At 65.9% G+C, this 115,343-nt stretch carries 94 protein-coding genes, 3 tRNA genes and 1 riboswitch (2 of these 98 running past the window's edge); of the genes, 40 read left to right on the forward strand and 57 right to left on the reverse strand.

All coding sequences use genetic code 11. The annotated features are described in order from the left end of the window. From rluB to ACSX1D_RS12960, 4 genes are all read right to left on the reverse strand, one after another. On the reverse strand, positions 1 to 979 hold the 5' portion of the coding sequence (gene rluB, locus ACSX1D_RS12945) for a 23S rRNA pseudouridine(2605) synthase RluB (protein ID WP_439858888.1). Its footprint begins 170 nt before the window's first position; only the first 979 of its 1,149 coding nucleotides appear in the window; it begins with the start codon at positions 977 to 979; its stop codon lies beyond the left edge, outside the window. A gap of 162 nt (positions 980 to 1,141) precedes the next feature. Further along, entirely contained in the window at positions 1,142 to 1,930 is a 789-nt protein-coding gene (gene scpB, locus ACSX1D_RS12950) for an SMC-Scp complex subunit ScpB (protein ID WP_439858889.1), read from the reverse strand. A gap of 2 nt (positions 1,931 to 1,932) precedes the next feature. After that, positions 1,933 to 2,631, reverse strand: coding sequence for a segregation and condensation protein A (locus ACSX1D_RS12955; RefSeq protein ID WP_439862319.1), 699 nt, complete (start codon positions 2,629 to 2,631; stop codon positions 1,933 to 1,935). A 142-nt stretch (positions 2,632 to 2,773) separates the two neighbouring features. Further along, positions 2,774 to 3,949 carry a tryptophan--tRNA ligase gene (locus tag ACSX1D_RS12960; RefSeq protein WP_439858890.1) on the reverse strand — a complete coding sequence of 392 codons (1,176 nt, stop codon included), beginning with the start codon at positions 3,947 to 3,949 and terminating at the stop codon, positions 2,774 to 2,776. A 149-nt stretch (positions 3,950 to 4,098) separates the two neighbouring features. Here ACSX1D_RS12960 and ACSX1D_RS12965 point away from each other — a divergent pair, with 149 nt between their 5' ends. After that, on the forward strand, positions 4,099 to 4,554 hold the full coding sequence (locus ACSX1D_RS12965) for a PA2779 family protein (RefSeq protein WP_439858891.1): 456 nt from the start codon (positions 4,099 to 4,101) through the stop codon (positions 4,552 to 4,554). A gap of 39 nt (positions 4,555 to 4,593) precedes the next feature. On the opposite strand, the gene ACSX1D_RS12970 is transcribed toward ACSX1D_RS12965, so the two are convergent. Then, complete coding sequence (locus tag ACSX1D_RS12970) at positions 4,594 to 5,220, reverse strand: L-threonylcarbamoyladenylate synthase (RefSeq protein ID WP_439858892.1); 627 nt, start codon at positions 5,218 to 5,220, stop codon at positions 4,594 to 4,596. A gap of 13 nt (positions 5,221 to 5,233) precedes the next feature. Beyond that, entirely contained in the window at positions 5,234 to 6,097 is an 864-nt protein-coding gene (locus ACSX1D_RS12975; protein ID WP_439858893.1) for a PHP domain-containing protein, read from the reverse strand. Between the two features lie 143 nt (positions 6,098 to 6,240). Between ACSX1D_RS12975 and ACSX1D_RS12980 the strand changes: the two genes are divergently transcribed. The 5 genes from ACSX1D_RS12980 to ACSX1D_RS13000 all read left to right on the forward strand — a co-directional run bounded on the left by ACSX1D_RS12980 (position 6,241) and on the right by ACSX1D_RS13000 (position 9,580). Further along, a complete protein-coding gene (locus tag ACSX1D_RS12980) occupies positions 6,241 to 6,540 on the forward strand; it encodes a YciI family protein (protein WP_439858894.1) in 300 nt (99 codons plus the stop codon). Positions 6,541 to 6,594: 54 nt separating this feature from the next. Continuing rightward, the gene (locus ACSX1D_RS12985; protein ID WP_439858895.1) at positions 6,595 to 6,984 is read left to right on the forward strand and encodes a translation initiation factor 2; all 390 of its coding nucleotides are present in this window, start codon (positions 6,595 to 6,597) and stop codon (positions 6,982 to 6,984) included. A 7-nt stretch (positions 6,985 to 6,991) separates the two neighbouring features. Next, positions 6,992 to 7,669, forward strand: coding sequence for a response regulator transcription factor (locus tag ACSX1D_RS12990; protein WP_439858896.1), 678 nt, complete (start codon positions 6,992 to 6,994; stop codon positions 7,667 to 7,669). Between the two features lie 122 nt (positions 7,670 to 7,791). Continuing rightward, positions 7,792 to 8,202 carry a Spy/CpxP family protein refolding chaperone gene (locus ACSX1D_RS12995; RefSeq protein ID WP_439858897.1) on the forward strand — a complete coding sequence of 137 codons (411 nt, stop codon included), beginning with the start codon at positions 7,792 to 7,794 and terminating at the stop codon, positions 8,200 to 8,202. Between the two features lie 46 nt (positions 8,203 to 8,248). After that, positions 8,249 to 9,580: an ATP-binding protein gene (locus ACSX1D_RS13000; protein ID WP_439858898.1), complete on the forward strand. Its 1,332-nt coding sequence runs from the start codon at positions 8,249 to 8,251 to the stop codon at positions 9,578 to 9,580. A 42-nt stretch (positions 9,581 to 9,622) separates the two neighbouring features. Here the strand turns inward: ACSX1D_RS13000 and ACSX1D_RS13005 are convergent, their stop codons facing one another. Both ACSX1D_RS13005 and ACSX1D_RS13010 read right to left on the reverse strand, forming a co-directional pair. Further along, positions 9,623 to 10,183 carry a nitroreductase family protein gene (locus tag ACSX1D_RS13005; RefSeq protein ID WP_439858899.1) on the reverse strand — a complete coding sequence of 187 codons (561 nt, stop codon included), beginning with the start codon at positions 10,181 to 10,183 and terminating at the stop codon, positions 9,623 to 9,625. 77 nt (positions 10,184 to 10,260) lie between these two features. After that, positions 10,261 to 10,632, reverse strand: a complete 372-nt coding sequence (locus ACSX1D_RS13010) for a YkgJ family cysteine cluster protein (protein WP_439858900.1) — start codon at positions 10,630 to 10,632, stop codon at positions 10,261 to 10,263. 155 nt (positions 10,633 to 10,787) lie between these two features. Between ACSX1D_RS13010 and ACSX1D_RS13015 the strand changes: the two genes are divergently transcribed. Beyond that, positions 10,788 to 12,242: a TrkH family potassium uptake protein gene (locus tag ACSX1D_RS13015; protein WP_439858901.1), complete on the forward strand. Its 1,455-nt coding sequence runs from the start codon at positions 10,788 to 10,790 to the stop codon at positions 12,240 to 12,242. Between the two features lie 77 nt (positions 12,243 to 12,319). Further along, positions 12,320 to 13,774 (forward strand): TrkH family potassium uptake protein, encoded by a 1,455-nt coding sequence (locus tag ACSX1D_RS13020; RefSeq protein WP_439858902.1) that lies wholly within the window; start codon positions 12,320 to 12,322, stop codon positions 13,772 to 13,774. A 28-nt stretch (positions 13,775 to 13,802) separates the two neighbouring features. Here ACSX1D_RS13020 and ACSX1D_RS13025 read toward each other — a convergent pair whose 3' ends face one another. Further along, positions 13,803 to 14,810: an AraC family transcriptional regulator gene (locus tag ACSX1D_RS13025; RefSeq protein ID WP_439858903.1), complete on the reverse strand. Its 1,008-nt coding sequence runs from the start codon at positions 14,808 to 14,810 to the stop codon at positions 13,803 to 13,805. Positions 14,811 to 14,986: 176 nt separating this feature from the next. On the opposite strand from ACSX1D_RS13025, the gene ACSX1D_RS13030 reads away from it, so the two are divergent. Then, positions 14,987 to 15,304, forward strand: coding sequence for an Mpo1-like protein (locus ACSX1D_RS13030; protein ID WP_439858904.1), 318 nt, complete (start codon positions 14,987 to 14,989; stop codon positions 15,302 to 15,304). A gap of 227 nt (positions 15,305 to 15,531) precedes the next feature. Then, entirely contained in the window at positions 15,532 to 16,920 is a 1,389-nt protein-coding gene (locus tag ACSX1D_RS13035) for an adenylate/guanylate cyclase domain-containing protein (RefSeq protein ID WP_439858905.1), read from the forward strand. Positions 16,921 to 16,975: 55 nt separating this feature from the next. Here the strand turns inward: ACSX1D_RS13035 and ACSX1D_RS13040 are convergent, their stop codons facing one another. After that, positions 16,976 to 18,013 (reverse strand): glycosyltransferase family 4 protein, encoded by a 1,038-nt coding sequence (locus ACSX1D_RS13040; protein WP_439858906.1) that lies wholly within the window; start codon positions 18,011 to 18,013, stop codon positions 16,976 to 16,978. Beyond that, positions 18,010 to 18,825, reverse strand: a complete 816-nt coding sequence (locus ACSX1D_RS13045) for a UDP-2,3-diacylglucosamine diphosphatase (RefSeq protein WP_439858907.1) — start codon at positions 18,823 to 18,825, stop codon at positions 18,010 to 18,012. The genes ACSX1D_RS13040 and ACSX1D_RS13045 overlap by 4 nt, the downstream gene beginning before the upstream one ends. A 136-nt stretch (positions 18,826 to 18,961) precedes the next feature. Here ACSX1D_RS13045 and ACSX1D_RS13050 point away from each other — a divergent pair, with 136 nt between their 5' ends. From ACSX1D_RS13050 to ACSX1D_RS13060, 3 genes are all read left to right on the forward strand, one after another. Beyond that, positions 18,962 to 19,705, forward strand: coding sequence for an AraC family transcriptional regulator (locus tag ACSX1D_RS13050; protein WP_439858908.1), 744 nt, complete (start codon positions 18,962 to 18,964; stop codon positions 19,703 to 19,705). An 82-nt stretch (positions 19,706 to 19,787) separates the two neighbouring features. Continuing rightward, positions 19,788 to 20,123 carry a tRNA-binding protein gene (locus tag ACSX1D_RS13055; protein ID WP_439858909.1) on the forward strand — a complete coding sequence of 112 codons (336 nt, stop codon included), beginning with the start codon at positions 19,788 to 19,790 and terminating at the stop codon, positions 20,121 to 20,123. Further along, positions 20,120 to 20,971, forward strand: coding sequence for a DMT family transporter (locus tag ACSX1D_RS13060; protein WP_439858910.1), 852 nt, complete (start codon positions 20,120 to 20,122; stop codon positions 20,969 to 20,971). Before ACSX1D_RS13055 ends, ACSX1D_RS13060 begins: the two co-directional genes overlap by 4 nt. Here the strand turns inward: ACSX1D_RS13060 and ACSX1D_RS13065 are convergent, their stop codons facing one another. From ACSX1D_RS13065 to recQ, 7 genes are all read right to left on the reverse strand, one after another. Beyond that, positions 20,972 to 21,265: a SelT/SelW/SelH family protein gene (locus ACSX1D_RS13065; RefSeq protein WP_439858911.1), complete on the reverse strand. Its 294-nt coding sequence runs from the start codon at positions 21,263 to 21,265 to the stop codon at positions 20,972 to 20,974. Between the two features lie 143 nt (positions 21,266 to 21,408). Then, positions 21,409 to 23,517, reverse strand: coding sequence for a FimV/HubP family polar landmark protein (locus ACSX1D_RS13070; RefSeq protein ID WP_439858912.1), 2,109 nt, complete (start codon positions 23,515 to 23,517; stop codon positions 21,409 to 21,411). Positions 23,518 to 23,779: 262 nt separating this feature from the next. After that, on the reverse strand, positions 23,780 to 25,183 hold the full coding sequence (locus ACSX1D_RS13075; RefSeq protein ID WP_439858913.1) for a DHA2 family efflux MFS transporter permease subunit: 1,404 nt from the start codon (positions 25,181 to 25,183) through the stop codon (positions 23,780 to 23,782). Next, positions 25,183 to 25,617, reverse strand: coding sequence for a MarR family transcriptional regulator (locus tag ACSX1D_RS13080; protein WP_439858914.1), 435 nt, complete (start codon positions 25,615 to 25,617; stop codon positions 25,183 to 25,185). Before ACSX1D_RS13080 ends, ACSX1D_RS13075 begins: the two co-directional genes overlap by 1 nt. Before the next feature lie 86 nt (positions 25,618 to 25,703). Next, on the reverse strand, positions 25,704 to 26,720 hold the full coding sequence (locus ACSX1D_RS13085; RefSeq protein WP_439858915.1) for a DUF2804 domain-containing protein: 1,017 nt from the start codon (positions 26,718 to 26,720) through the stop codon (positions 25,704 to 25,706). A 125-nt stretch (positions 26,721 to 26,845) separates the two neighbouring features. Continuing rightward, positions 26,846 to 28,006, reverse strand: coding sequence for a diguanylate cyclase domain-containing protein (locus ACSX1D_RS13090; protein WP_439858916.1), 1,161 nt, complete (start codon positions 28,004 to 28,006; stop codon positions 26,846 to 26,848). Positions 28,007 to 28,126: 120 nt separating this feature from the next. Continuing rightward, positions 28,127 to 30,253 (reverse strand): DNA helicase RecQ, encoded by a 2,127-nt coding sequence (gene recQ, locus ACSX1D_RS13095; protein WP_439858917.1) that lies wholly within the window; start codon positions 30,251 to 30,253, stop codon positions 28,127 to 28,129. 309 nt (positions 30,254 to 30,562) lie between these two features. Between recQ and ACSX1D_RS13100 the strand changes: the two genes are divergently transcribed. From ACSX1D_RS13100 to lapD, 4 genes are all read left to right on the forward strand, one after another. Beyond that, positions 30,563 to 31,150 carry a UPF0149 family protein gene (locus tag ACSX1D_RS13100; RefSeq protein ID WP_439858918.1) on the forward strand — a complete coding sequence of 196 codons (588 nt, stop codon included), beginning with the start codon at positions 30,563 to 30,565 and terminating at the stop codon, positions 31,148 to 31,150. Positions 31,151 to 31,161: 11 nt separating this feature from the next. Next, complete coding sequence (locus tag ACSX1D_RS13105) at positions 31,162 to 31,563, forward strand: YbaN family protein (RefSeq protein WP_439858919.1); 402 nt, start codon at positions 31,162 to 31,164, stop codon at positions 31,561 to 31,563. A 117-nt stretch (positions 31,564 to 31,680) separates the two neighbouring features. After that, positions 31,681 to 32,373: a cysteine protease LapG gene (lapG, locus tag ACSX1D_RS13110; protein ID WP_439858920.1), complete on the forward strand. Its 693-nt coding sequence runs from the start codon at positions 31,681 to 31,683 to the stop codon at positions 32,371 to 32,373. Between the two features lie 9 nt (positions 32,374 to 32,382). Beyond that, positions 32,383 to 34,338 (forward strand): cyclic di-GMP receptor LapD, encoded by a 1,956-nt coding sequence (gene lapD / locus ACSX1D_RS13115; RefSeq protein WP_439858921.1) that lies wholly within the window; start codon positions 32,383 to 32,385, stop codon positions 34,336 to 34,338. Between the two features lie 87 nt (positions 34,339 to 34,425). Here lapD and ACSX1D_RS13120 read toward each other — a convergent pair whose 3' ends face one another. Continuing rightward, on the reverse strand, positions 34,426 to 34,764 hold the full coding sequence (locus ACSX1D_RS13120) for a tryptophan synthase subunit beta (protein ID WP_439858922.1): 339 nt from the start codon (positions 34,762 to 34,764) through the stop codon (positions 34,426 to 34,428). Between the two features lie 71 nt (positions 34,765 to 34,835). After that, positions 34,836 to 44,840 (reverse strand): retention module-containing protein, encoded by a 10,005-nt coding sequence (locus ACSX1D_RS13125; RefSeq protein ID WP_439858923.1) that lies wholly within the window; start codon positions 44,838 to 44,840, stop codon positions 34,836 to 34,838. Positions 44,841 to 45,298: 458 nt separating this feature from the next. On the opposite strand from ACSX1D_RS13125, the gene ACSX1D_RS13130 reads away from it, so the two are divergent. Genes ACSX1D_RS13130 through ACSX1D_RS13140 form a run of 3 tightly spaced genes read left to right on the forward strand, consistent with a single transcriptional unit; the run spans position 45,299 to position 50,205 of the window. Further along, a complete protein-coding gene (locus ACSX1D_RS13130) occupies positions 45,299 to 46,654 on the forward strand; it encodes a TolC family outer membrane protein (protein WP_439858924.1) in 1,356 nt (451 codons plus the stop codon). A 32-nt stretch (positions 46,655 to 46,686) separates the two neighbouring features. Then, the gene (locus tag ACSX1D_RS13135) at positions 46,687 to 48,837 is read left to right on the forward strand and encodes a type I secretion system permease/ATPase (RefSeq protein WP_439862320.1); all 2,151 of its coding nucleotides are present in this window, start codon (positions 46,687 to 46,689) and stop codon (positions 48,835 to 48,837) included. Between the two features lie 9 nt (positions 48,838 to 48,846). Continuing rightward, positions 48,847 to 50,205 (forward strand): HlyD family type I secretion periplasmic adaptor subunit, encoded by a 1,359-nt coding sequence (locus tag ACSX1D_RS13140; protein WP_439858925.1) that lies wholly within the window; start codon positions 48,847 to 48,849, stop codon positions 50,203 to 50,205. Between the two features lie 273 nt (positions 50,206 to 50,478). Here ACSX1D_RS13140 and ACSX1D_RS13145 read toward each other — a convergent pair whose 3' ends face one another. Further along, positions 50,479 to 50,856: a DoxX family protein gene (locus ACSX1D_RS13145; RefSeq protein ID WP_439858926.1), complete on the reverse strand. Its 378-nt coding sequence runs from the start codon at positions 50,854 to 50,856 to the stop codon at positions 50,479 to 50,481. Between the two features lie 288 nt (positions 50,857 to 51,144). Here ACSX1D_RS13145 and ACSX1D_RS13150 point away from each other — a divergent pair, with 288 nt between their 5' ends. The 3 genes from ACSX1D_RS13150 to ACSX1D_RS13160 all read left to right on the forward strand — a co-directional run bounded on the left by ACSX1D_RS13150 (position 51,145) and on the right by ACSX1D_RS13160 (position 56,606). Continuing rightward, positions 51,145 to 52,476 carry a deoxyguanosinetriphosphate triphosphohydrolase gene (locus tag ACSX1D_RS13150; RefSeq protein WP_439858927.1) on the forward strand — a complete coding sequence of 444 codons (1,332 nt, stop codon included), beginning with the start codon at positions 51,145 to 51,147 and terminating at the stop codon, positions 52,474 to 52,476. A 3-nt stretch (positions 52,477 to 52,479) separates the two neighbouring features. Next, positions 52,480 to 53,544, forward strand: coding sequence for an FUSC family protein (locus ACSX1D_RS13155; protein WP_439858928.1), 1,065 nt, complete (start codon positions 52,480 to 52,482; stop codon positions 53,542 to 53,544). Positions 53,545 to 53,648: 104 nt separating this feature from the next. After that, positions 53,649 to 56,606, forward strand: a complete 2,958-nt coding sequence (locus ACSX1D_RS13160; RefSeq protein WP_439858929.1) for an HD domain-containing phosphohydrolase — start codon at positions 53,649 to 53,651, stop codon at positions 56,604 to 56,606. Positions 56,607 to 56,670: 64 nt separating this feature from the next. Here ACSX1D_RS13160 and ACSX1D_RS13165 read toward each other — a convergent pair whose 3' ends face one another. Then, complete coding sequence (locus ACSX1D_RS13165; RefSeq protein ID WP_439858930.1) at positions 56,671 to 57,012, reverse strand: YggL family protein; 342 nt, start codon at positions 57,010 to 57,012, stop codon at positions 56,671 to 56,673. A gap of 236 nt (positions 57,013 to 57,248) precedes the next feature. On the opposite strand from ACSX1D_RS13165, the gene dacB reads away from it, so the two are divergent. Then, positions 57,249 to 58,685 carry a D-alanyl-D-alanine carboxypeptidase/D-alanyl-D-alanine endopeptidase gene (gene dacB, locus ACSX1D_RS13170; protein WP_439858931.1) on the forward strand — a complete coding sequence of 479 codons (1,437 nt, stop codon included), beginning with the start codon at positions 57,249 to 57,251 and terminating at the stop codon, positions 58,683 to 58,685. A gap of 51 nt (positions 58,686 to 58,736) precedes the next feature. On the opposite strand, the gene rlmKL is transcribed toward dacB, so the two are convergent. Then, positions 58,737 to 61,004, reverse strand: coding sequence for a bifunctional 23S rRNA (guanine(2069)-N(7))-methyltransferase RlmK/23S rRNA (guanine(2445)-N(2))-methyltransferase RlmL (gene rlmKL / locus ACSX1D_RS13175; RefSeq protein ID WP_439858932.1), 2,268 nt, complete (start codon positions 61,002 to 61,004; stop codon positions 58,737 to 58,739). 429 nt (positions 61,005 to 61,433) lie between these two features. On the opposite strand from rlmKL, the gene rmf reads away from it, so the two are divergent. Then, on the forward strand, positions 61,434 to 61,649 hold the full coding sequence (rmf, locus tag ACSX1D_RS13180; protein WP_159973046.1) for a ribosome modulation factor: 216 nt from the start codon (positions 61,434 to 61,436) through the stop codon (positions 61,647 to 61,649). A 110-nt stretch (positions 61,650 to 61,759) separates the two neighbouring features. Here rmf and ACSX1D_RS13185 read toward each other — a convergent pair whose 3' ends face one another. Both ACSX1D_RS13185 and ACSX1D_RS13190 read right to left on the reverse strand, forming a co-directional pair. Further along, positions 61,760 to 62,782, reverse strand: a complete 1,023-nt coding sequence (locus tag ACSX1D_RS13185; RefSeq protein ID WP_439858933.1) for a quinone-dependent dihydroorotate dehydrogenase — start codon at positions 62,780 to 62,782, stop codon at positions 61,760 to 61,762. 86 nt (positions 62,783 to 62,868) lie between these two features. Then, positions 62,869 to 63,090, reverse strand: coding sequence for a DUF2835 domain-containing protein (locus tag ACSX1D_RS13190; RefSeq protein WP_439858934.1), 222 nt, complete (start codon positions 63,088 to 63,090; stop codon positions 62,869 to 62,871). A 150-nt stretch (positions 63,091 to 63,240) separates the two neighbouring features. Between ACSX1D_RS13190 and ACSX1D_RS13195 the strand changes: the two genes are divergently transcribed. Continuing rightward, positions 63,241 to 64,146: a DUF6685 family protein gene (locus ACSX1D_RS13195; RefSeq protein ID WP_439858935.1), complete on the forward strand. Its 906-nt coding sequence runs from the start codon at positions 63,241 to 63,243 to the stop codon at positions 64,144 to 64,146. A gap of 48 nt (positions 64,147 to 64,194) precedes the next feature. Here the strand turns inward: ACSX1D_RS13195 and ACSX1D_RS13200 are convergent, their stop codons facing one another. The 5 genes from ACSX1D_RS13200 to ACSX1D_RS13220 form a co-directional block, all read right to left on the reverse strand. Then, on the reverse strand, positions 64,195 to 69,060 hold the full coding sequence (locus ACSX1D_RS13200; RefSeq protein ID WP_439858936.1) for an NAD-glutamate dehydrogenase: 4,866 nt from the start codon (positions 69,058 to 69,060) through the stop codon (positions 64,195 to 64,197). Between the two features lie 310 nt (positions 69,061 to 69,370). Continuing rightward, entirely contained in the window at positions 69,371 to 70,675 is a 1,305-nt protein-coding gene (locus ACSX1D_RS13205) for a TRAP transporter large permease (RefSeq protein ID WP_439858937.1), read from the reverse strand. 61 nt (positions 70,676 to 70,736) lie between these two features. Next, a complete protein-coding gene (locus ACSX1D_RS13210; protein ID WP_439858938.1) occupies positions 70,737 to 71,243 on the reverse strand; it encodes a TRAP transporter small permease in 507 nt (168 codons plus the stop codon). Between the two features lie 96 nt (positions 71,244 to 71,339). Further along, positions 71,340 to 72,326 (reverse strand): TRAP transporter substrate-binding protein, encoded by a 987-nt coding sequence (locus tag ACSX1D_RS13215; protein WP_439858939.1) that lies wholly within the window; start codon positions 72,324 to 72,326, stop codon positions 71,340 to 71,342. Between the two features lie 178 nt (positions 72,327 to 72,504). After that, complete coding sequence (locus ACSX1D_RS13220) at positions 72,505 to 73,449, reverse strand: LysR family transcriptional regulator (RefSeq protein ID WP_439858940.1); 945 nt, start codon at positions 73,447 to 73,449, stop codon at positions 72,505 to 72,507. 277 nt (positions 73,450 to 73,726) lie between these two features. Here ACSX1D_RS13220 and ACSX1D_RS13225 point away from each other — a divergent pair, with 277 nt between their 5' ends. The 12 genes from ACSX1D_RS13225 to ACSX1D_RS13280 all read left to right on the forward strand — a co-directional run bounded on the left by ACSX1D_RS13225 (position 73,727) and on the right by ACSX1D_RS13280 (position 87,350). After that, positions 73,727 to 74,944 (forward strand): OprD family porin, encoded by a 1,218-nt coding sequence (locus tag ACSX1D_RS13225; protein WP_439858941.1) that lies wholly within the window; start codon positions 73,727 to 73,729, stop codon positions 74,942 to 74,944. Between the two features lie 275 nt (positions 74,945 to 75,219). After that, entirely contained in the window at positions 75,220 to 75,972 is a 753-nt protein-coding gene (locus ACSX1D_RS13230; RefSeq protein WP_439858942.1) for a 5-oxoprolinase subunit PxpA, read from the forward strand. Then, a complete protein-coding gene (pxpB, locus tag ACSX1D_RS13235) occupies positions 75,969 to 76,688 on the forward strand; it encodes a 5-oxoprolinase subunit PxpB (RefSeq protein ID WP_439858943.1) in 720 nt (239 codons plus the stop codon). The genes ACSX1D_RS13230 and pxpB overlap by 4 nt, the downstream gene beginning before the upstream one ends. Next, entirely contained in the window at positions 76,685 to 77,626 is a 942-nt protein-coding gene (locus ACSX1D_RS13240; RefSeq protein WP_439858944.1) for a biotin-dependent carboxyltransferase family protein, read from the forward strand. The genes pxpB and ACSX1D_RS13240 overlap by 4 nt, the downstream gene beginning before the upstream one ends. 156 nt (positions 77,627 to 77,782) lie before the next feature. Further along, positions 77,783 to 78,742 (forward strand): AAA family ATPase, encoded by a 960-nt coding sequence (locus tag ACSX1D_RS13245; RefSeq protein WP_439858945.1) that lies wholly within the window; start codon positions 77,783 to 77,785, stop codon positions 78,740 to 78,742. Between the two features lie 5 nt (positions 78,743 to 78,747). Further along, complete coding sequence (locus ACSX1D_RS13250; RefSeq protein ID WP_439858946.1) at positions 78,748 to 79,689, forward strand: DUF58 domain-containing protein; 942 nt, start codon at positions 78,748 to 78,750, stop codon at positions 79,687 to 79,689. Further along, positions 79,686 to 80,177, forward strand: a complete 492-nt coding sequence (locus ACSX1D_RS13255) for a DUF4381 domain-containing protein (RefSeq protein ID WP_439858947.1) — start codon at positions 79,686 to 79,688, stop codon at positions 80,175 to 80,177. The genes ACSX1D_RS13250 and ACSX1D_RS13255 overlap by 4 nt, the downstream gene beginning before the upstream one ends. After that, a complete protein-coding gene (locus ACSX1D_RS13260; protein WP_439858948.1) occupies positions 80,170 to 81,189 on the forward strand; it encodes a vWA domain-containing protein in 1,020 nt (339 codons plus the stop codon). Before ACSX1D_RS13255 ends, ACSX1D_RS13260 begins: the two co-directional genes overlap by 8 nt. Further along, positions 81,186 to 82,937: a VWA domain-containing protein gene (locus ACSX1D_RS13265; protein ID WP_439858949.1), complete on the forward strand. Its 1,752-nt coding sequence runs from the start codon at positions 81,186 to 81,188 to the stop codon at positions 82,935 to 82,937. Before ACSX1D_RS13260 ends, ACSX1D_RS13265 begins: the two co-directional genes overlap by 4 nt. Further along, complete coding sequence (locus ACSX1D_RS13270) at positions 82,934 to 84,571, forward strand: BatD family protein (protein ID WP_439858950.1); 1,638 nt, start codon at positions 82,934 to 82,936, stop codon at positions 84,569 to 84,571. The genes ACSX1D_RS13265 and ACSX1D_RS13270 overlap by 4 nt, the downstream gene beginning before the upstream one ends. Before the next feature lie 215 nt (positions 84,572 to 84,786). Further along, positions 84,787 to 84,873, forward strand: a riboswitch (cyclic di-GMP riboswitch). A gap of 90 nt (positions 84,874 to 84,963) precedes the next feature. Continuing rightward, on the forward strand, positions 84,964 to 85,359 hold the full coding sequence (locus tag ACSX1D_RS13275) for a molybdopterin-dependent oxidoreductase (RefSeq protein ID WP_439858951.1): 396 nt from the start codon (positions 84,964 to 84,966) through the stop codon (positions 85,357 to 85,359). Continuing rightward, positions 85,356 to 87,350, forward strand: coding sequence for a putative bifunctional diguanylate cyclase/phosphodiesterase (locus ACSX1D_RS13280; protein ID WP_439858952.1), 1,995 nt, complete (start codon positions 85,356 to 85,358; stop codon positions 87,348 to 87,350). The genes ACSX1D_RS13275 and ACSX1D_RS13280 overlap by 4 nt, the downstream gene beginning before the upstream one ends. Before the next feature lie 50 nt (positions 87,351 to 87,400). Here ACSX1D_RS13280 and ACSX1D_RS13285 read toward each other — a convergent pair whose 3' ends face one another. From ACSX1D_RS13285 to ACSX1D_RS13325, 9 genes are all read right to left on the reverse strand, one after another. Further along, entirely contained in the window at positions 87,401 to 89,773 is a 2,373-nt protein-coding gene (locus ACSX1D_RS13285; protein WP_439858953.1) for an efflux RND transporter permease subunit, read from the reverse strand. Between the two features lie 15 nt (positions 89,774 to 89,788). Then, positions 89,789 to 90,880, reverse strand: coding sequence for a WD40/YVTN/BNR-like repeat-containing protein (locus tag ACSX1D_RS13290; RefSeq protein ID WP_439858954.1), 1,092 nt, complete (start codon positions 90,878 to 90,880; stop codon positions 89,789 to 89,791). A gap of 196 nt (positions 90,881 to 91,076) precedes the next feature. Further along, positions 91,077 to 92,447: a DUF1329 domain-containing protein gene (locus tag ACSX1D_RS13295; RefSeq protein WP_439858955.1), complete on the reverse strand. Its 1,371-nt coding sequence runs from the start codon at positions 92,445 to 92,447 to the stop codon at positions 91,077 to 91,079. A 467-nt stretch (positions 92,448 to 92,914) separates the two neighbouring features. After that, positions 92,915 to 95,572 carry an aminopeptidase N gene (gene pepN / locus ACSX1D_RS13300; protein ID WP_439858956.1) on the reverse strand — a complete coding sequence of 886 codons (2,658 nt, stop codon included), beginning with the start codon at positions 95,570 to 95,572 and terminating at the stop codon, positions 92,915 to 92,917. A 76-nt stretch (positions 95,573 to 95,648) separates the two neighbouring features. Continuing rightward, positions 95,649 to 96,476, reverse strand: coding sequence for a DUF2797 domain-containing protein (locus tag ACSX1D_RS13305; RefSeq protein WP_439858957.1), 828 nt, complete (start codon positions 96,474 to 96,476; stop codon positions 95,649 to 95,651). After that, positions 96,476 to 96,739, reverse strand: a complete 264-nt coding sequence (locus ACSX1D_RS13310) for a YeaC family protein (protein ID WP_439858958.1) — start codon at positions 96,737 to 96,739, stop codon at positions 96,476 to 96,478. The genes ACSX1D_RS13305 and ACSX1D_RS13310 overlap by 1 nt, the downstream gene beginning before the upstream one ends. Before the next feature lie 38 nt (positions 96,740 to 96,777). Then, complete coding sequence (locus ACSX1D_RS13315; protein ID WP_439858959.1) at positions 96,778 to 97,635, reverse strand: rhomboid family intramembrane serine protease; 858 nt, start codon at positions 97,633 to 97,635, stop codon at positions 96,778 to 96,780. Further along, the gene (locus tag ACSX1D_RS13320; protein ID WP_439858960.1) at positions 97,632 to 98,606 is read right to left on the reverse strand and encodes a metallophosphoesterase; all 975 of its coding nucleotides are present in this window, start codon (positions 98,604 to 98,606) and stop codon (positions 97,632 to 97,634) included. The genes ACSX1D_RS13315 and ACSX1D_RS13320 overlap by 4 nt, the downstream gene beginning before the upstream one ends. After that, on the reverse strand, positions 98,607 to 99,497 hold the full coding sequence (locus tag ACSX1D_RS13325) for an NAD(+) kinase (protein WP_439858961.1): 891 nt from the start codon (positions 99,495 to 99,497) through the stop codon (positions 98,607 to 98,609). A gap of 104 nt (positions 99,498 to 99,601) precedes the next feature. On the opposite strand from ACSX1D_RS13325, the gene ACSX1D_RS13330 reads away from it, so the two are divergent. Further along, positions 99,602 to 100,561 (forward strand): DUF1853 family protein, encoded by a 960-nt coding sequence (locus ACSX1D_RS13330; RefSeq protein WP_439858962.1) that lies wholly within the window; start codon positions 99,602 to 99,604, stop codon positions 100,559 to 100,561. 69 nt (positions 100,562 to 100,630) lie between these two features. Here the strand turns inward: ACSX1D_RS13330 and ACSX1D_RS13335 are convergent, their stop codons facing one another. The 5 genes from ACSX1D_RS13335 to ACSX1D_RS13355 all read right to left on the reverse strand — a co-directional run bounded on the left by ACSX1D_RS13335 (position 100,631) and on the right by ACSX1D_RS13355 (position 106,861). Continuing rightward, the gene (locus ACSX1D_RS13335) at positions 100,631 to 101,740 is read right to left on the reverse strand and encodes a cyclic nucleotide-binding domain-containing protein (RefSeq protein WP_439858963.1); all 1,110 of its coding nucleotides are present in this window, start codon (positions 101,738 to 101,740) and stop codon (positions 100,631 to 100,633) included. A gap of 18 nt (positions 101,741 to 101,758) precedes the next feature. After that, complete coding sequence (locus ACSX1D_RS13340; RefSeq protein WP_439858964.1) at positions 101,759 to 102,739, reverse strand: 1-aminocyclopropane-1-carboxylate deaminase/D-cysteine desulfhydrase; 981 nt, start codon at positions 102,737 to 102,739, stop codon at positions 101,759 to 101,761. Between the two features lie 3 nt (positions 102,740 to 102,742). Further along, complete coding sequence (locus ACSX1D_RS13345; RefSeq protein ID WP_439858965.1) at positions 102,743 to 104,113, reverse strand: chromosome partitioning protein ParA; 1,371 nt, start codon at positions 104,111 to 104,113, stop codon at positions 102,743 to 102,745. Between the two features lie 214 nt (positions 104,114 to 104,327). Continuing rightward, positions 104,328 to 104,756, reverse strand: a complete 429-nt coding sequence (locus ACSX1D_RS13350; protein ID WP_439858966.1) for a nuclear transport factor 2 family protein — start codon at positions 104,754 to 104,756, stop codon at positions 104,328 to 104,330. A 71-nt stretch (positions 104,757 to 104,827) separates the two neighbouring features. Next, positions 104,828 to 106,861, reverse strand: a complete 2,034-nt coding sequence (locus tag ACSX1D_RS13355; protein WP_439858967.1) for an FAD-dependent oxidoreductase — start codon at positions 106,859 to 106,861, stop codon at positions 104,828 to 104,830. Positions 106,862 to 107,097: 236 nt separating this feature from the next. Here ACSX1D_RS13355 and ACSX1D_RS13360 point away from each other — a divergent pair, with 236 nt between their 5' ends. Continuing rightward, entirely contained in the window at positions 107,098 to 108,135 is a 1,038-nt protein-coding gene (locus ACSX1D_RS13360) for an AraC family transcriptional regulator (protein WP_439862321.1), read from the forward strand. Between the two features lie 7 nt (positions 108,136 to 108,142). Here ACSX1D_RS13360 and ACSX1D_RS13365 read toward each other — a convergent pair whose 3' ends face one another. The 13 genes from ACSX1D_RS13365 to gspE form a co-directional block, all read right to left on the reverse strand. Further along, complete coding sequence (locus ACSX1D_RS13365) at positions 108,143 to 108,286, reverse strand: hypothetical protein (protein WP_439858968.1); 144 nt, start codon at positions 108,284 to 108,286, stop codon at positions 108,143 to 108,145. Between the two features lie 94 nt (positions 108,287 to 108,380). Further along, positions 108,381 to 108,457: transfer RNA gene (locus ACSX1D_RS13370), tRNA-Asp, on the reverse strand. 101 nt (positions 108,458 to 108,558) lie between these two features. Continuing rightward, positions 108,559 to 108,635: transfer RNA gene (locus ACSX1D_RS13375), tRNA-Asp, on the reverse strand. Positions 108,636 to 108,671: 36 nt separating this feature from the next. Continuing rightward, positions 108,672 to 108,747, reverse strand: a tRNA-Val gene (locus tag ACSX1D_RS13380). A gap of 123 nt (positions 108,748 to 108,870) precedes the next feature. Next, complete coding sequence (locus ACSX1D_RS13385) at positions 108,871 to 109,395, reverse strand: type II secretion system protein M (RefSeq protein ID WP_439858969.1); 525 nt, start codon at positions 109,393 to 109,395, stop codon at positions 108,871 to 108,873. A 2-nt stretch (positions 109,396 to 109,397) separates the two neighbouring features. Further along, positions 109,398 to 110,534: a type II secretion system protein GspL gene (gene gspL, locus ACSX1D_RS13390; protein ID WP_439858970.1), complete on the reverse strand. Its 1,137-nt coding sequence runs from the start codon at positions 110,532 to 110,534 to the stop codon at positions 109,398 to 109,400. Continuing rightward, positions 110,531 to 111,496: a type II secretion system minor pseudopilin GspK gene (gene gspK, locus ACSX1D_RS13395; RefSeq protein ID WP_439858971.1), complete on the reverse strand. Its 966-nt coding sequence runs from the start codon at positions 111,494 to 111,496 to the stop codon at positions 110,531 to 110,533. Before gspK ends, gspL begins: the two co-directional genes overlap by 4 nt. Beyond that, positions 111,493 to 112,182 (reverse strand): type II secretion system minor pseudopilin GspJ, encoded by a 690-nt coding sequence (gspJ, locus tag ACSX1D_RS13400; RefSeq protein WP_439858972.1) that lies wholly within the window; start codon positions 112,180 to 112,182, stop codon positions 111,493 to 111,495. Before gspJ ends, gspK begins: the two co-directional genes overlap by 4 nt. Then, a complete protein-coding gene (gene gspI / locus ACSX1D_RS13405) occupies positions 112,179 to 112,568 on the reverse strand; it encodes a type II secretion system minor pseudopilin GspI (protein WP_439858973.1) in 390 nt (129 codons plus the stop codon). The genes gspJ and gspI overlap by 4 nt, the downstream gene beginning before the upstream one ends. Continuing rightward, positions 112,565 to 113,137: a type II secretion system minor pseudopilin GspH gene (gene gspH, locus ACSX1D_RS13410; protein ID WP_439858974.1), complete on the reverse strand. Its 573-nt coding sequence runs from the start codon at positions 113,135 to 113,137 to the stop codon at positions 112,565 to 112,567. The genes gspI and gspH overlap by 4 nt, the downstream gene beginning before the upstream one ends. A gap of 17 nt (positions 113,138 to 113,154) precedes the next feature. Next, entirely contained in the window at positions 113,155 to 113,541 is a 387-nt protein-coding gene (gene gspG / locus ACSX1D_RS13415; protein WP_439862322.1) for a type II secretion system major pseudopilin GspG, read from the reverse strand. 43 nt (positions 113,542 to 113,584) lie between these two features. Next, a complete protein-coding gene (xcpS, locus tag ACSX1D_RS13420) occupies positions 113,585 to 114,799 on the reverse strand; it encodes a GspF family T2SS innner membrane protein variant XcpS (protein WP_439858975.1) in 1,215 nt (404 codons plus the stop codon). Beyond that, positions 114,799 to 115,343 carry the 3' end of a type II secretion system ATPase GspE gene (gene gspE / locus ACSX1D_RS13425; RefSeq protein WP_439858976.1) on the reverse strand. Its footprint extends 943 nt past the window's final position, so 545 of the gene's 1,488 nt are visible here — the last part of the coding sequence; the start codon falls outside the window, past its right edge — the gene reads right to left on this strand; its stop codon occupies positions 114,799 to 114,801. Before gspE ends, xcpS begins: the two co-directional genes overlap by 1 nt.

Genomic DNA, 115,343 nt, shown 5'->3' on the forward strand with positions numbered 1-115,343 from the left:
CGGCGACCGGCGTACCGCGACCGTCTCCAGCGCGCTGGGCGTCGCCCCGGGCGCCACGCCCGGAACGACCCTGCTCCGCTTCGGCCGGGCCGCCATGGGCCGGACGCAGGGTGCGCGGCTGGCGCTCGCCGCGACCGACCGGCTTGGCCGATTTGCGCTGCAGGCGGTCGAGCTTGTCGCGCACCTTCTCCTTCATCTGCGGCAGGGCCTGGGGCTTGAGGCCGACTTCCTCGCTGAGGATATCCACCTCGCGCTGGCTCATTTCCCGCCAGCGGCCCATGGTCAGGTCGGAGGTGAGGAACACCGGACCGAAGCGCACGCGCTTGAGACGGCTGACCACCAGCCCCTGGGACTCCCACAGGCGGCGCACCTCGCGGTTGCGCCCTTCCATCACCACGCAGTGGTACCAGTGGTTGAAGCCTTCGCCGCCGGGCGCTTCCTTGATGTCGGTGAACTTGGCCGGACCATCTTCGAGCATCACCCCGGCCTTCAGGCGCTCGATCATCTCCTCGTCGACTTCGCCACGCACGCGTACGGCGTACTCGCGGTCCATCTGGTAGGAAGGGTGCATCAGGCGGTTGGCCAGCTCACCGTCGGTGGTGAACATCAGCAGCCCGGTGGTGTTGATGTCGAGGCGGCCGATATTGATCCAGCGCCCCTCCTTCGGCCGCGGCAGGCGGTCGAATACCGTCGGCCGCCCCTCGGGGTCGTCACGGGTGCAGATTTCGCCGTCCGGCTTGTTGTAGATCAGCACGCGGCGCACGCTTTCCGCCGCTTCTTCACGCTTGATCAGCCGGCCATCGATGGCAATGGCATCGTGCAGATCGACCCGCGCGCCGAGGCTGGCGGTGGCACCATTGACCTTGACCCGACCCTGGCCGATCCAGGCCTCGATTTCCCGGCGCGAAGCCAGGCCCATGCGCGCCAGAACCTTCTGCAGCTTCTCGCCAGCGGGGCTATGTTGTTCGGATTCACTCATCTGGGCACCTCCCGGTGTTTCTCTAGTGATGGACGACGGCATGTCGTCGAAAGGGCGCGCATCATACGCCGATCGCCGGCCGCGCGCACGGATTCAGGCTAGTCGCTCGACCGCAGCTCGTCAGGTTTTGCGCGGTGCGCCCATACGGCGCCGGCAGCCCACTCAGTCACGCGCGGCATCGGCCTCGTCCGCCTGCTCGGCGGCCAGCGCATCCAGCGGCTCCGGGTCGGGCTCGCTCAGGTCATCGAAGTCGGTCTTCAAGCCCTGCTCCATCGAGTCCAGCTCGGCCAGCAGACTGCTGAAGCTGGTTTCCTCGCGGGGTTCGGCGGCAGGCGTGTCGCCCGCCAGATCGGCGCGCGCCTGCAGTTCGGCCGGCACCGCCGGGTCCTCATCGAAGGCCAGCAGCGGCTCGGGCTCCAACTCGCGCAGGGCCGCCAGCGGCGGCAGCTCATCGAGGCTCTTGAGGTTGAAGTGATCGAGAAACGCCTTGGTGGTGGCGAACATCGCCGGGCGTCCCGGTACGTCGCGGTGCCCCACCACCCGAATCCACTCGCGCTCCAGCAGGGTCTTGACGATCTGGCTGTTGACCGCCACCCCGCGCACATCCTCGATCTCGCCGCGGGTGATCGGTTGACGGTAGGCGATCAGCGCCAGGGTCTCCAGCATCGCCCGGGAATAGCGCTGCGGGCGCTCCTCCCAGAGACGGCCGACCCAGGGAGCGAAACGCTCGCGCACCTGCAGGCGATAGCCGGAGGCCACCTCCTTGAGCTCGAAGGCGCGCCCTTCGCAGGACAGCCGCAGCAGCTCCAGGGCTTCCTTGAACACCGCCGAGGGCGGCCGCTCGCGCTCCTCGAACAGCTCGAACAGGCGCTCCAGCGACTGCGGCTTGCCCGAGGCCAGGAGGAAGGCTTCCAGCAGGCTGGCCAGTTCGCGGGGGTCGGAAAGGTTCATGGTCATTCAGCTCGTGCACGCAGGTGGATAGGCCCGAAGGCCTCATTCTGCACCAACTCGACCAGGGATTCCTTGATCAGTTCGAGCACGGCCATGAAGGTCACCACCACCCCCAGGCGCCCTTCCTCCGGCGCGAACAACTCGACGAACGGCACGAAGGCGCCGCCCTTCAGGCGTTCCAGCACCTCGCTCATGCGCTCGCGGGTCGACAGCGCCTCGCGAGTCACCTGGTGACTCTCGAACATGTCGGCCCGGCGCATCACCTCAGCCATCGACAGCAACAACTCCTCCAGGCTGACCTCCGGCAGCAGCTTGCGCGCCCGCGCCTGCGGCGCGTCCAGGCGCGGCACCGTATGATCGCGACCAACCCGTGGCAGCATGTCCAGGCCCTCGGCGGCGGCCTTGTAGCGCTCGTACTCCTGCAGGCGACGAATCAGTTCGGCGCGCGGGTCCTCCTCGTCCTCCTCGGCCTCGCTGGAGCGCGGCAACAACATGCGCGACTTGATCTCGGCGAGCATGGCCGCCATCACCAGGTACTCGGCGGCCAGCTCCAGGCGCACCGACTGCATCAGCTCGACATAGCCCATGTACTGGCGGGTGATCTCCGCCACGGGGATGTCCAGCACGTCGATGTTCTGCTTGCGGATCAGGTAGAGCAGCAGGTCCAGGGGTCCCTCGAAAGCCTCGAGAAAGACCTCCAGCGCGTCCGGCGGGATATACAGGTCCAGCGGCAGCTCGGTAACGGCCTGACCGTAAACCAGGGCGAACGGCAGCTCCTGCTGGGCGCCGGCCTGGCTGTCGGTGGTGTTGTCGGGCGGCGCAGGGGACATGCTGTGTCTCGCCTCAGCGGTAGTTCAGACCCAAGGCCAGACGCACCTCGGACAGGGTCTCGCGCGCTTCGTTGCGCGCCCGCTCGGCGCCTTCGGCGAGGATCCGGCGGACCAGATCGGGGTCGTTCTGGTAATCGACCGCGCGCGCCTGCAGCGGCTTCAGCTCTTCCTGCACGGCCTCGATCAGCGGTGCCTTGCACTCCAGACAGCCGATCCCCGCACTCTTGCAGCCCTGCTGCACCCACTCGCAGGTCTGTTCGCTGGAATACACCTGATGCAGCGGCCACACCGGGCAGTGGGCCGGATTACCGGGGTCGCTACGGTGCACCCGGGCCGGGTCGGTGGGCATGCGGCGGATCTTTTCCTCGACCTCTACGGCGCTGTCGCGCAGGAAAATCGCGTTGCCATTGCTGTTGGACATCTTGCCGCCATCCAGCCCGGGCAGCTTCGGCGCCTCGCTGAGCAAGGCCTGGGGCTCGGGCAGCAACACCTTGCCGCCGCCCTCGAGGTAGCCGAACAGGCGCTCCTTGTCGCCCAGGGTGATGTTCTGCTGCTCCTTGAGCAGCGCCCGGGCGGTCTCCAGGGCATCGACATCGCCCTGCTGCTGAAAGGCCTTGCGCAGGTTGTTGTAGAGGGTCGCGGTCTTCTTGCCGAGCTTGCCGATGGCGGCCTCGGCCTTGTCCTCGAAGCCCGGTTCACGGCCGTACAGATGATTGAAGCGACGCGCCACATCGCGGGCGAACTCGATGTGCGGCAGCTGATCGGACCCCACCGGCACCACGCCGGCGCGATACAGCAGGATGTCCGCCGCCTGCAGCAGCGGATAGCCGAGAAAACCGTAGGTGCCCAGGTCCTTGCCGTGCGGAAGCTCCTGCTGCTCCTTGTACGATGGCACCCGCTCCAGCCAGCTGAGCGGCGCGATCATCGACAGCAGCAGATGCAATTCGGCGTGTTCCGGCACCTGGGACTGGATGAACAGGGTCGCCGAACTGGGGCTCACGCCTGCAGCCAGCCAGTCCACTGCCATGTCCATGACATGCTGGGAAAGCTGGCCGACCTGTTCGTAGTCGGTGGCCAGGGCATGCCAGTCGACGATGCAGAAGTAGCACTCGTAGGCATGCTGCAACTTGACCCAATTCTTCAACACACCGTGGTAGTGACCAAGATGCAGACGGCCGCTGGGGCGCATGCCAGAGAGCACGCGACGCTCAGAATCAACAAGGCTCAAACCGGGTTACCTAAACAGTCGAACAAGGGCGCGAAGTATAGCGGGGCTGGCGGCCACAACGAAACAAAGGAAGCGGGAACCGGCTAGCCGGCAAGCCAGTCGAAATACTGATGCCGGCGGCCGCCAGAGACAGCGACGAGCCCAACGGCAGCGGCCCGCAGCGCAGCAGCCCGCACGCCGCGGTCGCCTTCCCGCTCTGGGAGCAGAACATGAAGAATATCGCCAAGATCCTCGGTCTCGCCCTGCTGACCGCCTGCCTGGCCGGCGCCCTCGCCGCACCAGGCTATGCCGGCATGATCGGCACCCCGGAAGTCCTCGCCGAACAGGCCAGCCAGCACGACCGCGACAAGCTTCAGCAGTTTCTCAATCGCACCGACGTACAGGAAAGACTGCAGGCCATGGAGGTCCCCGCGATCGAGGCGCGCAGCCGCGTCGATGCCTTGACCCCGGCCGAAGCGGCCAGCCTCGCCCAGCGGATCGACGCCCTGCCGGCCGCCGGGGCACTCAGCGGGAGCGACGTGATCATCATCCTGCTGGTCGCCCTGCTGGTGGTGCTGATTCTCTGAGCACGGGCGGCACGTGGCCCGACACAGCCGCGCCAGGCGTCAGTCTGCGGCGAAGGGTCGCGGATCGCCGCAGCCGACTCGTATCACCTGCGCCTCGTCCTCGACCAGGCTGACCACGGTCGAGGCTTCCAGCCCACCGACACCGCCGTCGATGATCAGATCGACCTGGTGCTCGAGGACCTGGCGCATGTGGTGCGGCTCGCTCATCGGCAGCGTTTCCCCGGGCAGGATCAGGCTGATGCTCATCAGCGGCTCGCCGAACTCCTCGAGCAGTGCCAGGGCGATCGGATGGCCCGGCACGCGCAGGCCGATGGTGCGTCGCTTGGGATGCAGCAACATGCGCGGCACTTCGCGGGTGGCGTTGAGGATGAAGGTGTAAGGACCCGGCGTGTGGTTCTTCAGCAGGCGAAAGGCGCCGGTATCGACCTTGGCGAACAGGCTCAGCTGCGACAGATCGCGGCAGATCAGGGTGAAGTTATGCTTGTCGTCCAGCTGGCGCAGGCGGCGAATGCGCTCCAGGGCATTCTTGTCGCCGACTCGGCAACCCACCGCATAGCAGGAGTCGGTCGGATAGACCACCACTCCGCCGGACCTGATGATCTCCACCGCCTGCTTGATCAGGCGCAGCTGCGGATTTTCCGGGTGGACCTGGAAAAATTGACTCACGCTGACTCCCTGTTCAGTTTGCAGCAGACTGCTGGCCATGTTGAAAACGTGCCCAAAGGGGCGAGAGGTCTTCGGGAACCGGACGGTACATCCCCAACTCGGACCAGTCGCCAGGTGCATGAAAGTCGCTGCCGGCACTGGCCAGCAGACCGAATTCGCGGGCCAGTATCGCCAGACAGCCAACCTGCTCGGCCGGCTGCATGCCGTTGACCACCTCCAAGGCATGACCACCGGCCTGGACGAAATCGGCGATCAACTTGCGCCGCTTACTACGAGTAAAGTCGTAGTGCCACGGGTGTGCCAGGCTGATCCAGGCTCCGGCCTGACGCAAGGTATCGACCGCCTGTTCCAGGGTCGGCCAGTGCTGCTTGACGTCGCCGAGCTTGCCCGAGCCCAGCCACTTGCGAAACGCCTCGGCGCGATCCTTGACGTGTCCGGCACGCACCAGAAAGTCGGCGAAGTGCGGTCGCGCCGGCGCATTGCCACTGTCGCCCAACTCCTGCTGCACCGCGCGCGCACCGGCCAGCGCCCCAGGCATGCCCTTGGCTTCCAGGCGCCTGCCGATTTCCTCGGCGCGCAGCCAGCGACCGTCGTGCAACTCGGCAATCGCCTGCCGCAGCGCCGGCGCATCACAGGCGAAGGCATACCCCAGTACATGGATGGTCGCCCCACCCCAGGTGCACGACAGCTCGATGCCATTGACCAGCTGCACGCCCAGCGCCGCAGCCATTGCCCAGGCCTCGTCCAGGCCTTCCAGGGTGTCGTGGTCGGTCAGGGCAAGCAGCCGGACCCCGCGCTCATGTGCCCGCGTCACGACCACGGCGGGCGCCAACGCACCGTCTGAAGCCGTGCTGTGACAATGTAAATCGACTTCCATAGGGGCATATTCCAAATATTTATGTTTGTTATTATGCCGGTCCCTGCGCAATCCTGCTGGCGCAACACGACACTTGCGCGATTTCGCCGGCGCTACTGCCACTCCCACAGGCTGGGGCGCCGGCCGCCCTACAAGGATCTGAGATGCTCTACGCCATAATCGCCACCGATGTGGAAAACTCCCTGGAAAACCGCCTGGCCGCCCGCCCCGCGCACCTGGCCCGACTCGAGCAGCTGAAGACCGAGGGCCGCCTGGTACTGGCCGGCCCCAACCCGGCAGTGGATAGCAACGACCCGGGCCCCGCAGGCTTCACCGGCAGTCTGATCGTCGCCGAGTTCGAGTCGCTCAATGCCGCGCAGAGCTGGGCCGACGCCGACCCTTACCGCGCCGCCGGGGTGTACGCCTCGGTGCTGGTCAAGCCGTTCAAGCTGGTCTTGCCTTAACCCGGCCGTGGGCCTTGCTGCACACTCGATCTCTCTCAGGAAATAGGAGTTCCGATGCGTTCAGGTCTGTTGTCGTTGCTGTTTGCCATAGGGCTGCTGCCGTTTCACCTGCACGCCGAAGAGAGCCCAGGGCAGCCCCTGGCGCAGGCGCAAATCGAGGCACTGGAACAGCGCCTGAAAATCAGCGAGGAGCAACGCGAGGCGCTCAGCGCCGAGCTGCTGGCAAACAACAGCGAGCGGGAGTCGGCGCAAGTGCGACGCCTGCGCCAGGAGAACCAGCGCCTCAAGCTGCAACTGAAGAAGGCCCAGGCCGACTCGCCGGTGCGCCTGCTCAGCGAACAGCAGACCTGGTTCGCCGCGGGGGCCGGGGCGGGGCTGCTGGGCGTGCTCATCGGCGCGCTGCTCCGGGGTAACCGCCGCACCCGTCGCGAATGGATCAATTGACACGCGCATGAACGACCTGCTGCTGATCGATGACGATGTCGAACTGTGCGAGCTGCTGATCGCCTGGCTTGCCCAGGAAGGCTTTCAGGTCCGCGCCTGCCATGACGGCGGCGGCGCCCGCCAGGCCCTGTCCAGCCACTGCCCCGATGCGGTGATACTCGATGTGATGCTGCCCGACGGCAGCGGCCTGGAACTGCTCAAGCGACTGCGTGGCGAGCACCCGGAGCTGCCGGTGTTGATGCTTTCGGCCCGCGGCGAACCGCTGGATCGGATTCTCGGCCTGGAGCTTGGCGCCGACGACTACCTGGCCAAACCCTGCGACCCCCGTGAGCTCACCGCCCGCCTGCGCGCCGTCCTGCGCCGCAGCACACCGCCGGCGACGCCCAGCCAGCTGGAACTGGGCGACCTGCGTTTCAGCCAGGTCCGCGGGGTGGCCAGCATCGGCGAGCACGATGTACCGCTGACCCTCTCCGAAGGTCGCCTGCTCGAGGCGCTGCTGCGCCAGCCGGGCGAGCCGGTGGGCAAGCAGGAACTGGCGCAACTGGCCCTGGGCCGCAAGCTGACCCTCTACGACCGCAGCCTGGACATGCACGTCAGCAACCTGCGCAAGAAGCTCGGCCCGCATCCCGACGGCCGCCCGCGCATCCTGGCCCTGCGCGGCCGCGGCTACTACTACAACGCCTGAAGCGGGCGTCGGCGAACGCATTCTTTACCCAGGCTTTACCCTTGCCTGACCGCCCTTGACCCTGCGCGCCCTAGACTGGGCTCATCCGGTATCTGGCCGGTTTCGAGACAAGGAGAATCATCATGCGCAAGACCCTCACTGCCCTATTACTCGCCCTGACGTTGCCGACTCTGGCCATGGCCATGCCCGAAGGCGGCCCGCGCCATGGCGGTGAACACGGCATGCGACTGTTCAAGGAGCTGGACCTGAGCAAGACGCAACAGCACGAGATGCGCAAACTGATGGGCGAGCAGATGCACAATCATCGCGCCATCACCCAACGCTACCTCGACAAGCTGCCGGCCGCCGAGCGCAAGGCCATGCAGAACGAGTTGCAGGCCGCGAAAGATGAGCAACACAAGGCCATGCGCGCTCTGCTGAATCCCGAACAGCGCAAGGCCTTCGACGCGCACCTGGAGAAGATGGAAGAGCGACGGGCCGAGCGCAAAGCGTTCATGGCCTGGAAGGCCGAGCAAGACAAGAAGGCCGAGTAAACCACCAGCGGCCCCATCCGGGGCCGCCACCGTGCAAGGAGTCACCGTGCGTTCATTGTTCTGGCGCATCTTCGCCAGTTTCTGGCTGGCCACCGCCCTGGTGGCCGGGCTGTCCATGCTGCTCGGCCGGGCGCTGAATCAGGACGCCTGGATTCTCAGCCAACACCCCGCGGTGAGCGGCCTCGCCGAGGCCTGGACGGAGCGCTACGAGCGGCAGGGAGAAAGCGCCGCCCAGGCACTTCTGGAGCAACGCCGCAAAGCCTTTCGTGTCCATGTGCAGGTGCTGGATGACCACGGCCAGCCCCTGACCAGAGGCACCTTCCCACGGCGCGCCGCCGCCATGGAGGCGCACCAGGCAAATGACAGGCGCCTGCCCTGGCGCCGCCTGAGCACCGAATACACCAGCCCGCGCAGCGGCGAAACCTACCTGTTCGTCTACCGTATTCCGCATCCGGAATTGTTTGCCTGGCACCGCGGCAGCCTGCTCCTGCCGCTCAGCGCGCTGGGCATTGCCCTGGTGATCCTGACCCTGTTCAGCCTGCTGTTGACCCTGTCGATCACCCGCCCGCTGGATCGCCTGCGCGGCGCGGTGCATGACCTCGGACAGACCGCCTACCAACAGAACAGCCTGGCGCGCCTGGCCGGGCGCCGCGACGAGCTGGGCGTGCTGGCCCGCGACTTCAATCGCATGGGCGCGCGCCTGCAGGGGTTGATCAACAGCCAGCGCCAACTGCTGCGCGATGTTTCCCACGAGCTGCGCTCGCCCCTGGCCCGCCTGCGCGTCGCCCTGGCCCTGGCCGAACGGGCACCCGCCGAGGAGCGGCAGCGCCTCTGGCCGCGCCTGAGCCAGGAGTGCGATCGCCTGGAGGCGCTGATCGCCGAGATACTCGCCCTGGCCCGCCTCGACGCCGACCCTGGAAGCGCCCAAGCCATCGACCTGAATGCCTTGCTGCACGAACTGCAGGAGGACGCGCGGCTCAGCGCGCCGCAGCAGGAAATCGTCGTCCGCCTGGCCAACGGCGCCGAGCTGCAAGGCTGGCCGGACATGCTCAGACGCGCGCTGGACAATCTGCTGCGCAACGCCATGCGCTTCAATCCGGTCGGCCAACCAATCGAACTGAGCGTGACGCATCGGGGGCAAGAGCTGTACATCAGCGTGCGCGACCACGGCCCCGGGGTCGCCGCCGAGCATCTACCGAAACTGGGCGAACCCTTCTTCCGCGCTCCCGGCCAAGCCGAGGCGGGGCATGGCCTGGGCCTGGCCATCGCCCGGCGGGCCGCCGAGCGTCACGGAGGGCGACTAGTGCTGGAGAATCGCCCCGGGGGCGGCTTCAGCGCCAGCCTGTGCCTGCCGCAGCACGGCCAGAGCAAACCCTGAGGCGCGCCACAGCCGCCAGCGTGAGCTTGGCGGCCATAGCGGTCAAGCCGGCCAGCTGCTGACGAAGTCCGCCACCTGCACCGGTGCCGGCGTGCGCAACTCGCGCTCCGGTGTCCCCACATAGATGAAGGCGACGATCTGCTCATCGGCAGCGAGCCCCAGACCTGCGGCGACCCTGGCGTTGTAGGCCATCTCGCCGGTGCGCCAGACCGCGCCGATGCCCTGGGCGTGGGCGGCGAGCAGAATGGCGTGGGCCGCGCAGCCAGCCGCGATCACCTGCTCCTGCCGCGGCACCTTGGGATGCTCCTGCAGCCGCGCAACCACCACCACCAGCAGGGGCGCACGCAGCGGCATGGCGCGCGCCTTGGCCAGCGCTTCCTCGGCGACCTCGGCAGAGCCCGCCAATAACGCCTCGGCGAAGACCTCACCCAACTGCTCGCGCGCCTCTCCCTCGACGGTCAGAAAGCGCCAGGGGCGCAGCTGGGCATGGTCGGGCGCGCGCAGCGCAGCGCGAAACAACGATTCACGCTGCGCCGCATCCGGCGCGGGCGCACGCAAACGCGGCGCAGAAACACGGTTGAGCAGAGCATCGAGCGCATCCATCGGCCACCTCCAGAAAAACGAAGCGGCAATTCTAGAGGCTCAGGTCCACCGGTTGGAGAAAAAATGCGCAGCCACGCTCAGGCCACACGTTCCGGCGACACGCTCGGCTGCACGGGCGGCGTCAGCGGCGGCAGGCCGTAGGCAAGGCGAGCCGCGTCGCAGTGCGGATTGTGTTCGCCATTGGCCCAGGACGCCTCGAACTCGCGGCAGGTGCTGGAGCGCTGCTCATACAGGGTGCAGCGCACGCCCTGGCCGACATCGCCAAGCAACGCCACGCAGCGCGCCGGCTTGCTCTCGGTGCCGCGCATGGCGACCCGGTGCGGGGTGATCAGCACCACCTGATCGTCCGGCACCAGACCGCCAGCCGACTGGCACTCACCCCAGAAGAAAGACACACGAAAATGCGCGCAGCAGGCGCCACACGTAAGGCAAGGATTGGCATTCGACATGATTTCGAGGACTCAGAAACCGGCGGGCGCCGGCAGCTGGGGCGCTATTCTATGCAGCGCCAAACGCTTGTAAAGCGCGGCATGATGGCGGGTGTACAGACCTCGAGTCGCGCGTAGAATGGCGCCCTTTGACGCCTTCAGCCCGAGCCCCCTTCATGGCCTTGCCGACGCTGCGCATCATCGGTTTCATCCTCGGCATCTTTCTCATTACCCTGGCCGTCAGCATGACCATTCCCATGCTGACGTTGATCATCTTCGACACGCCAGAAGATCTCTTCGCCTTTTCCTGGTCGAGCCTGATCACCGGAGCCGCCGGACTGGCGCTGATCCTGCCGGGACGGCCGGCCGATGGTCAGCTGCGCCCACGGGACATGTACCTGCTGACCACCGCCAGCTGGCTGGTGGTATGCCTGTTCGCCGCCTTGCCGATGGTGCTGCTGCAACACATCAGCTACACCGACGCCTTCTTCGAAACCATGTCCGGCATCACCACCACCGGCTCCACCGTGCTGGCCGGCCTGGACAGCGCCTCGCCCGCCCTGCTGATCTGGCGCTCGATGCTGCATTGGCTCGGCGGCATCGGCTTCATCGGCATGGCGGTGGCCATCCTGCCGCTGCTGCGCGTCGGCGGCATGCGCCTGTTCCAGACCGAGTCCTCCGACTGGGGCGAGAAGGTCTTGCCGCGCTCGCACATGGTCGCCAAGTCCATTCTGCTGGTCTATATCGGCCTCACCGCACTGGGCTTCCTGGCCTTCTGGGCCGCCGGCATGGGCATCTTCGAAGCCATCAATCACTCGATGGCGGCGATCTCCACCGGCGGCTTCTCCACTTCCGATCAATCTCTGGCGCACTGGACACAACCCGCCGTGCACTGGGTCGCCGTGGTGCTGATGATTCTCGGCAGCCTGCCGTTCACCCTCTATGTGGCGACCCTGCGCGGCAACCGCCTGGCGCTACTCAGGGACCACCAGGTACGCGACTTCCTCGCGTTCCTGCTGCTGACCTCGCTGGTGGTCGGCACCTGGCTGTGGCTGCACTCGCAATACAGCTGGCTGGATGCCTTTCGCATCGTCGCGGTGAACGTCACCTCGGTGGTCACCACCACCGGCTTCGCCTTGGGCGATTACACCCTGTGGGGCGGATTCGCCGTGCTGCTGTTCTTCTACCTGACCTTCGTCGGTGGCTGCTCCGGGTCTACCGCCGGCGGCCTGAAGATCTTTCGCTTCCAGGTCGCCTGGGTGCTGCTCAAGGCCAACCTGCAGCAACTGGTGCATCCGCGCGCGGTGATCAAGCAGCAATACAACGGGCACAACCTCGATGAAGAGATTGTCCGCTCGCTGATCACCTTTTCATTCTTTTTCACCATTACAATCGGCGCCTTGGCGCTGGCGCTGGCCATGCTCGGCCTGGACTGGATCACCGCCCTGACTGCCGCCGCCACCGCGGTGTGCAACGTGGGACCGGGCCTGGGGCCGATCATCGGGCCGGCCGGCAACTTCGCCAGCCTGCCCGACAGCGCCAAATGGCTGCTGACCCTGGGCATGCTGCTGGGCCGCCTGGAGATACTCACCGTGCTGGTACTCGTGACCCCAGCGTTCTGGAAGCACTGACGGTCGGCAGCGCAACCGACCACTAGGCGGTTGCCGAGCAGCCATGGACTGATGACAACAATTTTGGAACCGACTAGATGGCCTTGCCGACCCTAAGAATCATCGCGTTTATCAACGGCATCTTTCTGATCACCCTGGCCATCAGCATGGTCGTGCCGATGTTCACCCTGCTGGTCTTCGAACGGGCCCACGAGCTGAACGCCTTCCTCTGGTCGAGCCTGATCACCTTCGTCGCCGGCCTCGCCATGGTGGCTCAGGGGCGCCCGGAGAACACCCAGCTGCGCCCGCGCGACATGTATATGCTGACGGTGTCGAGCTGGCTGCTGGTGTGCGTATTCGCCGCCGTGCCCTTCATGTTTACCCAGCACATAAGCTACACCGATGCCTTCTTCGAGAGCATGTCCGGCATCACCGCCACCGGCGCCACCGTGCTCAGCGGCCTCGACAGCATGTCGCCGGGCATCCTGATCTGGCGCTCGCTGCTGCACTGGCTCGGCGGCATCGGCTTTATCGCCATGGCCGTGGCGATCCTGCCGATGCTGCGCATCGGTGGCATGCGCCTGTTCCAGACCGAGTCCTCCGATCGCTCGGAGAAGGTCATGCCGCGCTCGCACATGGTCGCCAAGTACATGATCGCCGCCTATGTCGGCCTCAGCCTGCTCAGCGTGCTGGCCTTCTGGCTGGCGGGCATGGGGCTGTTCGATGCGATCAACCACACCATGTCGGCCATCGCCACCGGCGGTTTCTCCACCTCGGACCGCTCCCTGGGCAACTGGAGCCAACCCGCGGTGCACTGGGTCGCGGTGGTGGTGATGATCCTCGGCAGCCTGCCGTTCGTACTGTACGTCTCGACCATGCGCGGCAACTACCGCGCCCTGATCAGGGACCAGCAGGTGCAGGGCTTTCTCGCCATCCTGCTGTGCACCTGGCTGGCGCTCGGCACCTGGTACTGGCTGACCACCGAACTGCACTGGCTGGAGGCCATCCGCCACGTCGCGGTGAACAGCACCTCGATCATGACCACCAGCGGCTTCGCCTTGGGCGACTACACCCTGTGGGGTGGTTTCGCCGGCATGCTGTTCTTCTACCTGGGCTTTATCGGCGGCTGCTCCGGCTCGACCGCCGGCGGCCTGAAGATCTTCCGCTTTCAGGTCGCCTACGTGCTGCTCAAGGCCAACCTGCAGCAGCTGGTGCATCCCCGCGCGGTAATCAAGCAGCAGTACAACATGCACCGCCTGGACGAGGACATCGTCCGCTCGATCCTGACCTTCTCCTTCTTCTTCACCATCACCATCGCCGCCCTGGCCCTGGCCCTGACCCTTTGCGGTCTGGACTGGATCACCGCCCTGAGCGGCGCCGCCAGCACTGTCTCCGGCGTGGGACCGGGCATGGGGCCGGTCATCGGCCCGGCCGGCAATTACGCCCCCTTGCCGGACATCGCGAAATGGCTGCTGACCCTGGGCATGCTGCTCGGTCGCCTGGAGATCCTCACCGTGCTGGTGTTGCTGATGCCATCCTTCTGGCGCCACTGACTAGGACACAACGCCCGGCGCGCCCGGTCTAGTGCTGGAGGCGCGCGCGGTACTCGCCGGGGGTGCAGGCGAACCAGCGCCGGAACGCGCGAAAGAAGTTGCTCGGATCGGCGAAACCCAGCAGATAGGCCACCTCCAGCAGGGTCAGGTTGGGCTGGCCGAGGTATTGCTCGGCCAGTTCGCGGCGGGTGTCGTCGAGCAACTGCTGGAAACTGCTGCCCTCCTCCTGCAGGCGCCGCTGCAGGGTGCGCTGGGACAGATGCAACGCCTGCGCCACCGCCTCGCGCTTGGGCTCGCCCTGGGGCAGCAGGCGGCACAGTACCTGGCGGGCGAGATGACACACCCGACTCTCCGAGAAGCGCGCCAGGTATTCGCCGGCGAAGCGGTCATGCAACTGCGCCAGCGACTCGTTGGCGGTTGGCAGCGGCGCCTCCATGTCCGCCCGCTCGAACAACAGGGCGTAATGCGCCGCGTTGAAGCTCAGCGGGGCCTGGAACACCTGCTCGAAGGGCTGCAGGTCGGCCGGCGGCTCACCCTGAAACAGAATCTGCTGCGGTCGCAATGGCTTGCCGGTCATCCAGCGACAAAATGCCAGGGCATAGGCCAACGAGGCCTCGGCGCTCTGTCGCGCCGGCGGCAGGCGATCGCCGTGGATCGCCAGGACCAGCTCGTAGCCACTGGGGGTGGCCCGAAAGCTCAGGTCGGCACCCTCGGCGATGATCCGCTGGTAGCGCACCAGGCGTGTCAGGCCTTCCTTCAGCGTGCGGCTGGACATCAGCGCATAACCCACCACATGGAACGACGCCGGACGAACCACCTTGGCCATGTTCAGGCCGATCGCCGGGTTGCCGGAAAGCTCCACGGCGCGCTGCCACAGGCGGGTCATGCCATCCTGCGGGAAGCGCGCGTCGGGGTCTTCCAGGGCCGCATAGTCCAGGCCCAGTTCGGGAAAGATCGTCCGGCAGTCGACACCGCCCAATTCCAGGGCCTGGACGATACCCAGGGCCCAGCTCGACGAGGTGGTACGTTCGCTCATGGCGTCTTCTTGTTAGGTTGCTGATGGGGCCGCCGACGGCGGCCTGGTGGCGCAAGGATACTAGTGTGGCACCCAATGTCACTGTCACCGCCGGATACAGGGCTTAGACTGCAGAAAAGCCGCAGCCGCCTCAATGGCCGGCGCGGCCAACGCAACCGCAGGAGAGGAGAGCCGTCATGACCAGCCAGACCGAACAGCGCTACCGCAGCTTCGCCGAGTTCTATCCCTATTACCTGCAGGAGCACAGCAACCCCACCTGCCGCCGCCTGCATTATGTCGGCAGCCTGCTGGTGCTGAGCATTCTCGGCTACGCCTTGGTCAGCCAGCAGTGGCTCTGGCTGCTGGCCCTGCCCTTCGCCGGCTATGGCTTCGCCTGGGTCGGCCATTTCGTCTTCGAGAAGAACCGCCCGGCGACCTTCCAGTACCCGCTGTACAGCTTCCTCGGCGACTGGGTAATGCTCAAGGATGCCTTCAGCGGTCGCATCAAGTTCTAGGACCAGCCCCAACGGCGCCGGTCGTTTGCGTCGGCGCACACCCGCCCCGCGGCACGCGCCGCAGTGACCGCCGACGGCCCGCCGATCGCCGTTCGGCCGTGATGCTTGGCGGGCGTCACGGTGCTTGGTTATGATCCGATCCTTGTCGCAAGCCTGGCCTAGGGTTTGCAGACATTCCAGGCGTCCAGCAGAGGCGCCAGAAAATCAGCAGGGATCCCCGCCATCGCATGAATGCCACTACCTTGAATCGGCCCAACGCCCTGCCGGCGCCGCCGCTGCGCGAGTACTACTCCCGCGTGCTGGCCTATATCGCCGTCGCGGCCGGCATCGCCGCCGGCACCTATGCCCAGCACTTTGCCTACGACATCCTGTGGATGGTGCCCTACGCCCTGCTCTACCCGCACCTGGCCCACCACCTGAGTCTGCGTTTCAAGCGCGATCATCCGCAGCGCACGACCCTGGTCCTGCTGACCCTCGACGCCCTGCACTGCGGCGCGGCGCTGGCCTTGCTCAGTTTCTCCGTGGTGCCGAGCCTGATGTGCCTGCTGACGCTGGTCTTCAGCTCACTGGTGATCGGCGGTCTGCGCCACATGGGCCTGGCCCTGCTGGTCGCACTCAGCGGTACCCTGGTCACCAGCCTGCTGATCGACCTGCAGCTCAACCCCCACACCCCGGCCCTGGTGGCCCTGGTCAGCATCTTCTTCACCACCCTGTACATCTGCATCACCGCCTACTTCGTGCACCAGCAGGGCCTGCGCCTGGCCCAGGTGCGCAGCGAGATCAAGCGCGAACAGGAGAAGGCCGCGCGCCTGGCGCGCAACCTGGCCAAGTACCTGTCGCCCCAGGTCTGGGAGTCGATCTTCAGCGGCAAGAAGAGCGTGCGCCTGGAGACCCAGCGCAAGAAGCTCACGGTGTTCTTCTCCGACATCAAGGGCTTCACCGAGCTGTCCGAAGAGCTGGAAGCCGAAGCCCTGACCGACATGCTCAACAGCTACCTCAACGAAATGTCAAAGATCTGCCTGAAATACGGTGGCACCATCGACAAGTTCATCGGCGACGCCGTCATGGTGTTCTTCGGCGACCCGAACAGTAAGGGCGCCAAGAAGGACGCCGTGGCAGCCGTGTCGATGGCCATCGCCATGCGCAAGCACATGAAGGTGCTGCGCCAGCAGTGGCGCGCCCAGGGCATCACCAAACCCCTGGAGATCCGCATGGGCCTGAACACCGGCTACTGCACGGTGGGCAACTTCGGCGCCGACACGCGCATGGACTACACCATCATTGGCCGCGACGTGAACCTCGCCAGCCGCCTGGAAAGCTCCGCCGAGGCCGGCGAGATCCTCATCTCCCACGAGACCTACTCGATGATCAAGGACGTGATCATGTGCCGCGACAAGGGCCAGATCAGCGTCAAGGGCTTCTCCCGCCCGGTGCAGATCTACCAGGTGGTGGATTTCCGCCGCGACCTCGGCGCCACCTCCAGTTACGTCGAGCACGAACTGCCCGGCTTCTCCATGTACCTGGACACCAACGGCATCCAGAACTTCGACAAGCAGCGGGTGATCCAGGCCCTGCAACAGGCTGCGGAAAAGCTGCGCGACAAGGTCATCATGTGATCGCAAGAGCCGCCCCAGGGCGGCTTTTTCATGGCCCCCTGCGGGTTGCCGGGGCTCAGGACCCGGCTGCAGACTCCGCCAGCTGCGCGCAAGACTCGCCGTCGAGCAGCGACTGCCGCGCCAGAAACTCCAGCGCCGACACCCGCCAGGACTGCCGCGCCGCCAACTCGGCGCAACGGGCTCGATCCAGCTCCAGGGCACCCAGGCAGGCCTCGCGCAGGTCCTCGGCCATCACCCCGCTGACGCCTTGCTGCAACACATCCAGCGGCCCGGGAACCGGGAACGCCGCCACCGGCGTACCGCAGGCCAGGGCCTCGAGCATCACCAGCCCGTAGGTATCGGTCCGCGACGGAAACACCAGCACGCTGGCCTGCCGATAGGCCTGGGCCAGGGCTTCGCCATGCTGGTAGCCGAGGAACTTCACCTGCGGATAGCGCGCCTGCAGTTCCTCGCGCTGCGGCCCGTCGCCGACCACCTGCTTCTCCCCCGGCAGGTCGAGGGCGAGGAAGGCCTGCAGATTCTTTTCCGCGGCGATGCGCCCGACACAGAGGAACACGGGTTTTACCGGCACCTGCCCCTGTGCCCGGGGCTGAAACAGTCGCGTATCGACGCCCTTGCGCCACAGCGCCAGGCGCCGCAGGCCCCAGCCAGCCAGCTCGCCCCGCAGGCGCTCGGTGCTCACCAGCACCGCCTGACTCGGCCGGTGGAACCGGCGCAGGTAGGCGTAGCCCCAACTCAAAGGCAACCAACGCCAACGGGTGTTGATGTACTCGGGAAAACGCGTGTGCACCGCGCTGGTAAAGGCCAGACGGCGCTTGCCCAACCAGCGTCGCGCCGCCCAGCCCAGGGGCCCCTCGGTCGCCAGATGCACGCAGTCCGGGCGAAAATCGCGGATCGCCGGCCCCACCCGCCAGAGGTCCCAGACCAGCGGGATCTCCGGGTAGCTCGGGCAGGGCAGCGAACGGAAATCCTGCGGCGACAGCAGCTTGACCTGATGCCCCAAACCGCGCAGCTCGCCGAGCAGGGCCTGTAGACTGGTGACCACGCCATTGACCTGGGGCGACCAGGCGTCGGAGACGATCAGTATTCTCATGCCGCCGGCTCGACCGCGGCGAGCTGTTCGGCGGGCGCTTGCGCCTGCTCCTCGGCCAGCCGGTAGAGCTGGATACTGCCATCCAGCTGCTCGATCAGCGCCGTGCAGGATTCGACCCAATCACCGCAGTTCATGTACTCGACGCCGCCCACCGTACGCACCTCGGCATGGTGGATGTGCCCGCAGACCACGCCGTTGAAGCCGCGCTTGACGCACTCGTGGGCAATGGCCTCCTCGAAGTCGCTGATGAAGTTAACCGCACTCTTGACCTTGTGCTTGAGATAGGCCGACAGCGACCAGTAACCATAGCCATAGCGGCGGCGCCAATGGTTGAGCCAGCGGTTGAGGGTCAGGGTGAACTCGTAGGCCGAGTCGCCGAGAAACGCCAGCCAGCGGTGATAGCGGGTGATCACGTCGAACTGGTCGCCATGGATCACCAGCAGACGGCGGCCATCGGCGGTCAGGTGCTCGGCCTCGTCCACCAGCCGGACATTGCCCAGCACCAGGCTGGAATAGCGGCGCAGGAACTCGTCATGGTTGCCGGTGACGTAGATCACCTCGGTACCGCGCTTGCTCATGGTCAGCAGGCGACGGATCACGTTGCTGTGCGACTGGGGCCAGTAGATGCCGCCACGCAGCTTCCAGCCGTCGATGATATCGCCGACCAGGTAGACCTTGTCGGCCTGATAGCGCTTGAGAAAGGCGGCCAGGTGCTCGGCCTGACAGTCCCGGGTACCCAGATGGACATCGGAGACCCACAGGGTGCGGACGCGTTGTTTACGGCTCGGTTTCACCAGCTGTGCGCTGCTCATGGGCGGCCTCCGCCAGGGTTTAGACGAGCATGGGCCAGACGAGTGAAACGCACATGACAAGCAGGTTGCGCTAGCGTGACGGCGGCATTTCCCCGCCATCAGAGGTAGACTGTTGGCCTCGTTCGAGGACGCCGCCATGCTTTCCCTGCGCCACTACAGTCATGACCTGCTCAACCACAGTCACGGCCACGCCCAACTGGTATTCGGCCTGAGCGGCACACTCGACTTCGAGGTGGCTGGCTGCGGCAGCCAGGTTGTGCGCCAGACGCTCGCTGTGGTTCCCGAAGGCGCGCGCCATGCCTGTGGCAGCCGCAACGGCAGTCACTGCCTGGTGCTCGACGTGCCCTCGTCGAGCTGGTTGCAAGAGCGCCTGGGCAGTCACGCCGATGCCAGTCGGCGCCTGCTCGAGCGTCCCGGCGCGCTGGCCCTCAATCCGGCACAGAGTCAGCTGGTGAGCTGGCTTGCGGCCAGTCCGATCGAAGACCCGGTGATCGCCGAACAGGGTACCGCCCTGCTCCTGGCCAGCCTGGCGGCCGCGTCGAACAGCCACGAGCAAAGCCGCCGCCTGCCGCTGGCCGCCCTCGACGCCCATATCGATAGACATGCCGCACACCCGCTGCAAGTCGACGACCTGGCACGCCTGGCGGGCCTGTCCACCGCGCGGTTCCATGCCCGCTTCCTCGCCGAAGTCGGGCAGACGCCGATGGAATACGTGCGCCGCCGGCGCCTGCAGCTCGGCCGCCAGCTCCTGCAACACAGCCAGCTGGCCGTCGGAGAGATCGCCGCACGGGTCGGCTACAGCTCGCAGAGCGCCTTCACCGCCGCCCTCTCGCGCCAGTTCGGCATGACGCCGCGGGCGTTACGCCGCGCATGCGAGTGACGCGACAAAAAGCGCGAGTCTTGCGACAGACGTCACCCCTCGATGCCCCTAGACTGCCTGCAACAGCAGACCTGGAGGCGCTATGCAGTACATCGAGTGGGATGATTTTCAACGAGTGGAGTTGCGTGTCGGCACCGTGCTGTCCGCCGAGCCGAACGAGAAGGCGCTGAAGCCGGCCTATGTGCTGCGGGTCGACCTCGGCGAACTCGGCATCAAGACCTCTAGCGCCCAGCTGACCGCCCACTACAGCTGCGACGAGTTGATCGGTCGGCAAGTGCTGTGCGTGTGCAACTTCGCCGCCAAGCGCATCGCCGGAATCCGCTCGGAAGTGCTGGTGACCGGTGTGCACGACGCCAACCACAAGGTAGTCCTGGCCGGCTTCGACAAGCCCCTGCCCAACGGCGCGCGCCTGGCATGAACCAGCGCCAGGCGTTGCTGGCGATTCACCTGGGCGCCCTGCTGTTCGGCCTCTCGGGGATATTCGGCAAGCTGGCCGACAGCGCGCCGCTGGTCATTGTGGTCGGGCGTGCGATGTTCGCCGTGCTGGCCCTGGCGCTGTTCGCCCAACTATTCGGCAAGCCCCGTGGAGTTCGCCTCGGCGGCGCGCAACTGGGTTTACTGGCGCTCGGTGGACTGCTGCTCGGTGCCCACTGGATGACCTTCTTCCAGGCGGTGAACGTCGCCGGCGTGGCCATCGCCACCCTGGGCTTCGCCAGTTTCCCGGCCTTTACCGTGCTGCTGGAGGGCGTGCTGTTTCGCGAGCGTACTCGCCCCAGCGAATTTCTGATGGTGGGCGTGGTCTGCCTGGGCCTGGTGCTGGTTACTCCCAACTTCAACCTGGCCAGCCAGGGTACGGCCGGCCTGCTTTGGGCCGTGCTGTCGGGGCTGCTGTTCGCCCTGCTGTCATTGCTCAACCGCGCCACGACTCATGGCGTCGATCCGGTCCGCGCCGCGCTGTGCCAGAACCTCACGGCACTGGCCTGCTTCATGCCGATGGCATGGCCGCTGTTACCGAGCCTGAGCCTGCTGGACTGGTTCTGGCTGGCCATGCTCGGCGTGCTCTGTACAGGCCTGGCCCACAGCCTGTTCGTCGCCAGCCTGCGGGTAATCAAGGCACGCAGCGCCGCCGTGATCTTCGCCCTGGAGCCGGTCTACGGCATTGCCTTCGCCTGGTGGCTGTTCCAGGAAGTTCCGACGCTACGCATGCTCGCTGGTGGCACACTGATCATCCTGGCGATCTTCGTCTCGGCACGTCTGGCGCGTTGATCATGGGGCAATGGGGCGATCGCTATGCCCCAGGTCGCGCTGCGGATCGATCCGGTCGCGCAGCCGCTGCTTGAGTACCTTGGCCTCGGGAAATCCGCCATCGGCCTTGCGCTCCCAGATCTGCTCACCATCGCAGGTGATGCGGAAGACCCCGCCAGTACCAGGCACGAGACTGACACAGGCCAAGTCGTCGGCGAAGGTCGACAGCAGTTCCTGGGCCAGCCAGGCCGCCCGCAGCAGCCACTGGCACTGGGTGCAATAGGTGATGACCACTTCGGCTTTACGACTGGACATAGGCCCATCCTGACTGTCGGAAAGCCGCGATGATAACGCCACCAGTGCTTCTGCGACGCACAAAAAAGCCCGTCCAGCAGCTGGACGGGCTCGGCGTACTCGGTGCGGCGGGAAAACGTGAAGGCCGATCAACCAGAAACTGGTTACGCGATCTTGGCCAGCAGGTCACGGGCTTGTTGCTTCTGCTCCTCGTCGCCCTCGCTGATCACCTCATTGAGAATCCCGCAGGCGCTGTCGATGCTGCCCTGCTCGATGTAGGCCAGCGCCTGATTGAGCTTGGCGAGGCTCTCGCGGTCGCTCTCCAGATGGTCGAATTCGACCAGCAAAGGGCTCTCGAATACCGGCGGCTGGCGGCGGAAGTTGTCGTCCAGCTCATCCTGCAGCCAGTCCTCGGCAGACGCCTCCTCGACCAGCATCGAAGCGGCGAAGGGTTTGCCCAGATCCTCGGAATCGGCAAGCTGCACTGGCTCGGACAGGTCGAGGTCATGCTCGCCCTCCGCTGCCTTCTTGCTGGCCGGTGACTCGAACGCGGTAACCAGCCCCCAATCTGCGTCCAGCGACAGATCGTCCAGGTTGAGCTGAGAGTCCTCCGCCTGCTCGCTATCAGCCACCGCTGTCGGCACCTCCTCGAACTCGAGCACTGCATCCTCCAGCTCGCCGACCGGCGGTTCGGCGCCGAGCTGCGGGTAGCGCGCCTTGAGCTCGTCGAGAGTCGAGGGTGCCTGATCGCCTGCGCGGAAGATCGCCTCTTCTTCGGCAAACCCCTGTACATCACCCTGCTGGGCCAGGACTTCCAGCAGACGGAAGCGCAGGTCATTGCGCTCGGGCTGGGCCTCCAGCGCCTTGCGCAGAGCGGCTGCGGCTTCGCCGAAGCGACCATAGGCAATATAGATGTTGGCGCCTTCCAGTGCGTCGGCAGCTGGTGCCGGGCGCTGTGCCACACCAGTCGCGGCCTCGACCTCGCGCACCCGGCTGCTCACCTTCGGCGTCGGCATGGCTGCCGATGCGGCTTCGTCGGCCGCCAATACATCAACTTCAGGCTCGAGCAACGGCCGCGCCTCAGTTTCGGCCTGCTGTTGCGCTCGGCGTTGCCTGGAGCGCCACACCAACCCGGCCATGCTGGCAAACAACGCCAGCAGCGCCGCGAAGCCGGCACCGATCCAGTTCCGACCTTGAATCGCATCGGGCTCGGCCGGCACGGGCGTCTCACTGGACGCGGCCACCGGTTGCGCCGCATTGGACGCAGCGCCATCGGCCAACTGCGCCTGAAGCACTGCCAGCTGCTGATCCTTGCTGCTCATCTGTGCCTGCAGCTGCTGAACCTGGACCTGCGCCTCGGCCAACTGCTGCTGCAACTGCAGCGTTTCCGCGGCCTGGGCGGCCAGCTCCTGCTCCACTCGGCGCTGCGCCTGCAGGATCATCTCGATCTGCGGATCGAGCGGTTCGGGCTGTTGCTCGGACGCCTGCGCAGGCAGAGTTGCCCGGATCTCCGCCGCAGGCTCTGGAGCCGACGCCGCGTCGGCGGCCTGATTCGCCTGCATAGCGGCGGCCGAATCCGGCAGCAGCAGTTCGACATCGGCCAGTAGCCGGTCGGCATCGCCGCCGGCAAAACCCTGGGGATTGAGCGCGTGGATATCGGCCATCAGGGCCTGCTGCGATGCCTGGCTACCCTCGGCGCGCAAGCGCGCGGCGATCTTCCACAGGCTATCGCCGCGCGCCACTTGATAACGTGCGCCCAGGGCCGCGGCTGGCTTTGGCCGTGGAGTGGTGGGCGCAGCAACGGTGACGTCAAGCTTCGCCCGAGAACGATCGACGGAAGCCGACGGCGCCACTGCCACCGTGCGGTAGGCCGAAGAGCCAGGCGGATCGAGCAGCACGGTATATTCGCGGAACAGCTGGCCGTTGGGCCGCGCCACTTCGACGATGAAATTCAGATAAGGCTCACGCACCGGCTGGCTCGAGCGAACCCGAATGATGCCGCTGCCGCCGCGCAGCAGCGGGGTGAACCTCAGATCGTTGAGGAAGTACAGACGCTCGACACCGGAGCGACTGAACACCTCGGCCGGGGCCAGCCTGACCTTCAGGTCATCAGCACTCAGATCGGCGATCTCGAGCAGCTCGATGTCCGCCTCGAGCGGTTGATTCAATGCCGAATGCAGGGTGATTTCACCCAGCCCTAGGGCTGGCACCAAGCCAGAATAAAGTGCCGAACTGGATGCCAGGCCAAGCAGTAATTGGCGAACCCGAGCCATTTGACCTCCCCCGGAAACTCCGACCCGACAGTTGCACCACTTAACTAGCGTTTGGCTTTACACGTCCTGTGCGTGGTGAATGCAGGCGATTAAGCAAGTAGTAGCCGGGAACAACACTCCGTGTCGAGCCCGGCCTGTTAGTGAGTATGGTCACAATTTTCAACTTTTGCGCAGTTTAGTGGGTTAACAGAGCTTGGGCATATGGCCCGAGGGAGAGAAAGCTGGATTTTCCCTATGTTTGCTCGCAGGGCCACACCCGCCCTCAACGGGCGGTTGAGCGAACGCCCCGCGCCGCCAGGGCCGTCAGGGCGAAGACTGCCGCCACCAGCCAGAAACTCTGCTGAAACGCCTGGGCCTCCGCCACAGCGTGACCTCCCTCGGCACCATGCCGCCATTCGAGGAAGAACGTCAGCAAGTTGACCCCGAGGGCACCACCCAGCTGCCGCACGAAGGTTATGGCACCGGCCCCCTGCGCCAGCTCCTGTGGGCTCAGGATGTCCAGGGAGCCGGTGCTCAAGGCCGGCAGCAACAAGCCGAGACCGATACGCCCGACACAAGCCCAGAAACACAGGAAAAGGAACGAGGCTCCCGGATGAAGCCAGCCGAGCCCGACTGCCGACAGGGCGAAAATCAGCAGCCCTATGGCCAGCAGCAGCGCCGCCGAGACGCGATCGCTCAGCCAGCCTCCGGCAAAAGATGCCGCGCCCATCAGCACGCCGGTCGGCAACAACAGCAATCCGGCCAGACCGGCGCTATAGCCCTGGATTGTCTGCAAGTAGAGCGGAATCAAGTAGGTCGAGCCATACAGCCCGAGCCCCAGTGTCAGCGCCACCCAGCTGGCGCTACGAAAGCCGCTGTGTTGCCATAGACTCAGGGGCAGCAGCGGACGGGCACCGCGCCGACTGCGAAGGAAGAAACCGACGCAACTCAGCCCGCCGACCAAGGCTGGAAGCCACACCCGCGGCGTGTCCCAGGCGAAACGCTGCGCCTCGGCCAAGGCGCCGAGCAAGGCGAACAACACCACACACAACAGCGCGAAGGCGACGAGATCCAGCGAGGGTGGACGGCTCTCCCGGCGGCTGGGCAGCAGCCACTGCCCGCCCAGCAGTGCCAGCAAGCACAGCGGCAGTGGCAGCCAGAACACCGCCGGCCAGCCGAAATGATCGACCAGGTAGCCGCCCACGCTCGGCCCCAGGGTTGGCGCCACCATCACACCCAGGCCGTAGAGCCCCAGGGCCAGGCCCCGGCCGCTGTCGGCGAACACGCGAAAGATCAGCACCATCGCCAGTGGCTGGACGATTCCGGCGCACAAACCTTGCACGATGCGCAAGGCGATCAGCTGCCAGGCGGCCTGGGCCAGCACGGCCAGCAAGGAGGTGAGGACGAACAGTCCCAGACCAATCTGCGCAGTACGCCGGGCGCCCCAGCGCGCCTGGGCCCAGGCCGCCAGCAGCAAGCCGGCGGTCATCGCCGCGAGGAAACCGGTGGACAGCCACTGCACCACCGGCCGACCTATGGCGAAATCCGCCATGATTGCCGGCAATGCCACGTTGATGGTGGTCGAGGCCATGACCATGGCCATGCTGCCGATCATCAACACGCCCAGCAGCCAGCGCGGATAGCGCGCGCCGAAGCGTACCTGCAGGGCTTGCAGCTCCTCGGCCATCAGCGCTTTTCCAGGTTACCCAGAATTCGCGCATGCACCTGCTGGCAGCGGCGCAGCTCTTCCTCGTCGATGCCCGCGAAGCACTCCTTGCGCAACTGGGTGGAGATCGCCTCGATCTGCTCGATCAACGGTTGAGCCTCGGGGCTCAGGCAAATCTTCTTGGCCCGGCGATCCTCCGGCACGGCCTGGCGACTCACCAGCCCCTGGGCCTCCAGGCTATCGAGCAGCCGCGCCAGCGTCGGCCCCTCGACGCCGACGCTCTGCGCCAGTTCGCGCTGAGTCGGCAGCGCCTCGAAACGGGCCAGGTGCAATAGCACCAGCCAACGGGCCTGGGAGAGGCCGAGCCCGACCAGGCGGCGGTCCAGCTCGGCGCGCCAGGCGCGGGATAGTTGGGCGATCTGCATGGCGAAACGGTGTTGATCAGTCTGTGACATGAATGGATGGCTCTTATAATCATCAAAAACTAATAATTAGCCAGCTAATCATAACCTCGACCCCGGGGGCAAGCCCCCCGAATGATTCACCACTTCACATACTGGTCTTCGACGAATCCCCACAGGTTGTCGATCGGCACCGCTTCACGGCCCGGCGGACGCAAAACGCCGTGGAACTGGCCGAATATCTGCTTGAAGTTGCTGGCCAGAATGCCCAGGTTCAGGCGTTCCTGATGCAGACCGCGCGCCTCGAACTCCAGGCTCACCTGGCCGTCATGGGAGCTGATGCGCCAGGGTCGCAGCGGTTGCGCCCGATCGAAAGCGAAATGCACCGTATCGACCTTGATCAGCTGACCATCCAGCCAGTAGCAGTTCTCGGTGTAGCTGGTCTCGTTTACCCCACAGGACAGGTTCAGGCCGACCCGTTGCCCCGCCGCCAGGCCCGACAAACAGGCCCAGTTCCAGTGGGTCTCCGGGCGCATGTAGCCGGCCGACCAATCATGGTGGGCAAAGGCATCGATGCGCTGCAGGTCGAAATCGCCCAGGGGGCTCCTGACCTCACCGCTGCAGCGCACCCCGGCCACCTTCTGGGCATAGACCCAGCCATTCACCGCGGCCGGCGTGCTGATGCACATGGGCTGAAAGACCGGCTCGACCTCGGAGAAGCAGGCATCGATGCGCGTGCCGTCGTCCAGTTCCACCAGCAGGCGCTTCTCCTTCGGACTCGGGAAGTTCTCCAGGCGCAACAGATTGCGTCCGCTGCGCAACTCGCAGAGACCGTCGTCCGGGCGTTGCGAGAAGCGCGTGCCGAAGCCGAGTGGCAGCTTGAACTGGCGCTCGATCATGCGCCCGCTGGGCGGATGGAACAGGTAGACGAAGCCAATGCCGGCCAGACTCAGGTTGGCCAGGGCGCAGCCGCCGATCAGCTGTTCGCTAATCAGGCCGAAATACTGAAACTGATGGAAGCGCCGCCACTTGGCCAGGGCGCCGAGGCGTCGCCCCATTGGCGAGCGAAAGGCGAAATCGCGGTAGTTGATCAGCTCCGGCGGCGCCGCAAAGATGCCGTACTGCGGCTGGCCGTCGGCCTGAATCAAACGCTCCATCTGCGCAAGCCTCGCGAAAAAGACGACGGCGATGCTAGCAACGCGATAGCGCGCAAGCATTCACCAAGCGCGTCATGCACAGCGACAAAAACGGCCAAACCGGACATTGCAGCGGCACGGCGGCGCTAGGCCACCACCTGGTTGCGACCAGAGGCCTTGGCTGTGTAGAGGGCACGGTCGGCATGCTCGTACAAATGGGCAAAACGGCCCTCGCCGCCGTGCTGGATGCAAGCCACACCAATGGACATGGTCAGCATGCTCGCGGTATCCGAACGCTCATGGCGGATGTCGAGCAGCTCCAGGCTGGCCCGCAGCACTTCCGCCCGCTTGGCGGCCTCCTCAGGACAGATGTCGTACAAGAGCACGGCGAACTCCTCGCCGCCCAGGCGCACCGCCATGTCCAACGGGCGGCGCCCGACTGCCTGCAGCAGACCGGCCACCTGCTGCAAGACGGCATCGCCGGCTTGGTGGCCGTAGCAATCGTTGTAAGCCTTGAAGTGGTCGATGTCACACAGCAGCAATGCCAAGGACCGGCCTTCGCGCTGCGCCTGACGCCAGAGCCGGTCGAACTGGCGATTGAAGCTGCGACGGTTGTGCAGGCCGGTCAGGCTGTCGCGGTCAGCCAGTATCTGCATCAACCGGCTGACCAGAAAGTGTTCGCGCGACTTGAACTCCAGCAGGTAGCAACCGACAGCACCGATCAGATTGCTGAACAGCAGAAACAGGGCGTTGTTGACCAATTGCGGCGCCGACAGACCGACCCAGACTTCCGCAGCCACATACGCCAGACACACCAGCATGGCGCAGCTGACCGCCTCGACGAGCCGCAGGCCGATCAGAAAATAGGCGCCCATGCTGATCAGCAGCAGGCCCTCGTACGGATACGTCGGATCGGCGCGATGAGCGATGCCGACTACCAAAGCCGCGCCCGCACCGAGGGCTAGGACGCACAGCAGGCTCAAGGGCAGCGTCAGTCGCAGAAGGTCACGTTTGAAGATCAGCCACGCGCAGATCGCCAACAACGCGAAGACTGACAGACGCACCACCAGCATCCACCAGACCTGCGCCCCCTGAACCACGACGAAATCCAGCGCCGCGAATGCCAGCCAGAGCGCCATGGCCACGCTCAAGGCGATGCGCCTCAGCTCGATGCTGTCTTCCAGGAGGTAGGCCCGGTACTCGCGCTCGAGCGGCTGCTTGAAGCGCAAGGCGCGAAAGCCCAGGGCGAGCTGCTCGACGTAGGGGCTGGGGTGCACATCGTCTAACCAAGCATTGGAGTGAGACACCGTTACCTCTTCCGGTCAGACCTGCACGCGAGTCTGCGTTTGCGCAGCATCGCCAAGATCCGTCGATATTACGACGCCAAAAACCAAACGCCTATTCCCTTGATTCGGACCAGGCCGCCCTCAGACCTCGAACTCCGCCTGCAGCGCCGCGCGCACACAGTGCAGTACGCCCTCGTCCAGGCGCCCGGCGAACTGCGGTTGGATGGCCGCAACCGGCGGCAGCTCGCCCTCGCCGTCGAGAAAGGCATCCTGTAGCTCGCCGAGCAGATCCTCCGGCAGGTCGAGAGCCTGCTCCAGGGACAGTTGCTGGCGGCCGATGGCCTCCGCCAGCAGGCTATAGACATTCTTCTCACTGCACTTGAGCTGACTGGCTATCTGCGCCGGCGTCATCCCGGCACACGCCAGACTGACCAGTTCATGACGCAGATCCACCACAACCGGCGGCGCCTCGCTCGCACCGCCCAGCACTTCGAGGAAGGCCTCGCCATAACGCTCCAGCTTGCGAGCACCGACGCCACTGACCCGGGACATTTCCGCCAGGCTGCCCGGCTTGCTGCGCAGCATCTCCAGCAAGGTGGCGTCGGGGAAGATCACATAAGGCGGCACCCCATGCTCTTCCGCCAGCTTGCGCCGCAGGGCGCGCAGCGCCTCCCACTGCTCGCGCTCCTCGCCACGAACCAGCTGGCTGGCCGCGCTGCTGGAGCTCTTGGCGCTGTGCTGGGGCTTCAGGTCGCGGCGCAGCTGCAGACTCACCTCGCCGCGCAGCAGCGGGCGGCAGCTGTCCGACAGGCGCAGCCCGCCGAAGCCCTCGAGATCGACATCGGCCAGGCCGCGGGCCACCAGCTGGCGGAACAGCGAACGCCACTCCCCCTCGGCCAGCGCCTTGCCGACGCCGAATACCGTCAGGTGCTGGTGGCCGAGGCTGCGCACCTTGTCGTTGTCGCGGCCAAGCAGGATGTCGACCAGATGGCCAACCCCGTAGCGCTGGCCGCTGCGATAGATCGCCGACAGGGCCTGGCGCGCCGGCTCGGTGGCGTCCCAGGTCTCCACCGCATCGGTGCAGGTGTCGCAATGCCCGCACGGCTGCGGCAGCTCCTCGTCGAAATAGGCCAGCAGCGCCTGGCGCCGGCAGCGGGTCTCCTCGCACAGGGCCAGCATGGCGTCGAGCTTGTGCTGCTCGACGCGCTTGTGGCGCTCGTCGCCCTCTGAATTGTTGAGCATCTGCTTGAGGAAGATCACATCCTGCAGGCCGTAGGCCATCCAGGCATCCGCCGGCAGGCCATCGCGACCGGCACGACCGGTTTCCTGGTAGTAGGCCTCCAGCGACTTGGGCAGGTCGAGGTGGGCGACGAAGCGCACGTTGGGCTTGTCGATGCCCATGCCGAAGGCGATGGTCGCCACCATGATCAGCCCTTCCTCGTTGAGAAAGCGCTTCTGGTGGTAGGCGCGCAGCTCGCTGCTCAACCCTGCGTGGTAGGGCAGCGCGGGAAAGCCCTGCTCGGAGAGGAAAGCGGCAACCTCCTCGACCTTCTTACGCGACAGGCAGTAGACGATGCCGGCGTCGCCCTTGCGCGCGGCCAGGAACGCCAGCAATTGCTTGCGCGGCTGATCCTTGGGCACGATGCGATAGAAGATGTTCGGCCGGTCGAAGCTCGACAGGAAACGCTCGGCGCGCTGCAAGTGCAGGCGGTTGACGATCTCTTCGCGGGTGCGCATGTCCGCCGTGGCGGTCAGGGCGATGCGCGGCACCTGCGGAAACAGCTCGGCGAGCTGACCCAGCTGCAGGTATTCCGGACGGAAGTCATGGCCCCACTGGGACACACAGTGGGCCTCGTCGATGGCGAACAGGGCGATTTGCAGGCGCTGCAGGAACGCCAGCATGCGCGGCTGCACCAGGCGCTCGGGGGCCAGGTAGAGCAGCTTGATCTCGCCGCGGTTGATCCGCTCGGCGATATCGCGCTGGGCCTCGGCGTCCAGGGTGGAGTTCAGCGCCACCGCGGCGACACCTAGTTCGTCGAGGGTGGCGACCTGGTCCTCCATCAAGGCGATCAGCGGCGACACCACCACCGCCAGGCCGTCGCGCAGCAGCGCCGGCACCTGGAAACACAGCGACTTGCCGCCGCCGGTGGGCATCAGCACCAGGGCATCGCCGCCACTGGCCACGCGCTCGATGATCGCGCCTTGATTTCCCCGGAAGGCATCGTAGCCGAAGATGTCTTTGAGGATGCGCTGGGCCTGTTCGAGCATAGAAACTCCATGTTGGCGAGGCCGAGTCCATCCTTGAACCGGCCTCGAAAGCGCCCGTCTACGTGGGCGCGGCGCCTCGGCGCCGTGACAAAGCCGCGCATTATACGTCAGCGCCCGCCCCGGCAGGACCACGCCTATCGGCCTCGTCAAGGGTACAAGCTGGCAATAGAACGCGCTCCCGGCCTGGCAAGCAGGCCAAAGGGGTCCGGGCAAAGCGCCGCCATGAAAAAAAAGCGCCCGGGTGAGCGCCTTCGCCGGGTGATCCGGGCTAAAATCCAGCCTCGTATACTCCTTCAAGGTAGCCCCACGATGTCCTTTGCCGAGCAACTGTCCCGCCTGCAAGCCTTCCTTGATGCCGATGAGCTGCACGATGAGGCCCTGGACTACGTGGCAGCCCATGGCTACCTCACCGCCTTGTCGATCTGCCCGGAGCCGATTGCCGAGCGCGAGTGGATCGATGCGCTGTTCGCCGAGCCGCCGCACTACCGCAGCGACACCGAGCGCGACGAGATCGAAGCGACCCTGCTGCAACTCAAGGGCCACATCGCCCGGCAACTGGCCAGTGACGATGACCCGGAAATGCCCTGCGAACTCGACCTCGGCGACGACCCGGACGACTCGGACCTGCGCGGCTGGTGCATCGGCTTCATGGAAGGGGTTTTCCTGCGCGAATCGATCTGGTTCGAAGACGCCGAAGACGAAGTCAGCGAGCTGCTGCTGCCGATCATGGTCGGCTCGGGCCTGTTCGACGAGCAGCCGGAGTTCGCCGAGATTGCCCGCGACCGCGACCTGGTCGACAGCATGGTCGAGCAGATCCCCGAGCTGCTGACCGCCCTGTTCCTGCTGTGCCATGCCCCGGAAGAAAAGCCGGCGCTGCTCAAGCCACGCCACCACTAAGCGATTGCGCCATGGCGCATAGCGACATCCGCGAGAGCAACCACCGCAGCGTGCGCTACGCCCTGCTTGCGGTGGGCTGGCTGTGCGTGCTGCTCGGGGTGGTCGGCATCTTCCTGCCGGTGCTGCCAACCACCCCTTTCCTACTCCTGGCCGCGGCCTGTTTCGTGCGCAGCTCCAAGCGTTTCTACCAGTGGCTGGTTTGCCACCCGCACCTGGGCCCCTGGATTCGCGATTACCTCGAGGGCCAAGGCATCCCGCGCCGGGCCAAGGTCTACGCCCTGGTGCTGATGTGGGCGAGCATCGCGTTCTCCTGCTACCTGGTACCGCTGCCCTGGGCGCGTGCCTTCATGCTGACCAGCGCCGTGCTGGTCAGCCTGTACATCCTCAAGCAGAAGACCCTGCCCACCCCCTGACGCCCGCAAGTCGCAGGCCCCTTGCCAGCAAGCCCATGCTTACACTCAGGCCGGCGAAGGCGGCGAAACGCCGCTGCAGCACCTAGACTTCCCCCATCTTCTGCAGAGGCGCGGCACATGCAGCAACGGCAGCGCATTCAAGGACGGAGCCCGCGCCTGCCCGCGCTATGGCTCGGCCTGTGCGCGCTGTTCCTAGGGCTCGCCAGCGCCCTGGCCAACTGGGACTTCGAGCTCATCCTGCAGAATGCCGAACGACGCTATGGCGAACTCGGCCAGGCGAAGCAACGGATCGAAGCCTGGGACGAGCTGATCAAGGCCAGCGCCAACCTGGCGGAAAGGGACATGCTTACTGCGGTCAATAGCTTCTTCAACCGACAGCTGCTGTTCGCCGACGACATTCGCATCTGGCAGCAGGTCGACTACTGGGCCACGCCGATCGAGGCCCTGGTGCAGGGCGCGGGCGACTGCGAGGACTACTCCATCGCCAAGTACTTCACCCTGCGCCGCCTCGGCATCCCCAGCGAGAAGCTGCGCATCACCTACGTCAAGGCGCTGCGCCTGAACCAGGCGCACATGGTATTGACCTACTACAGCAACCCAGCAGCCGAACCCCTAGTGCTGGACAACCTGATCAACGAAATCCGCCCTGCCTCGCAACGCAGGGATCTACTGCCCGTCTATGCCTTCAACGCCGAAGGCCTCTACCTGCCGGGCTCGCAAAGCAAGAAGAGCGACGCCAAGCGGCTCTCTCGCTGGCAGGACCTACTGAAAAAAATGCGTACGGAAGGCTTCGCCATCGGCGACGGCTAGGAGATCGCCATGTCCCTACTCAAGCAGCTATTTCTCGCCATCTGCCTGTTCCTGGCGCTGGCCTTCAGCGGCAGCTTCATTGTCAGCCTGGAGACTTCTCGCGAACAGCTGATCAGCCAGTTGCGCTCCCACGCCCAGGACGCCGCCACGGCCCTGGGGCTCTCGATGACGCCCCATGCCGATGACCCGGCCATGCTGGAGCTGATGGTCAGCTCGATCTTTGACAGCGGCTACTTCACCAGCATCCGCGTGATCGGCATTCCCGACGCGCACGTGATAGTCGAGCGCCAGGCCGCCAGCACCACCGGACAGGTACCCGAATGGTTCGCCAAGCTGGTCGACCTGCGCCCGCAGACCGGCGATGCCTTGATCATGCGCGGCTGGGAACAGGCGGCCCGGGTCGAGGTGGTCAGTCACCCGCAGTTCGCCCTCGCCAAACTCTGGAACGGCGCCCTCGGCAGCCTGGCCTGGCTGCTGCTCTGCGGCCTCCTCAGTGCGATTCTCGGCGGCTGGCTGCTGCGTACCCAGCTGCGTCCTCTGGACAAGATGGTGCAGCAGGCCCAGGCCATCACCCGCCGCGAGTTCATGACCCTGGTCAAGGTGCCGCGCACGCCCGAGCTCAAGCGCGTGGTGCTGGCAATGAACCAGATGGTCGACAAGCTCAAGGCACTGTTCGCCGAAGAGGCCGCGCGCAGCGAAAGGCTGCGCCAGGAGGCCTATCAGGACAGCCTCACCGGCCTGGCCAACCGGCGCCTGTTCGAGATCCGCCTGACCAATCAGCTGGACATCCAGGAACACCACGCCGAGGGCTATCTGGCGCTTCTGCGGATCAACGACCTGGGCGGGCTCAATGAGCGCTTTGGCGGCCCACACGCCGATGCGCTGCTCAAGGCCATCGGTGACTTGCTCCAGCGTCTGCTCGAGCAGCCCAGCCGCAGGGCCTGGCTGGCCTCGCGCAGCCGAGGCGCCGAGTTCAGCCTGCTGGCCCCCGGGCTGAGCGACGAAGACGCCGAGCAACTCGCCTATGAGCTCAGTGAAGGGACGCAAAGCCTGCGCGAGACCGGGGCCAGCGACTGCTCGCCGGTGGCCTACATCGGCATCGCCGCCTTCCGCCCGGGCGAAGAGGCCGCCCAGGTGCTGGGGCGGGCCGATCAGGCGCTAGCCCAGGCCCAGGCGTTCGGCGACCCCGACAAGCCCTGGGAACGCCTGGACTATACCGAGGAGCAGCCCAATCAGGGCCTGCATGAGTGGCGCGAGTGGCTCGACAACGCCCTCAACCAGAACCAGCTGCGCCTGTACTTCCAGCCCGTGGCGGCCTGTGCCGACCGCGACACGATCCTCCATCACAAGGTGCTGGCACGCCTGCTCGGACCAAACGGCGAGACTGTCGCCGCGGGCCGCTTCCTGCCCTGGGTCGAGCGCCTGGGCTGGGCCGCACGCTTCGATCTGATCATGCTCAAGCACTGCCTGACACACCTCAGCCAATACGCGCATCCGGTCGCCTTGAGCCTTTCGGCCAGCACCCTGCGCGAGCCTGACAGCCTCACACGCCTGCTGGCCATGCTCAAACAACATCCTGAGCAGGCCGCACTGCTCACCCTGGAGGTCGACGAGCACCACCTGCCGCCGCCGGCCGAACTGGAGGCCCTGAGCAAGGCCGTGCGCGATGCCGGCTGTCGCCTGGGCCTGCAGCATTTTGGCGGGCACTTCAGCCGGATCGGCAACCTGACACACCTCGGCCTCGCCTACCTGAAGATCGACGGCAGCTACATCCGCGCCATCGACCAGGAAAGCGACAAGCGCCTGTTCATCGAGGCCATCTTCCGCGCCAGCAATAGCATCGATCTACCGTTGCTGGCCGAGATGGTGGAGACCGAAGGGGAGCTCTATACGCTTGAGGGGATGGGAATCGTCGGCGCCATGGGGCGCCTCATCGGTGTGCCTTCGCCCTGGCAGCAATCATGAGACTGGGGCGACAGGCAGCAAGCGCAGCTTGCACGGGTTGAGCCCCGGGCCAACCCACGGGACTTCGCGCTCAGGCGCAAGCACTGTTTAACGCAGCGGCTGATCCTCACTGCCGAGCAGGCCGCCAAGTCCGCCGAGTTCCGCTCGGGTTTCCGCTCGCTGATGCAGTTTGTGTCGCGCCGCCTCGGGCAGATCCGTGTAGCGAATGACGCCGCGTTCGACCAACGCCGAGACCACGTCCTCGAGCACCCGGATCATTTCCAGATCGGATTCCTGCAACGCCACCAGGCGATTGTTCAGCGCATGACTGGCCACCCAGGCCTGCACCTCCGGATCGTCCGCGGCCATGGTATGGCTCATGCTGTCGAACGGCTCCTGCTCCACCCGCAAGATCCGCCGCCGTTCATCGCGCTGTACGTAGACCATGAATGCCTCCTGCTACTGGCAAAAGAAAGCCCGCCACCCGTTAGGTGGCGGGCCGGCTCTATGCTTGCAGATTAGACCGTATCGACCTTCAACGTACCGTCGGCGAGCATGTTGAGGATTACATCGGCCTCTGACCCCACCGAATAGCTGGCGAACAGGTTGACGTCCTGCAGCACTATCGTCTGGTCTGGCGTCGTGAAGTTTCCACCACCCGATGCATCGACCTTGATAACCGTGTCGAGCGCCGCCGTTCCGACCAGAGAGCCGGTGGAGATATCGATGTAGCTCAGCAGGTTGCCGATTCCATCAGGACCTCCATCCCCATCCTCGCCAACCAACAGTTGCGACAGATCCAAGCGGTCACCACCAGAATTGAAGCCCTTGGCAAAGTCCGTGACGGTATCGGTTCCAGTTTCCCCTAGAAGCCACTTGAACGTGTCCGCGCCTCCGCCGCCGGTCAGTGTGTCGTTGCCCAAGCCTCCGATCAATACATCGTCGCCATCGCCGCCGATCAGGGTGTCATTGCCGGTACTGCCAAGCAGCACCTCGTCCGCGGCAGTGCCATTCAAGATATAGCCGGTGGCCGGAGAGCCGGTTCCTTCTATGGATACGTTAAAGCTGGTGGTCGGGATCGCATCGCCATCGCCATCCGTTGCATCCAGGTTGAAGCTCAGGTTGACATCGTCTGGGAATATTTCCTCGGTGACCGTGATCGACAAGAGGCGGTAGGAGTCCCCACTTGCCGCTCCGAGACGAATTTCGTCGAAGCCGTTGGCCAAGATGTCGGCTGGATCACTGGGATTGTCATAGGTCATCGTGGAACCAACGATTGGGTTCAGGATATCGAACACCGTTGTAGCGCTCTGACCGGTCCCGAGTGGAGGCGTCCAAGTACCCGAGGCGATCAACACGCCGGCACTGAATACCGCCCAAGTCAGGGAGTCGACGTGAGGACCACTGTTTCTTAGGTTGTTTAGGGTAAAGCGGGTATTTACGACGTGCGTATTGAAAGCCACCTTCAATAGCTCGCCACTATCAATATGATTGTTGTCGATGCCCAAGCCCGGCGTAGACGAATTTATTCCCCCAGTGGCTGGGCTGGAGGCCAACTCGGTGAAGGTCGCCGTCACACCATTGATCGGCAAGACCAATGTGGGCACCGGACCACCCGGAGTGAGCCCGAGAAGAGACTTCGTCGTTTCCGTCGTGGGGCTCGGCGTCACCAGATTGAAGTCGTAGGTGCCATCGACATTCATCGTCAGGATGAAGAAGGTTTCGCCACTGCCGTTGATGGTCGCAGTCAGTACCGATGAGCCGTCCGGGTTATCCACCGTGTTGTAATTGATGTGCGCATTGGGTGCGACACCAGACAGGTGGAAGGCGCCGAAACCGTCACCACCAAAGTCGATATCCGCAACGCCATGCAGGGTTCCGGCAAAGTTCCCCATAATGCCGTCTTGAATACCGTGGACTACCGGCACATCGTCTTCAATATGCACCAGGAAACCGCCAGCCAGCGCCAGTGGATTGCTGCCATCGCTCGCCTGCAGGATGCTGGCGAAGTTGAAGGTCAGCAGTTCATTGTCATCACTGTTCTTGAGTGGATGATCGATAGGTCCTAGCAGATTGAAGGTGTAATCGCCGTTGGCTTGCACCTGCAAGGTAAAGATCACCGCACCGCCTGGCCCCGCTTTAGCAGTCAGGGTGTCGCCCGACACCGAGTAAACCAATGGCACGCCGGCGGACGTCGCCATCGCCAAGCCACTGGTATCAGTGGACAGGGAGAACTGCGCGCTAGCTACCGGCGGCCCCACGAGCAAATCGACCAAGCTGCCGACGGCAACCGTGTTGACCGCATCGAGATCGGTGACTCCCCCAGGCAGTTCATCTTCATCGACCCGTGCGACAACCGGGCTTTGGTCTTCCACATAGATAGTCAAGGTGGCGTTGGCCGGATCACCATCGTTGTCGACAATGGTGTAGTTGAAGGCCTCGACCTTGTCGCCGTTGATGCCGGAGGGCGCCTGGTAACTCCAGGCTCCCGTGGCAAAGTTGAACGACAGTTTGCCACCTTGCGCAGTGGTGATATCGCTCAGCTGACTGCCCGCGATATTCGGCCCGCTACTGGCGACGATGGTGCCCACGCCGTCCCACGTATAGGTGATGCCATTGATTTCGATGGATTGTATGTAGCCAGGGCCATCGGCGCCGAAGGCGTCGTCGTCACCGCCACCGACCGCATTGTCGTTGCCAAGCAGCACGTTGCCGGCCACCACATCGCCGAGCACCTGCCCGACCAAGGTATCGATCAGGTCATCGAAGTCGCCGACCAGGATAGGTGCCCCCTCGCCATCCACATCGATATCCTGCAGGCGCGCCAGGCTGATGCCATTTCCAACCCCAATCGAGGTGACGCTGATGCCGTTGTCGTTGACGAAGCTATTCCACGCGGTGGCCACCGGTGCAGTCAGCGAGGTGCCTCCCGGCCCGGTCTGCTGATTCGGATTGCCATCACTGATGAAGAACACCTGATTGCTCCAGCCCGGAATCGGGCTATAGGCGCTCATGGTTTCGATGATGGCGTCGGTAAAGTCCGTCTGACCATTGAACGGGCGCGTCCCACCTTCAGTTGGATTGAGACTGGCGATCAAGCTGTCCAACGAAGCGAAATCTGTCACCTGCGCGTAGGAGGTCGCCGTCGCCGAGAAGGCGACCAGCTTGATGTTCACCGCCCCGGGCGTGCCATTGAACAGGGCCTGCCCCGCGGCCCTTACCGCCTGCAACATCTGGTTCAACTCGGTGTTATTGATGCTGCCGCTGAAGTCCAGCACGAAGGCCACGTTGAAGTCCTGGCTCTGCCCGGCCAGCACGGTGGCAGAATCATTGCGAGCCACCGGCACATCATCCTCGACATCGATGGTGAAGCTGCCCGCCTCGAAGCTGCCGATCGGGTCACCGTCGCCGTCGGTGGCAGTCAGCACGCCGGAGAAATCGATCGGCAAGCTGAGTAGCTGACCATCATCGCTGCTACCCGGCAGCGGATGATCCAGAGGCCCCTGCAAGCTGAAGCTGTAGCTGCCGTCGGCATTGACCTGCAGGGTGAAGATGGTTTGAGCGCCCGCGCTTGCCGTCAGCAGGTTGCCCACCACGCTATAGCTCAGGGGTGTCCCATCTGAGGTCAGGCCTTGCGCCACCATGGAGTTGATGGCCGCCGGGCTGTCGGACAAGCCGAAGTCCCCGGGCCCATCGGCGCCAAAATTGACCAGTGCATTGAGGGTACCTGCACCGCCAGACGCAGTTGTGGACTGGCCGCCTTCGGCATTGCCATCATGCGGCGCACCGCCCGCCACAGCCAAGGCATCCTCCTGCACCGTTCCAGACACAGTAGGCCGCTGACCAGAGCTACCCGACTGCACCGGACCGTCGTCCTCGAAGCGGAACACCCCGGCGGCACCCAGGTCGATCGACTTGCTGTCGCTATCACCATCGCCATCGGTGAGGGTCTGCACCAGCTTCAACACGCCCGGATCCAGCAGCAGGGTCTGCGCATCGTCGTGGTCCGTGGTGTCCCCGTGCCAGATGTTGTCCAGCAGGTGCAGGGTCACCTCTCCCGTCGCCGGGTCGATGGTCAGGGTGAAGTAGTCAGCCGCACCCACGCTGCCGGTGATCACGTTGCCCACCTGGCTCAGCAGGATCTGCGCGCCCTTGCCATCCGGCGCGCTCGCATCCACGGCGAACAGCCCGCTGGGCACGCCATTGCCGTCCAGCGCCAGGCTATAGCTGGTCGCGCCCGGACCATCGGCGCCGTAGGCACTGCTGAACTGCGCCTGCACCAGCGCGCCACTCAGCACCGCCATGGCAATACCATCACCGCCCACGCCACCGAACGCCGGCAGGCTCTCATCCACTTTTACCTTGCCCAGCTCGGGGGCGTATTCATTCAGGTTGGCATCCGGGCCGTCATCCTCGAAGCGGAACACCCCGGCTGCACCCAGGTCGATCGACTTGCTGTCGCTATCACCATCGCCATCGGTGAGGGTCTGCACCAGCTTCAGCACGCCTGGATCCAACAGCAGGGTCTGCGCATCGTCGTGGTCCGTGGTGTCCCCGTGCCAGATGTTGTCCAGCAACTGCAGGGTCACCTCGCCAGTCGTCGGATCGATGGTCAGGCTGAAGTAGTCAGCCGCCCCCACGCTGCCGGTGATCACGTTGCCCACCTGGCTCAGCAGGATCTGCGCGCCCTTGCCATCCGGCGCGCTCGCATCCACGGCGAACAGCCCGCTGGGCACGCCACTGCCGTCCAGCGCCAGGCTATAGCTGGTGGTGCCGGGTCCATCGGCGCCGTAGGAGCTGTCGAACTGCGCCTGCACCAGCGCGCCACTCAGCACCGCCGTGGCGATGCCATCACCGCCCACGCCACCGAACGCCGGCAGGCTCTCATCCACTTTTACCTTGCCCAGCTCGGGGGCGTATTCATTCAGGTTGGCGTCCGGACCGTCGTCCTCGAAGCGGAACACCCCGGCGGCACCCAGGTCGATCGACTTGCTGTCGCTATCACCATCGCCATCGGTGAGGGTCTGCACCAGCTTCAGCACGCCTGGATCCAACAGCAGGGTCTGCGCATCGTCGTGGTCCGTGGTGTCCCCATGCCAGATGTTGTCCAGCAGGTGCAGGGTCACCTCTCCCGTCGCCGGATCGATGGTCAGGGTGAAGTAGTCAGCCGCACCCACGCTGCCGGTGATCACGTTGCCCACCTGGCTCAGCAGGATCTGCGCGCCCTTGCCATCCGGCGCGCTCGCATCCACGGCGAACAGCCCGCTGGGCACGCCACTGCCGTCCAGCGCCAGGCTATAGCTGGTGGTGCCGGGTCCATCGGCGCCGTAGGAGCTGTCGAACTGCGCCTGCACCAGCGCGCCACTCAGCACCGCCGTGGCGATGCCATCACCGCCCACGCCACCGAACGCCGGCAGGCTCTCATCCACTTTTACCTTGCCCAGCTCGGGGGCGTATTCATTCAGGTTGGCGTCCGGACCGTCGTCCTCGAAGCGGAACACCCCGGCGGCACCCAGGTCGATCGATTTGCTGTCGCTATCACCATCGCCATCGGTGAGGGTCTGCACCAGCTTCAGCACGCCTGGATCCAATAGCAGGGTCTGCGCATCGTCGTGGTCCGTGGTGTCCCCATGCCAGATGTTGTCCAGCAGGTGCAGGGTCACCTCTCCCGTCGCCGGATCGATGGTCAGGGTGAAGTAGTCAGCCGCACCCACGCTGCCGGTGATCACGCTGCCCACCTGGCTCAGCAGGATCTGCGCGCCCTTGCCATCCGGCGCGCTCGCATCCACGGCGAACAGCCCGCTGGGCACGCCACTGCCGTCCAGCGCCAGGCTATAGCTGGTGGTGCCGGGTCCATCGGCGCCGTAGGAGCTGTCGAACTGCGCCTGCACCAGCGCGCCACTGAGCACCGCCGTGGCGATGCCATCACCGCCCACGCCACCGAACGCCGGCAGGCTCTCATCCACTTTTACCTTGCCCAGCTCGGGGGCATCTTTGTTCAGACTGGCGTCCGGACCGTCGTCCTCGAAGCGGAACACCCCGGCTGCACCCAGGTCGATCGATACGCTGTCACTGTCGCCATCGCCATCGGTGAGGGTCTGCACCAGCTTCAGCACGCCTGGATCCAACAGCAGGGTCTGCGCATCGTCGTGGTCCGTGGTGTCCCCGTGCCAGATGTTGTCCAGCAGGTGCAGGGTCACCGCGCCCGTCGTCGGATCGATGGTCAGGGTGAAGTAGTCAGCCGCACCCACGCTGCCGGTGATCACGTTGCCCACCTGGCTCAGCAGGATCTGCGCGCCCTTGCCATCCGGCACGCTCGCATCCACGGCAAACAGCCCGCTGGGCACGTTGTTGCCACTCAATATCAGGCTGTAGCTCGTTGAACCCGGACCGTCGGCGCCAAACACACTGTTGAACTGCGCCTGCACCAGCGCGCCACTGAGCACCGCCATGGCGATGCCATCATCGCCCTCACCACCGAAGGCCGGCAGACTCTCGTCCACTGTTACCTTGCCCAGGTCAGGGGCTTGATCATTCAGACGAGCCACCGGCACGTCGTCCTCGACATCGATGGTGAAGCTGCCTGCCGGGAGGCCACCCACCAGCGGGTCGCCGTCACCGTCGGTGGCGGTCAGCACGCCGGAGAAGTCGATACCCAACCCCACCAGGGTCTCGTTGTCGTTACCGTCCATCTGCGGATGGTCGATCGGCCCCTTCAGGGTGAACAGGTAGCTGCCGTCGGCATTCACCACCAGGGTGAACACGTCGTAGCCACTGACGCTGGCGGTCAGGGTATTGCCCACCACCGCGTAGCTCAGCGCTTCACCGCCCGAGGTCAGGCCTTGTGCCGTCAGCGCGCCGACGTTGCTCGACAGGCCGAAGCTGCCCGGGCCGTCCGCGCCGAAGTTGACCAGCACATGCAAGGCCCCGGCACCGCCGCTGGCCGTCAGGGTCTGACCGCCCTCGCTGTTGCCCTGGTGCGGGCTGAGCAGCGGGTCCTCATGCACCAACTGGTTGATCGTAGGGCGCTGCTCGCCGTTGGCCACCACCGGCACGTCGTCCTCGACATCGATGGTGAAGCTGCCCACCGGGAGGCCACCCACCAGCGGGTCGCCGTCACCGTCGGTGGCGGTCAGCATTCCGGAGAAGTCGATACCCAACCCCGCCAGGGTCTCGTTGTCGTTGCCGTCCATCACTGGATGGTCGATCGGCCCCTTCAGGGTGAACAGGTAGCTGCCATCGGCATTCACCACCAGGGTGAACACGTCGTAGCCGCTGACGCTGGCGGTCAGGGTATTGCCCACCACCGCGTAGCTCAGCGCTTCACCGCCCGAGGTCAGGCCTTGCGCCGTCAGCGCGCCGACGTTGCTCGACAGGCCGAAGCTGCCCGGGCCGTCCGCGCCGAAGTTGACCAGCACATGCAAGGCCCCGGCAGCACCGCTGGCCGTCAGGGTCTGGCCGCCCTCACTGTTGCCCTGGTGCGGGCTGAGCAGCGGGTCCTCATGCACCAGCTGGTTGATCGTCGGGCGCTGCTCGCCGCTGGCAGCCACCGGCACGTCGTCCTCGACATCGATGGTGAAGCTGCCCGCCGGCAAGCCACCCACCAGCGGGTCGCCGTCACCGTCGGTGGCGGTCAGCACGCCGGAGAAGTCGATACCCAACCCCGCCAGAGTCTCGTTGTCGTTACCGTCCATCTGCGGATGGTCGATCGGTCCCTTCAGGGTGAACAGGTAGCTGCCGTCGGCATTCACTACCAGGGTGAACACCTCGTAGCCGCTGACGCTGGCGGTCAGGGTGTTGCCCACCACCGCGTAGCTCAGCGCTTCACCGCCCGAGGTCAGGCCTTGCGCCGTCAGCGCGCCGACGTCGCTCGACAGGCCGAAACTGCCCGGGCCGTCCGCGCCGAAGTTGACCAGCACATGCAGGGCCCCGGCACCACCGCTGGCCGTCAGGGTCTGGCCGGCCTCGCTGTTACCCTGGTGCGGGCTGAGCAGCGGATCTTCATGCACCAGTTGGTTGATCGTCGGGCGCTGCTCGCCGCTGGCCGCCACCGGCACGTCGTCCTCGACATCGATGGTGAAGCTGCCCGCCGGGAAGCCACCCACCAACGGGTCACCGTCACCGTCGGTGGCGGTCAGCATCCCGGAGAAGTCGATACCCAACCCCGCCAGGGTCTCGTTGTCGTTACCGTCCATCTGCGGATGGTCGATCGGCCCCTTCAGGGTGAACAGGTAGCTGCCATTGGCATTCACCACCAGGGTGAACACCTCGTAGCCGCTGACGCTGGCGGTCAGGGTATTGCCCACCACCGCATAGCTCAGCGCTTCACCGCCTGAGGTCAGGCCTTGCGCCGTCAGCGCGCCGACGTTGCTCGACAGGCCGAAACTGCCCGGGCCGTCCGCGCCAAAGTTGACCAGCACATGCAGGGCCCCGGCACCACCGCTGGCCGTCAGGGTCTGGCCGGCCTCGCTGTTGCCCTGGTGCGGGCTGAGCAGCGGATCTTCATGCACCAGTTGGTTGATCGTAGGGCGCTGCTCGCCGCTGGCCGCCACCGGCACGTCGTCCTCGACATCGATGGTGAAGCTGCCCGCCGGGAAGCCCCCCACCAACGGGTCACCGTCACCGTCGGTGGCGGTCAGCATCCCGGAGAAGTCGATACCCAACCCCGCCAGGGTCTCGTTGTCGTTACCGTCCATCTGCGGATGGTCGATCGGCCCCTTCAGGGTGAACAGGTAGCTGCCATTGGCATTCACCACCAGGGTGAACACCTCGTAGCCGCTGACGCTGGCGGTCAGGGTATTGCCCACCACCGCATAGCTCAGCGCTTCACCGCCCGAGGTCAGGCCTTGCGCCGTCAGCGCGCTGACGTTGCTCGACAGGCCGAAACTGCCCGGGCCGTCCGCACCGAAGTTGACCAGCACATGCAGGGCCCCGGCACCACCGCTGGCCGTCAGGGTCTGGCCAGCCTCGCTGTTGCCCTGGTGCGGACCGAGCAGCGGGTCCTCATGCACCAGTTTGTTGATCGTCGGACGCTGCTCGCCGCTGGCCGCCACCGGCACGTCGTCCTCGACATTGATCACGAAACTGCCGCTGTTGAATGCGCCGATCGCGTCGCCGTCGCCATCGGTCGCGGTCAGCAGGCCGGAGAAGTCGATCGGCAGGCTCAGCAACTCGTCGTCATTGCCGTCGGCCAGAGGATGGTCCAGCGGGCCAAGCAGGGTGAATACGTAGCTGCCGTCACCATTCACCTGGAGCGTGAAGACAGTGCTCGCGCCGGCCGAGGCAGTCAGCAGGTTGCCAACCACGCTGTAGGTCAACGCCGTACCGCCGGACGTGAGGCCTTGAGCCGACAGCGACGCCAACGCCGCAGGGCTGGAGGAAAGACCGAAGCTGCCCGGGCCGTCCGCGCCAAAGTTGACCAACGCATCGAGGCTGCCGGCCGCGCCGGAGGCGACGTTGGTTATGCCGTCGCCATCGGAGTTGCCACCTACGATATCGTCTTCATCGACGCTGCTCGACACCACGGCGCCCTCTCCTTCGGCGAGGGTCGGCCCGTCATCGTTGACCAGCACATTAAGCAGCACGATAGGCGAGACATCGCCGTCCAGGTCGAACACCCGCACCTGAAAACTCTCGCCAACCTGGTCGTCCGCGCCGGTTGCATTCGGGTTGCTGTGATCGAGGGTGTTGGCGGTCAGCGTATAGGTCCAGTTGCCGGCCGCATCCACGGTCAGTATCCCGTATTTCCCCTGGACCACACCGCCATTGGTGACATCGATCCAGATGCCGTTGACATCCATGATCTCCAGGGCGGAAACGCCATCGGGTGAGGTGACAATCAGTCTTCCGGACGACTGCTCGGCATTGCTCCCCGGGTTGGTGCCGTTGCTCAGGGCCTGCTCATCCACCAGGGCTGGCCCGGTGACCACCGAGCCGGTGAAATCCTGGTACTCCACCTCGATCTCGGGAGTGAAATTGGGTGCGGCAGGCGGCGTCTCGTCGGCTGCCACGAAAGGCTCGGGATCGGGAAACTCGGGGCCTGCACCAAGACCTTCGGTCGGGAAACCGATCACTGGATCGACCGCCCCAGCGGTCTCGCCCAACAAGACGAAACTGTGCCCGCCACCACCTCCGACGCCGGCAGCACCTCCTGCACCCGGACCAGCCGCGGTGGCCTCAGCGGAAAGCGTCGGGTCCTCACCGGCCTCGATCGCCGCTTGCAACCGCTCGACATCGGTCAGGTCTGCTGCGCTTGGCGTTTCGGGCGCCGCCTGCTGCACCGGCACCGTCCCCTCGGCGGCCTGTGCCAGCATCTGTTCGTCGAGCCTCAGACTGCTGTCCCGCCCCAGGGTCAGCTGCCGCCCCTTGCCCAGATCCACGGCCACCGCACCCGCGGCACCGGTAACCAGCTGCTCTCCGGCATAGACGCGATCCCCTTCTGTGAGGGGACGCCGCGATCCGTTGCCAGCCACCGCAAAGACCTCGCCGACAACCCGACTGACGACACCAATCAAAGTAGCCATGATTCCTTCCTCACCGCAGCTGCCGGCCACCGCCGACACGTCTCAAAAAGGGTCGAAACACCTTTTTCGAACATGGAGCGCGTCCAAAGAAACAACTGAGTGAAATGAGTCGGCGTACATGGCCTACAAATTTAGTAAGACAAAAAAATGTCACGCAGCCAGCGTCGCACTACTCCATCAGAAATATCCCCGCCCTATGCATTACATCCTGTGTTCGACCACCGTTTTTCGCATGCACCAAGCCTCTAGCTGCCCTCGCATGCCTCCCATGTGGAAACACTGGGATCGTTTTGCCGAATTGCATAAGACTTTTTCCTCATAAGGCTTGTGCGAAATTTTTCTGAGGGTCTTAGAAAGATGTTCTTAGCTGTGATGTTAAGAGCGTGAAACGTTTTTATGCCGAAAAATAGCCAATTTTATGGCGACGGAAATAAGACACACATAAGGAGACTCATCGCATGCGAGTTTTCAATCCGCTGTGGACCAGCGTGGTCCTTGCCTTGGCTTGTGCCCAGACACAAGCAATGACGCTGTCGGAGGCGATTCAGAGCACGCTGGACAATCACCCGGAGATTCACGCCGGAATCAACAGTCGCCTCTCCTCTGACGAGGAGGTGAACATTGCCAAGGGCGGCTACCTGCCCACGGTCGATCTGCTGGTCGGTTATGGCCGCGAGCACACCGACAGTCCGACCACCCGGGCCCAGGGCAATCACAACACCGAAACCCTCAATTACCGCAACGCCGAGCTGCGCCTGCGACAGATGCTGTTCGACGGCTTCAACACGCCCAACGAAGTGGCACGCACCGAGGCGGTGGTCAATGCGCGCGCCTATCGCGTGCTCGGCACCTCGGAAAGCCTGGCGCTGCGTACGGTAGAGGTGTACCTGGACGTACTGAAGCGCCGCGAACTGCTCTCGTTGGCGAAGAACAACCTGCTCGCCCACCAGCGCATCAATGATCAGATCGACCTGCGCAGCCGCCAGGGTGTCGGCAGCACCGCCGATCTCGACCAGTCCCAGGCCCGCCTGGCGCTGGCACAGAACAACCTGTACACCGAGCAGGTCAACCTGGCCGACGCCGAGGCGAACTTCTTCAGCGCCGTCGGACGGATGCCGGATGAGCTGGCCTCCCCCGCCACGGTCAGAGGCTCGATGCCGGCGGACCTGTCCGCCGCACGGCAAACGGTGATGGACAACAACCCCTTCCTGAAATCCGCACAGGCCGATGTCCATGCTGCCGAGAAGCAGTACGAGGTGGCCAAGTCGACCTTCTACCCGCGCTTCGATGTCGAGGTGGCCACTCGTGCGGACGACAACCTGCAGGGCGATGAAGGCCACTCCAACGGCTGGCGCGCGGCGGTGGTGATGAACTACAACCTGTTCAATGGCATGCGTGACAAGGCCCGCCTGCAGTCCACCGCGCACCAGATCAACGAATCGATGGACATCCGCAACAACGCCCTGCGTGTGCTCAACGAGAATCTCGCCCTGGCATGGAACGCCATGGAGAACGCCCGCCTGCAGACACCCAAGGCCCGCGACTACGCCGACTACACTGCAAGGGTGCGCGAGGCGTACCAGCAGCAGTTCCGCCTGGGCCAGCGCACCCTGCTCGACCTGCTCGACAGCGAAAACGAACTCTTCACCGCCAACCGCCGTTACAGCGAAGTGCGCTACACCGAGGAGTTCTCCATGTACCGCGTGATCGCGGCCATGGGTGATCTGCTGCGTCAGCAGCAGGTCGTAGTACCGGCCGAGGCTGTAGCCCTTTCCGAGGTAAAGAGCGAGGCACGTCTGCCGGAAATGAAGTAGTACCGGCCGAGGAGCAGTAATACGTGACCACCATGGAACGGAGCGGGCCGACCATCGACCCACGCCTGAGCCACGACGATCCGTTGCTCGATGGCTTGCTGATTCTCTGCAAGCTGCACGGGTGCACGGTCAGCCGTGCCAGCCTGAGCGGTGGCCTGCCGATGCCCGAGCAGCGCCTGAGTGCCGAGCTGCTGCCGCGCGCCGCAGCTCGCGCGGGCCTGCAAGCACGCCTGCTGCGTCGTGAGCTGGGCAGCATTTCGGCGCTTAACCTGCCGGTGCTGCTGCTGCTGAAGGACGGACGCAGCGCGGTGCTGCGCAAGTGGGGCGAGAAGGATCAGGCACTGATCCTGCCCTGCGAGGCGGAAGGCGGCGAACAATGGGTCAGCCGCCAACAACTGGCCCAGGAATACAGCGGCCAAGCGTTATTCGCCCGCCCGCGGCATGAGCTGGAAGATGCCCACAGGCCCCTGGTCCCCCGCGTCGAAGCCTGGTTCCGCGACACCCTGAAGCTGTCGCGCTGGCTGTATTCCGACGCCATTCTCGCCAGCCTGCTGATCAACGCACTGGGGCTGCTGGTGCCACTGTTCGTCATGCAGACCTATGACCGCGTGGTGCCCAATCAGGCCACCGCGACCCTCTGGGTGCTAGCGATAGGTCTGTTCATCGGCACCGGTTTCGAACTGCTGCTGCGGGTGCTGCGCGCCCACCTGCTGGATACCGCCGGCAAGAAGACCGACGTCGTGCTGTCGGCCACGCTGTTCGAGCGCATCAACGGCATGGCCATGAAAGCCCGCCCCGCCAGCGTCGGCGGCTTCGCCCAGAGCATCCACGACTTCCAGGGTCTGCGTGAATTCCTCACCGCCGTGACCCTCACCAGCCTGATCGACCTGCCGTTCGCCCTGCTGATGATCGCCGTGATCGGCCTGATCGGCGGCTGGCTGGTGTACATCCCCCTGCTGGCCTTTCCCATCGCCGCGATCTACGCCCTGATCATCCAGTCGCGCCTGCGCGATACGGTGCAGAAGAGCCTGGCCCTGGCCTCGCAACGCCAGGCCCTGCTGATCGAAACCCTCGGCAGCCTGGAAACGCTCAAGGCCTACGGTGCCGAGAGCGAACGCCAGCACCAATGGGAGAAGCTCCACGGCGCCGTGACGCGCCTGGACAGCCATGCGCGCTTCCTGTCGGCGCTGGCGACCAACGGCACCCTGTTCCTGCAGCAGCTCGCCGGCATGTCCACCATAGTCGCCGGGGTCTACAGCATCATCGCCGGCGACCTCAGCGTGGGTGCGCTGGTCGCCTGCTACATGCTCGGCAGCCGCGTGCTGGCGCCGCTGGGACAGATCGCCGGGCTGATCACCCGCTACCAGCAAGCGCGCCTGACCATGACCAGCACCGACGCACTGATGGCCCTGCCCCAGGAACGCCAGGCCAAGCAGCGTCCCCTGGAGCGCACGCAGCTAAAGGGCGCGCTGGACGTGCGCAAGGTGAGCTTCCGCTACCCCGATCAGAGTACACCGGCGCTGGCCGATGTCAGCCTGCGCATGGCCGCCGGCGAGCGCGTCGGCATCATCGGCCGCAGCGGCTCGGGCAAGAGCACCCTGGCACGCCTGCTGATGGGCTTCTACACACCCGAGGAAGGCCAGATCCTCCTCGACAACCTCGACCTGCGCCAGCTCGACGTCGCCGACCTGCGCCACCAGATCGGCTATGTCGCCCACGACCTGCCCCTGCTGGCCGGCAGCCTGCGCGACAACCTGACCCTCGGCGCCCGCTACATCAACGACGCGCGCATGCTCGAAGTGGCCGAACTGAGCGGCGTCAGCGAGCTGGCCAGGCAGCACCCGCAGGGGTTCGACCGCCCCGTCGGCGAACGCGGCCAGCTGCTCTCCGGCGGCCAGCGCCAGGCCGTGCTGCTGGCCCGCGCCATCCTCCTCGACCCGCCGATTCTGCTGCTCGACGAGCCCACCAGTGCGATGGACAACACCAGCGAGGAGATCCTGCGCAATCGCCTGCACACCTGGGCCCAGGGCAAGACCCTGCTGCTGATCACCCACCGCGCATCGATGCTCAGCCTGGTCGACCGCCTGGTGGTGCTGGACAACGGCCACATCGTTGCCGACGGCCCGAAGGAATCGGTGATCGAAGCCCTGCGCAAGGGTCGCGTCGGCCCGGCTGCACTCTAGGACATGCCCATGCAAGCCAACCAGACGGCCAGCGACTATTTCTCCAGCCTGCGTCGACACCGCCAGGACACCGAGTTCATGCCGGAAGTCGAGGGCGCGGTGCTGGAGGACTCACCCTGGTTCTCGCGGATCACCATCTGGCTGGTCACCGCCTGCCTGCTGGCGGCCCTGGCCTGGTCCCATTTCGCGGTGCTGGAGGAGGTCACCACCGGCGAGGGCAAGGCGATCCCCTCGAGCAAGATTCAGGTCATCCAGAATCTTGAAGGCGGCATTGTCAGCGAGATCTTCGTGCGCGAAGGCCAGGTGGTGGACAAGGGCGACGTGCTGCTGCGCCTCGACGACACCCGTTTTCTCTCCAACCAGGGCGAAACCGAAGCCGATCGCCTGGCCCTGATCGCCCGCATCGAACGCCTGAGCGCCGAGGCCGAAGGACGCGACATCGCCATGCCGGACGTCATCACCAACGGCGCGCCGCAGTTGGCCGAGGACGAATTGGCGCTGTACCGCTCCCGGCAGGAACGGCTGCACAGCGAGCAGCGCACCCTCGGCGAACAGTTGCGCCAGAAGCAGCAGGAGCTGGCCGAGTTTCGCTCGAAGGCCCAGCAGTACCGCTCCAGCCTCGGCCTGCTGCAGCAGGAACTGAACATGTCGCAGCCACTGGTGGCCAGCGGCGCGATCTCCCAGGTGGAGATCCTCCGCCTGCGCCGCAGTGCGGTCGAGGTGCGCGGCTCCCTGGACGCCACTAACCTGGCCATTCCCCGGGCCGAGGCGGCGATCAGCGAGATCAGGAGCAAGATCGACGAGTCCGAGCTGGCCTTTCGTTCCGAGGCCTTCAAGGCGCTCAACGAGGCGCGCACCGAACTGAAGAAGATCACCGCGACCAGCTCGGCGATCGAGGACCGGGTCAGCCGCACCACGGTGGTGTCCCCGGTCAAGGGCGTGATCAAGCAATTGAAGATCAACACCATCGGCGGCGTGGTCCAGCCCGGCAGCGACATGCTGGAGATCGTCCCCCTGGAGGACAACCTGCTGATCGAAGCCAAGGTACGCCCCCAGGACGTGGCCTTCCTGCACCCGGGGCAGAAAGCCATGGTCAAGTTCAGCGCCTACGACTACACCATCTACGGCGGCATGAAGGCCAACCTGGAGCTGATCAGCGCCGACACCATCACCGACGACGAAGGCAACAGCTTCTACCTGATCCAGGTGCGGACGGACAAAAGCCACCTGGGCAGCGATGAAAACCCGCTGCTGATCATCCCCGGCATGATCGCCACGGTGGACATCATCACCGGCGAGAAGAGCGTGCTGGATTACCTGCTCAAGCCTGTGCTCAAGGCCCGTTCGGAGGCGCTGCGCGAGCGCTGAGCACGCAGCTAATGCGGTCACGCTGAGCTTGCTTCGATCCAGCTGCGAAGAATGCGATTGCAACTGGCGCGGCCGGCCCGACATTGCGCGCAAACCGCCTGCGCTGCGACCCCGGCGAAGGCCGGCGCTCCATCAGGCCCAGACGAACCCTCCAACCAGGCCGACCGTTCTGGCGGAACTCAAGGCTGGCCGCCACTGGCTAGACGGTCCCCGCCTTTGCTGCCACCCTGCTGGCCAAGGCCTGGACTCAGCCCTGGCCGCATGCCGTCACGCCTACCTGCCGCGCATGGCGTCGATGCTGATGGAGCCCGCACCATGTACATAGAGCATGAGCAAACCACCGGCCATGGCGAAGTTCTTCATGAACAGGATCATCTGCATCTGCTCACTGAAGTTGGAATGAAAGATCAGGGCCGCTGCCACCGAGAAAGCCGCCAGCGCCAACGCCGCCCAGCGCGTCAGAAAACCGAGGATCAGCGCCAGGCCGCCGCCGACCTCCAGGAGGATCACCAGCGGCAGCAGCACACCGGGCACGCCCATGCTTTCCATGTAGCCCTGGGTACCGGCGAAACCGGTGATCTTGTTGATGCCGGCCAGCACGAAGATATGTGCGAGCAGCAGCCGAGCGAGCAAGACGATTGCACTATTCATTTAGCCACCTCTAGAGCGAAAACCGCGTCATCCAGCACCTGACACCGAGCGCCCTGCAGCAATGAGCCGTCCGTGTCCACGAGTGCCGGGAAGAACCAACCCGCGCCGCTTGATCGGCGAAAAGCTGGCCCAATGCTTCCATCTGCACCCTGCATTGACCTTAGCAACGCTGCCCGCCCCCCGCCAGGCGCGGAGCCACGGCAGTCTGGCGTTGCCAAGCAACACTTGCAGGCGCTCGCGCGAACCCCGAAGCTAGGCCCATCGGCCACTGAATGGCGAGGATCGTCCTTGGACTGGCAAACCCTGCTCAACCGCGAGCGACTCGGCAAACCGACCCACAGCGTCGACGAGCTGGGTCGCAGCCCCTTCCACAAAGATCACGACCGCATCATCTTCTCCGGCGCCTTCCGTCGCCTGGGGCGCAAGACCCAGGTGCACCCGGTCTCGAGCAACGACCATATCCATACCCGCCTGACCCATTCCCTGGAGGTCAGCTGCGTCGGCCGCTCGCTGGGCATGCGCGTCGGCGAGATGATCCGCGACGCCCTGCCCGACTGGTGCGAGCCGAGCGATCTGGGCATGGTCGTGCAGTCGGCCTGCCTGGCCCACGACATCGGCAATCCGCCCTTTGGCCATTCCGGCGAGGATGCGATCCGCCACTGGTTCCAGCAGGCCGCCGGACGCGGCTGGCTGGACGCCATGAGCGAGGCCGAACGCGCCGACTTCCTCAGCTTCGAGGGCAACGCCCAGGGCTTTCGCGTGCTCACCCAACTGGAGTACCACCAGTTCGACGGCGGCACGCGGCTCACCTACGCGACCCTCGGCACCTACCTCAAGTACCCCTGGACGGCACGCCACGCCGAGGCCCTCGGCTACAAGAAACACAAGTTCGGCTGCTACCAGAGCGAACTGCCGCTTCTCGAGCAGATCGCCCAGAAGCTCGGCCTGCCGCAGCTCGAAGAGCAGCGCTGGGGCCGCCACCCGCTGGTGTACCTGATGGAGGCAGCCGACGATATCTGCTACGGCCTGATCGACCTGGAAGACGGCCTGGAAATGGATTTGCTCCAGTACGAGGAGGTCGAGGCCCTGCTGCTCGACCTGGTCGGCGACGACCTGCCGCAGACCTATCGCCAGCTCGGCCCGCAGGACTCGCGGCGGCGCAAGCTGGCGATCCTGCGCGGCAAGGCCATCGAGCACCTGACCAACGCCGCCGCCCACGCCTTCGTCGCCCAGCAGCCGGCGTTGCTGGCCGGCACCCTGCAGGGCGACCTGGTCGAGCACATGCACGGCCCGGCCAAGCGCTGCGTGCAGAGCGCCAAGGCCATGGCGCGGGAGAAGATCTTTCAGGACAAGCGCAAGACCCTGCATGAGATTGGTGCCTACACCACCCTGGAAATACTCCTCAACGCCTTCTGCGGCGCGGCGCTGGAGCAGCAGGGCGGCCGCACGCCGTCGTTCAAGCACCGGCGCATCCTCGACCTGCTCGGGCACAACGCCCCCGAACCGAGCTGGCCGCTGCACCGGTCGTTTCTGCGGATGATCGATTTCATCGCCGGAATGACCGACAGCTACGCTACTGAAATGGCCCGCGAGATGACGGGACGCTCGAGTCCGGTGTAAGCGATGAGACAAGTCCTGCGAGACGCCTTCAGCTGGCATGCCGGCCCGCCCGCCTGGGGGCCGGCGATGGTGGCCGGCATCGGCTGCGCGCTGCCCCTGTTGCTGGGCCTGTTCAGCGCCCATACCGGCTTCCTCTGGGCCGCGCTGGGCGCCTTTCAGGCGGCCCAGGCCAATCCCCTGCATCGCTTCGGCATGCTCAGGATGCTCCTGCTCAGCGGCCTCGGGGCCTGCAGCGCCGGCCTGGGCTTCTGGGCGGCCAACGACCCGCTGCTCAGCCTGGGCCTGTTCGCCGCCTTCGGCTTGCTGCTCGCCTGGCTGCAGCGCTTCGGCAGCGAGGCGGGCAAGCAGGGGCTCGGCCTGGCCCTGTGCCTGTGCCTGGGCCAGGGCCAGTACGGTATCGGCAACCTCAACAACCCCTATGCGATCGCCGCGCTGTTCATCTTCGGCGGCCTCTGGGTGATGCTGCTGGCCTTCGGCCTGCGCGGCCTGCACGGCCTGCGCATGTGGCCGTACATGCCGCGCTTCATCAGCATCCTCAAGGTCCTCAGACGCCATGCCAAGCGCCTGCCGCGCCGCCAGTGGCGCCTGCACGCCCTGGGCTGCACCCTGGCACTGGGCCTGGCCGGCATGCTGGTCAACCTGGCCGATCTGCACCGCGGCTACTGGCTGACCCTGATCGTGCTGACCACCCTGCAGTTGGAGTTCCAGGGCAGCCTGGTGCGCGCCCTGCAATCGAGCCTGACCAGCCTGGCCGCCGCCGGCCTGCTGATCCTGCTCGGCCACAGCCTGCAGGACCCGCCGCTGATGGTGGCCATCCTGGCGCCCCTGATCGCCCTCAGCCGCGCCTTGCAGGCCAACCACTACGGCCTGTTCGTGATGCAGACCACCCTCAGCTTCGTGCTGCTCGCCGAAAGTCTCTCCCAGGACTGGCAGCTGGCCCAGGTACGCCTGCTCAACGCGTTGTTCGGCGTGGTCCTGGCATTGTCCGTGGCGCTGCTGATCCACGGCCTGCGCCAACTGCTGCTCAAGCGCACCCAGCAGAGCGCGTCGGCCCGCCAGACCCGCTGAGCGGCGCCCCTCCCCTGCGGGCGGTGAGTCAGGATCGTCCGGCGCCTGCACGCCCCCTTCACTATGCTTATGGCTCAACGGCGCAACCGAGGGAGAGACGCGCTATGCCCAGCAGACTCTGGCCCCGCGACCGCCGGTTTCCCCTGCATGTGCATATCAGCCTGCTGTTCACCCTGCTGCTGCTGCTGACCGGGACGGTGCTGGGGCTGTTCAACCACCGGCAGACCACCCAGATCATCTTCGACAGCAGTGCCAAACTGTTCACCCAGGTCCAGCAGAACGTGCAACTCGACCTGGAGCACACCTACCAGCCGATCCGCCAGTTGCTCAGCCTGCTGGCACTCAACCAGGCCAGCCAAGCCGGCGACCTGCAAGGCCGCCTGGCGCTGCTCAAGCCCTTTGCCCAGGCCTTGCGCGACAACCCGAAGATGGCCTCGTTGTACCTTGGCTACGAGGACGGCGACTTCTTCATGGTCCGGCCGTTGCGTGACGAGGCCATGAAGCTGCGCTTTTCGGCGCCGGACAACGCGGCCTTCCAGGTCTGGTCGATCGACCGTAGCGCCACTGGCGTCGAGGCCGCCTACCTGTTCTTCGACGGCTCGCTGAACCTGCTCGAGCGCAGCCCGCGCCTGGAAGAGGACTACGACCCGCGCAAGCGCGTCTGGTATCGCCGCGCCCGCGTCGACGGCGGGCAGATCACCACCGAGCCCTACGTGTTCTTCTCCACCGCCGAGGTCGGCACCACCCTGGCCAGGCGCAGCGGCCTGACCACCGTGCTGGCCGCGGACCTGACCCTCGCCGAACTCTCCGCGGCCTTGACCGATCAGCAGATCACCGCCAGCAGCCAGGTCGTTCTCTACGACCCGGCTGGCAATGCCGTGGCATACCCCGACAGCGCCCGGCTGACGATGATGATGGATGGCAAGGCCATCCTGAGCCCGGCCCGTGAACTCAGTCCGGAGATCGACGCGCTGCTGGCCAACGGTGCCAGCGAGCTGGCGCAGAGCGTGCTGGAGCTGGGCGGTCGGCGTTGGGTGGTGTCGCGTAGCCGGCTATTGGAGGGCGGCCCCCAGGGCCTGTTTCTGGCACTGCTGGTGCCGGAGGACGAGCTGCTGGCCGACGCCTATCGCATGCGCTGGCAGGGCGCCCTGATCACCCTGACCACCCTGCTGCTGTGCCTGCCGCTGGGCTGGCTGACCTCGCGCCTGGTGGTCAAGCCGCTGAACTCGCTGGTCGCCGAGGCCGAGGCGATTCGCCGCTTCGACTTCCAGTACCCGGCCAGCGGCCACTCGCCGGTGCTGGAGGTCGACCAGCTGGCGGAGTCCATGACCCAGATGAAGGAGACCATCGCCAGCTTTCTGGAGATCGCCGCCAGCCTGTCGGCGGTGACCCGCTTCGACGCCCTGCTCGAACGGGTCCTGGAGGAGACCGTGGGCATCAGCCAGGCCCAGGGCGGCCTGATCTACCTGATCGATGCCGAACACGGCCGCCTGGAACCCCAGGGACTGTTCCTCGACGGCGCCCGGCGCAGCCTCGGCGAGCACGACATCCCCGGCTACGAGAACAGCAGCGAAACCTTGCCCGCGTGGCTTCAGGGCCCCGCCGGCGGCGGGCCGAGCACGGTGATCTCGCTGGGTTTCGACCAGGCCGGTGACTACCGCAGCCTGCTGAGTACCCTCGACAGCCCGCGGGTGCACCTGGTCGCCACCGGCCTGCACAACCGCCAGGGCGAAACCGTCGGCGTGCTGGTGCTGCTGCACAGTGACCAGGGTGAACACAGCGAGCTGGCCATGCTGCGCCGCGAGCGGCTGGCGTTCGTCGAGGCGGTGTCCGGCGTCGCCGCCCTGTGCATCGAGAGCCAGCGCCTGCTGCTGCGACAGAAGAAGCTGCTGGACGCCATCATCCAGCTGATCGCCGGCGCCATCGACGCCAAGAGCCCCTACACCGGCGGCCACTGCCAGCGGGTACCAGAGATCACCCTGATGCTCGCCCGCGCGGCGGCGGACAGTGACGAGCCGGCCTTCGCGGACTACCGGCCGACGGCGGAGGAATGGGAAGCGCTGCATATCGCCGCCTGGCTGCACGACTGCGGCAAGGTCACCACCCCCGAATACGTGGTGGACAAGGCGACCAAGCTGGAAGCCCTGTACGACCGCATCCACGAGGTGCGCATGCGCTTCGAGGTGCTCAAGCGCGATGCCTGGATCGCCTACTGGCAGGGTCGCGCCGAAGGCGGCGAGGCGACCAGGCTGGCCGAGCTGCGCGACCAGTTGCTGAACAGCCTGGATGAGGAATTCGCCTTCGTCGCCACCTGCAACCTGGGCGGCGAGAGCATGGCCGAAGCCGACCAGCAGCGCCTCGAGCAGATCGCCGCGCGGACCTGGACACGCACCCTGGATGACCGCCTCGGCGTGTCCTGGGAAGAGGCCCAGCGCCAGCAACGCCGTCCAGCCGAAAGCCTGCCCGTGGAGGAACCCCTGCTGGCCGACAAGCCCGAGCACCTGGTCGAGCGCCCCGCCGACGAGCTGATCCCGGCGGACAATCCCTGGGGCTTCCAGCTGGACGTGCCGCCATACAAGTTCAATCGCGGCGAGTTGCACAACCTGAGCATCGGCCGTGGCACCTTGACCGCCGAAGAACGCTACATCATCAATCACCACATCGTGCAGACCATCCTCATGCTCGATCGCCTGCCCTTCCCGCCGCACCTGCAGAATGTCGCGGAGATGGCCGGCGGGCATCACGAGAAGATGGACGGCAGCGGCTACCCGAAGCGCCTGCGCCGCGAGCAGATGAGCCTGCCGGCGCGGATGATGGCGATCGCCGATATCTTCGAGGCGCTGACCGCGGTCGACCGCCCCTACAAGAAGGGCAAGCTGCTGTCGGAGTCACTGGATCTGATGGCCGGGATGTGCCGCACGGCGCACATCGACCCGCAACTGTTCGGCCTGTTCGTGCGGGCGCAGGTGTACCGCGAGTACGCCGGGCGTTTCATGCAGAAGGAGCAGATCGATGCGGTGGACGAGGTGGCGGTGCTGGCCAAGGCTGGCCTGACGAGCTGAGAGGCGGGGTGACGCGGGGGGATGAAGCGGCCGGGCATGCGTGGCGCATGCCCGGCGACTGACATCAGGCCGGATTGATCGCGTTTTCCGGGTACCAGACGTCGATCAGCGGGCTGGCGCTGAAGTCGGTCAGCTCGCTGCGGCTCTTCAGCCAGGCTTCGACCTGGGCGCGCTGCTCTTCGCTCACCGAGCCACGCTTGGCCAGGCAGACCAGACCGAAGTCGTCGCCGCCCACATAGCCCAGGCCATTGGCTTCCATGGCGTCACGCAGGAACTGGTCGAGGAAGTCGTCAACGGCTTCGTCGCTCAGGTCCTCTTTGAAATTCAGGTTCAGCTCGAAACCCAGCTCCTGGAATTCATCCACGCAGAGTTTTTTGCGCAGACGACGGGAACGGTTGGTAGCCATGGAAGGATCCTCAAAAGTAATAACGCGCGGCACTCTAGCAGTTTGCCGCCCGACTTGCCCGCCTCAGTGCCGACGAACCTGCCCGGCGGCGGCAAATATATCGCCTACGCCGGTCGCCGGGGCCACCCTGGCCCAAGGGCCTTCGGGCATAATGCCGGGCTCTTTGCCGAACCGCTGTGGGACCCTGTGCACATGTTATCCGTCGTTTCCCGCCCCCGCCCCGAGGGCCTTCGCCCATGACTCCCATCCTGCGCCGCTTGCTGATCGCCAGCCTCATGCTGCCCCTCGCCCTGCCGCTGCATGCCGCCGACAACAACCGCCTGCCGAGCAAGGTCGAACAGGCGCTCAAGGCCAACAAGATCCACCCGCGTTCCCTGTCGGTGGTGACCCTGCCGCTGACCGGCCCCGGCACCCGCACCCTGGTCAATGCCGACATATCGGTCAACCCGGCCTCGGCCATGAAGCTGGTGACCACCTACGCCGCCCTGGAGCTGCTCGGCCCGACCCACCAATGGGTCACCGAATTCCATACCGACGGCCCGCTCAAGGATGGCGTACTGCAGGGCAACCTCTACCTCAAGGGCGGCGGCGACCCCAAGCTGAACATGGAGAAGCTCTGGCTGCTGCTGCGCGACCTGCGCGCCAACGGCGTGCGCCAGGTGAGCGGCGACCTGGTGCTCGACCGCAGCCACTTCGTGCAGCCCCAGCTGCCGGTGTTCAACGATGACGGCGGCGATGCCAACAAGCCCTACCTGGTGACCCCCGACGCCCTGCTGGTCAACCTCAAGGCGCTGCGCTTCATCGCCCGCGCCGAGGCCGGCAAGGTGCAGATCGCGGTCGAGCCGCCGATCGCCGACATCCGCATCGACAACCGCGTCAAACTGCTGAAGGCGAGCAAGTGCCCCGGCTGGCCGGACGTGCGCTACAACCCGGTGAAGCAGTTCGACGGCACCACGGTGATCGTCACCGGCCAACTCGCCGAGGGCTGCAGCGCCCAGACCTACCTGTCGCTGCTCGATCACCCCGCCTATGCCGCCGGCGCCGTGCGCGCCATCTGGCAGGAACTGGGCGGCAGCATCCTCGGCCAGGACCGCATCGCCGAGGTGCCGAAGAGCGCCCGCCTGCTGGCACGCGCGCACTCCCCCGACCTGGTCGAGATCATCCGCGACATCAACAAGTACAGTAACAACACCATGGCCCGCCAGCTGTTCCTCAACCTCGGCGCGAAGTTCCGCAACTCCGCCGACGGCGACGATGCCAAGGCGGCCCAGCGGGTGATCCGTGCCTGGCTGGCACGCAAGGGCATCACCGCGCCGCACCTGGTGATCGAGAACGGCTCGGGCCTGTCGCGGGCCGAGCGGGTCAGCGCCCGCGAGCTGGCGACTATCCTCCAGGCGGCCTGGAAGAGCCCCTATGCCGCCGAATTCATCAGCTCGATGCCACTGGTGGGGATGGACGGGACCATGCGCAAACGTCTCAAGCGCAGCGCCCTGGAGGGCCAGGCCCATATCAAGACCGGCACGCTGAACAATGTGCGCGCCATCGCCGGCTACAGCCGCGACAGCAACGGCCATACCTGGGCGGTGGTGGCGATCCTCAACGACCCCAGGCCCTGGGGCGCCTCGTCGATTCTCGACCAGGTGCTGGTCGAGCTCTACCGGCAACCGAAGTAACCCGCCGACAGGGAACGGGCTCGGCGATCCAGGCCGCCGCGCCCGCCTCGCTCAACCGCGCGCGGTCAGGCGCCAGGCGCGGTGGATCTTCGGGTTGCGGGCGAAGTCCGGGTCCAGGGTACTGGCACTGATCTCCTCCACCCCGTAGCGCGCCGCCAGGCCTTCATCGAGCTGGAACTTGCGGAAGTTGTTGGAGAAATACAGCACCCCGCCCGGCGCCAGCCGCGCCATGGCCAAGTCGAGCAGCTGCACGTGGTCGCGCTGCACGTCGAACACCCCCTCCATGCGCTTGGAGTTGGAGAAGGTCGGCGGGTCGATGAAGATCAGCTCGTACTCGCCGCGATCCTCGGCCAGCCAGGCCATCACGTCGCCCTGCTCCAGGCGCTGCTTGTCGGAATAGCCATTGAGCGACAGGTTGCGCCGCGCCCAGTCCAGGTAGGTCTTCGACAGGTCGACGCTGGTGGTGCTGCGCGCCCCGCCCTTGGCCGCATGCACGGTGGCGGTGGCGGTGTAGCAGAACAGGTTGAGGAAGCGCTTGCCGGCGGCCTCGCGCTGGATACGCAGGCGCAGCGGCCGATGGTCGAGGAACAGCCCGGTATCGAGGTAGTCGGTGAGGTTGACCAGCAGCTTGACGCCGCCCTCGCTCACCTCCGTGAACTGGCCCTGAGTGCTCTGGCGCTGGTACTGCTTGGTGCCCGCCTGGCGCTCGCGGCGCTTGATGACCACCTTGCTCTTGTCGACGTTCAGCGCCTGGGGAATCGCCGCGAGGGCGTCGAACAGACGGGCCTGGGCCTTATCCGGGTCGATCGAGCGTGGCGCGGCGTATTCCTGCACATGCACCCAGTCACGGTACAGGTCGACCGCCAGGGCGTACTCGGGCATGTCCGCGTCATACAGGCGATAGCACTCGACCCCTTCGCGACGCGCCCACTTGCCCAGCTGCTTGAGGTTCTTCTGCAGGCGGTTGGCGAACATCTGCCCGCCTTCGCTCAGGCGCGCCTGCTCGACAACCGGGGCCGGCGCCGGCACCGGCTTGATCGGATTGCCGTTCTTGTTGTACTGGCGCTCCTGCGGCTGCGCCTTGGCGGCTTCGGCCTGTTCGCGCTCGCGCTCACGCTGCTCCGGGGTGCGCCGCTCGCCGGTGACGAACTGCTCCGGCTGCACCTTGATCAGCAGGAGTTTGCAGGGCAACGCGCCATTCCAGAAGGCGTACTGCTTGTGGCTGCGGATGCCCATGCGCTTGCCCAGCTCCGGCGCGCCGGTGAACACCGCCGCCTCCCAGCCCAAGCAGGCCTGGCGCAAGCGCTCGCCCAGGTTCTGGTAGAGATAGAGCAGGCTGGCCTCATCGCCCAGGCGCTCGCCATAGGGCGGGTTGCTGATCACCAGGCCCTTCTGGTTCTGGTCCGGACGCGGCTCGAAGGTCGCCAGTTCACCCTGGTAGACCTTGACCCAGTCGGAGAGCCCGGCCCGCTCGATGTTGTTGCGCCCCGGCTGGATCAGCCGCGGGTCGGCCTCGTAGCCGCGAATCCACAGCGGCGGCTTGGCCAGACCGGCCGCGGCCCGCTCCTGGGCCTCGGCCTGCAGCTTCTTCCACAGGGCCGGCACATGGCCGAGCCACTGACTGAAGCCCCAGCGCTCGCGCTTGAGGTTGGGGGCGATGTCCGCGGCCATCATTGCCGCCTCCACCAGGAAGGTGCCCACACCGCACATGGGGTCGGCCAACGCCCCGCCCTGGGCAGCGATGCGCGGCCAACCGGCGCGGATCAATACTGCGGCGGCGAGGTTCTCCTTGAGCGGCGCGGCGCCCTGCTGCAGGCGATAGCCACGCTGGTGCAGGCTATGGCCGGACAGGTCGAGGGAGAGGATCGCCTCGCCGCGTTCCAGGCGCAGATGGACGCGCAGATCGGGATTGAGCTTGTCGATCGACGGCCGCGTACCGTCGGCCTGGCGCAGCTTGTCGACGATGGCGTCCTTGACCTTCAGCGCGCCGAAATGGGTGTTGTCGATCCCCGAGCCGTGGCCGCTGAACTCCACCGCCAGGCTGCCGCCCGGCTCCAGGTGCTCGAACCAGTCCACCGCCAGCACGCCCTGGTACAGGCTCTCGGCGTCCTGCACGGCAAAACGCCCCAGCACCAGCAGCACGCGATTGGCCAGACGCGACCACAGGCACAGGCGGTAGGCGCTCTCCAGATCGGCCTCACCACGGATGGCCGACGTCTGCTCACGCGCCTCTTCGAGGCCCAGCTGACTGGCCTCCTCGAGCAGCAAGCCTTCCAGGCCTTTGGGGCAGGTGAGAAAGAGTTCGTAACGATCCGACATGAGAATATCCAGTGCCTAGGGCAGTGTGAGGGGCGTGCAAACGAGTCGACACGGCCAAAATAAGTGACAAAAAGTCGCAATGCGACCCTTCGTCGGAATAAAAAGCGCTCGCAATCAGAATCGAATTGCGATGGCAAAACACCAGCACGGGCGACGCCAAGGCCCGGCCCAGGGGGCTTGTTCCTGAAAGGCCGTGGACTGGCCGCTCAGCCTTATGGCCTCACCCTCAAAAGCATTACGCCCTTATGACAAAACGATCATTCACAGGCCTTCGGGCATTCGTTAGAAATCTCCCTAGGCCGTCGCCGCAATGGCGAAGGCGCAGGAGACTCGCGACGCCGGCAGCGGGCTCCGCAGGCAGATGATTTTCTGCCCGACCTCGCCACGAGGTCCACGGGACATAACAGTCAACAGTGAGGGCAACACCCTATGAGAAGACTTAAGCGTGATCCGTTAGAAAGAGCTTTTTTGCGCGGCTACCAATACGGCATCAATGGAAAATCCCGCGAACTGTGCCCTTTCACCCTCCCTTCGGTCCGTCAAGCCTGGATCAACGGCTGGCGCGAAGGCCGCGGTGACAACTGGGACGGGCTGACCGGCACCGCCGGTATCCATCGACTCAACGAACTTCACGCTGTCGGCTGATCAAGTAAAGGAACTTACCGACTTCATCAAGCACGCCCCAATTCGGGCGGCGGGCGCAAGCCCAAGGGCTCCCTAGGGAGCCCTCTTTATTTCCCCTTCCAGCTTGCCAGTCAGGTCCTCGCGGCCAGTATGGCATCGACCGCCTCGCGGATCAGCGTCGGGCCCTTGTAGATGAACCCCGAATAGATCTGCACCAGGCTGGCGCCGGCGGCGATCTTCTCCGCCGCGTGGCGGCCCTCGGTGATCCCACCCACGGCGATGATCGGCAGGCGCCCGCCCAGCTCGCCGGCCAGCACCTTGACCGTCTGGGTGCTCTTGTCCCGCACCGGTGCACCGGACAGGCCGCCGGCCTCATCGGCGAACTCCAGGCCCTTGACCCCGTCGCGCGACAGCGTGGTGTTGGTGGCGATCACCGCATCCATGCCGGTTTCCAGCAACGCCGCGGCGACCTGGGCGGTTTCCTCGTCGCTCATGTCCGGGGCGATCTTGATCGCCAGCGGCACCCGCCGGCCGTGCTCGCCGGTCAGCTGTTCCTGACGCTGGCGCAGGGCCTCGAGCAGTTGCTTGAGCGAGTCGCCGAACTGCAGGCTGCGCAGGCCCGGGGTATTCGGCGAGCTGACGTTGACCGTGACATAGCTGGCGTGGGCATAGACCTTGTCCAGGCACAGCAGGTAGTCATCCACCGCGCGCTCGACCGGGGTGTCGAAGTTCTTGCCGATATTGATGCCCAGCACGCCCTTGAACCTGGCCGCCTTGACCCGCGCCAACAGGTGATCGACACCATGATTGTTGAAGCCCATGCGATTGATGATCGCCTCGGCCTCGGGCAGGCGAAACAGCCGCGGCTTGGGATTGCCTGGCTGCGGGCGTGGGGTCACGGTGCCGATCTCGACGAAACCGAAGCCCAGCTGGGCGAAGCCGTCGATGGCATCGCCATTCTTGTCCAGGCCGGCCGCCAGTCCGACCGGGTTGGCGAACTCCAGGCCCATAACCTTGACCGGCACGCTCGTCGGCGCCTTGTTCAGCCAGCCGTTGAGGCCCAGACGACCGCCGGCGCCGATCAGGTCGATGGACAGCTCGTGGGAGGTTTCCGGGGAGAGTTTGAACAGCAGCTCGCGGGCCAGGTTATACATGGTCAGGCTCAGCTCGATAATGGCGAAGTCGGAAAGGCCGCGATTATACAGGCCGCACCGCCGCGCAGCGAGGCGCGCGGGCGGGTTCAGTCCAGGCGGCGCAGGCTGAGCAGCTCGCCCCGCGGACTGAACTCCAGTTCAAAGGAACCATAGACCCCATCATGGGTCATAAACGGCCGGATATGATGGGCCGGCAGGCTGACACGCCGTCCATCGCGGCTATCGAGCAGGATACGGTTGGCCCGCCCCTGATAGACTGCACGCAGACGCTCGGACGACAGGGCGATATCCAGAACCAGACGGGGCATGGAGGCACCAAAGCAGATGAATCGGGCAATCTTGCCACAAGCGCCGTGCTTGTCGCCGATGAACCGCGTGGATTTGCCCGGCCGTCCAGGTGCAGCAGCGGCGCGCCTCTGCCACACTGGCACCAGCGCCTCCGGAGTTCGCAGTCGGCCATGAATTCCCAGCAGTCCTCGAGCCTCAGCTCACGCCTGACCACCCTGGCCCAACGCCTGGGCCTGATCGGTCGCGCCCCGCGGCATATCCTCGAGCGCGCCAGCCAGTTGCGCCTGCCCTTCGCCGCCCTGCCCGCGCCCCGCGACAGCATCTGCTGGCTGGATGGGCCGCAGCTGCAGCGCCTGGTCGAACTGCCCCGCGACGCCCTCTCCGGGCCGGTGCAGGAGGACAAGGCGCAGGCCCGCGCCATGCTGATCCGCGTCGTCGAGCAGGAGCAGCAGGCCGCCCCCTCCCTGGACCTGCGCTCGATCGACGGCCTGTGCGCTGGCGAGCCGGAACTGGGCCGTTTCTCCAGTTTCGAGCAGTACGCCGCCAGCGAGGCCTGTCGCCAGGTGCGCATCATCAGCTACAAGGACTTCATCAAGACCATCAGCCTGGCCCTGCCGCGCTTTCTCGCGAGCGAGCGCATCAGCGTGCGCCAGGCCAGCTGGCGCGGCCCACGGCTGTTCTGGGCGGGCGAGCAGCACAGCGAGGCCTTCGCCTGCGCGGTGGCCTACGCACGCCGGCGCGGACTGGAAATCACCCTGCCGGCCGCCCTGACCCGCTATCGCCTGAGCCAGGACGGCCTGGCTCAGCTGCAACAGCACTACCACGTGCTAGCCATGCCGGCCGCCGCCTGGAGTGATCCAAGCTTCATGGGTCTGCTACTGGACAGTGGCCTGCCCTATTCGCGTCTATCGCTGCTCCGCGGCGACGCAGATGCGGAGTTTCTCCTGCTGCCCAAGCACTCCGCCGAGGCCCGGGCCCTGGGCGAAGGCCTGCGTCTGGCCGGCGCGCCGGATGGGGTGAACTACCTCAAGCAACTGGCCGGCGGGGACGCCGGCGAAGCCAACCCGGAGCAGTAATGAAAAAGCCCCGCACTAGGCGGGGCTCGGTTTTTCCTCAGTCCGGACTCAGGGCATGCAGACGCCGTGCTGGGCACTCTGCGCCAGGTCCATCAGTTCCCTGTTGGCGACCGCATACATGGCGTAGTCGGTGCTCGTAGCCGCACGCAGCTCGCCCAGCATGGACTTCCAGCGGCTCACCAGAGGGCGATGCTGATCCAGCCAATGGCTCACCCGCGCCTCGAGCTCGTCCGGCCCTTCGGCCATCTGCAGGACAGACACGGTGATCGCCCGCTGCTGCCAATCCAGATCGTCGCGGAAGGCTTCCCGCGCCAGGGCCTGCCAGTTGTTCTCCACCGGCAAGCTGGAGATCTGCTGCAGGTACCAGGACAGCTCCAGCGCCTCGCCGCCCACGGCGAAGTAGGCCGCGGCCACCTGCGCCGGCTCCTGACCGGTGACATCCGAGGCCTCGATGATCGGCAGCAGGGTATACAGGTGGCTGGTGCCGGCCACCACGCGCGCCAGCTCCTCCGGCACGCCGGCCTCGACGTAGCCCTCGAAGCGCGCCAGCCACTGCTCACGCGCCGGCCCCTCGAGCAGCTCGTCCAGGCTCAGGGCCAGGGCTTCTACCCTCGGCGCGAAGTGCCCGACATCACGCGCGGCATCCAGCTCGTTGCGCCGGCTGCGCAGGAACCAGCGGGTCGCACGGCGGCCCAGGCGCATCAGCTCGTCCATCATCTGCAGCTGCAGCTCGGCCGGCACCTGGTAGTCCAGCGCCTCGATCTGCTGCCACCAGTGCGGCAGACGGAATACGTCGCGCACGATCACGTAGGCCCCGGCCACATTGGCCGCGCTCATGCCGGTGCTTTCCTTCAGGCGCTGGACGAAGGTGATGCCCATGTGGTTGACCAGGTCGTTGGCGATCTGGGTGCTGACGATCTCGCGCTTCAGCCGATGGGTGCGCATGGCCTCGCCGAACTTGTCCGCCAGCTGCGGCGGGAAGGCGGTCTCCACCTCGCGTGCCAGGTACTCGTCGTCCGGCACCGTGGACTTGAGCAAGGACTCCTTGAGGTCGATCTTGCTGTAGGAGATCAGCACCGACAGCTCGGCGCGGGTCAGCCCGTGGCCATTGGCCGCACGCTCGGCCAGCTGCTCGTCGCTGGGCAGGTACTCCAGCGCCCGGTCCAGCTTGCCGGCCATCTCCAGCGCGCCGATCAGGCGGCGGTACTCGCCGATCCGCTCGCGGGCCCGTCGCTGGGCCAGGGACAGCGCCTGGGTCTGCTTGTAGTTGTTGCCCAGCACCAGGTTGCCGACCGCATCGGTCATCTCGGCGAGCAGCTTGTTGCGCTGCTTGCCGGTCATGTCGCCGGCGGTCACCACCTCGTTGACCAGGATCTTGATGTTGACCTCGTGGTCGGAGCAGTCCACGCCACCGGCATTGTCGATGAAGTCGGTGTTGCTGGCGCCACCGCACAGGCCGAACTCGACCCGGCCGAGCTGGCTCATGCCGAGGTTGCCGCCCTCGCCCACCACCTTGCAGCGCAGCTCGTTGCCGTTGACCCGCAGGGCATCGTTGGCCTTGTCGCCGACGTCGGCGTGGCTCTCGCTGCTGGCCTTGACGTAGGTGCCGATGCCACCGTTCCAGATCAGGTCTACCGGCGCCTTGAGCAAGGCATTGAGCAGTTCGGTCGGGGTCAGCTTGTCGGCCTGGATGTCGAAGCGCTCCTTCATCTGCGGGCTGATCGCGATGCTCTTGGCGCTGCGCAGGAAGATGCCGCCGCCGGCGGAGATCAGGCTGGTGTCGTAATCGGCCCAGGACGAACGCGGCAGGTTGAACAGGCGCTGGCGCTCGGCGAAGCTGCTGGCGGCGTCCGGGTTGGGGTCGATGAAGATATGCAAGTGGTTGAACGCCGCCACCACCTGCAGCTGCTCGGACAGCAGCATGCCGTTGCCGAACACGTCGCCAGCCATGTCGCCGATGCCGATAACCGTGATGTTGTCCTTCTGCACGTTGATGCCGCGCTCGCGGAAGTGCCGCTGCACCGAGACCCAGGCACCCTTGGCGGTGATGCCCATGCCTTTGTGGTCGTAGCCGGCCGAGCCGCCCGAGGCGAAGGCGTCGCCGAGCCAGAAGCCGTAGTCGGCGGCGATGCCGTTGGCGATGTCGGAGAAGGTCGCGGTGCCCTTGTCTGCCGCGACCACCAGGTAGGGGTCGTCCTCGTCATGCCGCACGACATGGGCCGGCGGCACCACCGCGCCCTCCTTCAGGTTATCGGTGATATCCAGCAGGCCGGAGATGAAGATGCGGTAGCAGGCGATGGCCTCGGCCTGGATCTCGTCACGGCCGCCACCCAGGGGCAGGCGGCGCGGAACGAAGCCGCCCTTGGCGCCGACCGGCACGATCACCGCGTTCTTCACCTGCTGAGCCTTGACCAGACCGAGCACCTCGGTGCGGTAGTCCTCCTCGCGATCCGACCAGCGCAGGCCACCGCGCGCCACCTTGCCGCCGCGCAGGTGCACGCCCTCGACCCGCGGCGAGTAGACGAATATCTCGTACTTGGGAACCGGCTTGGGCATCTCCGGGATGGCCCGCGGGTCCAGCTTGAAGCTGAAGTAGTCCTTGGCCTTGCCCTTGGCGCCCGGCTGGTAATAGTTGGTGCGCAGGGTGGCCTTGATCAGGTCCAGGTAGCGACGCAGGATGCGGTCTTCGTTGAGCACCGCGACGCCGTCCAGGGCGTTGACGATGGCCTGCTCGAGGCGCTGCTGCTTGTCTTCCAGGTCCTCGGCGCTGAGCTTGCGGGCCAGGTAGAAGCGGGTCTTGAACAGGCGCACCAGCTCGCGGGCGATGTCCACATGATTGATCAGGGTGCTGGCGATATAGCCGAGATCGAAGCCCAGGCGAATCTGCTTCAGGTAGCGGGCATAGGCGCGCAGCAGCGCCACGTCGCGCCAGGTCAGGCCGGCGGCCAGCACTAGGCGGTTGAACGCGTCGTTCTCCGCCGCGCCCTGGCTGATGCGCACGAAGGCCTCCTGCAGGTTGTCGTTGAGTTCCTGGATATTGACTTCCAGGTCCTCGGCGTGGGTGAAGGAGAAGTCGTGGATCCAGTACTCGCGACCGTCCCTGTTGCGCATGTGGAAGGGGAACTCGCCGAGCACGCGCAGGCCGAGGTTTTCCAGGATCGGCAACACGTCCGACAGTGGCAGCGGCGTATCGGCATGGTAGAGCTTGCAGTGCAGCTGGCGGTGACCCTGGGTCAGTGGCCGGTAGAAGCTCATCACCAGCGGGCGCTGCTCGTTCAGTTCGAGCAGGTGCTCCATGTCCACCACCGCCGAATGCGGCGCGAAGCGCTCGCGGTAGCCGGCCGGGAAGCCGCCGGGGAAGGCGGCCAGCACGTTGGTGCCCTGGGCCTCGCCGAAGTTCTCGATGGTCAGGCTGGCATAGTCGTCCTTCCACGAACGGCAGGCCTGGATCACCTCCTGCTCGAGGCGCTGCGAATCGATCTGCACCTTGCTCTTGGGGTCGACGCGCAGGATGAACTGCACCCGCGCCAGCACCGACTCGGAGAAGAAGGTCCAGAATTCGCAGTCGCTGGCCTGCAGGCGCTCCATCAGCACCTGCTGGATCTTCTGGCGGATCTCGGTGGAATAGACGTCCCGCGGCACATAGGCCAGGCAGTAGTAGAAGCGCCCGTAGGGGTCCTTGCGCACGAACACCCGCAGCTTGTTGCGCTCCTGGATCTGCACGATGCTCATGGCGGTGTTGAACAGGTCGTCGACCGGGGTCTGGAACAGGTCGTCGCGCGGCAGCACCTCCAGCACCTGCTCCAGTTCCTTGCCCTGGTGCCCCTTGCTGTCGAAACCGGAACGCTGAATGACCTCGCCAACCTTGCGCCGGATGTAGGGAATGCGGTTGACGCTGACGGCGTACACCGACGAGGTGTAGAGGCCCATGAAGCGGCACTCCTTGACCACCTGGCCCTTGTTGTTCAGCTCGCGGATGGAGACGAAGTCCGGATACGCCGGGCGATGCACGCGGCTGGTCTGCGAGGCCTTGGCGAAAGACAGCAGCAGCGGCTCGCGCAGGTAGCTGACCGCCTCCGGTTCGATATGCAACTCGTCGCTCTTCAACCCGCCGCGTAGGCTCTTGGACAGACCCAGCAGGGACTTCTCGTCGTACACCATGGCGCCGCCGCCGGCCTCGTCGACGACGGTGAACTCCTCGTAGCCGAGGAAGGTGAAATGGTTGTCCAGCAGCCAGGTGAGGAACACCTTGACCTCGTCCACCTCGCTGGGGTCGGCCTTGAGCTTGGCCTTGTCCAGCCAGGCCAGCAGCTCGTGGGCCTTGGCCTTCATCGGCTCGAAGTCGGCGACCGCCAGGCGCACGTCACCGAGCACTTCCTGCAGGGCGGCTTCCAGGGTCCGTAGCTCGCCCTGGGTGGCGCAGCGGTCGATCTCCAGGTACATCAGGGCTTCGAGCTGCATGTCCTCGGCCTGCCCGCCCTTGGGCAGCAGCTCCACCAGTTCGCCGGCCGCATTGCGGCGCACGTTGAGCACGCTGTTCTGCAGGGTATGGATGCTGTAACCACGGCGATTGAGCTCCATGCGCACCGAGTCGACCAGGAACGGCTGGTCGCGGTGCAGCACCTCGACGGCGGTATGGGTCGACTGCCAGCCATGCCGCTCATAGTCCGGATTGAACACGCGCACCTCGGTCTGCGCAGGTTCGAAGCGTGCCAGCAGACGCCAGGCCGAGAGGGTGCAACCGACCAGGTCGGAGAGGCGCCGCTCGGTGAGCTCCTCGAGAGAAATGATGCCGAAGAATCGCTCGGCGAACAGACTGATCTGAGGCAGGGCTTGCTCGCTGACGTGCTGCGCCAAGGCCGCTTGCAGTTGTTGCTGGAAGTCGGCTTTGCTGGCAGCCGTGAAGAACGCCATGGTTGTGCTCCGTTTGGCTTGTGATTCGACGAGGGCAGTCCTGGACCATGACTGACGCCGCAACGTTGTAGTTCAACGTTAGTTCATGAAGCTGCCACCACCCCAACCGGGCGACTTCAGAACGCGGGCCAGACCCAAGACTTACTGGTCACATTTGCCCGACGAGCTTAACGAGCCAGGGCCGCTCCGCGCTTCTGGCGCTGCGACATTTTCTTTCAAGGCTGCCCCGGCCAGGAACAAAGTGCGCAATCGGGCTCACCGATTCGGCCCTGCATGCCCAGCCGGGTCCTCCAGCGCGCGGCGCCCGGGCTCAGGCTCCGCGCATCGCCTGGGGCAACAGCAGGACGATCTGCGGGTAGGCTGTGATCAGTACCGCCGCCAGCACCAGCAACAGGAAGAAGGGGAAGCTGGCCTTGGCCACCTTCCACATGTCATGCCCGGTCAGGTTCTGGATGACGAACAGGTTGAAGCCCACTGGCGGGGTGATCTGCGCCATCTCGACCACCAGGATGAGGAAGATGCCGAACCACAGCAGGTCGATACCCGCCGCCTGCACCGCCGGCAGCACTACCGCAGTGGTCAGCAGAATGATCGAAATACCGTCGAGGAAGCAGCCAAGGACGATGAACAATACAGTCAGCGCCAGCAGCAGCAGATAAGGCGATAACTGTTTGGCGATGATCCAGTCGGCGAGCGCCGACGGCAGCCCGGTGAAGCTCATGGCCGAGGTCAGATAGGCGGCCCCGAGCAGGATGAAGAAGATCATGCACGAGGTGCAGACCGCCCCCATCAGGCTGGCCATGAAGGTGTCGCGATTCAGCGAGCCCGAGCACAGGGCAATCAACAGCGCGCCAACCACCCCGACGGCCGCAGCTTCGGTGGCCGTGGCGAATCCGGCGTAGATCGATCCGATCACCGCGCCGATCAACAGCACCACGGGAATCAGCAACTTCGAACCGCGCAGCTTCTCCATGAACGGCAACGCTTCGGCTTTTGCCGGCAGTTTGTCGCGATTGAACAGTGCCCAGAGCATCAGGAAGCCACTGAAGATCGCCAGCAGCAGCAGGCCCGGCAAAATGCCGGCGATGAACAGCCGGGAGATGGATACCTGTGCCGCCACCCCATAGACGATCATCATGATCGAGGGCGGAATCAGCAGCCCGAGGGTCCCGGCGCCCGCCAGCGAGCCCATGGCGATGCTGTCCGGATAGCCGCGCGACTTCAACTCCGGCAGGGAAATGCGGCCGATGGTCGCCGCAGTGGCCGCCGACGAACCGCTGACCGCGGCAAAGATACCGCAACCGAACACATTGACGTGCAACAGCCGCCCCGGCAGGCCGCGCATCCACGGCGACAGGCCATTGAACATGTCTTCCGAGAGGCGCGTGCGATAGAGAATCTCGCCCATCCAGATGAACAGCGGCAGGGCCGTCAATGTCCAACTGGCGCTGGCGGCCCAACTGGTGGATGCGAGAATCGAGCCGGCGGGAGCACCACCGAACAACTCCATGCCGATGATACCGACGCCGATCAGCGACAATGCGACCCATACGCCCCCGCCGAGCAGCGCGAACAGCGCCACCAACAGGGTGATTGTAACTATCGTGTGTTCCATGACTGACTCACTGGTGCACTGCGGGCATGGCCGCAAAAAAGAAGGATGCCTCGGGCAGTTGTCATTCGCTCAGCACGACGCCGCCGTCGGCGACCTCGAAGCGCCGTCCCAGGCATACCAGCACTAGGCGCTCGGCCATCGCGACTACCAGAATCAGGGTACCGAGCAGCATCGGCAGCTGCGGCAGCCACATCGGAATGGGCAGCAGGCCTGACGACACCTCGTTGAACTCGTAGGACTCGATCACGAACAACGCGCAGTACCAGGCCAGATAGGCGGCGATTAGCAAGCCGATGGCGGTGCTCAGCACATCGGCGAGAACCCGCCCGCGAGCCGGCAACAGGCGCCACAGCAGCTCGACGCGCACATGCGCGCCGCGCTGCAGGGCATAAGGCAGCGCGAGGAAGCCCGAGGCCGCCATGGCGTAAGCGGCGAACTCATCGGCCGAGGGCACCATGGTGCCCAGCTGCCGCGAGACGATCTGAGCCACGACCAGCAGGCAGATCAGGACGAGAAACACACCGGAAAGCCATCCGGACAAGGTGTAGAGCTTACGCAACGGCGTCATGATCGACAGACTCCCTTGATCGCTAGTGAATATCGGGGCACGACGCAGCGCTGCTGCACAGCCTCGCGTCAGCCCCGGCGACATCAGACCAGGATGTCAGTCGTTGTACGCATCAATGATGGCCTTGCCGTCGGCACCGGACTTCTCCAGCCATTCGGCGGCCATGGTTTGACCGATCGCCTCGAAACCGGCCTCGACCGCCTCCGGCGCCTGCTCGGCGACCTGCATGCCGTTATCGGCGAGAGTCTGCACCAACTTGCCGGTTTCCTCCTGAGCGATCGCCCAGCCGCGACTCTCGGCGCGCGCAGCGGCTTCCAGCACGGCCTTTTGCGAAGCCTCGGGCAGGCGCTTGAAGGCCCGTGCATTGACGATCACGAAATTCTTCGGAATGAACGCCTTGACGTCATAGTAGTAAGAAGCGAAGTCCCAGGCCTGGGAGTCCACGCCCGTGGTGGGCGAGGTCAACATGCCGCTGATCATGCTGGTGCTGAACGCCTGGGGGATCTCACCAGTCTGGATCACCGTCGGAACGGCGCCCATCAGTTCGACCATGCGCGAGGTCGCCGGGTTGTAGGCACGAAACTTCATGCCCTTGAAGTCGTCCATGCTGCTGATCGGGGTCTTGCTGTAGATGCTCTGCGGCGACCAGGGCATGGCATACAACAGCTTGATGCCCTGCTTCGCGAGACGCGCCTCCACCGCCGGCCGGCTAACCTCCCACAGCTTCTGCGCCTCACTGTAGTTGCGCACGAGGAACGGCACGCTGTCGACTTCATAGATGGGGTCTTCGTTGCCCAATACCGACATAAGCACATCGCCGACCTGAACTTGGCCAGTCTGCACCGCGCGCTTGACTTCCGGTCGCTTGAACAGCACCGAATTGGCATGGATGCGTATCTGCAACTCGCCGGCGGAGGCGGCCTCGACATCCTTGGCAAAATCCTTGGCCACGGTGGTGATGAAGTTGCCTTCGGGCTGCTCGACCGTCATGTTCCAGCGCTCGGCGGCCTGTGCGGAGAATGCGCCGATGCCCAGGGCACAAGCCATGGCCGACAGTGCGTGGCGAAACGTAGTGATCTTCATGAATGTCTCCAGATTATTGTTGTAGTAGGCGCACAGGTCTGCGCCGGCGCTTGAGGGATAACGCCCCGAGTCTTGTGGAACAGGCAAAGCCTGTCCAACTAGAAAAACCGGGAACGCATGATCGGAAATTGTTATGGGACCGAGGGCAACACGGCATCGGAGGCCCTATGCCTCAGGCTCAAGCACCGCCCTGCTCCCCACCCGGTACCGGCAACACGACCATGGCCGCCCCCATCTGCTCGCCGTACTCATCGAGCACCTCCCGGGCGAGGGCGATGATGTCCTCGCTCAGCTCGAGGCCGGCACCGGTGCGCCAGGTGGCAACGATGCCAAGAGGCGCAGGTTGCGGCACCTCGTCGAGGACCGTCAGCCCCCCCTGCTGCAACTCTTCGCTGACCAATACCCCCGGCAACGCGCCGATGCCGAAGCCGTCGCGAATCAACCGTGTCATGGCCGCTACCGAGTTCACGCAACTGATCCGCGGCGCACTGACGTTGCCTGCATGGAGCAGGTTGAGGATGTCCTGATGGGGACGCGAGTTCTTCGAGAAGGTGATGATGCGTTCCTTGGCCAGTTCATCCATCGAGGCATAGCGCCGGTGGTACAGGGAACCCGTCGGCACTATCCACTGCACCGGAAACTTCGCCAGCTCCAGGTTGCGCACACTGTCGCTATGCACCATGTCGGTCTGGAAGATGATATCCAGATAGCCCTTGTGCAGCTGATCGCAGAGGTTGCGCGCGGTATCGGTCGTCAGCTCGATCTCCACCGCGGGATAGCGCTCCATGATCTTGGTGACGAAGGGGCTCAGCCAGGTGTGAATGACAGTATCCATGGCCCCCACCCGAACCCGCCCATGAATGCTACCGGTATCGCTGATGGCCTGCTTCAGCGCCTGCATGGTGTCGATCATGCGCTCGGCGTATTCGAGCACCTTCTGCCCTTCCGGGGTCAGCGAGACCCCCTTCGAGTCACGCAGGAACAGGCGCACGCCCAGCTCGTCTTCCAGCGCGGCAATTCGGCTCGAGACAGAGGCCTGGGTACTGAACAACTTCTCCGCTGTGAGGCGAAAGCTTTTCAGCCGTGCCACCCACACGAAAGTCTCGAGAAATCTCAGGTTCATGGTCGACTGCCCCCTCCCGGCAATGCCGTTTCGCTGTGGAAAAACAAGACACCATGATGCATGCGAAGCCGTCCGCGCGCCAAATTCGCGCCCTCGCCAGGTCTGCTGCATCGAAATTTCCTATCACCCTCCCCCCGCTTTTTCTCGTTGGACGCCAGCCCCCCCACCTACCAAGAATGCCCCGGCGGTAGCCAAGCCCAATAACAACAAACTTAGAGTACGCCCTGCCCAGCGATTGCGTTCCAATTGCGCGCTCGGCGTCCAGGAGACACTCTGGATGACCCAGAACAATTGCCTGACGGCCCTACTGATCGCCAGCAGCCTCCCCGGCCTGGCCCACGCCGGGTTCATCGGCGACAGCAAAGGCAGCCTCGAGCTGCGCAACTTCTACTTCAATCGTGACTTTCGCCAACCCGATGCCCGCGACAAGGCGGAAGAGTGGGCGCAGGGCTTTCTCCTGCGCCTGGAGTCGGGCTACACAGATGGCACCCTGGGCGTCGGCATCGACGCGACCGGCCTGCTGGGACTGAAACTCGACTCCGGCGATGGCACCGCGGGCAGTGGCCTGTTACCCGCCGACCGTGCCGGCGGCTCACAGGACGAATACGCGAAGCTCGACCTGACCGCCAAGTTCAGGACCGGCAAGAGCACCCTGCGGATCGGCTCCCTGGCCTTTCGCAGCCCCATCGTTTCGTCGAATGACTCGCGCCTGCTCCCGGCCTCCTTCCGCGGCGCCCTGCTGAATGTACAGGAGATCGACAGGCTGACCCTGCAAGGCGGGCGGATCGACCGCATCAAGGCCAACAACTCCACCGACTACAGCGAGATGAGCGCCAGCCGCATCGGCGGCGACAGCGACGCGTTCGTGTTCGGCGGCGGCGATTACCGGTTCACTCCCGAACTCAGCGCCGGCCTGCACTACGGCAACCTGCAGGACATCTACCAGCAGTACTACGGCACCCTGACCCACCTCAAGGCACTGGGCGCCGGCCAGTCGCTCAAGACCGACCTGCGCCTGGCCAAGAGCCGCGAAGATGGCAGCTTCCGCGACCTCGACAACCAGGCCCTAGGCGCCATGCTGACCTACAGCCTCAACGGCCATGCCTTCGGCGCCGGCTACCAGCGCATGAGCGGCGACGATCCGTTCCCCTATATCGCCAGCAGCGACCCGTACCTGGTCAACTTCATCCAGATCAACGACTTCGCCAATGTCGACGAACGCTCCTGGCAGGCGCGCTACGACTACAACTTCGCCGCCATCGGCCTGCCCGGCCTGACGTTCATGAGCCGCTACGTCTCCGGCGACAACGTACGGGTCGGTGCCCGTAACGACGGCAAGGAATGGGAACGCAACACCGACATCGCCTATGTCGTGCAGCAAGGCCCGCTGCAGAACCTCGGCATCAGGTGGCGGAACGCAAGCGTTCGCTCGAACTTCGGCAATGATCTGAACGAGAACCGCCTGATCCTCAGCTACAGCCTGGCGCTCTGGTAACCAGCTGGGCCCGCAACAACGAGCACGGCAACGCGTCGGCGCGAGATTGCGACACCGGCACCGCGCGCCGCGAATGGACTCGACGGCGCATTGCCGACATCGAATTTTCCGATCTCCAGCGCTCGTTTTTATTAGTTGGACGCGGCAAATGGCCCGTTCAAGAATGCTGCACTAGCTCCCTAACCCGTGGCCCAAACCGTGCAGCTGCCACCCCACCGCCGTCCTAGCCCGCGTCCGCTGGACCGGGCAAGACGCTACGCTCAGAGGAACACTCCGTGACCAGCCTGCTTCTGAACTGTGATATCGGCGAAAGCTTTGGCCCCTGGAAAATGGGCATGGATGCCGAAGTCATGCCCTATATCGACTGCGCCAACATCGCCTGCGGCTTCCACGCCTCGGACCCCAGCACCATGCGCAAGACCGTGGCCCTGGCCGTCAGTCATGGCGTGCGCATCGGTGCCCACCCGGGCTATCAGGACCTGGTCGGCTTCGGGCGCCGCTCGATGGACTGCACGCCTCAGGAGGTCGAGGACCTGCTGCTCTATCAGGTCGGAGCGCTCGAAGCGATCTGCCGCAGCCAGGGCAGCCGGGTCAGCTATGTCAAACCCCACGGTGCGCTGTACCAGGACATGATGCGCAAGCCGCAGATCCTGCGCGCCGTAATGCGCGCCGTGGCCAGCTATGACCGGGGTCTGCCGCTGATGCTGATGACCACCCGTGACAATCGCCAGGCGCAAGACATGGGCGACGAATTCGGCATCACCCTGTGGTTCGAGGCCTTCGCCGATCGGGCCTACGACGCGGCCGGCTATCTTGTGGCCCGCAGCCAGCCCGGCGCTGTGCATCACGACAGCGACGTCATCGTCAGCCAGGCCACCACCCTGGCCAAGGGCGACACGCTGATCGCCAGCGATGGCAGTGCCTTGCCCTTGCAGGCCCATACCCTGTGCGTGCATGGCGACAACGCCGGCTCGATCGCCGCGGTGCGCCGCATTCGCCAGGCCTTCGACGCACTGGCCCAAGCATGACTGTCCGCGCCCCAGTTCCGCGAGTCGAGATCGCCGGCATCGACAGCCTCATCCTGCGCCTGTTCGAGAGCATCGAAGAGCGCAACATGCCCTGGCTGCTGGCCGCTAGCCAACGACTGCGCAGCGCTTTCGGCGCGGCCCTGGTCGACCTGGTGCCGTCCTACACCACCCTGTTGCTGCACTACGACCTCGAACGGATCACGGCGAACGAAGTCCGGCAATTGATCGCCGAGGCCTTCGCCGACCTGCAGCCGGCCAGCGGCGCAGGCGGCCGCTGTCACAGCCTGCCGACTTGGTATGACCGCAGCGTCGGCCCTGAACTGTCCCTGCTGGCGCGGCGCAGCGGCCTCTCCGAGGCCGAGGTCATCCGGCGTCACAGCAGCCACGAGTATCAGGTGTTTGCCCTAGGCTTCGCCCCCGGCTTCGCCTTCATGGGACTGGTCGAGGAAACCCTGGCCACCCCCCGCCTGAGCACGCCGCGCAAACGCATCGCCCCCGGCAGTGTGGGCATCGCCGAACGCCAAACCGCGGTCTACCCGGTGGTTTCGCCGGGCGGCTGGAACCTGCTCGGGCGCAGCCCGGCCAAGCTCTTCGACCACAGCATCGAGGGCTACAGCCTGTTGCAGCCGGGCGACCGGGTACGCTTCGAACCCATCGACCGGGCCGAGTTCATCCAACTCGGCGGCGACGACAGCCCTCTGGAGATGTCCTCATGAGCCACGCCCCCACCACCGGCGGGCTGCGCATCGAGCGCAGCACCCCCTTCATCCAGTTGCAGGATGCCGGCCGCTATGGCGTGCGCCACCTGGGGGTGACCCAAAGCGGCGCCCTGGACTGGATTTCCATGTACTGGGCCAACTGGTTGCTGGGTAACGCGCTGGGAGCCGTCGTAGTCGAAATCACCCTGGGCAACCTCAGCCTGGTGTGCGAGCAGGACGCCTGCCTGGCCCTGACCGGTGCCGATCTGGGCGCCAGCCTGGACGGCCAGCCCCTGCCCCCCTGGCGCAGTTTCAGGGTGCGCCAGGGCCAACGACTCGAGTTCGCCCAACCACGGCAGGGCGCCCGTGCCTACCTGGCGGCGCCCGGCGGCTTCGCGGCCCCCAAGGTGCTCGGCAGCAGCTCCAGCATCGCTCGCGAACAGCTCGGCGGCCTGCAGGGTGACGGCAAGCCATTGGTGGCCGGCGACCGGCTCTGCTGGACCGGTACGGCGCAGGGGCAACGCATGATGGATGAACGGCTGGTGCCCGTGTTCACGCCTTCGCCCCGCCTGCAACTGGTAATGGGCGCGCAAATCGGCGATTTCAGCGGACAGAGCCTGTTCGATGCGTTCAACAGCAGCTGGAAGATCGACTCGCGCTCCGATCGCATGGGCATGCGCCTGCTCGGTCCCCAATTGCAGTGCCGCCGCACGAGCATGGTGTCCGAAGGGATTCCGCTGGGCGCCGTACAGGTACCGCCGGACGGCCAGCCGATCGCCCTGCTCAACGACCGGCAGACCATCGGCGGCTACCCGCGCCTCGGCGCCCTCACGCCACAGGCCGTGGCCAGACTGGCGCAATGCCTGCCTGGGGAGGAGCTGCACCTGCAGCCTGCGCAGCAGGAGTCCGCGCAACACGCGCACCTACGCCTGCTCGCCCAGTGGCAATCAGGCTGACCCTGGCTCATCCCTTTGCTCTGGAGTGCCTCGCCTAGCGCCTGTCGCTGGGCGAGGACGCCGCGCCGCGCATAGCCGACGCCGCAGCAAATGCATTAAAGTCTAGGCCGTCGCTGCGCCCGGCACGACGCGCCCCCTCCAGCAAAGAGCCCGACGATGGAACACCGTGAAGCGCTCGTCGCCCTGCGACACTTTCTCTCGAGCCAGATCCTCGGCCAGGAAAAACTCATCGAACGCCTGCTGATCGCCCTGCTCGCCGACGGCCACATGCTGGTCGAAGGCGCTCCAGGCCTGGCCAAGACCAAGGCGATCAAGGAGTTGGCCGAAGGCATCGAAGCCGAGTTCCATCGCATCCAGTTCACCCCCGACCTGTTGCCCGCCGACATCACCGGCACCGAGATCTTCCGCCCGGAAACCGGCAGCTTCGCCTTCCAGCAGGGGCCGATCTTCCACAACCTGGTACTGGCCGACGAGATCAACCGCGCCCCGGCCAAGGTCCAGTCGGCGCTGCTCGAGGCCATGGCCGAGCGCCAGGTCAGCGTCGGCCGCAGCACCTACGAGCTGTCGCCGCTGTTCCTGGTCATGGCCACGCAGAACCCGATCGAGCAGGAAGGCACCTACCCGCTGCCGGAGGCCCAGCTCGACCGTTTCCTGATGCACGTGCGCATCGGCTTTCCGGACGCCGCGGTGGAGCGCAAGATCCTCCTGCAGGCCCGCGGCGAGGCCTTGCACGGCGAAACCAAGCCGGAGCAGCGGGTCAGCCAGCAGGCGATCTTCGTCGCCCGCCGGGAAATCCTCGGCCTGTACATGGCCGACGCCGTGGAGGAATACCTGGTGCAGTTGGTGATGGCCTCGCGCACCCCGGCCAAGTACGACCTGGAGCTGGCCGAATGGATCGCCTACGGCGCCAGCCCGCGCGGCACCATCGCCCTGGATCGCTGCGCGCGCGCCCACGCCTGGCTGGCCGGACGCGACTTCGTCAGCCCGGAGGACATCCAGGCGGTGCTGTTCGACGTGCTGCGCCACCGCATCATCCTGTCGTTCGAGGCGGAAGCCGCCGGAGTCGACCAGGACCGCGTGGTGCAGCGCATTCTCGATGTGGTCGCCGTCGCTTGAGCCCCATGCAGACCCTGCCCACGCAACCCGGTGTGCGGGTCAATCTCGCCGAACTGATCGAGATGCGCCATCACGTGCGCGAGGTCCAGCTGTTCTCCACGCCGGCGCGGCGCAGCCCGCTGATCGGCCTGCATCATTCCAAGCTGCGCGGCCGCGGCGTGGACTTCGACCAGGTGCGCGTCTACCAGGCCGGCGATGACGTGCGCACCATCGACTGGCGCGTGACCGCGCGCACCCAGGAGCCGCACACCAAGCTGTTCCACGAGGAGCGCGAACGGCCCATCTACATCCTGGTGGAGCAGAGCCAGCGCCTGTTCTTCGGCTCCGGCCTGATGTTCAAGTCGGTGCTCGCGGCCCAGGCCGCCAGCCTGATCGGCTGGGCGGCCCTGGGCAACAACGACCGCATCGGCGGCCTGGTGTTCGGCGACCACGAGCAGCACGAGATCAAGCCGCGCCGTAGCAAGCAGAGCCTGCTGCAACTGCTCAACCGCCTGGCCCGCGCCAACCAGGCGCTGCACAGCAATCTGCAACCGCAGCGCGACGACCTCGGCCTGGCCCTGCGCCGCGCCCGCGAGGTGCTGCGCCCCGGAAGCCTGGTGGCACTGCTGTGCGACGAACGCACGCTGAACGACAGCGGCGAGCAGCAGCTGCAGCTGCTGGCCCGGCACACCGATCTGCTGCTGCTGCCGCTGTCCGACCCACTCGACCATGCCCTGCCCGCCGCCGGCCTGCTGCGATTCGCCGAACGCGGCGCGCAACTCGAACTCGACACCCATGATGCGGAGCTGCGCCAGGCCTACCGCACCCTGGGCGAAGCGCGCCGCACGCGCTGGCAGCGCCTGGCGCAGAAACTCGGCGTGCCCTTGCTGCCGCTCAGCACCCAGGGTGAACTGGTCGAGCAGCTGCGCAACCACCTCAATGTACAGCAGCCGAGAAGGCAATCATGAATCCGCTCGACCAGCTCGAGCCGCTGATCGCGCCGGCGCCGGTCGGCTGGTGGCCCCCCGCGCCGGGCTGGTGGCTGCTCGCCCTGCTGCTGCCGCTCCTCTTCTGGGGCCTGGTGCACCTGCTCCGCCGCCTGCGGCTAAGGCAGCAAGCGGCGACAGCCGAGCCCCTCGACCCGCTGCGTCAGGCCGCCCTGGCGGAGCTGGAACGCCTGCCCAGACCCTACTACGGCGCCGAAGCCGGGCCCTGGCTGCAGCAGCTCAATGCCTTGCTCAAGCGCCTGTGTCGCCAGCGCTACCCGCAGAGCCACAGCCACACCATGACCAGCCGCGCCTGGCTGGCCTATCTGGACAATCGCTGCCCGGCCGCCGGGCTGACGCGCTGGATGATTCTGGTCGAAGGGGCCTACCGCCCTCACTGCCGCCTCGACGACAAGGCCATCGACGAGCTCAACCAGGCGGTCGCCATCTGGATTCGCAAGCATGTTTGAATTCGCCTGGCCGTGGCTGCTGCTTCTCGCCCCGCTGCCCTGGCTGCTGCGCCTGGTGCTGCCAGCGGCCGACAGCGGCGAGGCGGCCCTCAGGGTCAGCTTCCTCGACGAGCTGGAAACCCTCAGCGGTCGCCGTGCCCGGGCACGCCTGCCGGCCTGGCGCCAGCAGGCGCCATTCGTCCTGCTATGGCTGCTGCTGCTCACTGCCGCCGCGCGCCCGGAATGGGTCGGCGAGCCGCTGCCGCTGCCGGCCAGCGGCCGCGACCTGATGCTGGCGGTGGATGTGTCCGGCTCCATGGACTACGCCGACATGCAGTGGGAAGACGAGGAAGTCAGCCGCCTGACCCTGGTCAAGCAGTTGCTCGGCGACTTCATCGAGGGCCGTCGCGGCGACCGCGTCGGCCTGATCCTGTTCGGCAGCCAGGCCTACCTGCATGCGCCGCTGACCTTCGACCGACGCACCGTGCGCACCTGGCTGGAGGAAGCGCTGATCGGCATCGCCGGCAAGAACACCGCCATCGGCGACGCCATCGGCCTGGCGGTCAAGCGCCTGCGCGAGCGCCCGGCCGACAGCCGGGTGCTGGTGCTGATCACCGACGGCGCCAACACCGGGGGCGAGATCGATCCGCTCACCGCCGCGCGCCTGGCCGCCGAGGAAGGCGTGAAGATCTACCCGATCGGCATCGGCGCCGACCCGCAACAGGGCGGCGTGCTCGGCCTACTCGGCCTCAACCCGGGCCTCGACCTGGATGAACCGACCCTGCACGCAATCGCCGAGACCACCGGTGGCGAGTACTTCCGCGCGCGAAACGGAGACGACCTGAAACGCATCGAGGCCAGCCTCGACCAGCTCGAGCCGGTCAGCCAGCAACCGACCCTGGCACGCCCGGCATTGGCCCTGTACCCCTGGCCACTGAGCGGCGCCCTGCTACTCAGCCTGTTGCTGGTGATCGGCGATCACTGGCCGCAGCTGCAGCGCCGGCCAATCACCGGCTGGTGGAGGCGCTCGTGATCGAACTGGCGCCCACCGCCCTGTGGCCACACTGGCTGCGGCCCTACTGGCTGCTGCTGGCGCCGCTGCTGTGCTGGCTGCTGTGGAAACTCTGGCACCGCGAGAAGCGCGCGGGACGCTGGCAGCAGCTGCTGCCGCCGGCCTTTCATGCCGCCCTGCTCAGGGGCGGCAAGGGACGCCCCAGCCGTACCCCCTGGATCGTCCTCGGCCTGGCCTGGCTGCTGGCGCTGCTCGCCCTGCTCGGCCCCAGCTGGCAGCAGCTCGAGCAGAGCACGCTGAAGCCTGTCGACCCGCTGGTGGTGGTGCTCGAAATGACCCCGGAGATGCTCGCCAGCGACGCCACGCCCAATCGCCTGGAACAGGCCAGGCGCAAGGTGCTCGACCTGCTCGAGGCGCGCCCGGATGCGCAAACCGCCATCGTCGTGTACGCCGGCAGCGCCCACACCCTGGTGCCCCTGTCCGACGATCTGGCGACCAGCCGCAACCTGCTGGAAGCGCTCAAGCCGGCGATCATGCCCGAGCCGGGACGACGCGCCGACCTGGCCATGGCCACGGCCCTGGGCCTGCTCCAGCAGGCCGGCCAGGGCCAGGGCCGGGTACTGCTGATCGCCAGCGCGCTGGATGACCAGGAGCGCCGGGGCACAGTCGAGGCGCTTGGCAGCCGCGGCGGGCGCCTGCACATACTCGGCATCGGCAGCCCCCGGGGCGCGCCTATCGTTCAGGACGACGGCGGCTTTCTCAAGGACGCGCAGGGGGCGATCCTCATTCCGCGCCTGGACAGCGCCAGCCTCAATCGGCTGGCCCAGGAGGTCGGCGGGCGCTATCGCCGGGTCAGCCTGGACGACCGCGACCTGCGCGAGCTCGGCCTGCTCGACGGCCCGCAGCAACTGCATAGCAACGGCGCCCCCCTGTCCCTGCAGGCCTGGAGCGACCAGGGCCACTGGCTGCTGCTGCCGCTGCTGCTGCTGGCGGCCTGCGCCGGACGGCGCGGCTGGCTGTTCTGCCTGCCGCTGCTCCTGCTGAGCCTGCCGCAAGCCAGCCTGGCGGCGACCCTGGACGACCTCTGGCTGCGCCCCGACCAGCAGGGGCAGCGCCTGCTCGACGCCGGACGCCCGGGTGAAGCCGCCCAGCGCTTCGAAGACCCCCTCTGGCAGGGCCTGGCCCTGTACCAGGCCGGCGAGTACGCCGCCGCCGCCGAGCGCTTCGCCCAGGACGACAGCGCCGCCGCCCATTACAATCGCGGCAACGCCCTGGCCCGCAGCAACGAACCGGAGGCGGCCATAGACGCCTACAGCCGAGCCCTGGAACTGCAGCCGGAACTGATCCAGGCGCAGAAGAACAAGGCATTGCTCGAACAGCTGCTGCAACAGAACCCGCAGCAGCAGCCCGCCGACGAGCCGAACAGCGAGTCGCAACAGCCGAACCCTGGCTCGTCCGAGCAGCCTCAGCAGGCTCAGCCCCTGCAGGCGGATGGCGAAGCGGGCAATCCGCCACCCGGCCAACCGCCTGCGCACGACAGCCCGGCACAATCGGCCGATGACGCGCAAGAATCGTCGCCAGCGCAACAACCGAGCGAGCCGGCCGAGGGCGTGGGCGAGGAGCAGATCGCCGAGGCCGGCGAGCCCCTCGATGGCGAACGGCGCCAGGCCCTGGAACAATGGCTGCGGCAGATTCCCGACGACCCGGCGGAGCTGCTCAGGCGAAAATTCTGGTATCAACAGCAACAGCGCCAGGAACAGATTCCATGATCCGTTTGCTCTGCATCCTGCTCCTCGCCGCGCTGGCGGCTCAGGCGAACGCCCAGAGCCTCAGCGCCAGCGTCGACCGCACCCGCCTGAGCACCGGGGAAACCGTCGAACTGACCCTCGAGTCGAGCGACGTCACCCTGTTCGGCAAGCCGGAACTGGCGCCGCTGGAGGAACTGTTCGAGGTGCTCGGCACCCGCCAGGTCAACCGCCTGACCACGCTCGACGGCAAGTCCCAGGCCACCACACGCTGGGTCATCACCCTGCAGCCCAAGCGCAGCGGTTACGTGGTGGTACCGCCGCTGCGCCTGGGCGAGATGCAGAGCCAGCCGATCACCCTGCAGGTGCAGGAGCCCGCGGCCAGCGCCGCGGGCGATCGCCTGGCGCCGGTGTTCATCGACGCCAGCCTGGATCAGGAAAGCGTCTACGTGCAGGCGCAGAGCGTGCTGACCCTGCGCATCTACCATTCCGTCTCGCTGTACGACGACAGCAGCCTGACCCCATTGGAGATGCCCGACGCGCGCATCGAGTCATTGGGCAAGCCGCGCACCTACGAGAAGGACATCAACGGCATCCGCCATGGCGTGATCGAGCTGCGCTATGCGATCTTCCCGCAGCGCAGCGGGCCCCTGAGCATTCCCGCGCAGGTATTCACCGCCACCCTGGTGGACCGCTCGGGCAGCAACGACTTCCAGCCATTCGGCCCCCGCCCGGGCAAAGTAACCCGGGTGCGCTCGCCCCAGATCCCCCTGCAGGTCAGGGCCAAACCGGCCAGCTATCCCGTCGACGCACCGTGGCTGCCCGCCCGCGCCCTGAGCCTGAGCGAGGCCTGGAACCCGCAGCCGCAAGGCGCCAAGGCCGGCGACTCGCTGACCCGCAGCCTGATGCTCAAGGCCGACGGTCTGTCCAGCGCGCAACTGCCGCCCCTGCCGGCGACCAGCGTCGAAGGGTTGCGCCGCTACCCGGATCAGCCGCAATTGGGCAACCAGAGCAGCGAGCGCGGCGTGATCGGCAGCCGCGAGGAACGCGAAGCCCTGGTGCCCAATCGCAGCGGGCAGTTCCAGCTGCCGGCGGTGGAGGTGGTCTGGTGGAACACCCTCGAGGATCGCCTGGAGCGCACCAGCGTGCCGGCCCGCACCCTGAAGATCGCCCGCGACCCCAGCCTGGAACTGGAACAACTGCCCGCCGAGGTCGCCGTTCCCGACTACCAGCCGGGGCCGGCGCTGTGGCCCTGGCAGCTGAGCAGTGCCCTGCTGACCCTGACCACCCTGCTCGGCTTCGGCCTGTGGTGGCACGCACGGCGCCAGCCAGCGGTGCTGCGTGGCAGCCAGCCCGGCCCCAGCCCGCGCACCCTGCTCGATGACCTCAAGCGCGCCTGCCTGGCCAACGACCCCCACGCCACCCGCCACGCGCTCGACGCCTGGGCCCGCCAGCAACCGGAGACCCTGGCCGACATGGCGGCGCGTTTCGTGCCCCTGTCCGATGCCCTCGACGGCCTCAACGGCGCGCTGTACAGCGAGGCGGGCCAGCACTGGCAAGGCGAAGACCTGTGGCGGGCGATCCGCAGCCTGCCCGGCACGCGGCAGACGCAAGCCGAGTCGGCCGAGAGCGCCCTTCCGCCACTCTATCCGCGCTGAACCGCGGGGCACGGCGCCCCTCGCCGGCACAGAACGAAACTCGGCAAGGCGGGACACGCGGTTATTGACGCCTGGGTTTCAAGTCCGGAGAATTTGAACCCGTTCACATAACGAGCACAAATATCGGCCCAGTGAACGAGATCGAGCCCCTGCCCAACAGCAGCCAGGAGGCACACACCGGCACGGAACAGCTACCCGGCAGACTCATTACATCAATCTTGAAAAGGCAAACCCGCGCGAAAGCCGGGGACGCAAAGCCACCGGTCTAAGGGCTCACAGCCTAGGACGGCGGGGTTACCGTGAAGATAATGATCCCAAGCCAAGCATTTCGCGCACTCCTAGTTTCCCTCCTTGTACTTGCCACCCAGTCCGTCTTCGCCCAAGGCGGCACCGTGCTCACCGTGAGCGGGCCCGACGGCAACGCCATCGATTACGACCTGGCCGCCCTCGAGGCCCTGGACAGCACCACGATCGAGACCCACACCTCCTGGACCGACGGATTGCAGCGCTTCACCGGCGTGCGCGCCAGCCTGCTGCTGGCGGCGGTCGCCGGACAGGGCACCCACGTGCAGGCCATCGCGCTCAACGACTACAAGAGCAGCATGGCGCTGCGCGACCTGAGCGACTACCCGGTGATCATCGCCTACAAGCGCAACGGCCAATACATGCCGATCCGCGACAAGGGCCCGCTGTGGATCATCTTTCCGCAGGATGACCATCCCATACTGCGCGGGCTGGAAACGGACCAGAAGATGGCCTGGCAGCTGCGTCGGCTGATCGTCCAGTGACGCCCGCACAGCCGGACCGGGCGCTCCCGCCTTCGGTCTCCCCCTGGTGGCGGCAAAGCGGCCTGTGGCGGGTGTTCCTGGCGCTGGCGATCTTCATGGCCACCCTGTACCTGTCCTATCGCGACATCGGTCAGGCCAACGCGATCTCCAGCCTGCGCATGGGGCACCATACCCACACCCTGTTCAAGACCTACGAGGAAGTCGAGCGGCTTATGCGCACGCTGCGCCGCTACACCCTGCAGGACCCGGTACGAGGTGCCACGCTCGATGACGTGCAGTTGCACTACGAGCTGCTCGTCAGCCGACTGGGCGTATTCCATGAGGGCGAGGCCAATCTCGGGCTGCTGGAGTTTGACGATGTGCGCACGGCCGTCGAGGGCCTTGCCGTCACCCTAGACGCCATAGAGCCGATGCTGGCAGAGCTCAAGCCGGATCCGTACGACCTCGGCTACCCGACCATTCAGGCGCTGTTGCGCCCCTACCGGGTGCAGTTCTTCGAGCTGGGCAAGCAGTTTCTGATGAGTGCCGAAGTGCGCAATGAGCAGATCATTCGCCACTACAACAGCAGAACCGACTGGCACCTGGCCGCCCCCGCCGCCAGCGGCCTGCTGCTGTTGCTACTGTTCTTCGCCCAGCTGCGCCAGTCCATGAGATTGGCCGAGTCCCTGGCGGCCGAATCGCGCAAGCTGTCGCACATGGCCGCCCACGACCCGCTCACCGGCCTGCCCAACCGCGCCCTGATGAAGGATCGGCTGATTCAGGCGATCCACCACATGCACCGCGCCGGCGGCCGCTTCGGCGTGCTGTTTATCGACCTGGATCGCTTCAAGGCGGTCAACGACAGCCTCGGTCATGGCGCCGGCGACGAGCTGCTGAAAATAGTCGCCGAACGCCTCAGCGCCTGTGTTCGCGAGGGCGACACGGTGGCCCGCATCAGTGGCGACGAGTTCGTATTGATCATCGAGGATATCGGCGACGACGATGGGATCCTCAGCGACGTGGCCAACCGCGTGGCCGCGCAGCTGCGCATCCCCTTCCTGCTGGCGGGCCAGGAGCTGCTGGTCACCGGCAGCATCGGCATCAGCCGCTACCCTGACGATGGCCAGGAGGCCGAGCTGTTGCTGATGAACGCCGATGCGGCCATGTACAGCTCCAAGGCCAACGGCCGCGACAGCGTCTGTGCCTACCAGGTCGAGATGAATTCGCGCTGCGTTTCCAGGCTCGAGCTGAGCCGCGACCTGCAGCATGCCCTGGAGCGCGATCAGCTGGAACTGCACTACCAGCCCTGTGTCGCGCTGCAGACCGGCGAGATCTTCGGCGTCGAAGCCCTGTTGCGCTGGCGCCACCCGGTCCGCGGCCTGCTGGCACCGGATGACTTCATTGCCCTGGCCGAAGAGAGCGGACTGATGACGCCGATCGGCGACTGGGTCATTCGCCAGGCCTGCTCCCAGGCTGCCGCCTGGCACCAGCAGGGCATGCCGCAGCTGAAAATGGCGGTGAACCTGTCGGCCGTGCAGTTGCAGCAGCCCGGCCTCGCCGGGCGTGTCGCCGAGGCGCTCGAAGCCAGCGGGCATCCCGCCGCGCTACTGGAGCTGGAGCTGACCGAAACCCAGCTGATGCACGACATCGACACGGCAATCGCCGCCACCCAGGCGCTGCGCGAACTGGGGGTCTGCATCGCCATCGATGATTTCGGTACTGGCTGTTGCTCGCTTAGCTGCCTGCAGCGCCTCCCGGTGAGCACGCTCAAGCTCGACCGCAGCTTTGTCCAGGACGCCCCGAACAACCCCGGCGCCGCGGCCATCGCCCGCAGCGTCATCGGCCTGGGCAAGAGCCTGGAGCTTGCGGTACTGGCCGAAGGCATCGAAACCCCGGAACAACTGGCCTTCCTGCGCGCGCACCAGTGCGACGCCGGCCAGGGCTACCTGTTCTCGAGGCCCCTGCCGGCAGCGCACATTCCTGATCTGATACAAACACACAAGGCCGCCTGAACGAAAAACCGCGGCATCCAGGCCGCGGTTTTTCATGTTGCCGGTAGCGATCAGGCAGTGGCAGGCGCCAGCGCCTTGGCCCGCAGCTTCTCCGGGTTGATCAGGAAGCGCGCCAGGGCAGGCAGCAGCCACACCGCGCCGATCATGTTCCAGAGGAACATGAAGGTCAGCATCAGGCCCATGTCGGCCTGGAACTTGATCGCCGAGAAGATCCAGGTGGCCACACCGATGGCCAGGCACACGCCAGTGAACAGCACGGCCTTGCCGGTGGACTTGAGCGTCTCGTAGTAGGCGTCCTGCAGCGACAGGCCCTGACGCAGGTAGGTCTCCAGGCGGCTGTAGATATAGATGCCGTAGTCGACACCGATACCCACGCCGAGAGCGATCACCGGCAGTGTCGCGACCTTCACCCCGATGCCCATGTAGGCCATCAGCGCGTTACCCAGTACCGAGGTCAGCACCAGCGGCAGGATCACGCAAAGAGTGGCGGCGATGGAGCGGAAGGTCAGCAGGCACATGAAGCTCACCGCCGCATAGACCGCGATCAGCATGGTGGTCTCGGACGCGGCGATCACCTCGTTGGTGGCCGCCTCGATGCCCGCGTTGCCCGCCGCGAGGACGAACTCCAGGTCCTCGCCGTTGTGTTCCTTGGCGAACTCTTCGGCGACCTTGACCGCACGCTCCAGGGTCTCGGCCTTGTGGTCATTGAGGAACACCAGCACCGGCGCCACCGAACAGTCGCTGTTGTACAGGCCATCGGCCCGGGCGATGGAGTTGTTCAGCACATCCTGGTTGCGCGACAGGGTTTCCCATTTCAGGTTGCCCTCGTTCATGCCCTTGATCACCTGGCGCGACACGGTGACCATGGAAATCGCCGACTGCACGCCTTCGGTGTTCTCCATCTTCCACATCAGCTCGTCCATTGCGGCCAGGGCCGGGTAGGTCGAACAGCGCTCGGTCGCGGTCTTGGCCATGATGACCAGCACATCCGAGCTGGTCGAGTAGTTGCGGATGACGAAGTCGTTGTCCAGGTTGTAGCGCGAATCCGGGTGCAGTTCCGGGGCGCCCTGGTCGAGGTCGCCGATCTTCAGGTTCTGCCCGTACCAGATGCCGCCGCCGAACGCGCCGAGGGCGATCACCACGGAAATGGGCGCCACCAGCGGATGGGCGAAATTGGAGATCGTGCGCCACAGCGGATGGTCCCTGGCCGCGTCCTCGCGGCTGATCTTGACCGCCTTCGGGCTGATGCCGATATAGGAAATCATCACCGGCAACAGGATCAGGTTGGTCAGGATGATCACCGCCACGCCCATGGACGCGCCGATGGCCAGCTCACGGATCACTCCGATATCGATCAGCAGCAGGGTGACGAACCCCACGGCGTCGGACAACAGCGCCACCAGGCCGGGAATGAACAGCTGACGGAAGGCCATGCGCGCGGCGGACAAGGCGTCGGGCGCCTCCCCCGAGGCCATGGCAATGCCGTTGATCTTCTGCACGCCGTGGGAGATGCCGATGGCGAACACCAGGAAAGGCACCAGCATCGAATAGGGGTCGAGACCGAAGCCCAGGGTATGCAGCAGGCCGAGCTGCCAGACCACCGCGATCAGGGTGGTCAGCAGCACCGCCAGGGTGCTCTTCAGGCAGCGGGTGAACCACAGCAGCAGCACCAGGGTGATACCGATGGCCACCGCGAAGAACAGCGCCACGCCGATCAGGCCATCAATCAGGTCGCCGACCTTCTTGGCGAAGCCGATGATGTGCACCTTGATGTTGGGATTCTGCGCCTCGTACTTCTCGCGAATCTTCTCTTCCAGCTCGTGGGAGAACTGCTGGTAGTCCAGGCGGATCTGCCGGCTCTGATCCTCCGGGTCCGGATAGGACTCGAGCAGCGGCACGTCGATGATGCTCGACTTGAAGTTGTTCGCCACCAGGCGGCCGATCTGACCGGATTTGAGAATGTTGCTGCGCAGGTCCTCCAGGCTTTCCGGCGAACCGTCGTAGGTCTGCGGGATCACCTCGCCACCGGCGAAGCCTTCCTCGGTCACCTCGGTCCAGCGCACGCTGGGGCTCCACAGCGACTTCAGGCCGGAACGGTCGACCCCGGGAATGTAGAAGACCTCGTCGCTGATCTGGCGCAGGGTCTCCATGTACTCCTTGCTGAAGATGTCGCCATCGACCGCTTCCACCGAGATGCGCACCGTGTTGCCCAGGTTCGCCAGGTCATTGCGGTGCTCGAGCATTTTCTGGATGTAGGGGTGTCCCAGCGGGATCATCTTCTCGAAGCTGGTCTGCGGACGCACCTGCGAGGCCTGGTAGAACAGGAAAACGCTGATCACCAGGCAGAGCAGGACCACGGCGGGCCGGTTGTTGAAGATCAACCGCTCGAGAACAGACGCGGGTTGGTGTTGATGCTTACTCATGCAGAGGCTCCCGGCTTATTTTTGTTGGCCCAGTTCGGCGCCAGTCGGCGTGGCGGTGTAGACGCCGCCCTGCCCTACCAGAATCAGATTGCCGTTATCCAGTGCAGTGACCCCGGCCAGCGAACGCCGGTCGGGGCGATTGGTCAGGCTGAAGTTGCGCCCGCTGTCGGTGCTCTTGAGTACCGTGCCGCCATGCCCGACCACCACGATCGAGCCATCGGCCAGCAGGCCGCCGTCGGCCAGGCCAAATTCCAGCGCGCCATTGTTCGGAGTATCGACGACGATCTGCCGCCAGCTATCGCCGAAGTCCGTGGAATGGAACAGGTGACCGCGCAGGCCGTAGACCAGCAAGCCTCCCGGCTCGCCGGTGCCGAGGGCACCGAACAGCGAGCCCTGGTAAGGACCCTGGAGGGTCTCCCAGGTCTCACCCCAGTCGCGCGAACGGAACATGCCGCCCAGTTCGCCGACGATGAACAGGCCGGAGTCCTTCACCGCCACGATGGCGTTGAGGTGATAGCCGTCTTCGTTGTCCATGCGCTCGCTGACGTCTTCCCAGCTGGCTCCACCGTCGACGGTTTCCAGCAGGGCGCCGTAGGCGCCGACGGCGAAACCGTGACTGCGGTCCTTGAACCAGATGTCGAGCAGCGGCGCTTCACGCTCGCGATCCTCGTACTGCTTGCTCCAGGTCGCACCACCATCGCTGCTGGCGAGAATCTGCGCGTCGTGACCGACCGCCCAGCCGTGCTGGTCGTCGACGAAGAACACCGCGGTGAGCAGCTGCCGGGTCGGCACCTTGGCCTGGGTCCAGCTGGCTGCGTTGTCATCGGAGTAGAGGATATGGCCGCGATCACCGACCGCCACCAGGCGCTTGCCGGCACTGACCACATCCAGCAGCAGGTGCTGCGCGGCCTTCGGTGACTCGATGGAATAGCGCACAGCGGCACCGGCGGCTTGCGCCTGAAGGGGCATGGCAGTGAAAGTCAGAACGGACAGCACACTGCACAGCGAGAGCGCTCTAGCCAGCGGCGAGTGGACGCGGAACGCCGGCTTGCGCACCTTTGGCGCAGGATGACCGACCTGGGTGCGCCGCATGACGGGCTCACTCATATACCTTCCCCCTTGTTGTTATAGGTGGTGGTGCCTGTTGGCAGGCGCCTATGCTACTGAGCATTGGAAAGGCCTGACAATCGGCACGACGTTATGTTTTGTTAAGGGAATCCGCGTGCTTGACGGCGCCCGTGAGCGCCGAGGCGAGCTGGCCACTCCCCACTGTAGCGACCTTCCGGCCCCGGCGACATGACTATCAACGGATACCGCGGCGACGCAGCGATGCCGGCTTGAAGTAGTTATCGGCCGGTACCGGCTGGCTGAAGTCGATGGTGCTCGACTCCTCGTTGTCCAGGTTCTGCACGTGGTAGCGACGCGACTGCAGGTCGTGGAACACATCCAGCGCCGACCAGGTGGTCGGCAACTCGTAGTAGTTCTTCAGGTAGGCGACCGACACCCGCCACAGCTCGCCACGACCGTCGTACTGATCCACCACCGCGGCCTGCCAGCTGTCCTCGTCGAGGTACAGGGTACGCTTGGAATAGATGTGCCGCGCACCGGACTTCAGCGTGCCTTCGACCACCCACACGCGGTGCAGCTCGTTGCGGGTGAAGGCCGGGTTCAGATGGCCGACCTGCAACAGATCCCTGTACTTGACCTGGGGACTGGTGACTTTGTAGTTGTTGTAGGGAATGTAGATTTCCTTCTTGCCCACCAGCTTCCAGTCGAAACGATCCGGCGCGCCGTTGAACATGTCGGTGTCATCGGCCGTGCGCAGGCCGTCCGCCGCCGCGATCGGCGTGTCGTAGGCCAGGTTCGGCGCACGCCGCACCCGACGTTGGCCGGCGTTATAGCCCCAGGCCTGACGCGCCTGCTTCACCTGATCCAGGGTCTCGTGCACCAGCACCGCGCCGCCGGCCAGACGCGCCGGACTCTTGGTGAACGACTGGTAGAAGAACAGGATGTTGTCCAGTTTGGCGTAGGAGCCCCTGGGGTCGTAGAACTTGAACAAGGCCTCCTGCTGCGAGGTCACCAGGGAATAGCTGCCGTTGCGCTGCACCGCCACTTCCGAGGCGCTGCGCACGATGTAGTTGCCGCGATAGCGAGCGATGTGGTTCCACAGCACTTCGACGCCGCTCTGCGGAATCGGAAAGGGGATGCCGCCGTAGGCATCGGTGAAGCCGTTGCCGTCACCCTGTAGCGTGGCGGTGCTGGCGTTCCTGATGCTGTTGTCGTACACCCACTGCGGTGCGGAAGCGGAACGGCGGGTCTGGTACACCGGCATCTGGTAGCTGCTCGGGTAGGCATTGAACAGGGCTATCTGCCCCGCGGTCAGGTTGTCCTTGTACTGCTCCAGATTGGACTTGGTGATGGTGAACAGCGGCTTGTCGTCGGCGAACGGGTCGACATGGTGCTGGCCGGGCTGGCTATAGCCGGCCGGCGCCGCAGTGATCCCCCCCGTCCACTCGGGGATGGTGCCGGCGGCGTTACCCGCGCGCTCGGCACCGAAGGGGGTGAGGCTGGCGCCCAGCTTGGCCGCCTCTTGCGGCGAAACCGCCGCCATCGCACCACTGGCGGCTAGTGCCAGGGCCATGGCAGCCCCCATCACGCTGAGCTTCTGCAGCATCGTCTTTCTCCGTATCGATCTTCGTTGGGCGCCTGCCGGCGGCCGGCAGCGCACGAACTGGTGCCTTGGCGTTCGCCTGAGCGGCGCACGAGGGAACTGGCTACCCGGCCACCAGCGCACCAATGCCTGTCAGCAGCTGCAACCATGGTGCCAAATTCAAACGGTCGTATAAAAAATGCCAACCTCGAGAACCGGGGCCACGGAGCCATTTCGTGACCGCGCAGCCATCCGGACGAACGGCAAAAACCCACGGAAAAACCCGCGATCCTGTCCGACGATCCGACAGTCTGGATTGCACCCCAGAGTGAAAAAGCGCGCCCACGCCCCGCAGTTTGCCCAAGCGGCCGGACCCCAGCCCCGCGCACAAGGCGAAAAAGCGCGGACGTCGCGGCGCCGGATTTCCTTAGGTAACAAAAAAGCGTTACCGACCGAGGTCGGTAACGCTCTGCGATGACGCCGGCAAGGCCCTAGGCGAGACTCTTGCTGACCACCTCGAAGACGTCGCTGGACAGCTCCCCGGAGGCCAGGATGCGCTCCAGCTCCGCCTTCATCAGCGCCTGGCGGGCACTGTCGTATTTGCGCCAGCGCGTCAGCGGCGCCAGCAGGCGAGAGGCGATCTGCGGATTGAGGGCGTTGAGGGTGATCACCTGGTCGGCGAGGAAGCGGTAGCCGCTGCCGTCGGCCCGATGGAAGCCCACCGGGTTCTGCCCGGCGAAAGCGCCGATCAGGGCGCGCACCTTGTTCGGGTTCTTCAGGGTGAAAGCCGGATGCTCCATCAACTGCTGCACCCGCTCCAGGGCACCGGGCAAGGCACTGGCGGCCTGCACGCTGAACCATTGGTCCATGACCAGCGGATTGTCCTTGAAGTAGTCGGCGAAGCTGGCCAGGGACTTGGCCTTCTCCTCCTCGAACGGCGAATTGACCAGCACCGCCAGGGCGGCGAGGCGCTCGGTCATGTTGTCGCACACCTCGAACTGCTCCAGGCAGGCGGCCAGCACCTGCGGCTGGTCGCCGAGCATCAGGTAGGACAGGGCGATGTTCTGCAGGCTGCGACGGGCGAAGTGCTCGGCCTCGGCGACGTAAGGCGTACTGCGGGAAATCTCGCGGTTGGCCTGGTAGCGCTGCCACAGCGGCTCGAACAGGGCCTCGGCCAGTTGCCGGCGGGCGAATTCGCGGGCGCCGTGGATGGCGTCGACGTCGGCCACCTCGCTGATCTCGGTGAGGTAGCCCTCGCCCGGCAGCGAGAGCATCTCGGCGACCATGGCCTGATCCAGCTGTTCATCCTCCAGCACCGTGCGCAGGGCGGTGGTCAGCCGCTGATCCATGACCAGCGCTTCGCCGCGCTGCTGCTGGCCGATCAGCTCCTGCAGCACCTGCACCGCCAGCTGCTGGCCGGCCTCCCAGCGGTTGAAACCATCGCTGTCGTGTTGCATCAGGTACATCAGCTGGTCGCGGCTGTAGGGGAAGCTCAGCTTGACCGGTGCGGAGAAGCCGCGCAGCAAGGACGGCAGCGGCTTCTCGGCGACCTCGATGAAGGTCACCACCTGCTCGGCCTGGTCGATCGCGATCACCCGCGAGGAGCCACTCGCGGCCGCCTCGCCTTCCAGGCGCAACGGCATCTCGCGGCCCTGGCCGTCGAGCAGGCCGAGGGCCACGGGGATCACGAAGGGCTGCTTGTCCTGCTGTCCCGGCGTGGCCGGGCAGCTCTGCTGGAAACGCAGGCTGTAGGTCCTGGCCTGGGCGTCGTAGTGCTCGCCGACGACCAGTCGCGGGGTGCCGCCCTGGCTGTACCAGCGCTTGAACTGGGTGAGGTCGACGCCGTTGGCGTCCTCCATGGCCTTGATGAAGTCGTCGCAGGTCACCGCCTGGCCGTCGTGGCGCTCGAAGTACAGGTCGCTACCCTTGCGGAAGCCCTCGGCGCCGAGCAGGGTGTGGATCATCCGCACCACTTCCGAGCCCTTCTCGTAGACCGTCAGGGTGTAGAAGTTGGAGATCTCGATGAAGGCGTCGGGGCGCACCGGGTGCGCCATGGGGCCGGCGTCTTCGGCGAACTGGTGGGTACGCAGGTAGGCCACGTCCTCGATGCGCTTGACCGTGCGCGAGTTCATGTCGGCGGAGAACTCGGCATCGCGGAACACGGTGAAGCCTTCCTTGAGCGACAGCTGGAACCAGTCGCGGCAGGTCACCCGGTTGCCCGACCAGTTGTGGAAGTACTCGTGGGCCACCACCGCCTCGACCCGCTGGTGGGCGGCATCGGTGGCGGTCTCGGCCTTGGCCAGCACGCAGCTGGAGTTGAAGATGTTGAGGCCCTTGTTCTCCATGGCACCCATGTTGAAATCGTTGACCGCGACGATCATGAAGATGTCCAGGTCGTACTCGCGGCCGTAGACCTCCTCGTCCCAGCGCATCGACTTCTTCAGGCTGTCCATGGCGTGCTGGCACTTGTCGATGTTTTCCGGCTCGACATAGATGCGCAGCGCCACCTCGCGCTGGCTCATGGTGGTGAAGCTGTCCTCCACGCACCAGAGGTCGCCGGCCACCAGGGCGAACAGGTAGGCCGGCTTCATGAACGGGTCCTCCCACGTCGCCCAGTGCCGACCGCCCTCCTCCGGACCGCTGGCGACCGGGTTGCCGTTGGACAGCAGCACCGGATAGCGGTGCTGCTCGGCGCTCAGGGTGGTGGTGAACTTGCTCATCACGTCCGGGCGGTCGAGGTAGTAGGTGATCTTGCGGAAGCCCTCGGCCTCGCACTGGGTGCAGAACATGCTGCCGGACTTGTACAGGCCCTCGAGGGCGGTGTTGCTTTCCGGGTGGATGCGCACGCTGCTGTCGATGACGAAGCGCTCGGCCTTGGGCTGCAGGCGCAGGTGGCTGTCGCTCAGCTGATAGTCGGCCGCCCCCAGTTCCTCGCCGTCCAGCGCCAGCGACAACAAATCGAGCTGCTGGCCATCCAATACCAGCGGTGGCAGGCCGGTACCGGCCGCCGGGTTGCGGCGCATCATCAGCTGGGCATGCACCAGGGTGTGATCCTCGAACAACTCGAAGGTCAGGTGGGTCTCGTCGATCAGATAGTCCGGCGCCTGATAGTCCTTGAGGTAGATCATCTTCGGTTGTTCGGTGCGCATGGCTTGTGGCCCTTCTGGTTCAGGGCCCGGTTCGGCCCATTCTGCGAAATATGCTCTGCGTCGCCCGGCGGGCGGCCTACTGGTACACGGCCAGCTGGTAGCCGGTGTACTTGCGGATATTGATCACCCCGCTGTCGAACATCAGGTACTGACCCTTGATGCCCAGCAGCGTGCCCTCGGCGACGGGATTCTTGTCCAGGTTGAAGCTGCTGATCTTGGCCGGATAGGCCTCAATCGGGAAAGCGATCTCCACGACCGACTGATCGGGCAGCGGCTGGATGGCCTGGAGACCGAAGCGCTGCTGCAGCGCGCTCAGGCCTTCAGCGCAGCTGTCGAACAGCTGGTCGCGCACCGCCGCCAGGTCGACCGGCGCCGCATCGCCCTTGAGCAGGGCGCGCCAGTTGGTCTTGTCCGCCACCTGGCTGCGCAGCAGATCCTCGACGAAGCCGGACTGTTGCCGGGTCGCCACCCGCAGGATCGGCAACGCCTGGCTCGCGCCCTGGTCCAGCCAGCGCGTCGGCACCTGGGTGGCGCGGGTGATGCCGACCTTGACCCCGGAGGAGTTGGCCAGATACACCACGTGGTCGGTCATGCAGAACTGCTCGCCCCAGCTCGGCTCGCGGCAGGTGCCGGCGTCGTAGTGGCAGCGTTCCGGACTCATGATGCAGATATCGCACTGCGCCAGCTTCTGCATGCAGGGGTAGCAGTAGCCCTGGCTGAAGCTGGTCTTGGTCTTGCGCCCGCAGTGGGTGCAGTGGATGGCGCCAAGGTACTCCAGGCGCAGCGGCTTGCCGATCAGCGGATTGACCGCAAGCTCCTGCTCGTCCAGACGGAAGGCGTACTGTACCGGCGCGTCCAGGCGCGCCGCCATTTTGCTCAACGAGCCACGTCCCAGCTCGATCATCAGTGCAGGCTTTCCGAGGACTTGAACAGCAGGTTCGGCACCGCCGCCGACTTGGAGCTGCACTCCTGCGGGCCCATGTAGCCGATGCGCTGGTCTTCCGGCAGGTTCTGGATTTCCCAGGCGATCAGCGCCTGCAGGGTCAGTTCCTTCTGCTCCTGGGTGAGCCTGCGGCCATCCGGCCACTTGCCGATCTCCACCGCCAGTTTCAGGCTCTGGTAGATCTCCGGGGTAATGTTTTCGATGGCTTGCAGAAAGGACGACATGAGCGACTCCAGAAACAAAGGGGCAGTTTACCAGCCTGCTAGCGACGCTGGCGCGCCAGTGCGCCACCCGCCAGTCCGGTCAGGCAACCGGCCAGCAGGCCACCGACATGGGCGGCATTGGCGATCGCGGCGAAACGCAGCAGCTCGAAGATGCCGGTCATGCACAGCAGCAGCCAGCCGAGCATCAGCATCAGCAGGCCCGGCGGCAGGCGGTACTCGGCGTTCGGCGCCAGGCGCTGGAACAGCCAGCAGTGGCCGAGCAGCCCGTAGAGCACCCCGGACAGGCCACCGAACAGCGAGGGCCCGGCATAGGCGTACTGGGCGAGATTGGCGGCCAGGCCGAACACCAGGCTCAGCCCCAGAAGCATCCAGGGGCCCTGGCGCGCCTCGACACGCCGGCCCAGCACCCAATACCACAGCGCGTTCATCGCCAGGTGCAGCAGGCCGAAGTGGATCAGCATCGGCGTCAGCAGGCGCCACCACTGGCCGCTGTCCAGCGTCTCGCGCAGGTAGCTGAAATAGATGTAATCGCCCTGGATGCGGAAGTCGACGAAGCTCAGCCAGCGAATGACCGCGAAGTTGTCGCCGAGCAGGGTCAGGGCCGCGACCAACAGCGTCAGGCCGAGCATGGCGGCGGTCAGTGGACTGCCCTTGAGGGTCTGGACCACCCCGGCCGAGGGCGCTGCCGTCGGGGGCAGCTGCGCCCCGGGGTCGCCCTGGGGATACCGCGCGTAGAGCTCGCGGACCTGTTCGGCGAGCTGCTCGCCGGGCACCCAGAGCACCTGCTCGCCGGCTTCCTCGGTCACCCGGTGCGGCACCTGCAGGCGCAGCAGCAGGGCGAGAAAGGCGCCGAGGTCGATCTGCGCGGGCAGGCGCAAGGCCTCTACCGGAGTCACCGTGGCGCCTCCGGCCGCGCCACCTCGACCCAGACGAACTTGCGCGGATCGAGCCGCGCCTCCTGATCCAGGCGGTAGGCCACCAGCTTGCCGTACAGCACCGCGCTGTAGTCCAGGCAGGCCAGATTGGCGCGAATCGGCGCCGGCTTGCCGCTGCGCCAGTAGTGACCGACAAACAGCAGTGGCTGATCGGCGCCATACTTCAGCAGCTCGGTCTTCTGCATTTCACTCAGCGGCGTCTGCGCGGCCAGTTCCGGCAGGGCATCGGGCTGGAACACGATGTCGCCGTAGGTCTGCGGATCCTCTTCCCAGAACTTGGTGCGAAAGTGCGCGCGGGTAAAGCCGTCGTCGCTGGTCAGGGTCAGGCCATGGGGCAGGCGCATGTCGGTGCCGCGCAGCAGGCGATTGAACGCGGTGTTGGCGAAACTGCCGGGTACCGCCGAGGCCTGCAGGAAATGCTCGTCGATGCGGCCGTCGGCGAACTGCGCGCGCAGCGGCGCGATCAGCTCGGCATCCCAGCAGGCATGCACCACGCGAAAGTGCCCGGCATCGATGAACAGCGGCAGCTCGTAGAACCAGCCGAGGAACTGCCGCCACTCCGCCGGATAGGCCTCGAACTGCTCCAGGGTTTCCTTGATCAGCCGCGCATGGCGCGGCGAGTGCTCGCGTACATGCTGGCGACCGCTGCCCGGCGGCGCCGCGGTGCTCCAGGCCAGCGCGTTGTATTCGTGATTGCCCATGACGCATAGCGCCTGGCCGGCGACGACCATGTCGTGGACCAGATGCAACGCCTCGCGAATCCGCGGGCCGCGGTCGACCAGATCGCCGAGAAAGATCGCCTGCCGCCGGGGGTGGCGCCAGACACCGCCCTGCGGCCGATAGCCGAGGGTGTCGAGCAGGCGTTCGAGGGTCTGGGCGCAGCCATGAATATCGCCGATCAGGTCATAGCCACGAGTCGGATCCAGCTGCATTCAGTTGCCTCCGCCACCGAGGCGACTGCCCCAGCCCAGCTTGGTGCGGCAGACCTCGTAGTAGTTGTGGTCGAGCGGGTGGATCAGGCACAGCTTCTGCGGCTTCTTGCCCACCGTGATGGTGTCGCCCGGCGCGCAGGTGAAGTGGTTCTGCCCATCGCAGGAAACCTGCGGATAGATCTGCATGTCCTTGGACACCACGATCTTCAGCTCGCTGTTGCCATCGACCACGATGGGCCGGCTGGACAGGGTGTGCGGGTACATCGGCACGATGACGATGGCGTCCAGCTTGGGGTGCATGATCGGCCCGCCGGCGGACAACGCATAGGCGGTCGAGCCGGTGGGCGTCGAGACGATCAGGCCGTCGGCCTTCTGGCTGCAGACGAACTGACCATCGATATACAGCTCGAACTCGATCATCCGCGTCGACTTACCCGGGTGCAGGATCACATCGTTGAGCGCATCGCCCTGGCCGATCGCCTCGCCGTGGCGGCGCACTTCAGCCTCCAGCAGGAAGCGATTCTCGGTCAGGTAGTTACCCTCGAGCACCTCGGAAACCTTGACCTCCAGCTCGTCCGGGCGGATGTCGGTGAGAAAGCCCAGGTTGCCGCGGTTGACCCCGAGCACCGGCACCTTGTGCCGCGCCAAGGCCCGCGCGGCGCCGAGCAGGCTGCCGTCGCCACCGACCACGATCACCAGGTCGCAGACCTCGCCGAGAATCTTGCGCGAGGAAGTCTGCAGGCCATGACCCGGCAGCACCTCGGCGATGGTGTCCTCGAGGATCACGTGCAGGTGGCGATCGAGCAGGAAGCGCTTGAGCCGGCGAATGGTATCGAGCACCTGGGTGCTGCCGAGGCGACCGATGATGCCGATATTGCGAAATTGCTCCATGGTGCTCCCGCAGCTCTGGATCTAGAGGGGGCCGATTATGGGCGAAAGCCGCCAACAGCGGCAAACGCGCACATTGGTCAAAGATTAGGCGCTATGCTCGCAGCATGACGCCTTTCCCCTCGCTTGCCGACCTGCCCCAGCAATTGCACCAGCCGATGGTGCGCGACCTGGCCTGGGTGCTGCTGTCGCCACCGATGCTCAGCAGCACCCCCTGGCCGCAGCGCCACCCGCTCAGCGCCAGCCACTGGCGCCGCGCGCCGGGCGCCCTGGCCGACTGGCTGATGCGCCTCGATCGCGACAGCGGCGCCCTGGCCGGCTGGCTGGCGCAGAGCTCGGTACGCCGCCTGGGCCTGTACTACGAGCGCCTGTGGCAATTCGCCCTGCAGGCCGCGCCCGGCATCGAATTGCTGGCGGCCAACCTGCCGATCCGCCAGAACGGCCATACCCTCGGCGAACTGGACCTGCTGCTGCGCGACGAGGAGGGCGAGCACCACCTGGAGCTGGCGGTCAAGCTCTACCTCGGCCCCGAAGACCGCAGCGGCGAGCTGCCGGCCCACTGGCTCGGCCCCGGCAGCCATGATCGCCTGGACGTCAAGCTCGACCACCTCAGCCAGCACCAGCTGCCGCTGTCCGCCCGCGGCGAGGCGCGCGCCGCCCTGGCAGAACTGGACCTGGCCGCAACCGAGGCGGCGCTGTGGATCGGCGGCTACCTGTTCTACCCCTGGCCGCAGCGCTGCAACGCCCCGCTGGGCGCCAACCCGCAACACCTCAGAGGCCGCTGGCTGCATCGCCGCGACTGGCCGCGCTTCCTCGCGCAGAGCGGCGAGGGTCGCTGGCAACCACTGCCGCGCCCGGCCTGGCTGGCGCCGGCACGGCTCGAGGCCAGCGAGCTCTGGTCGAGCGAGGCGCTGCAGGCCTGGTTCGCCGAACTGACGCCCCAGGCCAACGCCCAACTGCTGGTACGACTACAGGCTGGCAGCCAGGGCTCCTGGCAGGAGGCCGAGCGGATATTCCTGGTCAGTGACGAGTGGCCGGCGCAGCTGCATGAGCAGCCCGATAACTAGCCCGGCAGGCCATGCGTCCGGAGTCGCGGCGGCGAGCCAGGGCCAAGCCGCGCGCCGGGAAAGCCGACCTCAGTGACTACGCTCGGTGCGCCCACCCGAACGCACCAGGTAGCCGGCGCCGCTTTCGCACAGCAGGCCTTCGCGCTGCACGGCCGGCAAGGCATCCAGGCCATCGCGCAAGGAATAACCGCTGAAGCCGAGCTGCGACAGCAGGAACACGGCGTTGCCACTGCGCTTGCCGCTGTCGCAATAACACAGGTAGGTGCGCGCCTTGTCCAACAGCCGCGCCTTCAGGCGCAGCAGCTGCAGCGGCATATGCAGGGCCTCGGCGGCGTGGCCCCGTTCGTATTCGCCCTGCAGGCGCACATCCAGCCATTGCGCCCCGGAAGCCAGCAAGCGAGCCGCTTCGCCGAGGCCGACTTCGTTGACCACCGGTGCCTTGAGCAGGGCCACGAAGTCCTGGCGAGCCAGGCGCAGCACCACCGCATCCTGCACGACCGTCACCGTGGCGTTGCGCGACCGATCGGCCAGCAGCGCCTCCTCGCCGAAGCAGGCGCCGACCTCCAGTTCGGCCAGCACCTGGCGCTCGGTGCCGGCCCCGCGAATCACCTCGGCGCGGCCGCTCTTGAGGAAATAGCAACAGTCACCGGCCTCGCCCTCGCGCAGCACCGTGCTGCCCGCCGCCAGCTCTACGCTCTGCAGGCGCGCCAGCATGGCCCGTACATTGGCCGGCGGCACCTTGGTGAACAGCGGGTTGTCGAGCAGGCGCTCCAGCCACTCCAGGTCCTCGTGCTGCTGGCCGAGATCGAGCAGCAGGTCCTGGTAGGCCAGGCGCCAGGTCACCAGGCGGTTGAGCGTGGCACTGTCCAGCACCAGCACGCTGGCATCGGTCAGCGCCCGCGCATCCTGCAGGCGCGGCAGACTGGGCGCCAACGGGTGGCAGCTGGCCTCGGAGCCGGCGACCAGACGCTGCTGGCGGCCGTCGGCGCTCTCCAGCAGCAGCTCGCCGGCCAGCAGAAAGTAGGTCAGCCGCGCCTGATCGCCGCGCCGAAACAGCAACTGGCCGGCCAGCACGGGTTGCGGCACCAGCTGCTTGCGCAGCTCACGCCACTGCTGCTCGGACAGCACATTGAGCGGCGTCAGACTGCGCAGGCGCTCCGGGGTCAGGGCTTCACTCATGGAATCAGGCTCCATATCTCATGACGCGCAGGCGCCGCGCGGCGGCACCAACGGGGATAAACGGCGCTCTACAACCTGATCGAGCAGTCCCGCCCTGCGCCCCTGCAAGCCGCCGGTATGCACGAACAGCAGACGAGTGCTGCGGGCAAAGTAACCGGCCTCAACCCACTGGCGCAATGCCATTAATGCCTTGGCGGTATAGAGCGGCTCGAGCGGCACACCGCTGCCCACCTCGCTGCGGTGGATGAACTCAAGCAATTGCCCATCGACCTTGGCGAAACCGCCACGGCAGGCATCCAGCAGCCGGTAGCCGCCATCCGCCACCCGCGCCTCACGCAGAATCGCCTGCACCTGCTCGGCAACCCCATGGTTGGCCGGCACCGCCAGGGCGCCATAGACCGGATGGGCGCCCGCCTCGGCCAGCACCAGCCCCGCCAGGGTGGTGCCCGTGCCGGCCGCCAACCACCAGCCGTCGTAGTCCGTCCAGCCGAGGCCGGCCAGCTGCTCGCGGACCATTGCCGACAGAGGCGCACAGCCCAGGGCGCCGGTCAGGCCGCCGCCGCCTTCCGGCAGCGGGTGCAGTTCCGGGTAGCGTTGGCGCCAGGGCGTCCAGAAGCTCGCGTGGTGCCGGGCGCGATAGCCGCCATAGCCCAGCCAATGCAGGCGCATGCCAAAAGCCTGCAGGTCACGCACCGTTGGCGTCTCCTGCTCCAGGCCGCGCAGCAGGCCGACCGTGGGGAAGCCGAATCTATGCCCGGCTGCGGCCAGGGCATGCAGATGATTGGAATGCGCGCCGCCGAGGCTGATCAGCCCCTCGGCTCCGGCGACCGCGGCGGCGCGCAGGTGCGGGGCGAGCTTGAACCACTTGTTGCCGCTGATCAGCGGATCGATCAGGTCCAGGCGCAGCACCGCCACCTCGATGCCGGCCGCCGCCAGCCAATCCAGCCGCAAGCGCTCGAGCGGCGCGTTCGGCGCCCAGTCCGCAAAGGTCAGAGCCAAGGGTCAACCGACGGTGCGCAGGCGGCTGCTGGCCTTGTGCCGCGCGCAGCAGTTGGAGTCGCCGGGGGTGAAGCGGCCGGGGCTGTCGATCCGATCGATGGGAATGGCGCAGCGTTCACCGCTGGGCAGCACGGCCTCGCAGCTTGGCTGCTGGAAGTGCGCCAGCCACTGGCGATACTGGGTTTCGGAGACGAAGCATTTGGCCGCGGCGTAGGCCATCGGGTTGTCCTGGTAACGGGCGATATCCTGCAAGGGGATGGTCAGGTGTCCGGCGCCGGGATGGTACACCACGAAGACCACGCCGAGCTTGGCCAGGCGCTCGAGGATCTGCTCACCGCCCTGGCTGGCCAGTTCGTCGCGCTCTTGCCTGAGCCGCGCGAGCTCCTCCTGCAGCCGCGCCTCCTCCTCGTTGCGATAGGCCAGTTCGACATTGCGAATGGCGATCTGCTCCTTGTACTCGACTACCGCCGCGGCGATCTTGGCCTGCAACTCGCCCTCGAACTGGCTGCGCAGAACGTCGCTCTCGGCACGGCCATGGTGCTCCAGGCTGCGCAACTGCTCGGCCATTTCCTCGCGGCTGGCCTGGAAATCGGCCGCCTGGGCGGCCAGTTGCTTCTTGAGGTCGGCGTTCAGGGCTTTCTGCTGGCGCAGCGCCTGATCCAGGCCGTGGATCTGCGCCAGCAGTGTCCTGTTCTGCTCCTCGCCGGCCAGCTTCAACTTGGCCAGTTCTTCTTCGCGCTGCTGGCTGAGGCTGGCGATGCGCAGGCGCTGCTGCTTGATCAGCTGCGCGGTTTTCAGGCGGTGCTCCTGATCCAGCTTCTCCGAGAGCCGCGCCGTGGCCTCCTGGCCCTTCTCGCTCGCGTACCACTGATCTTCGGAGGCCATCTGCAGGCGCTCGGGCGCCAGCGCCTGGGGGCTATCGTCCTCGACCAGCAGGCCCAGGCTGTTGCGTTTGACGGCATCGCGCAACAGCAGCAGGTCATTCTGCCCAGGCGACAGGCTCGGGTCCCACAGGTGCATCTGATGCCAGGACACCGGACACTGACTGCGACAGGCCAGACGAATCGGCCCGGCGCCCAGGTCGGGACCGCGACCGGCGCGTTCGGCGAGGTGCTGCAACGGAATGTTCCAGCCCCGGTCCGGTGCGCCCTGCTCGTCGAAATCCAGATAGAAGAACACCGCGGACTTGATCAGCAGGCGCGGATTGATCACCACATAGGCGACCCGTAGCTGCTGATCGGCAAACTCCGGCATGTTGACCACGCCATCGAGCAGGGCCTCGAACTCAGGAAAGAGCATCTGCTTGCAGACGCCGCCACGCTCCCTGAAGAACATCACGGCCTCAACCATCTGCGGTCTTTTCTGCATGCTCATCGGTTTCCCTCTAGCCCAAAACAAGGTGGGATCCGCTCGAGCGGGCAATGTTCCTGACAGCCAGAAAAATCCTGGGTCCAGGTGCTATCCCGTTGTTGAGGAAAGTCTAGGGGAAAACCCAACGCCAGCAATGTGACTGGGTTGGCAGTGACCCCGCCGGCCGGCCTGACAAGACCTGCGACAGGGTGAAAGTGTGATGGGTTTGGTGCAACGATTAGCGCTGGGCTCCGGACAGATAGGGCGCCAGACGCCGCCCCATTTCCTCGCCAAGTGCCTGCAAGCCACTGAGCGGGCGAATCATCACCTCGAACTCGACAATCTTGCCTGTTTCGTCGAAGCGAATCATATCGATGCCCTTGAGCTCACGCTCACCCACCTTGGCGCTGAACTCTAGCACCACGCTGAGCCCATCGACCGAAGCCAGTTCACGATGGTAGACAAACTCGGCGAACACCTTGCTGACCGTATTGAGGATCAGCGAAACCATGGGCGCCCCGACATAGGGTTTGTGCGCCATGGGCGAGCGGAACACCGCCTGCGCATGCAAGAGCTCAGGCAATGGGCTCAGATCATTGTTCCGCATCAGACCATGCCACTGCGCCAGCGTGGCGGCCGCCTGGGGCTGCAGAGATAGGACAGACATGCACGGCACCTCGTATTGTTATGACCGTGAAACCATCGCCCCCACCCGCAAGGGCGTGGGCGTGGGGCAGCTTACAGCTCGGCCGCGAGGCGCGAGCCCTGGTTGATCGCGCGCTTGGCATCCAGCTCTGCAGCCACGTCGGCACCACCGATCAGGTGCACGCTCTGTCCGGCGGCGATCAGACCGTCGTGCAGTTCGCGCAACGGGTCCTGGCCGGCGCAGACGATGACCGTATCGACCGGCAGTACCTGCGGTTCGCCCCCGGCGACGCGGATATGCAGGCCGGCGTCGTCGATATTCAGGTACTCGACGCTGTTGAGCATCTGCACCTGCTTGTTCTTCAGCCCGGTGCGGTGGATCCAGCCGGTGGTCTTGCCCAGGCCGTCGCCGACCTTGGACTTCTTGCGCTGCAGCAGGAACACCTCGCGCGCCGGCGCATGGGGCGCGGCCTGCACACCGGCGACACCGCCGCGCGCCTCCAGCTGGGCGTCGATGCCCCACTCTTTCCAGAACGCCTCGCGGCTCAGGCTGCTGGCCTCGCCCTGATGGGTGATGAACTCGGACACGTCGAAGCCGATGCCGCCGGCACCAATCACCGCCACGCGCTGCCCGACCGGCTTGCGCTCGAGGACGGCGTCCAGGTAACCCATCACCATCGGATGCTCAACGCCCGGGATCTCCGGCGTGCGCGGGGCGATACCGGTGGCCAGGATCACCTCGTCGAACCCGCCCCGGGCCAGCTCTTCGGCACTGACGCGAGTATTCAGGCGCAGTTCGACCCCGGTGGTTTCCAGCTTGCGCTTGAAGTAGCGCAGGGTCTCGAAGAACTCTTCCTTGCCCGGCACGCGCTTGGCCACGTTGAACTGGCCACCGATCTCGCTGGCCGAATCGAACAGGGTCACGCTATGGCCACGCTCGGCCGCTACGGTCGACGCGGCCAGGCCGGCCGGGCCGGCGCCGACCACGGCGATCTTCTTCACCTGAGTGGTCGGAATGTAGTTCAGCTCGGTCTCGTGACAGGCCCGCGGGTTGACCAGGCAGCTGGTCAGCTTGCCGCTGAAGGTGTGATCCAGGCAGGCCTGGTTGCAGCCTATGCAGGTGTTGATCTCGTCGCTGCGACCTTCGGCGGCCTTGTTGACGAAGTCCGGGTCGGCGAGGAACGGGCGGGCCATGGAAACCATGTCGGCATCGCCCTCGGCCAGCACCTGCTCGGCCACTTCCGGAGTATTGATGCGGTTGGTGGTGATCAGCGGAATCTGGATCTCGCCACGCAGCTTGGCGGTGACCTTCGTGAAGGCCGCGCGCGGCACCTTGGTGGCGATGGTCGGGATGCGCGCCTCGTGCCAGCCGATACCGGTGTTGATCAGGGTCGCACCGGCCTGCTCGATGGCCTTGGCCAGGGTGACGATCTCCTCCCAGTTGCTGCCGCCTTCGACCAGATCGAGCATCGACAGGCGATAGATGATGATGAAGTTCGGCCCTACCGCCTCGCGTACCCGACGCACGATTTCCACTGGCAGGCGCATGCGGTTCTCGTAGCTGCCCCCCCAGCGGTCGGTGCGGTGGTTGGTGTGGGCAACCAGGAACTGGTTGATGAAGTAACCTTCCGAACCCATGACCTCGACGCCGTCGTAACCGGCGCTCTGAGCCAGGCTGGCGCAGTTGACGAAATCCTGGATCTGCTTCTCGATGCCCTCCTCGTCCAGCTCCTTCGGCTTGAACGGGTTGATCGGCGCCTGGATGGCGCTCGGCGCCACCAGCTTCGGGCTGTAGGCATAGCGCCCGGCATGCAGGATCTGCAGGCAGATCTTGCCACCGGCCTCGTGCACCGCCTGGGTCACCACCTGATGCTTCTCGGCCTCTTCCGCCGTGCTCAGCTTGGCGGCGCCGGCATACACGCCGCCCTCTTCGTTCGGGCCGAACCCGCCGGTGACCATCAGACCGACACCGCCGCGCGCCCGCTCGGCGAAATAGGCGGCCATGCGCGCGAAGCCATTGGGCTTTTCTTCCAGGCCGGTGTGCATCGAGCCCATCAGGGTGCGGTTCTTCAGGGTGGTGAAGCCCAGGTCCAGGGGCGCGAGCAGGTTCGGGTAGTGAGCGGTCATGGAGTTCTCCACATCGGGGCTTTGCAGTTCACGGAGCGCCGCGGCCTCACTGGGTCACGGTCGGTATGGACTAGACGATAATGGCCATGGGCACACACATCAATGACCTAAAATCACAGGTTAATGATCTAAACTAACAGCGAACTTCACGACACCCAGTAACCATCCCCGCCACGGCGCCCCACACCCGCTCAGCCCTCCCCCTCGAAGATTACGGAGCCGAACCCGCCATGACGATGAAAAACCCTCGAGTCAGACTGGGCGACCTGTCGGTCGGCTTCGTCCATAGCCTGGCCGACGCCGTACGCCGGCACGGTCACGACCCCCAACCCCTGCTGGATAGCTACGGGCTCGATGCGGCGCGCCTGGCCGAGCCCAGGGCCCGCCTGTCGATTCCCCGCTACATGCGCCTGGGCCACGCGGCAATCCAGTTGACCGGCGACCCTGGCCTGGGCCTGCGCATGGGCCGCGCCAGCCGCATGAGCCTGGCCGGCCTGGCCGGCGTCACGGCCGCCCAGGCGCCGACGGTACGCGAAGCCGCCCGCAGCCTGGCCCGTTTCGAACCGCTGTACGCCGCCAACTACCGCGGCCAGTCCAGCCTGCACGAAGACCCCCAGGGCGCCTGGCTGCGCTTCTACTCGATCAGTCCGTACAACGCCTACAACCGCTTCGTGGTCGACTCGGTACTGGCCAGCTGGACGCAACAGCTGGGCGACCTGGCACGACAACCCCTGCCGATAGAGCAGGTTCAGATCGAATTCCCCCCTCCCGATTACAGCGAGGAATACGCCGAGTGGTTCGCCGCTCCGGTGCACTTCGGCGCCGAGCACAACCAGCTGCGCCTGGGCCACGCCGCGCTCAATCTGCACAACCCCGAGCACTGCCCGAGCACCTGGCGCCATCTGGTGGAAATCTGTGAAAGGGAGTTGGAACAGCTGACCCGCACCCGCAGCTTGCGCGAGCGCATCATTCAATTGCTCGGACCGCTGCTGCATGGACGCGAGCCGGACCTGCAGGAAGTCGCCGCCCGCCTGCAGCTGCCGAGCTGGACCCTGAGGCGTCGGCTGGCCGAGGAAGGCACGCAGTATCGCACCATCCTCAACGAGACCCGTCGCGACCTGGCCATGACCTATATCCGCGACACCGAGCTGGCCTTCGGCGAGATTGCCTACCTGCTCGGCTTCGCCTCAGCGGAGGCCTTCCAACGGGCCTTCAAGCGCTGGAACCAGCAGACACCTGGCGAATTTCGCCGCACCCAGCGCAGGGGCCCCTGAAGCGAGCTCAAAGCTCGGTGGCATCTTCCACTGGCTCCTCGGCATCCTGCTCGCAGGCACGCAGCTCGAGCAGTTCTTCCAGGTAGTCGTCCATCGAATAATCCTCACTGGCCGGAAAGGTGCGACCGGCCAGGATGAGCCGAGATCGCACCGGGCCAGCCTATGCGGCGCGGATGACCGGGTGATGACAATAATTCGCAGGCAATAAAAAACCCTCAGGTATTTCTACCTGAGGGTTTCGTATATGGCGCAGCGGACGGGACTCGAACCCGCGACCCCCGGCGTGACAGGCCGGTATTCTAACCGACTGAACTACCGCTGCGCGTCGGTTGGACTTGCGTCCGTGGAACTCTTTCTTCGTCTGGCAAGAACAGCCGTTCGGCTCTTCCTGCCTCATCTCGAGCGAACCCGAAATGGAAAATATGGCGCAGCGGACGGGACTCGAACCCGCGACCCCCGGCGTGACAGGCCGGTATTCTAACCGACTGAACTACCGCTGCGCGTCGGCCGGGCATAACGCCCGAATTCACAAAAAGTGGTGGGTGATGACGGGATCGAACCGCCGACCCTCTGCTTGTAAGGCAGATGCTCTCCCAGCTGAGCTAATCACCCATCTCGTTGCGAGGCGCGAAATTTACGCAAGGGCCTGAGCTAAGTCAAGGCTCTGTTTGAAGTTTTTCTTACGAAAAGGGAAATTGCCACATCGACCGGGACTACAGCCGGCCGCCGGACAACTCAAAATGCCACCCGCAGGCTCAGGCGCGCCGCCACCCGATTGTCTTCGCTGCGATCAAGGCCCGCCTCGGCAATCCGCACCCCCTGGCGCTCCAGAACGACGAACCAACGCAGCAGCTGGGCGAAGGGCGCCGCCTGCAGGCTGACCTCCAGCGAGCCGTCACTTTCGCTGTTCAGGCGCTCCACGGTCAGGCCTTGCTCGGCGGCGCTGGCGGTGACCACTCCTTGCAGCCTGGCCGGATCGAGGCTGGCTTGGGGCGTACTGGCCAGACTGCGAGCCAAGGGGGCCTGTGCTTGCAGGTAGGCATACAACGCACGCTGTTGCTCGTAGGCTGTGCGGGCCGCCGCCAGATCCTGCTGAACCGGTCGCCAGAACAGCAGATAGAGCAGCACCAGCAGCAGAAACAGCGTCAGCCCCCCGAGCGCCAGGCGCTCGCGCGCTGCCAGGGCACGCCAGCGTTGAGCCAATGCGGAGCCCTCCAGCTGCGCGACGAACGGATGCGTCAGATCACTCAGATTGCTCATGCTCATCCCTCGATCACCAGGCGTGCGCTCACGCCTTGCTCTTCACGACTGGCCGAGCCCAGCTGAACGGCCAGCCCCGCCTCCAGCAGGCGCTCGCGCAGCCGCTCCAGTTCGTTGAAACCCGGCGCCTGGACCTGCAGAGCCAGGTCTCCGCGACTGTCGCTGAAATCCAGTTGCCGCACCTCGACCCGCGCACCTTCGACCGTTATCGCCTGGTTCACCTGAGCCAGCATCCCAAGCAGGCGCCCCTGAGCGCTGGCGCCCCCCTCGGCCAGATGCTGGTCCAGCTGCGCACGCAGATCGATCAGCTTGCGATCTTCCGGGAACAGTTCGCGATACAACGCCTCGCTAGCCTCGGCATAGCTGTCGGCCTGCTTCTGCAGGTGCCAGCCCTGGGCCAGATTGAAGCCCCATTGCAGCACCAGCCACAGGCCGACCAACCCCAGCAATGGCCAGCATCGCTGCCACCGCCCAGCTGGCCCGGCAGGGGCAAATTCGCCCTGGGCAAGGTTGCTGACGACCGCCTGTCGCGCCAACCAGACATAGGGGTCTCTCACCTCAGGACACTGGTCCGCGGACTCCAGTTCCGGCTGCCTGGGCACGCGATAGGCGACGTGCGGTCGCGGACACAGGGGCGCCAATGTCGGCCAGTCCTCGGCGTTGAGCGCCAGGCGCGCGACCTCCACTCCACCGACCAGACAGCGCTCGCCCAACGGCAGCAGCTGGGTGCCCTCGCGTGGCAGCAGATCCGCATCCACGGCAATCGCCTGCGGCGGCGTCTTGCACAGTGCCAGCCAGTCCGCCAGCCAGCGGCGGCGCACCGCGAATACCCGGTGACGTCCATCGGCCAGCGGCTCGCCCAACGCCAGGTGAAACTGCTCGACGTCCTCGGCCAGCAGCTCCTCGACCGCAAACGGCAGGGCCTGGCGCAGCCAGCGGGCCTTCTGGGTCGGCAGCTGTACGGCGCAGGCGGTCACCGCCTCGACCGGCAGTACCAGAATCCAGGATTCGTCCTTCGCGGCCATCGTCCGGGCGAACGGCATCGGCTCGCGGCGTTCCCCATGGACCCGCTGCACCACCAGCTCGGGGTCGGCCTCGGCACAGGCCGCTGGTGGTAAAAACACATACGTCTGACTCATGGCTCGACTTCCTCGACGGGCACTGGCACCACGGCGCCCTGCCCCAGATCACGGGCTAACACATAGATTCGACCATCGCTGGCGCGCTGCAGGGTGCTGCGCAGCACCTGACGACGATCCCCCACGCTGACTTCACTGACCACCTGAAAGTATTGACTACCCACCGCCAGGCCCTGGCTCTGCACCTGCAAACCCGGTAGCTGGGCGACAAAACTCGCCACATCGGCGTAACCCTGGGCGCCGCGGGACGCCACCAAGCCCTCGGCGGTGGCCAGCGGCAGGCCGTCGGCCAGGCTCGCCAGCACCTGCGCACTGGCGGTGTTGACGTTCAGCGTGGCGTCCGTCGGCAAGGCGCTGACGAAGGGCAGCAGGCGCTGGTAGTCGGCTTCGCTCATTTCCAGAAGCAGGCGCAGTTCAGAGACATCGCTGAGGGCGCGATTGGCCGCACGATAGGCCGGTTGGGCCAACAGGTACTGATTGTCCTCGGCGCCGTAGCCACCGCTCGGCTCCTGATCGGCGTCCAGCCAGTCGAGCAGGCGCTCGGCGTAGGGCTTGTCGATCTGCAGACCGCGCAGCAGGCGGCGAAACTGCGCCACCGCCGCCTCGTTCGGTTGCCCCTTGCGCAGCAGGCTGTTGAGGTTGAAACGCCCGGTCGGATCGACGATGCTCACCTGCAACTCGCCGCCCTCGTCCAGGGCGAAGGGCGCCAGGGGCCGGGCCCAGGCTTCACCGAGGTGATCCACCGGCGCCCGCGGATTGCCCTGCTGCAGGTCACGGCGCAACATCGCCTGGGCCAGGGTCTCGCCACCCAGGGCGTAATGCCAGGCCTGGCGCACGTGCAACTGATTGGCGCTGCTGCGAATGGCCAGTTGCTGGCGGGCGATCAGGCCGGCACAGACCACCGTCACCACCGCCACCACCAGCAGTACGGTGATCAGCGCCACGCCGCGCTCGGCCCTCATTGTTCAGGCTCCCGCTGCGGTTCGAGCACGTCACCAGCTTGCTCGCCCTCGCCAGCCGGCGCCTGCTGGCGCTGCGGCGGCAGGTCCGGTAGGCGCAGCAGACGCCGCAGCTCGCCGTAGCGACGATGCTCGAGCACCAGTTCGAGGGCCCGTGGCAGCGCCACCAGGGCCTCATCGCCCCGGCCGCCAGGCGGCGGCCAGCTGTCATGCCAGCTTCCGGAACCATCCAGATAACGCAGCTGCAGGCGGGTCACGCCTTGCAGCGCCTGCTGCACCTGGGGCTGGCTGTCCTGGGCCTGGTCCAGCACATTCCAGTAGCGCCGCTGCCACTGCTCGCCACTCAATTGCCAGCGCACCCGCTGCACGCCTGAGCGCGCACGTCCCAATGGATTGCGCCAGCCGGCCCGGCTCAGTTCCACCGCCACCCCGCCAACCTCTTCGCCGAGCAGCGCCGGACGCACGTCGCCGAACGGGTCGCGCACCGGCCGCGCGACGACCTGAAGCAGGTCACGCTCGAACGCGGCCATGGCCCGGACCAGCTCACGCAACTGCAGTTCGTGACTGCGGGTGACGCTATCGGTGCGCAGCACACTGTCGAGCATGCGGTAGGTGCCGAGCGCGAGCACGGCGAATATCGCAATGGCGATCAGCAGTTCGAGCAGGGTGAAACCACGCTGCCGCCTCATCGCGGCGCTCCGATAAAACCACTGAGGCTGACCAGCGCACGCTCTTGCAGGTCGCCGCTCGCCCCCCGCTCGGCGCGCGGCGCCACCCACAGGGTGACCCGGCGCATACTTGGCTCGCGGGTCTGCTGGATCTCGCTCTGCCACTGCCAACGGCGGCCGGCGAAGGTTACCTCGCCCCCATCGCGCCCGTCCGCAACCGCCCCATCGGCCAGCTGCAACTCGGTCAGGCGGTTGTCGGCGACCCACATCGCCAGGGTCTTGTCTTCCAGCCGCGCAGCCGTCTGCAGGCTGCGGCTGCTGGCGCTCAGCACGCTGGCGGCAACCAAGGCGAAGATGGCCAGGGCGACCAGCACCTCGAGCAGGGTGAAACCGGCCTCGCGTCTCATCCGGAACGCCCCTTGGCCGCATCCGGCTCGACCCGGGGCAACTGAAAGCCGTCACTCGACAGCCACAGGCGCATGCCGTCCCGGCGGCGCTCACGCACCTGCAGGCGAAACGGACTGAGCTCGCCACTGGAGAGAATCAGCAGCTGTGGGACCAGAGCGCTCTTGCGCTCCTGCTCGCCGCCAGGCCGCGGCAACTGTAACGCCTCGCCCTCCAGCTCGACGCTCAGCTCGGCCCAGGGCGGCAGATGATGGGGCCGCTCCTGCAATGCCTGCCAACGGCGCGAGGCCGCATCGTAACGCAACACCTGGTAGGCACCAGGGCTCAGGTAGACACCGTACTCGCGGTTATCCAGCACGGCCTCCTCCGCCAAGACGCCGATCAGGCCGGCCAGCCGCTCGGCTTCATCCCGCAGTTCCCGCGCAGGTCCAGTGATACCGGTACTGAGCACCGCCAGACCGATCAGCACTCCGAGGATCACCAGCACCACCAGCAACTCGACCAGGGTGAAGCCACGTGCCGGGCCGCGCCAGGCAGCGCCGAGAGTCACCGCAACGCGGCCGGCCGGCATGGCTCAGCAACGCCTCATCAAAGGTCCCAGCTACCGATGTCGGCATCCAGGTCGCTGCCGCCCTGCTTGCCATCGCGCCCGAGCGAATAGAGATCGAAAGCGCCCTTGGTGCCCGGCGCCAGGTATTGATAGACATTGCCCCAGGGGTCGACCGGCAGACGCTTGAGGTAGCCGTCCTTGTTCCAGTTCTTCGCCGGCGGATTGCCGGAAGGCTTCTGCACCAGGGCCTCGAGCCCCTGCTGGGTGCTCGGGTAGCTGTGGTTGTCCAGCTTGTACATGTCCAGGGCGGCGCTGATGGCGCGGATATCGTTCTGCGCCGCGGTGACTTTGGCCTGATCCGGCCGACTCATCACCTGCGGCACCACCAGGGCGGCGAGAATCCCGAGGATCACCACCACCACCATGATTTCGATCAGCGTAAAACCTGCCTGACGCTTGTTCACCGACTTACCCCACCAATTGATTGAGAGACAGAATGGGCAGCAGGATGGCCAGTACGATGACCAGCACCACCGCCCCCATGAAGACCAGCATGAATGGCTCGAACAAGCCGACCAGCAGCGCTACCTGGGCGCCCAGGTCGCTCTCCTGGTTGCGCGCCGTGCGTGCGAGCATCTGATCCAGTTCGCCGGAACGCTCACCGCTGGCGATCATATGCAGCATCATCGGCGGAAACTGCCCGCTGGCCTCCAGGGCGCGGGTCAGGCTGCCGCCCTCGCGAACCTTCTGCGCCGCCACCACCACCTGGGCACGGATCACCCGATTGGCGATCACCTCGGCACCGATCGCCAGCGCCTCCACCAGGGGCACGCCGCTGCGGGTGAGAATGGCCAGGGTCGAGGCGAAGCGCGCGCAATCGGTGGCGCGGATCAGTCGACCGAGCAACGGCACGCGCAACAGCAGGGCATGCCAACGCAATTTCACCGACTCATCGCGCAGCGCCAAACGCAGGGCGAAGAAGCCGAACGCTATCAGGATCAGCACCAGCCAGGCCCAACCCTTGACCCAGTCGCTCAGCACGATCAGGCCACGGGTCAGGGCCGGCAGGGTCTGCCCCGAGTCGACGAATACCCGCACCACGTCCGGCACCACGTAGCCGAGCAGGAAGCCGACGATCAGCAGCGAGGCGCACATCAGGATCAACGGGTAGAGCAGCGCCAGCTGGATCTTCTGTCGCGACTGCTGGCGCTGCTCGGTGTAGTCGGCCAGCTGCTCCAGCACCGGACCGAGGTGGCCGGCGTGCTCGCCGGCCGCCACCGTGGCCCGATACAGCTCCGGAAAGGCGGCGGGAAACTCCTTCAGGCTGTCGGCCAGGCCGTGGCCCTCCAGCACCCGCGCGCGCACCGCCAGCAACATGCTCTGGATGCGCGGCGCACTGGCCTGGGCCGCGGCGGCGCGCAGCGCCTCCTCGACCGGAAGTGCGGCCTGGATCAGGGTGGCCAGCTGCCGGGTCAACAGCGCCAGGTCCCGCGCCGACAGGCCACGGACGAAGCTGAAGTGTCCGCCGGCGGCTTGCTCGCGGGTACGCGTGGCGTTGACTTCCAGCGGCGCCAGCTGTCGCTCGCGCAGCAGCTGGCGCACCTGACGGGCACTGTCGGCCTCCAGCACACCTTTCTGCTGGCGGCCCTTGCGGTCGAGGGCGAGGTATTCGAAGGCAGCCATTACTCTTCCAGGGTCACGCGCAGCACTTCTTCCAGGCTGGTCAGCCCCTCGAGCACCTTGCGCCGGCCATCTTCACGGATGCTCGGGCCCAGCGTGCGGGCATGGCGGGTCATATCCTGCTCGGAGGCGACGTTGTGAATCAGCGTGCGCAGGTGTTCGTCGAATACCACCAGCTCATAGATCCCGGTACGGCCACGGTAGCCCTGCTGATGGCAGGCGCTGCAGCCGCGCGCGTGGTACAGGGTCGGCGCCGGCTCCGCCGCCACGCCGAGCTTGGCGCATTCGGCGGCGTCGGCCTGATAGGCCTCCTTGCACTGGGGGCAGAGCACCCGCACCAGGCGCTGGGCCAGCACGCCGAGTAACGACGAGGACAGCAGGAAGGGTTCGACCCCCATGTCGACCAGGCGGGTGATGGCGCCGATCGCACTGTTGGTGTGCAGCGTCGAGAGCACCAGGTGCCCGGTCAGCGAGGCCTGTACGGCGATCTCGGCGGTTTCCTTGTCACGGATCTCGCCGACCATCACCACGTCCGGGTCCTGGCGCA

The sequence above is a fragment of the Pseudomonas sp. MBLB4136 genome (genome assembly GCF_051904765.1).
Lineage (GTDB): Bacteria > Pseudomonadota > Gammaproteobacteria > Pseudomonadales > Pseudomonadaceae > Aquipseudomonas.

Coding starts and splice junctions, on each gene's coding strand:
- scpB (WP_439858889.1), bottom strand. CDS start 1,930: ATGAACCTTTCCGACCCCCGCGAACTGGCCAGCCTGCTGGAAGCCTTC.
- ACSX1D_RS12960 (WP_439858890.1), bottom strand. CDS start 3,949: ATGCGCCCCAGCGGCCGTCTGCATCTTGGTCACTACCACGGTGTGTTG.
- ACSX1D_RS12965 (WP_439858891.1), top strand. CDS start 4,099: ATGCCGGCGGCCGCCAGAGACAGCGACGAGCCCAACGGCAGCGGCCCG.
- ACSX1D_RS12975 (WP_439858893.1), bottom strand. CDS start 6,097: ATGGAAGTCGATTTACATTGTCACAGCACGGCTTCAGACGGTGCGTTG.
- ACSX1D_RS12980 (WP_439858894.1), top strand. CDS start 6,241: ATGCTCTACGCCATAATCGCCACCGATGTGGAAAACTCCCTGGAAAAC.
- ACSX1D_RS12985 (WP_439858895.1), top strand. CDS start 6,595: ATGCGTTCAGGTCTGTTGTCGTTGCTGTTTGCCATAGGGCTGCTGCCG.
- ACSX1D_RS12990 (WP_439858896.1), top strand. CDS start 6,992: ATGAACGACCTGCTGCTGATCGATGACGATGTCGAACTGTGCGAGCTG.
- ACSX1D_RS12995 (WP_439858897.1), top strand. CDS start 7,792: ATGCGCAAGACCCTCACTGCCCTATTACTCGCCCTGACGTTGCCGACT.
- ACSX1D_RS13005 (WP_439858899.1), bottom strand. CDS start 10,183: ATGGATGCGCTCGATGCTCTGCTCAACCGTGTTTCTGCGCCGCGTTTG.
- ACSX1D_RS13010 (WP_439858900.1), bottom strand. CDS start 10,632: ATGTCGAATGCCAATCCTTGCCTTACGTGTGGCGCCTGCTGCGCGCAT.
- ACSX1D_RS13015 (WP_439858901.1), top strand. CDS start 10,788: ATGGCCTTGCCGACGCTGCGCATCATCGGTTTCATCCTCGGCATCTTT.
- ACSX1D_RS13020 (WP_439858902.1), top strand. CDS start 12,320: ATGGCCTTGCCGACCCTAAGAATCATCGCGTTTATCAACGGCATCTTT.
- ACSX1D_RS13025 (WP_439858903.1), bottom strand. CDS start 14,810: ATGAGCGAACGTACCACCTCGTCGAGCTGGGCCCTGGGTATCGTCCAG.
- ACSX1D_RS13030 (WP_439858904.1), top strand. CDS start 14,987: ATGACCAGCCAGACCGAACAGCGCTACCGCAGCTTCGCCGAGTTCTAT.
- ACSX1D_RS13035 (WP_439858905.1), top strand. CDS start 15,532: ATGAATGCCACTACCTTGAATCGGCCCAACGCCCTGCCGGCGCCGCCG.
- ACSX1D_RS13040 (WP_439858906.1), bottom strand. CDS start 18,013: ATGAGAATACTGATCGTCTCCGACGCCTGGTCGCCCCAGGTCAATGGC.
- ACSX1D_RS13045 (WP_439858907.1), bottom strand. CDS start 18,825: ATGAGCAGCGCACAGCTGGTGAAACCGAGCCGTAAACAACGCGTCCGC.
- ACSX1D_RS13050 (WP_439858908.1), top strand. CDS start 18,962: ATGCTTTCCCTGCGCCACTACAGTCATGACCTGCTCAACCACAGTCAC.
- ACSX1D_RS13055 (WP_439858909.1), top strand. CDS start 19,788: ATGCAGTACATCGAGTGGGATGATTTTCAACGAGTGGAGTTGCGTGTC.
- ACSX1D_RS13060 (WP_439858910.1), top strand. CDS start 20,120: ATGAACCAGCGCCAGGCGTTGCTGGCGATTCACCTGGGCGCCCTGCTG.
- ACSX1D_RS13065 (WP_439858911.1), bottom strand. CDS start 21,265: ATGTCCAGTCGTAAAGCCGAAGTGGTCATCACCTATTGCACCCAGTGC.
- ACSX1D_RS13070 (WP_439858912.1), bottom strand. CDS start 23,517: ATGGCTCGGGTTCGCCAATTACTGCTTGGCCTGGCATCCAGTTCGGCA.
- ACSX1D_RS13075 (WP_439858913.1), bottom strand. CDS start 25,183: ATGGCCGAGGAGCTGCAAGCCCTGCAGGTACGCTTCGGCGCGCGCTAT.
- ACSX1D_RS13080 (WP_439858914.1), bottom strand. CDS start 25,617: ATGTCACAGACTGATCAACACCGTTTCGCCATGCAGATCGCCCAACTA.
- ACSX1D_RS13085 (WP_439858915.1), bottom strand. CDS start 26,720: ATGGAGCGTTTGATTCAGGCCGACGGCCAGCCGCAGTACGGCATCTTT.
- recQ (WP_439858917.1), bottom strand. CDS start 30,253: ATGCTCGAACAGGCCCAGCGCATCCTCAAAGACATCTTCGGCTACGAT.
- ACSX1D_RS13100 (WP_439858918.1), top strand. CDS start 30,563: ATGTCCTTTGCCGAGCAACTGTCCCGCCTGCAAGCCTTCCTTGATGCC.
- ACSX1D_RS13105 (WP_439858919.1), top strand. CDS start 31,162: ATGGCGCATAGCGACATCCGCGAGAGCAACCACCGCAGCGTGCGCTAC.
- lapG (WP_439858920.1), top strand. CDS start 31,681: ATGCAGCAACGGCAGCGCATTCAAGGACGGAGCCCGCGCCTGCCCGCG.
- lapD (WP_439858921.1), top strand. CDS start 32,383: ATGTCCCTACTCAAGCAGCTATTTCTCGCCATCTGCCTGTTCCTGGCG.
- ACSX1D_RS13120 (WP_439858922.1), bottom strand. CDS start 34,764: ATGGTCTACGTACAGCGCGATGAACGGCGGCGGATCTTGCGGGTGGAG.
- ACSX1D_RS13125 (WP_439858923.1), bottom strand. CDS start 44,840: ATGGCTACTTTGATTGGTGTCGTCAGTCGGGTTGTCGGCGAGGTCTTT.
- ACSX1D_RS13130 (WP_439858924.1), top strand. CDS start 45,299: ATGCGAGTTTTCAATCCGCTGTGGACCAGCGTGGTCCTTGCCTTGGCT.
- ACSX1D_RS13135 (WP_439862320.1), top strand. CDS start 46,687: ATGGAACGGAGCGGGCCGACCATCGACCCACGCCTGAGCCACGACGAT.
- ACSX1D_RS13140 (WP_439858925.1), top strand. CDS start 48,847: ATGCAAGCCAACCAGACGGCCAGCGACTATTTCTCCAGCCTGCGTCGA.
- ACSX1D_RS13145 (WP_439858926.1), bottom strand. CDS start 50,856: ATGAATAGTGCAATCGTCTTGCTCGCTCGGCTGCTGCTCGCACATATC.
- ACSX1D_RS13155 (WP_439858928.1), top strand. CDS start 52,480: ATGAGACAAGTCCTGCGAGACGCCTTCAGCTGGCATGCCGGCCCGCCC.
- ACSX1D_RS13160 (WP_439858929.1), top strand. CDS start 53,649: ATGCCCAGCAGACTCTGGCCCCGCGACCGCCGGTTTCCCCTGCATGTG.
- ACSX1D_RS13165 (WP_439858930.1), bottom strand. CDS start 57,012: ATGGCTACCAACCGTTCCCGTCGTCTGCGCAAAAAACTCTGCGTGGAT.
- dacB (WP_439858931.1), top strand. CDS start 57,249: ATGACTCCCATCCTGCGCCGCTTGCTGATCGCCAGCCTCATGCTGCCC.
- rlmKL (WP_439858932.1), bottom strand. CDS start 61,004: ATGTCGGATCGTTACGAACTCTTTCTCACCTGCCCCAAAGGCCTGGAA.
- rmf (WP_159973046.1), top strand. CDS start 61,434: ATGAGAAGACTTAAGCGTGATCCGTTAGAAAGAGCTTTTTTGCGCGGC.
- ACSX1D_RS13185 (WP_439858933.1), bottom strand. CDS start 62,782: ATGTATAACCTGGCCCGCGAGCTGCTGTTCAAACTCTCCCCGGAAACC.
- ACSX1D_RS13190 (WP_439858934.1), bottom strand. CDS start 63,090: ATGCCCCGTCTGGTTCTGGATATCGCCCTGTCGTCCGAGCGTCTGCGT.
- ACSX1D_RS13195 (WP_439858935.1), top strand. CDS start 63,241: ATGAATTCCCAGCAGTCCTCGAGCCTCAGCTCACGCCTGACCACCCTG.
- ACSX1D_RS13200 (WP_439858936.1), bottom strand. CDS start 69,060: ATGGCGTTCTTCACGGCTGCCAGCAAAGCCGACTTCCAGCAACAACTG.
- ACSX1D_RS13205 (WP_439858937.1), bottom strand. CDS start 70,675: ATGGAACACACGATAGTTACAATCACCCTGTTGGTGGCGCTGTTCGCG.
- ACSX1D_RS13210 (WP_439858938.1), bottom strand. CDS start 71,243: ATGACGCCGTTGCGTAAGCTCTACACCTTGTCCGGATGGCTTTCCGGT.
- ACSX1D_RS13215 (WP_439858939.1), bottom strand. CDS start 72,326: ATGAAGATCACTACGTTTCGCCACGCACTGTCGGCCATGGCTTGTGCC.
- ACSX1D_RS13220 (WP_439858940.1), bottom strand. CDS start 73,449: ATGAACCTGAGATTTCTCGAGACTTTCGTGTGGGTGGCACGGCTGAAA.
- ACSX1D_RS13225 (WP_439858941.1), top strand. CDS start 73,727: ATGACCCAGAACAATTGCCTGACGGCCCTACTGATCGCCAGCAGCCTC.
- pxpB (WP_439858943.1), top strand. CDS start 75,969: ATGACTGTCCGCGCCCCAGTTCCGCGAGTCGAGATCGCCGGCATCGAC.
- ACSX1D_RS13240 (WP_439858944.1), top strand. CDS start 76,685: ATGAGCCACGCCCCCACCACCGGCGGGCTGCGCATCGAGCGCAGCACC.
- ACSX1D_RS13245 (WP_439858945.1), top strand. CDS start 77,783: ATGGAACACCGTGAAGCGCTCGTCGCCCTGCGACACTTTCTCTCGAGC.
- ACSX1D_RS13250 (WP_439858946.1), top strand. CDS start 78,748: ATGCAGACCCTGCCCACGCAACCCGGTGTGCGGGTCAATCTCGCCGAA.
- ACSX1D_RS13255 (WP_439858947.1), top strand. CDS start 79,686: ATGAATCCGCTCGACCAGCTCGAGCCGCTGATCGCGCCGGCGCCGGTC.
- ACSX1D_RS13260 (WP_439858948.1), top strand. CDS start 80,170: ATGTTTGAATTCGCCTGGCCGTGGCTGCTGCTTCTCGCCCCGCTGCCC.
- ACSX1D_RS13270 (WP_439858950.1), top strand. CDS start 82,934: ATGATCCGTTTGCTCTGCATCCTGCTCCTCGCCGCGCTGGCGGCTCAG.
- ACSX1D_RS13285 (WP_439858953.1), bottom strand. CDS start 89,773: ATGAGTAAGCATCAACACCAACCCGCGTCTGTTCTCGAGCGGTTGATC.
- ACSX1D_RS13290 (WP_439858954.1), bottom strand. CDS start 90,880: ATGAGTGAGCCCGTCATGCGGCGCACCCAGGTCGGTCATCCTGCGCCA.
- ACSX1D_RS13295 (WP_439858955.1), bottom strand. CDS start 92,447: ATGCTGCAGAAGCTCAGCGTGATGGGGGCTGCCATGGCCCTGGCACTA.
- pepN (WP_439858956.1), bottom strand. CDS start 95,572: ATGCGCACCGAACAACCGAAGATGATCTACCTCAAGGACTATCAGGCG.
- ACSX1D_RS13305 (WP_439858957.1), bottom strand. CDS start 96,476: ATGATCGAGCTGGGACGTGGCTCGTTGAGCAAAATGGCGGCGCGCCTG.
- ACSX1D_RS13310 (WP_439858958.1), bottom strand. CDS start 96,739: ATGTCGTCCTTTCTGCAAGCCATCGAAAACATTACCCCGGAGATCTAC.
- ACSX1D_RS13320 (WP_439858960.1), bottom strand. CDS start 98,606: ATGCAGCTGGATCCGACTCGTGGCTATGACCTGATCGGCGATATTCAT.
- ACSX1D_RS13325 (WP_439858961.1), bottom strand. CDS start 99,497: ATGGAGCAATTTCGCAATATCGGCATCATCGGTCGCCTCGGCAGCACC.
- ACSX1D_RS13330 (WP_439858962.1), top strand. CDS start 99,602: ATGACGCCTTTCCCCTCGCTTGCCGACCTGCCCCAGCAATTGCACCAG.
- ACSX1D_RS13335 (WP_439858963.1), bottom strand. CDS start 101,740: ATGAGTGAAGCCCTGACCCCGGAGCGCCTGCGCAGTCTGACGCCGCTC.
- ACSX1D_RS13345 (WP_439858965.1), bottom strand. CDS start 104,113: ATGAGCATGCAGAAAAGACCGCAGATGGTTGAGGCCGTGATGTTCTTC.
- ACSX1D_RS13350 (WP_439858966.1), bottom strand. CDS start 104,756: ATGTCTGTCCTATCTCTGCAGCCCCAGGCGGCCGCCACGCTGGCGCAG.
- ACSX1D_RS13355 (WP_439858967.1), bottom strand. CDS start 106,861: ATGACCGCTCACTACCCGAACCTGCTCGCGCCCCTGGACCTGGGCTTC.
- ACSX1D_RS13360 (WP_439862321.1), top strand. CDS start 107,098: ATGAAAAACCCTCGAGTCAGACTGGGCGACCTGTCGGTCGGCTTCGTC.
- ACSX1D_RS13385 (WP_439858969.1), bottom strand. CDS start 109,395: ATGAGCAATCTGAGTGATCTGACGCATCCGTTCGTCGCGCAGCTGGAG.
- gspL (WP_439858970.1), bottom strand. CDS start 110,534: ATGAGTCAGACGTATGTGTTTTTACCACCAGCGGCCTGTGCCGAGGCC.
- gspK (WP_439858971.1), bottom strand. CDS start 111,496: ATGAGGGCCGAGCGCGGCGTGGCGCTGATCACCGTACTGCTGGTGGTG.
- gspJ (WP_439858972.1), bottom strand. CDS start 112,182: ATGAGGCGGCAGCGTGGTTTCACCCTGCTCGAACTGCTGATCGCCATT.
- gspI (WP_439858973.1), bottom strand. CDS start 112,568: ATGAGACGCGAGGCCGGTTTCACCCTGCTCGAGGTGCTGGTCGCCCTG.
- gspH (WP_439858974.1), bottom strand. CDS start 113,137: ATGCCGGCCGGCCGCGTTGCGGTGACTCTCGGCGCTGCCTGGCGCGGC.
- gspG (WP_439862322.1), bottom strand. CDS start 113,541: ATGGTGGTGGTGGTGATCCTCGGGATTCTCGCCGCCCTGGTGGTGCCG.
- xcpS (WP_439858975.1), bottom strand. CDS start 114,799: ATGGCTGCCTTCGAATACCTCGCCCTCGACCGCAAGGGCCGCCAGCAG.